This is a genomic window from Arenibacter algicola, from assembly GCF_018860365.1.
GTDB classification, from domain to species: Bacteria; Bacteroidota; Bacteroidia; order Flavobacteriales; family Flavobacteriaceae; genus Arenibacter; species Arenibacter algicola_B.
Genome location: NZ_JAHKPO010000001.1, coordinates 1 through 115343 on the forward strand (window position 1 = coordinate 1; position 115343 = coordinate 115343).

The 115343-nt window shown below is 40.1% G+C and carries 105 protein-coding genes and 1 pseudogene (1 of these 106 running past the window's edge); 53 read left to right on the forward strand and 53 right to left on the reverse strand.

From position 1 onward, the window contains the following. The 5 genes and pseudogenes from KO529_RS23540 to KO529_RS00025 all read left to right on the forward strand — a co-directional run. Positions 1-702: pseudogene (locus tag KO529_RS23540) on the forward strand (collagen-like protein); the annotation flags it as partial. Between the two features lie 78 nt (positions 703-780). Continuing rightward, the gene (locus KO529_RS00010; protein ID WP_252734266.1) at positions 781-1959 is read left to right on the forward strand and encodes a gliding motility-associated C-terminal domain-containing protein; all 1179 of its coding nucleotides are present in this window, start codon (positions 781-783) and stop codon (positions 1957-1959) included. A 289-nt stretch (positions 1960-2248) separates the two neighbouring features. Further along, entirely contained in the window at positions 2249-2983 is a 735-nt protein-coding gene (locus KO529_RS00015; protein ID WP_215945903.1) for a M15 family metallopeptidase, read from the forward strand. Between the two features lie 40 nt (positions 2984-3023). Then, positions 3024-3791: a M48 family metalloprotease gene (locus KO529_RS00020; RefSeq protein WP_215945904.1), complete on the forward strand. Its 768-nt coding sequence runs from the start codon at positions 3024-3026 to the stop codon at positions 3789-3791. 125 nt (positions 3792-3916) lie between these two features. Further along, entirely contained in the window at positions 3917-4084 is a 168-nt protein-coding gene (locus tag KO529_RS00025) for a DUF6747 family protein (protein WP_215945905.1), read from the forward strand. 105 nt (positions 4085-4189) lie between these two features. On the opposite strand, the gene KO529_RS00030 is transcribed toward KO529_RS00025, so the two are convergent. Then, positions 4190-4588, reverse strand: a complete 399-nt coding sequence (locus KO529_RS00030) for an ankyrin repeat domain-containing protein (RefSeq protein WP_215945906.1) — start codon at positions 4586-4588, stop codon at positions 4190-4192. A 226-nt stretch (positions 4589-4814) separates the two neighbouring features. Between KO529_RS00030 and gpmI the strand changes: the two genes are divergently transcribed. The 3 genes from gpmI (at position 4815) to KO529_RS00045 (ending at position 8153) form a co-directional block, all read left to right on the forward strand. Beyond that, the gene (gene gpmI / locus KO529_RS00035) at positions 4815-6332 is read left to right on the forward strand and encodes a 2,3-bisphosphoglycerate-independent phosphoglycerate mutase (protein WP_215945907.1); all 1518 of its coding nucleotides are present in this window, start codon (positions 4815-4817) and stop codon (positions 6330-6332) included. A 78-nt stretch (positions 6333-6410) separates the two neighbouring features. After that, a complete protein-coding gene (gene map, locus KO529_RS00040) occupies positions 6411-7229 on the forward strand; it encodes a type I methionyl aminopeptidase (protein ID WP_215945908.1) in 819 nt (272 codons plus the stop codon). Between the two features lie 159 nt (positions 7230-7388). After that, positions 7389-8153 carry a class I SAM-dependent methyltransferase gene (locus KO529_RS00045; RefSeq protein ID WP_215945909.1) on the forward strand — a complete coding sequence of 255 codons (765 nt, stop codon included), beginning with the start codon at positions 7389-7391 and terminating at the stop codon, positions 8151-8153. Here the strand turns inward: KO529_RS00045 and KO529_RS00050 are convergent, their stop codons facing one another. The 8 genes from KO529_RS00050 to KO529_RS00085 form a co-directional block, all read right to left on the reverse strand. Then, on the reverse strand, positions 8154-9185 hold the full coding sequence (locus tag KO529_RS00050) for an FAD:protein FMN transferase (protein ID WP_215945910.1): 1032 nt from the start codon (positions 9183-9185) through the stop codon (positions 8154-8156). It lies immediately after the preceding gene. Next, positions 9163-9522: a Na(+)-translocating NADH-quinone reductase subunit F gene (locus KO529_RS00055; RefSeq protein ID WP_215945911.1), complete on the reverse strand. Its 360-nt coding sequence runs from the start codon at positions 9520-9522 to the stop codon at positions 9163-9165. Before KO529_RS00055 ends, KO529_RS00050 begins: the two co-directional genes overlap by 23 nt. A gap of 142 nt (positions 9523-9664) precedes the next feature. After that, a complete protein-coding gene (nqrF, locus tag KO529_RS00060; protein WP_072863475.1) occupies positions 9665-10972 on the reverse strand; it encodes an NADH:ubiquinone reductase (Na(+)-transporting) subunit F in 1308 nt (435 codons plus the stop codon). A gap of 2 nt (positions 10973-10974) precedes the next feature. After that, positions 10975-11712: an NADH:ubiquinone reductase (Na(+)-transporting) subunit E gene (gene nqrE / locus KO529_RS00065; protein ID WP_215945912.1), complete on the reverse strand. Its 738-nt coding sequence runs from the start codon at positions 11710-11712 to the stop codon at positions 10975-10977. 24 nt (positions 11713-11736) lie between these two features. Then, a complete protein-coding gene (locus KO529_RS00070) occupies positions 11737-12384 on the reverse strand; it encodes an NADH:ubiquinone reductase (Na(+)-transporting) subunit D (protein ID WP_072863479.1) in 648 nt (215 codons plus the stop codon). A 3-nt stretch (positions 12385-12387) separates the two neighbouring features. Beyond that, positions 12388-13140 (reverse strand): Na(+)-translocating NADH-quinone reductase subunit C, encoded by a 753-nt coding sequence (locus KO529_RS00075; RefSeq protein WP_215945913.1) that lies wholly within the window; start codon positions 13138-13140, stop codon positions 12388-12390. 2 nt (positions 13141-13142) lie between these two features. Further along, on the reverse strand, positions 13143-14411 hold the full coding sequence (locus tag KO529_RS00080) for an NADH:ubiquinone reductase (Na(+)-transporting) subunit B (RefSeq protein ID WP_215945914.1): 1269 nt from the start codon (positions 14409-14411) through the stop codon (positions 13143-13145). 3 nt (positions 14412-14414) lie between these two features. After that, positions 14415-15767 (reverse strand): Na(+)-translocating NADH-quinone reductase subunit A, encoded by a 1353-nt coding sequence (locus tag KO529_RS00085; protein WP_215945915.1) that lies wholly within the window; start codon positions 15765-15767, stop codon positions 14415-14417. Between the two features lie 149 nt (positions 15768-15916). Between KO529_RS00085 and KO529_RS00090 the strand changes: the two genes are divergently transcribed. Both KO529_RS00090 and KO529_RS00095 read left to right on the forward strand, forming a co-directional pair. Then, complete coding sequence (locus KO529_RS00090; protein WP_215945916.1) at positions 15917-17161, forward strand: DUF5103 domain-containing protein; 1245 nt, start codon at positions 15917-15919, stop codon at positions 17159-17161. Between the two features lie 226 nt (positions 17162-17387). Continuing rightward, complete coding sequence (locus tag KO529_RS00095; RefSeq protein WP_215945917.1) at positions 17388-18263, forward strand: glycerophosphodiester phosphodiesterase family protein; 876 nt, start codon at positions 17388-17390, stop codon at positions 18261-18263. 40 nt (positions 18264-18303) lie between these two features. On the opposite strand, the gene KO529_RS00100 is transcribed toward KO529_RS00095, so the two are convergent. From KO529_RS00100 to KO529_RS00110, 3 genes are all read right to left on the reverse strand, one after another. Next, positions 18304-20079, reverse strand: coding sequence for a TIM-barrel domain-containing protein (locus KO529_RS00100; protein WP_215945918.1), 1776 nt, complete (start codon positions 20077-20079; stop codon positions 18304-18306). After that, the gene (locus KO529_RS00105; protein WP_215945919.1) at positions 20076-21524 is read right to left on the reverse strand and encodes a PHP domain-containing protein; all 1449 of its coding nucleotides are present in this window, start codon (positions 21522-21524) and stop codon (positions 20076-20078) included. The genes KO529_RS00100 and KO529_RS00105 overlap by 4 nt, the downstream gene beginning before the upstream one ends. Positions 21525-21611: 87 nt before the next feature. Next, positions 21612-22535, reverse strand: coding sequence for a dihydrodipicolinate synthase family protein (locus KO529_RS00110; protein ID WP_215945920.1), 924 nt, complete (start codon positions 22533-22535; stop codon positions 21612-21614). A gap of 307 nt (positions 22536-22842) precedes the next feature. Between KO529_RS00110 and KO529_RS00115 the strand changes: the two genes are divergently transcribed. Further along, positions 22843-23691 (forward strand): AraC family transcriptional regulator, encoded by an 849-nt coding sequence (locus KO529_RS00115; protein WP_215945921.1) that lies wholly within the window; start codon positions 22843-22845, stop codon positions 23689-23691. 261 nt (positions 23692-23952) lie between these two features. Here the strand turns inward: KO529_RS00115 and KO529_RS00120 are convergent, their stop codons facing one another. The 6 genes from KO529_RS00120 to KO529_RS23545 all read right to left on the reverse strand — a co-directional run bounded on the left by KO529_RS00120 (position 23953) and on the right by KO529_RS23545 (position 33361). Further along, on the reverse strand, positions 23953-24612 hold the full coding sequence (locus KO529_RS00120; protein ID WP_215945922.1) for a hypothetical protein: 660 nt from the start codon (positions 24610-24612) through the stop codon (positions 23953-23955). Between the two features lie 17 nt (positions 24613-24629). Beyond that, positions 24630-25901: a hypothetical protein gene (locus tag KO529_RS00125; protein ID WP_215945923.1), complete on the reverse strand. Its 1272-nt coding sequence runs from the start codon at positions 25899-25901 to the stop codon at positions 24630-24632. Between the two features lie 14 nt (positions 25902-25915). Beyond that, on the reverse strand, positions 25916-27037 hold the full coding sequence (locus KO529_RS00130) for a metallophosphoesterase family protein (RefSeq protein ID WP_215945924.1): 1122 nt from the start codon (positions 27035-27037) through the stop codon (positions 25916-25918). A 241-nt stretch (positions 27038-27278) separates the two neighbouring features. Continuing rightward, complete coding sequence (locus tag KO529_RS00135; RefSeq protein ID WP_215945925.1) at positions 27279-28937, reverse strand: SusD/RagB family nutrient-binding outer membrane lipoprotein; 1659 nt, start codon at positions 28935-28937, stop codon at positions 27279-27281. 17 nt (positions 28938-28954) lie between these two features. After that, the gene (locus KO529_RS00140; protein WP_215945926.1) at positions 28955-32356 is read right to left on the reverse strand and encodes a SusC/RagA family TonB-linked outer membrane protein; all 3402 of its coding nucleotides are present in this window, start codon (positions 32354-32356) and stop codon (positions 28955-28957) included. Positions 32357-32407: 51 nt separating this feature from the next. After that, positions 32408-33361 carry a PKD domain-containing protein gene (locus KO529_RS23545; RefSeq protein WP_215945927.1) on the reverse strand — a complete coding sequence of 318 codons (954 nt, stop codon included), beginning with the start codon at positions 33359-33361 and terminating at the stop codon, positions 32408-32410. Between the two features lie 303 nt (positions 33362-33664). Here KO529_RS23545 and KO529_RS00150 point away from each other — a divergent pair, with 303 nt between their 5' ends. The 12 genes from KO529_RS00150 to KO529_RS00205 all read left to right on the forward strand — a co-directional run bounded on the left by KO529_RS00150 (position 33665) and on the right by KO529_RS00205 (position 49531). Further along, positions 33665-34951, forward strand: a complete 1287-nt coding sequence (locus KO529_RS00150; RefSeq protein WP_215945928.1) for a hypothetical protein — start codon at positions 33665-33667, stop codon at positions 34949-34951. Between the two features lie 32 nt (positions 34952-34983). Then, positions 34984-36369 (forward strand): PhoPQ-activated pathogenicity-related family protein, encoded by a 1386-nt coding sequence (locus KO529_RS00155; protein WP_215945929.1) that lies wholly within the window; start codon positions 34984-34986, stop codon positions 36367-36369. Next, complete coding sequence (locus tag KO529_RS00160; protein ID WP_215945930.1) at positions 36350-37273, forward strand: alpha/beta hydrolase; 924 nt, start codon at positions 36350-36352, stop codon at positions 37271-37273. Before KO529_RS00155 ends, KO529_RS00160 begins: the two co-directional genes overlap by 20 nt. A gap of 20 nt (positions 37274-37293) precedes the next feature. Beyond that, the gene (locus KO529_RS00165) at positions 37294-38322 is read left to right on the forward strand and encodes a polysaccharide deacetylase family protein (protein ID WP_215945931.1); all 1029 of its coding nucleotides are present in this window, start codon (positions 37294-37296) and stop codon (positions 38320-38322) included. A 309-nt stretch (positions 38323-38631) separates the two neighbouring features. Beyond that, positions 38632-39522 (forward strand): bile acid:sodium symporter family protein, encoded by an 891-nt coding sequence (locus tag KO529_RS00170; RefSeq protein WP_215945932.1) that lies wholly within the window; start codon positions 38632-38634, stop codon positions 39520-39522. A gap of 175 nt (positions 39523-39697) precedes the next feature. Next, the gene (locus KO529_RS00175) at positions 39698-40651 is read left to right on the forward strand and encodes an alpha/beta hydrolase (protein ID WP_215945933.1); all 954 of its coding nucleotides are present in this window, start codon (positions 39698-39700) and stop codon (positions 40649-40651) included. Further along, entirely contained in the window at positions 40648-41604 is a 957-nt protein-coding gene (locus tag KO529_RS00180; RefSeq protein ID WP_215945934.1) for an alpha/beta hydrolase, read from the forward strand. Before KO529_RS00175 ends, KO529_RS00180 begins: the two co-directional genes overlap by 4 nt. 15 nt (positions 41605-41619) lie before the next feature. Continuing rightward, positions 41620-43986 (forward strand): GH92 family glycosyl hydrolase, encoded by a 2367-nt coding sequence (locus tag KO529_RS00185; RefSeq protein ID WP_215945935.1) that lies wholly within the window; start codon positions 41620-41622, stop codon positions 43984-43986. Next, positions 43983-45062 carry a sialidase family protein gene (locus KO529_RS00190; protein ID WP_215945936.1) on the forward strand — a complete coding sequence of 360 codons (1080 nt, stop codon included), beginning with the start codon at positions 43983-43985 and terminating at the stop codon, positions 45060-45062. Before KO529_RS00185 ends, KO529_RS00190 begins: the two co-directional genes overlap by 4 nt. Before the next feature lie 8 nt (positions 45063-45070). Continuing rightward, positions 45071-46471, forward strand: coding sequence for a neutral/alkaline non-lysosomal ceramidase N-terminal domain-containing protein (locus tag KO529_RS00195; RefSeq protein WP_215945937.1), 1401 nt, complete (start codon positions 45071-45073; stop codon positions 46469-46471). A gap of 11 nt (positions 46472-46482) precedes the next feature. After that, complete coding sequence (locus KO529_RS00200) at positions 46483-48048, forward strand: hypothetical protein (protein ID WP_215945938.1); 1566 nt, start codon at positions 46483-46485, stop codon at positions 48046-48048. A gap of 103 nt (positions 48049-48151) precedes the next feature. Further along, positions 48152-49531 carry an exonuclease domain-containing protein gene (locus KO529_RS00205; RefSeq protein ID WP_215945939.1) on the forward strand — a complete coding sequence of 460 codons (1380 nt, stop codon included), beginning with the start codon at positions 48152-48154 and terminating at the stop codon, positions 49529-49531. Between the two features lie 40 nt (positions 49532-49571). Here KO529_RS00205 and KO529_RS23550 read toward each other — a convergent pair whose 3' ends face one another. The 3 genes from KO529_RS23550 to KO529_RS00215 all read right to left on the reverse strand — a co-directional run bounded on the left by KO529_RS23550 (position 49572) and on the right by KO529_RS00215 (position 53112). Further along, on the reverse strand, positions 49572-49700 hold the full coding sequence (locus KO529_RS23550; RefSeq protein WP_262482703.1) for a hypothetical protein: 129 nt from the start codon (positions 49698-49700) through the stop codon (positions 49572-49574). 71 nt (positions 49701-49771) lie between these two features. Further along, the gene (locus KO529_RS00210) at positions 49772-51181 is read right to left on the reverse strand and encodes an MBL fold metallo-hydrolase (protein WP_215945940.1); all 1410 of its coding nucleotides are present in this window, start codon (positions 51179-51181) and stop codon (positions 49772-49774) included. A 206-nt stretch (positions 51182-51387) separates the two neighbouring features. Continuing rightward, positions 51388-53112 (reverse strand): SulP family inorganic anion transporter, encoded by a 1725-nt coding sequence (locus tag KO529_RS00215; RefSeq protein ID WP_215945941.1) that lies wholly within the window; start codon positions 53110-53112, stop codon positions 51388-51390. Positions 53113-53259: 147 nt separating this feature from the next. Here KO529_RS00215 and KO529_RS00220 point away from each other — a divergent pair, with 147 nt between their 5' ends. Next, positions 53260-54138, forward strand: a complete 879-nt coding sequence (locus tag KO529_RS00220; RefSeq protein ID WP_215945942.1) for a 3-keto-disaccharide hydrolase — start codon at positions 53260-53262, stop codon at positions 54136-54138. Positions 54139-54156: 18 nt separating this feature from the next. Here KO529_RS00220 and KO529_RS00225 read toward each other — a convergent pair whose 3' ends face one another. From KO529_RS00225 to KO529_RS00240, 4 genes are all read right to left on the reverse strand, one after another. Further along, on the reverse strand, positions 54157-55335 hold the full coding sequence (locus KO529_RS00225) for a cytochrome-c peroxidase (protein ID WP_215945943.1): 1179 nt from the start codon (positions 55333-55335) through the stop codon (positions 54157-54159). Positions 55336-55406: 71 nt separating this feature from the next. Further along, complete coding sequence (locus KO529_RS00230) at positions 55407-56039, reverse strand: Crp/Fnr family transcriptional regulator (RefSeq protein WP_215945944.1); 633 nt, start codon at positions 56037-56039, stop codon at positions 55407-55409. Between the two features lie 10 nt (positions 56040-56049). After that, positions 56050-56829, reverse strand: coding sequence for an aldose 1-epimerase (locus tag KO529_RS00235; protein ID WP_215945945.1), 780 nt, complete (start codon positions 56827-56829; stop codon positions 56050-56052). A gap of 72 nt (positions 56830-56901) precedes the next feature. Then, a complete protein-coding gene (locus tag KO529_RS00240; RefSeq protein ID WP_215945946.1) occupies positions 56902-58143 on the reverse strand; it encodes an ABC transporter permease in 1242 nt (413 codons plus the stop codon). Positions 58144-58146: 3 nt separating this feature from the next. Between KO529_RS00240 and KO529_RS00245 the strand changes: the two genes are divergently transcribed. Continuing rightward, complete coding sequence (locus KO529_RS00245) at positions 58147-59394, forward strand: DUF1343 domain-containing protein (protein WP_215945947.1); 1248 nt, start codon at positions 58147-58149, stop codon at positions 59392-59394. Here the strand turns inward: KO529_RS00245 and KO529_RS00250 are convergent. Beyond that, a complete protein-coding gene (locus KO529_RS00250; protein ID WP_215945948.1) occupies positions 59385-60236 on the reverse strand; it encodes a sterol desaturase family protein in 852 nt (283 codons plus the stop codon). The genes KO529_RS00245 and KO529_RS00250 overlap by 10 nt on opposite strands. A gap of 97 nt (positions 60237-60333) precedes the next feature. Next, positions 60334-60831: a YkgJ family cysteine cluster protein gene (locus KO529_RS00255; protein ID WP_215945949.1), complete on the reverse strand. Its 498-nt coding sequence runs from the start codon at positions 60829-60831 to the stop codon at positions 60334-60336. Positions 60832-60894: 63 nt separating this feature from the next. On the opposite strand from KO529_RS00255, the gene KO529_RS00260 reads away from it, so the two are divergent. Genes KO529_RS00260 through KO529_RS00270 form a run of 3 tightly spaced genes read left to right on the forward strand, consistent with a single transcriptional unit; the run spans position 60895 to position 62857 of the window. Beyond that, complete coding sequence (locus tag KO529_RS00260; protein ID WP_215945950.1) at positions 60895-61608, forward strand: class I SAM-dependent methyltransferase; 714 nt, start codon at positions 60895-60897, stop codon at positions 61606-61608. Positions 61609-61668: 60 nt separating this feature from the next. Next, positions 61669-62448: a hypothetical protein gene (locus KO529_RS00265; protein WP_215945951.1), complete on the forward strand. Its 780-nt coding sequence runs from the start codon at positions 61669-61671 to the stop codon at positions 62446-62448. A 28-nt stretch (positions 62449-62476) separates the two neighbouring features. Continuing rightward, the gene (locus KO529_RS00270) at positions 62477-62857 is read left to right on the forward strand and encodes a RidA family protein (protein ID WP_072863548.1); all 381 of its coding nucleotides are present in this window, start codon (positions 62477-62479) and stop codon (positions 62855-62857) included. Here the strand turns inward: KO529_RS00270 and KO529_RS00275 are convergent. The 4 genes from KO529_RS00275 to KO529_RS00290 all read right to left on the reverse strand — a co-directional run bounded on the left by KO529_RS00275 (position 62850) and on the right by KO529_RS00290 (position 70320). Continuing rightward, positions 62850-63701 carry an N-acetylglucosamine kinase gene (locus KO529_RS00275; protein WP_215945952.1) on the reverse strand — a complete coding sequence of 284 codons (852 nt, stop codon included), beginning with the start codon at positions 63699-63701 and terminating at the stop codon, positions 62850-62852. The two genes, KO529_RS00270 and KO529_RS00275, sit on opposite strands and share 8 nt — an antisense overlap. A gap of 84 nt (positions 63702-63785) precedes the next feature. Next, positions 63786-64787, reverse strand: a complete 1002-nt coding sequence (gap, locus tag KO529_RS00280; protein ID WP_215945953.1) for a type I glyceraldehyde-3-phosphate dehydrogenase — start codon at positions 64785-64787, stop codon at positions 63786-63788. A 24-nt stretch (positions 64788-64811) separates the two neighbouring features. After that, on the reverse strand, positions 64812-65798 hold the full coding sequence (gene pfkA, locus KO529_RS00285) for a 6-phosphofructokinase (protein ID WP_215945954.1): 987 nt from the start codon (positions 65796-65798) through the stop codon (positions 64812-64814). A gap of 196 nt (positions 65799-65994) precedes the next feature. Next, on the reverse strand, positions 65995-70320 hold the full coding sequence (locus tag KO529_RS00290) for a translocation/assembly module TamB domain-containing protein (protein ID WP_348646980.1): 4326 nt from the start codon (positions 70318-70320) through the stop codon (positions 65995-65997). 87 nt (positions 70321-70407) lie between these two features. Here KO529_RS00290 and tsaD point away from each other — a divergent pair, with 87 nt between their 5' ends. The 6 genes from tsaD (at position 70408) to KO529_RS00320 (ending at position 75679) form a co-directional block, all read left to right on the forward strand. Then, the gene (tsaD, locus tag KO529_RS00295) at positions 70408-71433 is read left to right on the forward strand and encodes a tRNA (adenosine(37)-N6)-threonylcarbamoyltransferase complex transferase subunit TsaD (RefSeq protein WP_215945955.1); all 1026 of its coding nucleotides are present in this window, start codon (positions 70408-70410) and stop codon (positions 71431-71433) included. Between the two features lie 102 nt (positions 71434-71535). Then, on the forward strand, positions 71536-71883 hold the full coding sequence (locus KO529_RS00300; protein WP_215945956.1) for a TfoX/Sxy family protein: 348 nt from the start codon (positions 71536-71538) through the stop codon (positions 71881-71883). A 16-nt stretch (positions 71884-71899) separates the two neighbouring features. Next, the gene (locus KO529_RS00305; protein ID WP_215945957.1) at positions 71900-72604 is read left to right on the forward strand and encodes a 16S rRNA (uracil(1498)-N(3))-methyltransferase; all 705 of its coding nucleotides are present in this window, start codon (positions 71900-71902) and stop codon (positions 72602-72604) included. Between the two features lie 146 nt (positions 72605-72750). After that, complete coding sequence (locus KO529_RS00310) at positions 72751-73401, forward strand: DUF4159 domain-containing protein (protein WP_215945958.1); 651 nt, start codon at positions 72751-72753, stop codon at positions 73399-73401. 3 nt (positions 73402-73404) lie between these two features. Further along, positions 73405-74493 carry an AI-2E family transporter gene (locus KO529_RS00315; RefSeq protein WP_215945959.1) on the forward strand — a complete coding sequence of 363 codons (1089 nt, stop codon included), beginning with the start codon at positions 73405-73407 and terminating at the stop codon, positions 74491-74493. A 7-nt stretch (positions 74494-74500) separates the two neighbouring features. Then, entirely contained in the window at positions 74501-75679 is a 1179-nt protein-coding gene (locus KO529_RS00320) for a class I SAM-dependent methyltransferase (protein WP_215945960.1), read from the forward strand. Positions 75680-76193: 514 nt separating this feature from the next. Here the strand turns inward: KO529_RS00320 and KO529_RS00325 are convergent. The 8 genes from KO529_RS00325 to KO529_RS00360 all read right to left on the reverse strand — a co-directional run bounded on the left by KO529_RS00325 (position 76194) and on the right by KO529_RS00360 (position 84298). Beyond that, positions 76194-76955 (reverse strand): M15 family metallopeptidase, encoded by a 762-nt coding sequence (locus KO529_RS00325; RefSeq protein WP_252734267.1) that lies wholly within the window; start codon positions 76953-76955, stop codon positions 76194-76196. A 140-nt stretch (positions 76956-77095) separates the two neighbouring features. Further along, positions 77096-77815 carry a gluconate 2-dehydrogenase subunit 3 family protein gene (locus KO529_RS00330; RefSeq protein ID WP_215945961.1) on the reverse strand — a complete coding sequence of 240 codons (720 nt, stop codon included), beginning with the start codon at positions 77813-77815 and terminating at the stop codon, positions 77096-77098. A gap of 3 nt (positions 77816-77818) precedes the next feature. Next, entirely contained in the window at positions 77819-79540 is a 1722-nt protein-coding gene (locus KO529_RS00335) for a GMC family oxidoreductase (RefSeq protein ID WP_215945962.1), read from the reverse strand. Positions 79541-79797: 257 nt separating this feature from the next. Continuing rightward, positions 79798-80631: a sugar phosphate isomerase/epimerase family protein gene (locus tag KO529_RS00340; protein WP_252734268.1), complete on the reverse strand. Its 834-nt coding sequence runs from the start codon at positions 80629-80631 to the stop codon at positions 79798-79800. 43 nt (positions 80632-80674) lie between these two features. Then, positions 80675-81382, reverse strand: coding sequence for a gluconate 2-dehydrogenase subunit 3 family protein (locus KO529_RS00345; RefSeq protein WP_215945963.1), 708 nt, complete (start codon positions 81380-81382; stop codon positions 80675-80677). 4 nt (positions 81383-81386) lie between these two features. Continuing rightward, the gene (locus KO529_RS00350) at positions 81387-83105 is read right to left on the reverse strand and encodes a GMC family oxidoreductase (protein ID WP_215945964.1); all 1719 of its coding nucleotides are present in this window, start codon (positions 83103-83105) and stop codon (positions 81387-81389) included. A gap of 219 nt (positions 83106-83324) precedes the next feature. Further along, positions 83325-83489 carry a hypothetical protein gene (locus tag KO529_RS00355; RefSeq protein WP_215945965.1) on the reverse strand — a complete coding sequence of 55 codons (165 nt, stop codon included), beginning with the start codon at positions 83487-83489 and terminating at the stop codon, positions 83325-83327. A gap of 77 nt (positions 83490-83566) precedes the next feature. Continuing rightward, positions 83567-84298 (reverse strand): prolyl oligopeptidase family serine peptidase, encoded by a 732-nt coding sequence (locus KO529_RS00360; protein WP_215945966.1) that lies wholly within the window; start codon positions 84296-84298, stop codon positions 83567-83569. Positions 84299-84572: 274 nt separating this feature from the next. Here KO529_RS00360 and KO529_RS00365 point away from each other — a divergent pair, with 274 nt between their 5' ends. Together KO529_RS00365 and KO529_RS00370 are read left to right on the forward strand one after the other, a co-directional pair. Then, complete coding sequence (locus KO529_RS00365; RefSeq protein ID WP_215945967.1) at positions 84573-85595, forward strand: sugar kinase; 1023 nt, start codon at positions 84573-84575, stop codon at positions 85593-85595. A gap of 14 nt (positions 85596-85609) precedes the next feature. Continuing rightward, positions 85610-86278 carry a bifunctional 4-hydroxy-2-oxoglutarate aldolase/2-dehydro-3-deoxy-phosphogluconate aldolase gene (locus KO529_RS00370; protein ID WP_215945968.1) on the forward strand — a complete coding sequence of 223 codons (669 nt, stop codon included), beginning with the start codon at positions 85610-85612 and terminating at the stop codon, positions 86276-86278. Between the two features lie 127 nt (positions 86279-86405). Here the strand turns inward: KO529_RS00370 and uxuA are convergent, their stop codons facing one another. Beyond that, positions 86406-87593 carry a mannonate dehydratase gene (uxuA, locus tag KO529_RS00375; RefSeq protein ID WP_215945969.1) on the reverse strand — a complete coding sequence of 396 codons (1188 nt, stop codon included), beginning with the start codon at positions 87591-87593 and terminating at the stop codon, positions 86406-86408. Positions 87594-87858: 265 nt separating this feature from the next. On the opposite strand from uxuA, the gene nagB reads away from it, so the two are divergent. Continuing rightward, positions 87859-89787, forward strand: a complete 1929-nt coding sequence (gene nagB / locus KO529_RS00380) for a glucosamine-6-phosphate deaminase (RefSeq protein ID WP_215945970.1) — start codon at positions 87859-87861, stop codon at positions 89785-89787. Between the two features lie 72 nt (positions 89788-89859). On the opposite strand, the gene KO529_RS00385 is transcribed toward nagB, so the two are convergent. The 3 genes from KO529_RS00385 to KO529_RS00395 form a co-directional block, all read right to left on the reverse strand. Further along, a complete protein-coding gene (locus KO529_RS00385; RefSeq protein WP_215945971.1) occupies positions 89860-90723 on the reverse strand; it encodes a hypothetical protein in 864 nt (287 codons plus the stop codon). 15 nt (positions 90724-90738) lie between these two features. Next, a complete protein-coding gene (locus tag KO529_RS00390; RefSeq protein ID WP_215945972.1) occupies positions 90739-92760 on the reverse strand; it encodes a TonB-dependent receptor in 2022 nt (673 codons plus the stop codon). 136 nt (positions 92761-92896) lie between these two features. After that, the gene (locus tag KO529_RS00395; RefSeq protein WP_215945973.1) at positions 92897-93271 is read right to left on the reverse strand and encodes a hypothetical protein; all 375 of its coding nucleotides are present in this window, start codon (positions 93269-93271) and stop codon (positions 92897-92899) included. A 221-nt stretch (positions 93272-93492) separates the two neighbouring features. Between KO529_RS00395 and KO529_RS00400 the strand changes: the two genes are divergently transcribed. From KO529_RS00400 to KO529_RS00445, 10 genes are all read left to right on the forward strand, one after another. After that, positions 93493-94824, forward strand: a complete 1332-nt coding sequence (locus KO529_RS00400) for a cytochrome ubiquinol oxidase subunit I (protein WP_215945974.1) — start codon at positions 93493-93495, stop codon at positions 94822-94824. A 2-nt stretch (positions 94825-94826) separates the two neighbouring features. Beyond that, positions 94827-95903 carry a cytochrome d ubiquinol oxidase subunit II gene (gene cydB / locus KO529_RS00405; protein ID WP_215945975.1) on the forward strand — a complete coding sequence of 359 codons (1077 nt, stop codon included), beginning with the start codon at positions 94827-94829 and terminating at the stop codon, positions 95901-95903. A 112-nt stretch (positions 95904-96015) separates the two neighbouring features. Further along, a complete protein-coding gene (locus tag KO529_RS00410; RefSeq protein ID WP_215945976.1) occupies positions 96016-96450 on the forward strand; it encodes an RrF2 family transcriptional regulator in 435 nt (144 codons plus the stop codon). Positions 96451-96556: 106 nt separating this feature from the next. Further along, on the forward strand, positions 96557-97519 hold the full coding sequence (locus tag KO529_RS00415; RefSeq protein ID WP_215945977.1) for a tryptophan 2,3-dioxygenase family protein: 963 nt from the start codon (positions 96557-96559) through the stop codon (positions 97517-97519). Beyond that, complete coding sequence (locus KO529_RS00420) at positions 97473-97769, forward strand: cupin domain-containing protein (RefSeq protein WP_215945978.1); 297 nt, start codon at positions 97473-97475, stop codon at positions 97767-97769. The genes KO529_RS00415 and KO529_RS00420 overlap by 47 nt, the downstream gene beginning before the upstream one ends. A 5-nt stretch (positions 97770-97774) precedes the next feature. Beyond that, positions 97775-98500: an iron-sulfur cluster repair di-iron protein gene (ric, locus tag KO529_RS00425; RefSeq protein ID WP_215945979.1), complete on the forward strand. Its 726-nt coding sequence runs from the start codon at positions 97775-97777 to the stop codon at positions 98498-98500. A gap of 189 nt (positions 98501-98689) precedes the next feature. After that, positions 98690-99151: a hemerythrin domain-containing protein gene (locus tag KO529_RS00430; RefSeq protein WP_215945980.1), complete on the forward strand. Its 462-nt coding sequence runs from the start codon at positions 98690-98692 to the stop codon at positions 99149-99151. A gap of 18 nt (positions 99152-99169) precedes the next feature. Continuing rightward, entirely contained in the window at positions 99170-99454 is a 285-nt protein-coding gene (locus KO529_RS00435; protein WP_247096129.1) for a hypothetical protein, read from the forward strand. 6 nt (positions 99455-99460) lie between these two features. Next, positions 99461-99802 (forward strand): 2Fe-2S iron-sulfur cluster-binding protein, encoded by a 342-nt coding sequence (locus KO529_RS00440; protein ID WP_215945982.1) that lies wholly within the window; start codon positions 99461-99463, stop codon positions 99800-99802. Positions 99803-99948: 146 nt separating this feature from the next. Beyond that, a complete protein-coding gene (locus KO529_RS00445) occupies positions 99949-100347 on the forward strand; it encodes a group III truncated hemoglobin (protein ID WP_215945983.1) in 399 nt (132 codons plus the stop codon). Here the strand turns inward: KO529_RS00445 and KO529_RS00450 are convergent. The 10 genes from KO529_RS00450 to KO529_RS00495 all read right to left on the reverse strand — a co-directional run bounded on the left by KO529_RS00450 (position 100344) and on the right by KO529_RS00495 (position 109051). Continuing rightward, positions 100344-101561, reverse strand: a complete 1218-nt coding sequence (locus tag KO529_RS00450; RefSeq protein ID WP_215945984.1) for a hypothetical protein — start codon at positions 101559-101561, stop codon at positions 100344-100346. The two genes, KO529_RS00445 and KO529_RS00450, sit on opposite strands and share 4 nt — an antisense overlap. Positions 101562-101592: 31 nt before the next feature. Continuing rightward, a complete protein-coding gene (locus KO529_RS00455) occupies positions 101593-102375 on the reverse strand; it encodes an ABC transporter permease (RefSeq protein ID WP_215945985.1) in 783 nt (260 codons plus the stop codon). Beyond that, a complete protein-coding gene (locus tag KO529_RS00460; protein WP_215945986.1) occupies positions 102368-103078 on the reverse strand; it encodes an ABC transporter ATP-binding protein in 711 nt (236 codons plus the stop codon). Before KO529_RS00460 ends, KO529_RS00455 begins: the two co-directional genes overlap by 8 nt. Next, positions 103075-104313 (reverse strand): nitrous oxide reductase family maturation protein NosD, encoded by a 1239-nt coding sequence (locus KO529_RS00465; RefSeq protein ID WP_215945987.1) that lies wholly within the window; start codon positions 104311-104313, stop codon positions 103075-103077. The genes KO529_RS00460 and KO529_RS00465 overlap by 4 nt, the downstream gene beginning before the upstream one ends. After that, positions 104313-104606, reverse strand: coding sequence for a cupin domain-containing protein (locus tag KO529_RS00470; RefSeq protein WP_215945988.1), 294 nt, complete (start codon positions 104604-104606; stop codon positions 104313-104315). Before KO529_RS00470 ends, KO529_RS00465 begins: the two co-directional genes overlap by 1 nt. 114 nt (positions 104607-104720) lie before the next feature. Further along, positions 104721-105155 carry a nitrous oxide reductase accessory protein NosL gene (locus KO529_RS00475; RefSeq protein WP_215945989.1) on the reverse strand — a complete coding sequence of 145 codons (435 nt, stop codon included), beginning with the start codon at positions 105153-105155 and terminating at the stop codon, positions 104721-104723. Positions 105156-105172: 17 nt separating this feature from the next. After that, a complete protein-coding gene (locus KO529_RS00480; RefSeq protein WP_215945990.1) occupies positions 105173-105817 on the reverse strand; it encodes a hypothetical protein in 645 nt (214 codons plus the stop codon). A gap of 134 nt (positions 105818-105951) precedes the next feature. Then, positions 105952-107913 (reverse strand): Sec-dependent nitrous-oxide reductase, encoded by a 1962-nt coding sequence (gene nosZ / locus KO529_RS00485; RefSeq protein ID WP_215945991.1) that lies wholly within the window; start codon positions 107911-107913, stop codon positions 105952-105954. A gap of 34 nt (positions 107914-107947) precedes the next feature. Beyond that, positions 107948-108529 carry a fasciclin domain-containing protein gene (locus KO529_RS00490; protein ID WP_215945992.1) on the reverse strand — a complete coding sequence of 194 codons (582 nt, stop codon included), beginning with the start codon at positions 108527-108529 and terminating at the stop codon, positions 107948-107950. Between the two features lie 15 nt (positions 108530-108544). Then, positions 108545-109051, reverse strand: a complete 507-nt coding sequence (locus tag KO529_RS00495) for a c-type cytochrome (protein WP_215945993.1) — start codon at positions 109049-109051, stop codon at positions 108545-108547. 609 nt (positions 109052-109660) lie between these two features. On the opposite strand from KO529_RS00495, the gene KO529_RS00500 reads away from it, so the two are divergent. From KO529_RS00500 to KO529_RS00525, 6 genes are all read left to right on the forward strand, one after another. Continuing rightward, on the forward strand, positions 109661-110140 hold the full coding sequence (locus KO529_RS00500) for an acetyl-CoA carboxylase biotin carboxyl carrier protein subunit (RefSeq protein WP_215945994.1): 480 nt from the start codon (positions 109661-109663) through the stop codon (positions 110138-110140). A gap of 13 nt (positions 110141-110153) precedes the next feature. Beyond that, positions 110154-111632: an acetyl-CoA carboxylase biotin carboxylase subunit gene (gene accC / locus KO529_RS00505; RefSeq protein WP_215946202.1), complete on the forward strand. Its 1479-nt coding sequence runs from the start codon at positions 110154-110156 to the stop codon at positions 111630-111632. Positions 111633-111677: 45 nt separating this feature from the next. After that, the gene (locus KO529_RS00510) at positions 111678-113219 is read left to right on the forward strand and encodes an acyl-CoA carboxylase subunit beta (protein WP_215945995.1); all 1542 of its coding nucleotides are present in this window, start codon (positions 111678-111680) and stop codon (positions 113217-113219) included. A 44-nt stretch (positions 113220-113263) separates the two neighbouring features. Then, a complete protein-coding gene (locus tag KO529_RS00515; RefSeq protein WP_215945996.1) occupies positions 113264-114130 on the forward strand; it encodes an acyl-CoA thioesterase in 867 nt (288 codons plus the stop codon). Positions 114131-114514: 384 nt separating this feature from the next. Continuing rightward, positions 114515-114685, forward strand: coding sequence for a DUF6747 family protein (locus tag KO529_RS00520; RefSeq protein WP_170126329.1), 171 nt, complete (start codon positions 114515-114517; stop codon positions 114683-114685). A 384-nt stretch (positions 114686-115069) separates the two neighbouring features. Beyond that, positions 115070-115343 carry the 5' portion of a DNA polymerase Y family protein gene (locus KO529_RS00525; protein ID WP_215945997.1) on the forward strand. It continues 941 nt past the right edge of the window, so 274 of the gene's 1215 nt are visible here — the first part of the coding sequence; its start codon is at positions 115070-115072; the stop codon falls past the right edge of the window.

Below are 115343 nucleotides of genomic sequence, written 5' to 3' on the forward strand. Positions count from 1 at the left end.
GACCAGGGCGTCAAAGGAGACACCGGAGCTCAAGGAATTCAAGGTGTAACTGGTGCGACAGGAGCCAAGGGTGACAAAGGTGACAAGGGTGATTCTGGAGCCACGGGGGCTACCGGAGCAGCAGGTGCCGACGGTGCCAAAGGAGATACAGGTGCAACCGGAGCTCAGGGTCCGACCGGTCTAACTGGTGCAAAGGGTGATACTGGAGCTCAGGGACCAATTGGACTTACTGGAGCAACCGGTGCTACTGGAGCTAAAGGCAACACCGGTGCTACTGGTGCTCAAGGAATCCAAGGTATACAAGGAGCAACTGGTGCAACAGGGGCCAAGGGCGACACTGGTGCCAAGGGTGATACAGGAGCTACTGGAGCTACTGGAGCCACGGGTGCAACAGGTGCAGCTGGAGAAAGTGAATCTGGAGGCGGATTTATCCGAGCCATTAGATCTACCAATACAAGTACCACTTTAACAGCTAATGATTACACCCTAATTGTTAAAGGAGATGATGATACCATTTCATTTCCTGCAACTCCTGAAACAGGAAGGGTTTATATTATAAAGGTTTTGGAAAAAGCCGAAGATAATGAAACAAACATTAATTATATTAATGAAAAGGGTGAAGCAGATAATGATTTGAAGGAAAAAAAGATATACTGGTTTCAATATGACGGCACCAATTGGCAACAAATAAGCAAGGATTAGGATAAATCAATATTTATAAGAAGCTAAATTTATTGGGCAACCTAAATTAAAATTCGAACAGAAAGCATAATTCGAAACATGAATATTATCAAACACATAATGGTAAACTGTATTTTTTGGGCTGTTGCGTTGGCACCGGCCCAAGATGCAGTGCATAATTATGGTAATATTCAAATCCATGAAACTGCCATGGTGGGTTTCCATATGGACGTAATCAACGATGGTACCTTTGATGAAAATTTAGGTTTGGTAGGCTTTTATAACGACAACAACCCTTTGACAATTTCCGGGGCCTTTACCCCTGTTTTTTATGATTCCGAGGTAGCTGTAAATGACGGACTTTATCTGGAAACAAGCGTAGGGATACTGAACAATTTCAACTTTATACAGGGCAACGTGTTTACGCCCAGGAATCGCTCCAATGTTTTCCTAAACTTTTCCGATGATTCATTTTATGTCGGCGAGGGACACAATACCAAAATTGATGGTTACGGGGCTATTGCAAATAAGGATACCTTTACATTTCCCGTAGGGGATGATGACCGTTTGAGGCCATTGACCATGACTTCGGAAAGCGTAAATGTGCTGGCCAAATGTGCCTATTTCTTTGTTGCCCCGGATAACCAAACCAGTTTCAATGAAAATTTCAATACGGACGCAAGGGACTTTAATGTGGCTGCTGTAAGCAAGCAGGAATTTTGGCGTTTGGAGGGGGATTCACCAAGCATAGTAACATTAAGCTGGGATGACCGGAGCAATATTGGCAATCTTGGGGAGTATATCAGCGACCTAATAGTAGTAGGATGGAGCAAAAGTCAACAAAAATGGGTCAACCTGGGGAATTCTGCATTGGAAGGGGAATTTTCCTTCGGATCATTAAGCTCGGATACCTTTGTTCCAAATGATTACGACATAATTACAATTGGTGGAGCTCTTGATCTAAATGAAAGCCTTACCACTATTGAATTGGGCAATTATTTTTTAACGCCCAACGGTGATGGCACAAACGATTACCTTGTAATTGATGGTATAGAGAAATCTCCCAACAATCTACTTCAAATCTTCAATAGATATGGTGTGTTGGTATACTACAAAGAAAACTACAGGGATGAATTTGAAGGCATCTCCAACAGAAATATGTTGGTCAAGGGAGATATAGGACTGTCCTCAGGAGTATATTTTTACATTATAACCCTGAACGATATTAAAATAAAACATCAGGGCTATTTGTACCTATCGCAAAATTCGCAGAATTAATTTAGAGCATACACTTCCATATCTTTATTAATTGCGGACTTTTACTGTGGTTCCTACAACAGCATGTATTAGCTGTTCTAGGAAAAGGCTCCCCTTCTACCCCTTATACTTAACAGTAATTCCTCTCTGGTCGGAACCAAATCTTATAGAATTTAAGTAACTTTATACTTTCAATTTCATTCATACGTCCCAAGTTATATGGATAAATACCCATACAATATAAAACGTGGCAGTATTTTTGGTGTAATTGGAATAATTGGATTGCTCATAATTAAATAATTGGTACCCTATGCAAAGAAGATCTTTTATAAAAAAAAGTAGCTATACCGGTCTGGCCCTTTCACTATTGCCAGGCCTAACTCTCTCCCAAGAAACAGCATATTCCGTAGCCGAATTAATGGGCAAAGTGGATATTGAACTTTTTGGCAAGGACATCAACCTAAGAAAGGAAGCCCATGACGCCTTTGTAGAGATGAAAAGAGCGGCCTATAGCGAGGGTATGGACCTAAAGATTGTATCTAGCTATCGAAATTTTTATCGTCAGGAAGGTATTTGGGAACGTAAGTATTTACAATATACCGAGGAAAAGGGGATGACCAAATTGGGTGCCATTGAAAAAATTATAGAATATTCTACTATTCCTGGTACCAGCAGACATCATTGGGGCACAGATATAGACATCATTGACGGCTATCCAAAAACCACTGGAGATGTTTTGGTACCCGAAAAATTTGAAGAAGGCGGCCCTTTCGCCCTTTTAAAAAAATGGATGGACGACAATGCCAACAAATATGGTTTCTATTTGGTATATACCGATAACCCCAAAAGAAAGGGATTTAAATACGAACCATGGCATTATAGCTATGCCCCTATTTCCATCCCCATGCTGAAGACCTTTAGAAGAAAAAATATTTTTAAACTTCTATTGGAAGAAGATATCATAGGGAAGGAAAACTTCACCTCGGGATTTCTAAAAGGCTATATTCAGAACAATATTTTAGATATAAACCCGGACCTCTTATAATTAGTTTTTGTAATTTCATAACTATGCCATAAAAACACAGATGAGAAGAGGTAGTTGGAAAATTAGGATATTCATAGGCTTGGCAATTGTGGCCTTCGCTTTCGTACAGCGCTGCAATAACAAGGAGGAAAACCCATATACCGGGAGGGTCCAGAACATAAATATGAGTACGGAGCAAGAAGTGGCCATTGGCCTGCAAAGTGCTCCCGAAGTGGCCCAGCAATATGGCGGCCTATATCCTGATGAACGATTACAGTCTTTTGTAGATCAGTTGGGCAATAAATTGGTAAATAACAGCATTGCTAGGGAAACACCATATAAATATGACTTTCATTTATTGGCAGATGAGCAAACCATCAATGCCTTTGCCTTGCCGGGCGGACCCGTATTTGTTACCTATGCCCTCTTCTCCCAACTGAACGAAGCCCAACTGGCAGGAGTATTGGGCCATGAGATAGGGCATGTAATTGGAAGGCACTCCGCTGAAAGGATTGCGGACAGTAACTTTTGGCAGACCGTAAGCATGGGAGCTTCCGTTGGTGCCGATGCCGGTGGAATTGTCAATAGCATTGGCCAAAACACCCTACTGACCAATGGCCGGGACGATGAATTGGAAAGCGATGAATTGGGAGTACTTCTTATGATGCAATCTGGCTACGACCCCTACGAAATGATCAAGGTGATGGAAATTTTAAAAGCCGCAGCCGGACCCAATAGAGTACCAGAATTTCAGAGTACCCATCCTGACCCCGAAAATAGAATTGAACGGATAAAAGATGCCATTCAGCGAATTAAAGGGCAACAATAGCCATTTTTCCTTTCCAAGATTAGCATTTAGACGTATAATTAGTATATTGCATCGATTCCAAATCTTATTACCCACACAAATTTAACCCTTATAGCTTTGATTTACAATCCTTTAAATGAGACTATATGGGAACTTTATTACATTTTAAGAACATTTATTTAGCGGCATTCGAAAATTGTAAACCAGAAATTGCGGTAGTATTTTTAAAGATCTACTCCGTATTCTGCGTGGCAATGCTATCCATGGCTATCTATGCATTATTATTTAGGGCCTTTACTGGATTTGAATTCTAGAAAATTGGATTTGCTCTTTTACCTGAACACTATAAAAGCAAATTGTAGTAATAAAAAAACCTATCGAAAATTATCGATAGGTTTTTTTTAATGCACTGGCAACAACTATTTCTTCTGTAGACTAGCGTTGATTACTTCCAGAGCCTCTGTGGCATTGGATAGTTCGGCATGTTTTTTTGCGTTGTAACCATTGTCGCACTTAATTTTAAGATCGGCGCCATTGGCAATAAGAAGCTCAAGAATTTCAACCTTGTTGTAACGCGCAGCAAAAATGGCAGGTGTTTTTCCCAAAGATTTTTGATTAACATCTTCCCCTAGCTCAATTAATCGCTTAACGGTATCAATGTCCCCCTGAACAATTGCTTTGCAAAAGGAACTTAATTCCCCTGGCCTAACCATTAATACCGATTCACTTGGGGTGTAAATGTCATTACTACTCTCGGCGCGAACGCCTGCAACCATAAACAATAATGCCATGGCGACTGTTAAAATTGTTTTTCTCATGATGAATAAGATTAATTAGTGATTATTGATTACCCTAACAGACTCAATTCCGTTACATTTGTTTCACTTTTTTTCAATAAATAACAAAATTTTAACAAAATGCCATCTTCTAGTCCACCATCTAAAAAAAATCCTTGGAGCGATTTAAAATTTTCGAAAAAGCTGTCCCAAATTCTAGCAATCCATATACAATAGTTTTATTTTTGACACTAACAACAAACATAACATGAACAAGAAAGTAATTTTGATGATTTTGGATGGATGGGGCAAGTCCCCAGACCCCAAGGTCTCCGCCATAGAAAATGCAAACACGCCTTTTATAGACTCATTATATACCAAATACGCCAATTCCAATCTTCTTACCGATGGAATGAATGTAGGATTACCGGAAGGACAAATGGGCAATAGTGAGGTAGGCCACATGAACCTTGGGGCCGGCCGAATTGTATACCAAGATTTGGCAAAAATAAACTTGGCTATCGAACAGGATACCTTAAAGGATGAACAGGTGCTAAAAGATGCGCTGCTTTATGCCAAAAATAATGATAAACCGGTCCATTTTTTGGGCTTACTAAGTGATGGCGGTGTACATAGTCACACCTCACACCTCAGAGGGCTTATTGATGCCAGTGAAAGTTACGGCCTTAAAAACACCTTTATACATGCCTTTACCGATGGTAGGGACGTAGACCCTAAAAGTGGAATTGGATATGTAGAAGCATTAAATAAATATTGCTCCGATAAGAATGCAAAGTTGGCCAGTGTTATTGGACGGTACTATGCCATGGACAGGGATAAAAGATGGGAACGGGTAAAATTGGCCTATGACCTTTTAGTAAATGGTGAAGGGCAAAAAACAGCTAATATTGAAGAATCCATATTGGCCAGCTATGAATCCGGTATTACGGATGAATTCCTAAAACCTTTATTGGTCACTGATGATCAAGGATCCCCTTTATCGTTAATTAAGAATGGGGATGTAGTTATCTTTTTCAATTTTAGGACAGACCGTGGCAGGGAGCTTACCCAAGTGCTTAGTCAAGAAGACATGCACGAACTTAACATGCATAAATTGGATCTCTATTATGTAACTATGACCAACTACGATGATTCCTATAAGGGAGTAAAAGTAGTTTATGACAAGGATAATATTCGTGAAACCTTGGGAGAAACCTTGGCCAAAGCCCACAAAAAACAAATTAGAATTGCGGAGACCGAAAAATATCCACATGTCACCTTCTTCTTTAATGGTGGTAGGGAAATTCCTTTTGAGGGGGAAGAACGAATTCTATGTCCGTCACCCAAAGTGGCTACCTATGACTTAAAGCCAGAGATGAGCGCCTATGAGATTAGGGATGCCATAATTCCCGAGTTAAAAAAAGGAGAGGTAGATTTTGTTTGTCTCAATTTTGCCAACCCCGATATGGTTGGGCATACCGGAGATATGCAAGCTGCAATAAAGGCCTGTGAAACTGTGGATAGTTGTGCAGAATCCGTTATTAACGCGGGTCTGAAAAATGGATATACTACTTTGGTCATTGCCGATCACGGAAATTGCGAGACCATGATAAATCCGGACGGCAGCCCAAATACGGCACATACCACTAATCCAGTCCCCCTGATTTTGGTAGATAAGGAATTGAAGAGTATAAAAGACGGTGTTTTAGGTGATATTGCACCAACCATTCTTAAACTAATGGGGGTTCCACAGCCCGCCTTAATGACAAGAAAACCCTTGGTATAATTATTTTTCACCTTTCTATGTATTTGCAAATACCTGCAAACGTGTAGTTTTAAAAGTATTGTTTTACCTTTGCATTCTATGATTAAGATCAAGACTTTAGAAGAGATAGAATTAATGCGCGAAAGTGCATTGATCGTGAGCAAAACCTTGGGAATGTTGGCCAGTGAAGTAAAGCCTGGGGTTACCACCTTGCAGTTGGACGGCATGGCCGAAACATTCATAAGGGATCACGGCGCAGTTCCTGGCTTCTTGGGATTGTACGATTTTCCCAATTCCTTGTGCATGAGTCCCAATGCCCAAGTGGTGCATGGAATTCCCAACAACACTCCTTTGGTTGAAGGTGATATTATCTCTATAGATTGTGGAGCCTTTAAAAACGGATTTCATGGGGATCATGCCTACACCTTTGAGGTGGGGGAAGTTGATGCCGAAACAAAAAAACTGTTACAGGTCACCAAAGAATCCCTCTATGTAGGAATTCGTGAATTTAAGGCCGGGAATCGTGTTGGAGACGTAGGTTATGCCATTCAACAATATACCGAAAGCCAAGGTTACGGCGTGGTAAGGGAATTGGTCGGTCACGGATTGGGCCGGGAAATGCACGAAGATCCTGAAATGCCCAACTATGGCAAACGTGGACGGGGCAAAAAATTTGTGGAAGGTATGGTAGTGGCCATAGAGCCCATGATTAATTTGGGTACCAGAAGAATAAAACAATTAAAAGATGGTTGGACCATTCTAACGGCAGATAATAAACCCAGCGCACATTTTGAACATGATGTTGCCATCATAGATGGGAAGCCGGAGATATTGTCCACCTTTGCCTATATTTATGAGGCATTGGGTATACAAAGTGACGAGGAAGATGAGTTCCGTCAAAAAGCACTGGTACTATAACTTAAAGTTGGTTTATCCAGCCTGTTATCTGTTTTAAGACTAAATTCTTTATAGGTCAAAGTTTAGGACTGTGACATATACTTTTAAGTAATTAAAAATTACCACAATAAAATTCTCAGTGAATTTCCTTTATTACCATGGTCAATCCAGTGAACCACTTTGAAAAAATTATTTAAATATATCTTAAACACCATCCCCAGGCCAATACTTATAAAACTAAGTTATTGGGTGCGTCCCCTTATGGCGTTTAGCATGAAGGGCGATCGTTACACTGATCCCATAGATGGAAAAAAATTCAAAAGCTTTCTCCCCTATGGCTACGAACATCCTAGGGAAAATGTGCTATCGCCCTCTACCCTATCCTTGGAACGACACCGATTATTATGGCTTTATTTAAAAAATGAGACCAATTTTTTTACGGACAAACTTAAGGTATTACATTTTGCACCTGAACAGGCCTTTTACACAAGATTCAGAAATCTAAATAACATTACCTATACTACTACGGATCTAAATTCGCCCCTAGCGGATGTAAAAGCGGATATTTGCAACCTGCCTTTCACCGATAATTCTTTTGACGTAATATTTTGTAACCATGTTCTGGAACACATTCCCGACGACAATAAAGCAATGCAAGAATTGTACAGGGTACTAAAACCCGGAGGATGGGGCATTTTTCAAATTCCACAAGACCTTAACAGGGCCGACACCTACGAGGATAATAGTATTACGGACAAAAAGGAAAGGGCAAAAATATTTGGACAGTACGACCATGTCCGTATTTATGGCCGCGATTATTTTACAAAGCTAAGATCAATAGGCTTTAAGGTAGATGAAGTTGATTATACCAAAAAACTATCGCCTGCCGAAGTAGACAATTATCGATTGGCAAAAGGAGAGATTATTCCCTTGGTATCCAAATAACTACTCCAGGATATTTTCCTTAAATCCGTTCGTCATATATTCCAAAACATTCCCCTCTGAATCCAAATAAATTATATAGCCTTCCAATTCTTTATGTTGGGCCAATATTGACTTTGTTTTCTCCAGATCCATAGCCATAAAAGAAGTTGCAAAAGCATCTGCAGTGGCACAATCATTTGCCATTACACTGGTAGCCAAAATATTTGAATTCTTTGTATATCCAGTTTTAGGATCTATAGTGTGGACATACTTGGCGCCAGTTTCGGGATCAATTTTAAATTTTCTATAATTTCCTGAGGATGCCATGGCAATGTCTTTCATATACAAGGTTCTTTTGTAGGTTCTACTTTCCTCCATCATGGGATCATCAATGGCCACAACCCATTTTTTCTCCTTGAGCCTGTTTTCTCCTTGGGCCACCAGCTCCCCTCCTACCTCGATTAAAAAATCGGTAATGCCCTTATTTCTCAACAAAACTGCTAGACGGTCTACCGCATATCCTTTGGCTATGGCATTAAAATCGAAATATATAGCAGGATCCTGCTTTTTAATCCTATTATCCGAATTAATGGCCACTTTGTTAAATCCTACGTAATCCAAGAGGCTATCTACCTTAATACTATCCATTTCCAACTCGGTTCCGGGCCCGAAACCCCAGGCATTCACCAATACGCCAACGGTAGGATCAAAATAACCATCCGTAGCTTCAAAAACCTTTCCCGAAAGTTCAAAGACCTCCCTAAACATTGCGTCTACCACAATAGTAGAATCTCCCGCGTTTATTCTCGAGATATCGGAAGTAGGTATATATGTAGACATCGATTGATTTAAATCTTGAAAAAGGGAATCAATTTCCTGTTCAAAATTCAATTCCGTGGTCGCCAAATAAGTAATGTTATAAGAAGTTCCCAAGGCCGATCCAGAACTTACATTCTTTACCCATTTGGATTCATTGGTCCTACATCCTGCACATGCCAGAATCAAAAAAAATATCCCTAAACGTATACCACTATATTTTAATAAGTCCGTCATATTCCAATATATAAGCTTCATTAAGATAAACCGGTAGATTCCTATCCTCTGCATTGTATAGACCTACACCGGCATAATAGGCTTCTCCGTTTTGGGTCAGGGCGTGATCCTTAATTTTTTGCATTAGGGCCATATCGTATTCCCTTGGATCCTTTGGATGCGTAATACTCCGCACCACAATAAAAAATAATTTTTTATCCTTAAGACAAACAAATTGAGGGTTTCTTTTGGGCTTACTATTGACCCCCATAAACTCGAATCCCTCAGCCTCCAATTGTTTTCCAACAATATTCATGGCCAAATTATGCAATTCCTGTTCCGTTAAGGGCGTACTCATTATCTATATTTTAAATTCCTAAGCCAAAAATAAATCTTGGCATTCTTAAAAAATTGCTCAAAAAAAAGACCTGTCAGGTTTTGAAAACCTGACAGGTCTATAATTAGACCATCAAGGTCTTGGAAATCCCGAAGGTTATAAATTAACCTCCAAAATCATCAAATCTAATATGCTCATCAGGAATACCGAAATCTTCTCCCATTTTTTGAACTGCCTTGTTCATCAATGGCGGTCCACAGAAGTATAGTTCAATATCTTCCGGAGATTCGTGATGGTTCAAGTAATTTTCTATTACACAGTTGTGTATAAATCCTACGAAACCGTCACCTGGTGCATCAATATTCTCCTTAACTTTCCAGTTATCTTCTGGTAAAGGCTCAGATAGTGCCAAATAGAACTTGAAGTTTGGAAACTCCTTTTCAAGTCTATAAAAATGATCTAAATAAAACAATTCACGTTTAGACCTACCACCATACCAATAGGTAACTTTTCTGTTGGTCTTTAAAGTGTTGAACAAGTGATAAAGATGTGAACGCATTGGAGCCATTCCAGCACCACCACCAACATACAACATCTCAGAATCCGATTCGTTGATAAAGAACTCGCCGTAAGGTCCGGAAATCACAACAGGATCTCCTTTTTTCAAATTGAAGATATAGGAAGATGCAATCCCTGGATTAACATCCATCCAACCATTTTTAGCTCTATCCCAGGGCGGAGTAGCAATACGTACGTTCAACATAATTTCCCTTCCTTCAGCAGGATAAGAGGCCATAGAATAGGCTCTTTCCACTGTTTCTGGGTTTTTCATGACCAACGGCCATAGGTTAAACTTATCCCATTCTGCCTGAAACTTATCTGGGGTTTCGTGCTCTTCAGGATGCGCAGTGATATCCATTTCAGAGAACTTAACCTCACAGGGAGGAATCTCGATCTGAATATATCCACCGGCCTTATACCCCATATCTTCAGGAATTTCAACTACAAATTCCTTAATAAATGAAGCCACGTTGTAATTACGTACAACGGTTCCCTGCCATTTTTTAATTCCGAATACTTCCTCAGGAATAGTAATTTCCATATCCTGTTTCACCTTCACTTGGCAGGCCAAACGAGCGCCATGGTTCAATTCTTTTTTGGAAAAATGTGGTGTTTCCGTAGGAAGTGCTTCTCCACCTCCCGAAAGAACATGACATTCACACTGAATACAGGTTCCTCCACCTCCACAGGCAGAAGGAAGAAATATTTTCTGGTTTCCCAAAGTGGACAATAAAGATCCCCCAGAACTTACTTCAATTTTCTTTTCACCATTAATGGTTATGGTTACAGGCCCTGATGGTGATAATTTTTCCTTGGTAAACAGTAATAGTGCCACCAACAATAACAGTAGTATTAAAAAAGCAACTACCGTTATAACTATTGTTCCAATTGTACTTGTAGCTAATATCATTTTTACTCGTTTATTATAGCGTTGTTATAAGAAACCGTATTTTCTTTAGTCTCCTTAATTATTTTATCTTCCTCTACTTGTTGGGCCGTATTCTGCTCCACTTCCTTTGGAGCTTCATCACCGCCTGTCAACATACCGCCAAAACTCATAAAACCTATAGCCATAAGTCCAGTGATTATGAAGGTTATCCCAAGACCTCTAAGTGGTGCAGGAACATTGGAGTATCTAATTTTCTCACGTATGGCAGCAATGGCCAAAATAGCCAAGAACCATCCAATACCGGAACTAAGTCCATAATTAAAGGCCAATCCAAGAGTTTGGATATCTCTGGACTGCATAAATAATGAACCACCCAAGATGGCACAGTTCACCGCAATAAGCGGTAAAAATATACCTAATGAATTATAGAGTGCTGGGGAAAATTTTTCAACAACGATCTCTACCAATTGCACCATAGTCGCTATGGTAGCAATAAAGAGTATAAAAGATAAAAAGCTTAGATTATAATCAGCGTACTCAGGTCCTAACCAAGCTAAGGCCCCATCCCTTAAAAGATACTGATCCAACAACCAGTTTAGGGGTACCGTTACTGCCAATACAAAGATCACAGCTGCTCCAAGACCAACTGCAGTAGTCACTTTTTTAGAAACGGCAAGGTAAGAACACATTCCTAAGAACGTGGCAAATACCATATTATCTATAAATATGGATTTAAAAAATAATTCTACATGTTCTAACATAACATTCTATTCTTATGATGACTACTAGTTTTCTTCTATTAAAGCTTTGTTGCGTGAACGTTGTACCCAGATAATGAGCCCAACAACGATCAAGGCCATGGGGGACAACAACATAAATCCGTTATTCTCATAGCCAATGGCATATAAACCGGTTTTTTCTATGGGATCTCCCAAGACCTTAAACCCAAGTAATGTACCAGAACCCAATAGTTCCCTAAAGAATCCAATAATAATCAATATTAAACCATATCCGGCCGAGTTCCCTATACCATCCAAGAAAGACCTCCATGGTCCGTTTGCCAAAGCAAAAGCTTCAAAACGTCCCATAATAATACAGTTGGTTATGATAAGACCCACGAAAACAGAAAGCGTTTTGCTCAATTCATAAGCAAATGCCTTCAGCACCTGATCTACCATAATAACAAGGGCGGCTACAACCACCAATTGTACAATAATTCTAATTTTGGAAGGTATAATGTTCCGCATTAAGGAAATAACAACATTTCCCATGCCCAATACGAACATAACCGATAGGGCCATTACTATGGATGCCTTTAGTTCTGCTGTAATTGCCAATGCTGAACAAATTCCCAATACCTGAATGGTAATTGGGTTATTATCTGCCAAAGGGTCTAATATTAGACTCGTATCTTTTTTTGAAAGTAGTGCCATGTTTTAATTTTTAGCTCGTATTGATTCCAAGTAGGACTTATATAGGTTTACGCTTTCTTTGATCATCGCAGACAGACCGTTACCGGTAATGGTAGCTCCTGCCAATGCATCAACCTCATTATCATCTTTTATTTCGTTGGTAGGATCGTTATTTCCCTTGGCAACGGCTATACCGGCATATTCTGTACCGTTCAAAATGGATTCTCCCGTAAAGTCGTCCATAAAGTAACGTTGCTTGATATTGGCACCTAAACCTGGGGTCTCCCCTTTATGGTCAAAATACACGCCTTTTACCACCAAATTATTATCCAGGGCAACAAATCCCCATATAGCATCCCAAAGACCTTTGCCCCGCATAGGAATGATATAGTACTTGGAACCGTCCTTTTCACCAATAAACAAAGGTAATTTCCTTGTTTTACCAGCTTTGGCCTCTGTTTCCTGTTTTTTAAGATCTATTAGGTAGGCTTTGTCGTCTTTGGTAATCTTATCCCCTTCAATAACCAATTGCTCCGTGATATATTTTTCAAATTCACCCGCAACCTTATCGGTAGAAACAAAATTTACACTTCCTTCGTCCTGATTTTCGTTTACGCCCATGGCATAAAGAATATTCTGTTGTTTTTCCAGTCTTTCGTTCTCCTGTATCTTTTCACTGAGTGAAGACGCAAAAAATGCTAAAAGAGACCCTACTATTACCACCATAACGGCGGCGAAAATAACGGTGTAACTATTTTTATCTGTGTTAACTGCCATGATTATACTGTTTCTGCTTTTAATTCCTGAGCTTTTCCTTCACCGTCCCTAGGCAAAATAGTAGCGTTCTTAGCACGCTTCAATCTTTTATTTATATTCCCCCTAACCACATAGTGATCAATTGTTGGAGCAAAAACGTTCATCAACAAAATAGCCAAGAATACGCCTTCTGGGTAAGCAGGGTTGAAAACCCTGATCAATACCGAAATAAACCCTATAAAGAATCCATAATACCATTTACCCTTATTGGTCTGGGCACCGGTAACCGGATCGGTTGCCATGTACACAATACCAAAGGCCAAACCACCAACGATCAAATGCTGCCAAAAGGCAAAACTCATTAATCCGTAGAACTTGCTCGTCTCGGTTATCCAACCTGCATCGACCACTCCGTTAAAGATAAGTCCCATAACCAAGGCCCCTATTACGGCACTCACCATGATTCTCCAACTTGCAATCTTACTATAGATCAAGAATAGTCCGCCCAACAAAATTAGTATAGTAGAGGTTTCCCCAACAGATCCAGGAATAAACCCAAAAAACATATCTGAAACGGAATAAGACATTTCCGCCCCCTTACCTTGTGCCAAATAGCCCAAAATGGTTTCTCCGGAAATAGCGTCGGGACCACCGGCCAAATCCACCGCCTGGTGTACCCATACCTTATCCCCACTCATCCAAGTAGGATAGGCAAAGAATAAAAATGCCCTAATGGTAAGTGCAGGGTTCAAAATATTCATTCCTGTACCTCCAAACACTTCCTTCCCAATGACCACTCCAAATACTACGGCCACGGCCAACATCCATAATGGTGTATCAATTGGTACGATCAATGGCACCAACATACCGGTAACCAAATATCCTTCCTCAACCTCATGACCTTTAATTACAGCGAATAAAAATTCAACCGCAAGTCCAACGGCATAGGAAACGATTACCAAAGGCAGCACGGTCCATGCTCCCATAATGAAATTCTCCCAAGTTAGGAAGTTTCCAAACAAGGAAGCTTGTCTTACCACACCATTGACAGCATCCACAGCCGCATAGTGCTGATAACCAGCATTGAAAATCCCAAAAATAAGCACAGGCACCAAAGCCATGATTACCGTGTTCATCGTACGCTTCAAATCATCCACGGCACGTACATGGGAACCAGAATGTGTAGTTTCGTTGGGAGCGTACAAAAAGGTATGGATTGCATTGAATGCAGGAGCCATTTTCTTGCCCTTGTACTTCTCCTTTAGGTTATGTAAATTACTTTTTAAGCTCATCTTTTATCCTATTTCTTTATATAATAAATCCAACCCTTCCCTAATGATCTGTTGATGGGGTTGTTTAGAGATGCAAATAAATTCTGTAAGTGAAAAATCTTCGGGAGCAACTTCGTAAAGACCCAATTGCTCCATTTCATCCAAGTCCTTCACCATACATGCTTTTAGAAGTTGTAAAGGATAAATGTCCATTGGAAAAACTTCTTCATACAATCCAGTTACCACAAATGCCCTATGTTCACCATTGGTATTGGTATCCAAATCGTATTTCTTTTTGGGCTGTAACCAAGAGAAGGTCAAGGCCCTAGTTGAAGATATTTTATTAAAAACAGGCTTGTTCCAGCCAAAAAATTCATAATCATCACCTTCAGGAATTACACTTACGGTATTGTTATAATACCCTAAATATCCGTCAGGCTTTGCTTTGGAACCAGTAAGGACATCCCCATTGATCACCCTGAAATTTTCAGTATTCACACCACTGGCATATAGAAAGGTAGCTATTTCAGAACCTATTTTAGTAGTGTAATATTTAGGAGACTTAACGCTGGACCCGACAAGAGCCACAACCCTTTCAGGATTATATCTTCCCGTTAACAAAAGCTCCCCTATAATAACCAAGTCCTGCGGAGTAATTGTCCAAACCACTTCGCCTTTATTAATTGGATCTATTTTATTGATCTGGGTACCTACCAAACCAGCTGGATGGGGACCGGAAACATTATGTATTTCCGCACCTTCCATCTTGGAAAAAATAGACTGCCCACCTTTACCTACAGACACATGTACCTTTCCGGGAGTTAATTTCCCCAAAACAGTAATTGCTGCCTGAATTTCATTTTCCTTTCCCTTTAAGGCATAATCCAAATCGGCCGCCATAGGACTGGTAACATAAGCAGAGATGAATATGGACTTAGGGGTTACACTTGGGTTCGCAATTATATCATAAGGTCTTTGCTTGATAAAAGGCCAACACCCAGATTTTAAAAGCAACGCTTTAACCTCTTCAGCTTTTGCGCTTTTAGGGGATAAAGGTGCATGCGACACAAATTCTTGGCTTTTGTCCGCCAAAATTTTCAAGGTTAATATTTTTCTTCTTGCACCTCTCACTACCTCGATCAATTCTCCGCTTACCGGCGAAACAAAAAGCATGTCTTCCACATTTTTATTGAAAAAAAGTGGCTCTCCCGCCTTTACTTCAGCGCCTTGCTTAACTAATAATTTAGGTGTAATTCCGTGAAAATCCTGAAGATTAATCGCATAAACATTACTTAAAACAGCTTTGGAAGTAGTCTTTTCCGCATCACCAATAAGATTAATGTTCAAGCCTTTTTTAATTCGGATGTCTTTAGACATATTTAGTAGACCTTAGGTTATCAAAATTTCGAGCAAATTTAATACTTAATAAAAAGTTTTCATAATTATTACTTATAAATTTAGAGATTAAAACATGCTAATCCATTTAGGCTTGGTTTTTGCTTACCTTTACCTGAAAATATTACCAAATGAGATTGAATCTTTTTGCGCTTATACTGTTCATTTCCTGCCATTTTGCTTTTGCCCAGGTGCAGATGGAAATTAACCCTCCAACAAATATCAAAACAATTGTATTTAAAGGTGATACCGATGACCAATTTCCGGTCGTAAGCTTAGGAAGCCCAGTTTATTTGGAATTTGATGACCTTTTGGCCAACGAACAAGACTACTATTACAAGATAGTACATTGCGATTATGACTGGACACCATCTTCCCTTTTAAAGTCTCAATATCTAAACGGAATGGACAATGAGCGGATAGTGGATTACGCAAACAGCTACTCCACATTGCAACCTTATTCCAACTACAAGCTTACTATACCCAATGATAATACCCGATTAAAAGTTAGCGGCAATTACGTATTGGAGATTTACAACAGTTATAATGAGCTTCAATTTTCCAGAAGATTTATAGTGTATGAAGATCAGGTTGCTGTGGGCGGTGTAGTAAAACGTTCCAGGGATTTTACCTATTTAAATGAAAAACAAGTTGTACAGTTTACCATAAACGCCAATCAGGTGAAATTGGTAAACCCCAATAAGGAAGTAAAAGTTGCCATAATACAAAACAACCTATGGCCTACCACCATTACCAATATAAGCCCCCAATTTATACTGGGGTCGGAACTGGTGTATAAATATGATAAGGAAACCAGTTTTTTTGGAGGTAATGAATATTTTAATTTTGATACCAAAGACCTTAGGGCACCAAGTTCTTCCATTTCCCGGATAGAACTTACAGACCTTTACAACCACTATTTATTTATGGATTATTTTAGGGACGACCGGCCCTATACCTATTACCCCGATATTAACGGCGATTTTGTGGTCAGAACCTTGCAAGGAGATGACAGCTCCAGGGAGGCCGAATACAGTTACATACATTTTACCCTGCCCTACACAGCTAAAATTGGCTTGAACGATGTATATGTATTTGGAAAATACAATAATTACGCCCTTGATGAGGAAAACAAAATGACCTATAATGAAGATACGGGCAATATGGAGGCGGTTATAAAAATGAAACAAGGATTTTACAACTACAAATATGTAATGAAAAACAATGAAGGTGTTATTGACATGAACACTATTTCAGGAAATTTTCATTTTACGGAAAACAACTACCTCATCTTGGTATATTATCGAAATTTTGGCGATATCTACGATAGTATTATTGGGGTTGGCTCTGCAAATTCCCGTTCCATCACCAATTAACCTTTGTTTTAATCAGATTCTTTAAATCCCACATCCCCTTAAGTGGCCGTAAGGCATTATAGAATTGAAGGCCTGGGAATGCAACAGCCATAACGGATACATTCGAGATAAAAGTGGCCCTAAGGAAGATATTAACATTTGCTTAAACGTGTAAACAAAAAGTCTTATTATATTGCACCATCATAATTACGGGAATTACAACATAATCCCTCAACTATAATTAATAATGAACAGCATTCTTTACCCTTTTTGGAACAAAACCATTTTTACCCTACTTCTTTTCTTAAGCTTAACAACCCTAGCGCAAGAAACTAAACTCGACAGTATTCTTGAGGATTACCACAACCATCCGGAACAGGTCCTTGTTGCAGCCCATAGAGCTACAAATCCCAACTATCCGGAAAATTCTTTAGCGGCCATAGGCGAAAGCATTCGTATAGGGGTAGATATCGTGGAAATTGACATTAGAAAAAGTAAGGACGGTGAACTGGTAATTATGCACGACAAAACTATTGACAGAACAACTAATGGTACAGGAAAAGTGGATGATTTTACCCTTGCCGAGCTCAAGGAGTTCAAACTTAAGTTTGGAAATGATATTACAGATGAGCAGATACCTACTTTTGAAGAGGTACTAAAGCTTACCAAGGGCAAGATGCTATTGGATGTAGATTTTAAGCTTGAAGGAGAGGCGGCCGTAAGACAAACTTTTGACCTGATCGAAAAATACGGAATGGAAGACCAGATATTATTTTTCCTTTATGATTTTCCCGAAACCACACAGTATCAAAAATTGAACAAGGACATTAAAATAATGCCTAGGGCATATTCCAGAAAGGACATTAGGGCCATAAGGAAATTGGAAGATATTTCTATTATTCATATTGATGAGAGCTATTATAAAGACAGAACCATGCGCCGACTTATAAAATCTGGATACAGGGTATGGATCAATGCTTTGGGCAAGTATGATAGAATGGAAGCCGAAGAGAAAAATTCGGGTTTTGATGCGCTGTTGTCCCGAAAATACGTCAACGTAATCCAAACCGATTTACCCGAAGAACTTTTGAGCTATCTTAGATCCAAGAACCTACACCGATAAGGTGTATTATACTCAGGAATGAAATCCATTACGGGAAGAATCAAAATTTTATTTTATATACCCCTTTTCCATACCCACTGCCATTCCTGATAACAAGTTTATGGTTTTGGTCATCGAAATTCCAAGACACCTCCTTTTCCAATAGTTTTCCGTCCAGCGAAACCGATTCCGGGATGCTATTGGAATGAATCCTTAAAAGATGGGAGAATTTTGTTCCTTCCAGGGAAAGTTTCAAACTACCAGCTGTTTTCTTATAAGAAATTGTAGTTTTTCCCTTTGTATCCGTATGGTAATAAATAAAACTATTTTCACTTTGGGGATACACTAAGATGGTCGTAAAGCCGTCTGAATCCTCATTTCCCAATCCGGTATAGGATCGCTTGATATCCATAGGAACAATAGCCCCTTCCTTTATATAGACTGGAAATTCGTCCATTGGAAATTCCCGCTCAATATCCACCTCTCCTTCAATGGGTTCATTATCGTTAAAAAAGTATCTCCATTGACCCTTGGGCAGAGTAACAGTCCTTTTTTTGGAATCCTGATATATTGGAGCCACCAGAAAGTCATCCCCGAACATATAGTGATACTTCCCTTGTTTTAAGGGGGTCTGCAACCTTCTTCCCCCGTTATGGGCCGTAACCACATAGTGGTACATATAGGGCACCAATTCTGTATGCAACCAGGAAAACTTTCGTATTACCTCCAGCTCCTCCTCTGTTCTCTTCCAAAGTCGCCTTTCTCCATGGCCCCCGTTCATGAACAGACCGCAAAAAGTGGAAAATTGTGTCCAGCGCATATACAATCTTGGAGGAATCGTTTTCCCGGAAAACCCGGCCACATCAGACCCAACAATATTATATCCCAGTTCGGCGCTTTTTAGAATACTCTTTATAGCCGACTCATAACCTTGAATTCCATCCAAAGCTATGTCCACGTTTTCATTCCCGCTTTCCAAGATCATTTCATTGGTAACCCATTCGTGCTTCTGATCGCCTACCCAATTTACCGGGGAAGCATCAATGGGCGCAAAGCCTTCGGGATGAAACCCACGGTCTATAGATCGTGAAAGTGTAACGAACTCTGGATTTTGGGTAAGCCCATGTTGGTATTCATCCCTATAGTAATGGTCCATATAGGTTCTAGCGGTCATAATTCCCTTGGATGTCCGCTTATAGAATATTGGAATTGGACCAAGTTGGTTCCAAAAAAGGGTTGCGGTGCCATCCAGCTTCCATCCATCTATACCAAGATCAAAAACATTTTGTTGTAACCCCCGCCACCAATCCATGGCATTGTCATTGGTATAATCTATAAAGCCACCCTCTCCTTTCCACCATTTATTTGGCTTGTTGGATTTAACCAGAAAGTCATTATCCATAGCTTCCTGATACCAATCATTGGATTCCTTTATGTGAGTGTCTTTACTATAACTATTGACCATGGTGGTCATCCAAAGTACTACCCTATAATCATTGTCCTGAAGCTTTTTAAACCATTGTTCGGGTTTTTTATAGAGACTAGTATCAATTTCAAAATCATTATAGCGCAAAGACCAAGGGCTATCCAAAATAATGGTTCTAACGGGAATATCATTTTTTTTATACCCTACCAACAATTCGTCTACATAATCTGAAGTATTAACATCGTCTTCCCAAAGCCAACATTCCAATGCCCAAGGTGGGGTTAAAGGCGGATTTCCATGCCGCTGACTATTGAACGGCATTCCCCATACAGGGAAAATCCAATAGAAATAAGCGACGACACCTAAAGTCGCCAAAACCCAAGCAGCAATCTTTAGAGCCTTTCTTTTCAATTTGAATTCTTCATTTTTTTAAAGAATCTAAAATATATGGTTACCAGTGAATAGACCATAAAAATAGACCCTATGGTAAGCAGCATGGAACTGTATTCGGCGAATACTTTACTATAGCCCTTTACCGCATTGCCCCGAACCATATAATACAGACCCAGGACAATTAAAAACAGGGCGCTTACCATACCTGTCAGTGCCATTCTCTTATGCATGGGGATAAAATGTTCCCTTCTGTAATTCCAAAGCAATTGTAACAAAACCAACCATAAAGCCCAGGAGAGTACTTGCCAGAAATTGAGTGTCCTAAAATAATTCACCACAGTAATATAGGGTTGGAACAACAAATTTTCTCCACTATAAAAAGGTCGGTCTTGGTACATAAGTACCTTTACCCTACTCTGATCCCTACTTCTTAATATTTCCAAAATGGATTTTTCCTTTATCTCCGGATCCATTTGATGCCAATTTGGAATTTGGAAAGCATTCCATATGCCACATGCCCTACCGTATCCATGAAAATCAAGTCCGCCGATCATCAGAAGCTTGTTGCTCTCACAGAATTTTTTAAGATCATTAAATAAGGTTCGGTCATAATATAATTCCTTGCCTACATTTTCAATTTCAAAACCATCAGCACCTAGATCCTTATAAAACTCCTTATCATTTCCCTTACCGTCAAACCAATGATTAATTATTACAGCCCCTCCATGCTTATGCACCAAATTTACAATGAGGGAATCGGGTTTCCCCTTTGTTTCAAATTTTCCATTCAGTCCCAATAAACTCATATGATTGGAACCCGAATGTTCTTGACCAACCATGATTAAAGGTTCTAAGGGAAATTGATTATTTCTTTGTTTGGTTGAGAAGTCCAACGTTTTTTTGTGATTGGCATGATCTGTTATAAAAAAGGCATCGAACCCATTTCTTTTATGCCATGCCCACATTTTTTCTTGGGATATCAACCCATCATGACTAAATTCTGTATGGGCGTGACTAGTTACCAATATTTCATCCGAAGTGTTATTTACAATGGTATTATTAGGCAATCTAATGAAAAGGATAACGACAAAAACTGAAAAACAAATACCGATCAACAAAGGTAGGTTTCCTAAAAACCGCAATGCTGTTTGCCTTCTATAAGGAGCTGCCTCAACTTTAAAAATCTTGATCAGACTGAAGCATATATAAAAAACCAATATCCATAATAGGGTAATCGGCAATTCCTGTAGGGGATAAATAGAGCGATTAAAATATAGCAACAACCCCAATATTGGTTCAAAAAAAATCCTCAATACCGGGATATGTATATCGTATTCGGGAACGGTTTTCAGGGTAAGTGCATCAATAATATGTATATCCAAATGAAAAAAAAGTGCTAGGAAAGCGATAACCAAAATCGGAATTGCAACAAAAGACTTTTTCAACATTTTAATATTATCCATTACTCGAGGACTTCCAGACAAACCTCTTTAATACAAAAGGAAAAAAATTAACCAAGAAAACACAATAAGAGCTCCCTGGCAGACTTTTCAATGTACTGGATTATACTCATTTTTATAGTTAAATTGAGCTATATACTTTTTAATCCTATTTCGCTGTTCTTCCGTGAATCGGTCCAAAGGTTCCGCATTATGATCTTGACAAATACCCATGGCCATCAAAGCCGCTTTAGTACCTTTTATATGCCTTGAGGAATATTCCCCTACCTCATAAATTGTCCGGTGAACCATAATTACCTTATCCCGCAATAATTTTATTTTTTCCAAATTTTGATCCATTGCGGCCTCATATAAATCTACAAAAAGTCTTGGAAAAAAATTAGCTCCTCCGGCAACGGAGCCGTGACCCCCGTTCATAATGGTCTCTGGCAAAAACAGTTCGGTTCCTGCAATAATGGAAAAAGAAGGATCGCTCTTAAACTCTTCTATCAACATATAGAGATAGGTAAGATCTCCAGAACTATCCTTAATACCGATAGCCCCTAATTCCTTGGCCCTCTTCACAACGTCCATGGATAAATGAAGTTTTGTACAACTAGGCATGTTATACAACATAAATGGCAAGGGTAGCATTGGGACTAAATTCTCCAGATAATCCCCCATTTCTTCTTGGGCAATTGGAAAATAGTAGGGAGGTGCCACTACCAAGGCGTCCGCGCCAACTTTTTTGGCATGGTTTGCTATCTCCATTGTCCCATCAAAAGAGGTATCCGTAATCCCTACCAAAACCGGAACCTTTTTATTTACGATTCTACAGGTTTCGGTTATGAGCTGTTTCCTTACCGCATAACTAAGACTAGGGCCTTCCCCTGTAGTCCCTAAAATAAAAATGCCGTGGACACCGCCATTTATTAAATGATTTAATAGATTTTTTAACCCCACAAGGTCTAACTCCTTATTCTCGAGCAAAGGGGTTACCATGGGTGGTATTATTCCTTTTATATTCAATTTCATGATTGTATAATTAAAGGATTAGATTAAATAATGGAAATACCTACCGATGGACAAAAAGTTGTAATTATCAATTTCATAATGGTTGGTTTTTTAGGTTGTTTATGAATTTATATATGATCAACAATTCCGTAAATCCGATAATTGGACCTACTGCTACTAATTATATAAAACTTGATTTGCTGCTCTAACAAAATAAACTCAATTTAAAAACCCCTGCCACTACAATATTGTTTTAATTGCATTAAATTTTAACCTTATTTCTGAATAATTTAATTATATTAGTCCAATATTGTCAATATACCAAGCCATGGAATTTATTTTTGAAAAAATATTTGTACCCAACAAGCATTCATTTATATCAAGAAAATTACCCTTGGCATCAAATGCTAGAATTCATTCCCATAGGAATTTTGAATTAAATTTTATTACTTCGGGATCGGGCCGAAGAATTGTTGGCGACAATATTTCCGGATTTGAAAAAGGCGATCTGGTTCTCCTTGGGCCTAATTTGCCCCACTGCTGGGAAGCCTTGGATTTTGAAAAGGGAAATGACCCCTTTTGCATTGTTACCCACTTTTCGGAAGATATTATAAACTCCGACTTTTTTAGGATGCCAGAGCTGGAACAGGTGGTAGATCTTTTAAAGCAATCGAACACCGGACTCCGTTTTAAATTGGACAATGACAGCCACATTAGGCAAAGCCTTGAACGAATGACACAATTGGAAGGCTTGGAATATTATATTGAAATGCTTAAAATATTTAATTTTCTATTACAGATAGATGAACGGGAAAACCTATCCAATCCCAACAACAGTTCTGCAGTTTTCTCCAAGAATCTGGATAAAATAAATAAAGTATACGAATACGTTTTTCAAAACATACAGGAAGGCGTTAAATTGGAAGAAGCCGCTGCTGTATTGAATATGGCACCCAGTTCATTTTGCAGATATTTCAAAAAGAAGACAGACCTTACCTTTATGGAATATGTAAAAAGCGTTAGGGTTGGCATAGCTGCCAAATTGCTGGCGGAAACCGATAAGCAGATAACACAGATCTGTTTTGAAAGCGGGTACAACAATCTGGCCAATTTTAACCATTATTTTAAGCATATTATGGGCAAAACCCCCTCGGATTACCGAAAGACTTTTAGGTGATTTATGGTTGGCCCAGCCTCTCTATACCAAGTGATCGGCGCCTAATTTGGCCATGCAATAGGAACTGATCCACTTTTTTTTGCAATACAACAAATTCTCATTAAGCTTACCCTTCTACATTGAAAAAGAAGCATTGGATACATAAGTAACTATTGTTAAATTTTTCAACCTTCCGGCCCAGTGCCTTTAGGACAAAAGTTTCCAAGTGCTGCATTAGATTGGTGTTCCTTGGTTGCATACAGTTCGCCTTGAGTAAACCACCTATACTTTTCCAACTGAAGTGCGACCAAATACATTTATGACGAAGCCGAAAAGTACCACGACAAAAGAAATTAAACTTATTGGAGGCAGGCTCCCCTGCCATTTTGAAGGGCTGGTCCAAGTAGAATATCCCATAAAAACAAGATGTGTTCCCAACATGAACAACAGCCCCAACAGGAATTCCTTTGAAGTAATAATATTTATCAGTAGTTCTTTGTTTTTAGAGCGATTTCTAAAGCACCAGTGATATAGCCCCAATATCATGAAACTGGCCATACCCGCGAGCAAGCTAAAATTCCCTACGACCGACAAGGTATTATCGCTATCAAAAAACTTGGGATAGTAGTGGGGATTAAAAATCAAAAAACTAAGGAGTACATGAAATATGGTTAACAACAGACCTGATATCCCCAAGATTTTTCTACTTTCCAACCCAAAATTTAAAGCCCGAATTCCTAAATGAGTAAGTGGCCTAATAGAAAAACTTAAAGTTAGCAATACTATTGCGGCCAAGGACACCCCTTTGTTCAGAATAAATATTGGCACATCTTTCCATGCTACAGTTCCCACCACATTATACCTTAAGACCGCATAGCCCATAGAAATAATTAAAACAATCCAAATAATCTTCAGGTATTTTCTTTGTACGCTTTCCTCCATTAAAACCAATCCTCAATTTAATTCATAGGAAATCTATCCCTGTCCCCCAAGTCACCGTGTACGCTTATGGCTATCAAAGCCAGAATTGCAATTACACCAAGTACTATAATCAAATAAACAATCCATTTTTTACGGTCTACCTTATCTATTTCCGTATAGTTGAACTGCCCACTACCGGAACGGAGCAAAGCAAAAATCAATATAATATTCACTACATAAAGATGATGGTTAAGATGCATTTCTCCCCCAAAAATTCCCGTTACGGCATAGCTCATAAACGTATAAGCTATTAGCATGGTAAAAAATGTAATCGAAACATCTTTCTGCGAGTATTCTTCTTTTTTAAATCTCCAAAAGATGGATACCACCATTGCCAATAACACCAAAAGGACCATTATGGTACTCGTAGAGGCAATGGATTCTATATTGGGCAAACTCTCCAAACGTCTGGCAATATGGGACTGGGTCAATGATTCCCTGTAAACGATCAATGGAACAAAGAGCACCACAATAATTAGGGCGGACCAATTTTCCCATTTCGTAGCCTTTGTAGTTTCTTTAGGCCACTTGGAACTATACACCCCGTAAGCCATACCCGAGCCACCACAAAAACCGATGCAATATTCCATAACGTTCCACATGTTAAACGGTATTTCCCACGTATTTCCCAGTACCTGTAAAAAATTACCAAAACTAAAACCAATACCCCCGCCCAGCATAGCGTAAAAAGCCACCCTAATCGCCGAGTTTCTCTTTTCCCTGGCCATATACCACAACATGGCCAATCCGGCACCAAAACACACAGCCCAGGCCTCAGATCTCGGAGGTGTCATTTTAAAACCGATCTGCTCTATTAAAAAATAATAACTGATAATTCCTCCAACCGTCATTTCAGATAGCAAGGCTCCCCATCTTACCCTGTTTTCCTTAGTAGAATCCAGGGTTAAGCCTACTAGGCCTCCGCCCAATAAACCGAATAAACCTCCAATAACGAAAAGCATCCCCAAGCCGTAATACGCGTTAACAAAGTTATCGGCGAAACCATAGCCTACCACCATACCATAGCTGATCATTCCTCCGGCTCCCCAACCTACTGACGATGCCAAAGCCACCAACATCATTTTGTTATACCAATCCTTTCTGCCAGAAACCATGACCAGGGCCAGACCTCCTATTGCCCCTGCGAATGCAGCACCCTGCTCATGTCCAAACTGACCACGGATGGCCCAAGCTGTAGCGAGTGCCATCCCAACGATTAATATCGGTATACCTATTTTTTTTGTTTCCATGACTTTGTCCAAGATTATTTTCTTCTTTTTATTTCCACAGTTTCAATCTCATCGCCGTTTATGTCCGTCACATACAAATAGGCATTTTTCTTATTGATCTGTACATTGACAAAATGTTCTATTTTACTCGATTTCTTAGTTTCTGGCAAGGTAAGCTGAATATCATATAATGGCGCTCCTGCTCCGGCAGAAGTTATATAATGCACGCCATTTTTAGTGGCACGGTGATAATGGTGATCATGACCGTTCAAGAATACCTGCACCTTATGTCTTTCAAAAATGTCGCCCCAAAATTTACGGGTCTGTTCGGCCTCAGCCTTTCTATTTTTCATGGCACTGTACAATGGTTTATGTTGAAAAATAAATACAAATCCCGCTTCCTTATTCAATTCCAAAACGTTTTCCAACCATTTTTTCTGGGTATTAAAATACTCCGAGAAGGCACTTTGCCAGAAAGCATCACTATTTTTTTCGGAAATAAAATCGGGCTCCGAAATTTGTTTCCCCTCACTATCCAAAACAATAAAAAGGGCATCCCCAACAGTAAAGTAGTAGTATTTTTCGTTATTGGGCAAATCGAACAGATCATAGTAATAGGGCGAATCCTTTTCATGGTTGCCCAATACAGGATAGTAGGGCGTATTTCTCATAAGCTCCTTGTTAACCCCAAAAAAGGCTTCCCAATCGCTAATAGACCTTCCATTGGCCACCAAATCCCCTGAATTGATAATAAACCTTGGATTGGTCTCCATGATTTTGGCCACTATTTTGGCATGCACATCGTGCCTGTTCCTAGAATCTCCAGTAACTGCAAAATTAAAGGGTACAATTTCATCGGGGTAAGTAGTCAGAGTACCTTTGCCCTCATCCGAGCCGTCGTTAAGTACATCATATTGATATTCTGTATTGGGCTCCAGATCCCCTAGATGAATTTTGTGGTGTTTGTATTCCCTAATAGTCGTTACATTTCCGTCCTTATCCGTAATGGTAGGCGAACTTTCCAGGGTTGACCAACAAATAGTGGCATCCTTGGTTCCCATTTGCTGAATATAAGGACCCAAGGCAATTTTCTCCTTTTCTTGTGCAATAGCTAGGACACTGATAAAAAAGAGGGATGCGAATAATACTTTTTGCATGATTTTCAATTTTAAACTTCGGAACAATTAATCCGACATTAGAAAAAATATATTAATAAATGGTTTTAAACCCTTGGATCGGACCAATAAAACCCTAACTCCGATAATAAGAGGGGATTTGTTAGACTATGGCATTTCAATGAGCCCATGGCCTTTGAATTACGAATCTCTGTAATAAAAAGAGGCAGTCCTTACGGAATGCCTCCTTTAAATAGCTGCTAAACTAACTCAAATAAAAATTTTAGTAAGGTTTTCCAGTACCCTGCAATAGCCACATTTTGGACCATGCACTGTTATTACTTGTATCTTCACCTTTGTATTCCGTAGTTTCCAATTTCTGAATGGCAGCATCGGCATTTTCGGAATTAGTGTCTATCTCATTGATATGATAATAAAATCTCAGTGGCAAGGCATCCCTTTTAGTAGCAACGCCCACTTGAAGATCGGGTAAACCGGTTCTTCTATAATCGAACCAGGATTCAGTAGCAGCGGACCAACTGGCAATCCACTTTTGCTCCATGATATCTTCCAATCCACCATAGGCAGCTCCTGCAATATAATCATCATACTCACCACCAACGCCCCAGGTAACCAAAGACTGTCTAATTCCTTCGTTATAATGGCTCTCTGGACCACCGCTCACCCAGCCTTTTAACGCTGCTTCCGCCAAAATGAAATGTACTTCAGCGGCCGAGAGTAAGCGGGCCTTTAACAACGGACCACTAGCGGCCTTATAAATATCATTCAATTGGGAAGCATGTGGGTTGGCACTTCCTTGAAGGGATCCAACCGTTTTAAGATTATAAGCTCCAGCCAATACCATTGCAGTAGGAAGACCTATATATTCTTTATCATAATCTACAGGTTCCCCTACTATATCCACGTAAGCGTCAACGATGTCCTGTGAAATACGTCTCTCTCCGTTTACAATTTCATCCGTTCCATCCGGGGCACCTGGATCCAATACCAAAGGTATCTCAACTTTATTTGCCCAAACCCCTAACCTAGGGTCGTCCAATTCCTGCAAGGCATCTACCAAGGTTTTTGCCATTTTAAGTCTAAAATAGGCTCCGTTAGGGCTATTGTCGAATTGGGTATTGGTAGGCCAGGAATCACTTCCTGTGTTGCCTACATAAGACATGGCGGCATCATCAGAGGCATCCAATATCAACGGATATTGGGCAGCATTGGAGGTAAGCCTTCTAATACCTTCTTCCGCCAACCCCGGCTCTTTTGCAGATAATCGCATATAATATCTCAATGCCAATGAATTGGCAAATTTTCTCCATTTGGAAACATTACCACCATAGAGTACATCTTGATCTTCCTGAATACTAAAATATGCACTCTGGCTTTTGGACAAAAGGGTATTGGCCCTTGCCAAGTCGGCCAGGATTCCCACATAGATGTCCTTTTGATCATCAAAGGCCGCATCAAAAAATTCTGCTCCTTCATCTCCCCTTAGCGCCTCGGAATAGGGGGCATCTCCCCATAAATCGGTTATCATTCCAAATAAATAGGCCTTCATTACCAAACCTACCCCTATATGAAATTCCAAATTATCGGTTTCTGCCTTTTCAATCAAGGTTTTATTATTGGTCAACAAGCTGTAATATCCATTCCAACTATGGGAGTCGTTGCTCCAATCATAGGAGTTATGTCCACCGGACCAACCATCTTTCTGGGTATGCTGCATGACCCCCGCGATATCCCCAAACCCCAGGTTCAAGGTGTTTTTCGCAGCGCCGCTAATTACCGTGGGCACCAATAGGTTGGGATCCACGTTATCCGAACCAATTCTATTGGGATTTTCATTAAGGTCCTCCAAGCCGTGACAAGAGACCAAAACTATAAGTCCCGATACCAATAAGGCCATTTTACTTTTTATCTGATACATCATGATCTTAGTTTTTTTTATTAAAATGTTATACCAATTTTAAAACCAACTGGGATAACCCATGGATCCACATTATAGCGTTCTATACCTTGTTTAAATTGGGTTCCCCGCTTATCTTGTCCGGATTCTGCTTGGTAAGCTCTTTCCGGATCCACTCCGAAAGCTGAATCCTTGGTCCACAACATAATATTCCGACTATAAACAGATACGTTTACATTGTCCAAGCCTGCTCTTTCCACAAACTTACTGGGCAGATCGTAACCCAATGATATCTCCCTTAATTTAATATAGTCCGCGTCAAACATATGTGGTGTTCCGAAATCCCATGCATTGGCAACAGAGAAAGGAATAAAATTCGTTCCATCTAGACCTAGGTTTTCGTTTTCCAAAATAAAATTACCATTTTCATCGTGATAACCTACTACCCCCGCATTGAAAACCCCGTCATAAACAACTGTTCCTGAAAAGGCCTCTGGAAAACCTCCATTGCCCGGAGGACCTCCAATAGAGATAAAGTTTTCGCCATAGATCAATAGATCGGCATTATCCAATACCCATTGCTTCAATTCAGGACCGGTCTGATTAATTCCAGGATCGATCAAGTTATCCAACAATTGCTGACTATAGCCATCCTCTGTCATATATCTTGAGGTTTGTGACATGTACTGACCACCTGATCGCCAGTCGAATGTCATATTCAAGGTTAAGTTCTTATAGGAAAAACTGGACTGTAACCCCATTACAAAATCAGGATTGTAGTTTCCTACCTTCACCCTTTCCTCTTCGGCCAACCATTCTGCATCTTCACCTTCACCCAACATTGGATATCCAAAATAAGGAGAATTTGGATCGGTCACCCTTTGGATCTTCGGAGAATACAAATTTCCGACCAAACCATCCTCGCCCGTGGCCGGATTGGCCACATAACCTCTGGATACACTCTTGTTCTCGCTCCAAAACTCTATATAATCCACTCCATCGGCTAGGGCCAAAACTTTTGACTCATTGGTAGTATAGTTTAAATTTAAATCCCAATTGAAGTTATCCGTTCTTATGGGAGTAATTCCCAAGGAAAATTCATAACCCTTACTTTCCAAGACCCCTGCATTTATACTTACACTGCTATAACCCGAAGACCCTGGAATAGGCACACTGGGAACAATTTGATTTCTGTTTTCCACTGTGTAATATGTACCTTCAAATCGGAATCTATTATTGAACATGGTCAGATCCACACCAAATTCTTTTGAAGTAGCCTCTTCCGGCTCCAAAGTCGGAGTACTCAAACCTCCAGGAGCACTATAAAGAACAGCATTGTCCCATTGCCCCGCATTGTTGTAATAAGCTCCCAACTGATATGGACTGGTATCGTTACCTACCCTGGCCCAACCACCTCTAAGCTTAAAAAGATCAACTTTGGGAATATTCACTACTTCGCTTAACAAAAAGCTTAGGGAAGCCGATGGATAAAAATAAGATCTATTTTCTACAGGCAATGTACTGGACCAATCGTTCCTTGCGGTAACATCCAAATACAACATATCCTTAAATCCGAAATTACCCAAAGCGTACACACTGTTAATTCCTCGTTCACTCATATAACTGGAATATACCAAAGCCGTTGGGGCAATGTTGCTAATTGTAAATAGATCGGGTACAACAAGACCAACCCTTGAGGCTGCAGAATTGCTAATACCAGAACTTTTTTGATACATTAGGTTGCCACCTCCGGAAATTGACATATCAAAATCTCCAAATTCCTTGGTAAAAGTGGCCAAAAGATCCACATTGGTCTCCACTCCATCGGTCTTGGAAATACCGTAAGTACCATTATTGGTTTCCCCACTGTAACCTGGAGACATTTTAGTTTCTTGGGTCTGGTTATAACTGTTCAAATTATAACTGGTCCTTATATTGAAGGAAGGCGATAATTTCCAATCCAAGGCCATATTTCCAAATACCCTGTATCTTGAATAACTATTATTTACCTCGTTGGCCAAGAAATATGGATTGTTATAGTCATTGGATAGGCTCAACACGTCGGTGCCAGGCAAATCGTAATCCTTAATGCTCCTTATATCAATATTAGCCGGCATGGCATAAGCCCACTGTAAAGGATTTGCTCCCCTGTTGGAAGCCGGCCTATTATCGGCAAAACTATGAACCACGTTAACATTGGTACTTATCTCCAATTTATCGTTTAGATTGGATGTAGCGGACAATGAAAAACTATTTCTGTTTACATCAGAGTTGGGAACCAAACCAGTATTTTCCATATTGGTTACCCCCAATCTATAATTCAACGCTTTTGTACTATTGGTTACCGTTAAACTATTGGTGGTTGTAATTCCCGTCTGCACAAAATTCTTAATATTATTGGGATAAGATTTCAATTCTGTAGGAATAGGAACTCCATTGGCATCCAAGGGCGCATTCCATTGCACCGCAAAATACCCCTTATCCAATTCCGGTCCCGAGTTACCTCCAGAAAGCGCTATTGCCGGCATTATGTAACTTCCACCCTGTGATTCCGGCGAGAAGGAAAAATACCCTGAGGCAAATCGCGTCTGTTGCTCCAAATATTTATAAGGAACGTCAAAGACGGTATTGGAAGTGAAATTCACTTTCATCTTTTCTTTTTCGTTTGCTTTTTTTGTAGTGATCAATACCACTCCATTACCAGCACGTGAACCATACAGCGCAGCTGCACTAGGTCCTTTAAGAATACTTACATCCTCAATGCTATTTGGGTCCAAATCCGAGATGGCATTACCATAATCCACACGGTTATCGTTACCGAATCCACCCACGTTATTTACCGAGTTGGCAATGGGCACCCCATCTATCACAAATAATGGCTGATTATCCGAGCTTAAGGAGATTGCACCCCTAATCACCATACTTACGGAAGAACCTGTACCACCTGTAGAGTTTAGAGTAACCCCAGCTACCTTACCGGATAGGGAGTTCAACACGTTTTCTTGTGCAACCCTTGTAAGTTCTTCCCCAGCTACATTTTCTACGGAGTATCCCAAAGATTTATCCGCACGTTTAATACCCAAAGCCGTTACCACTACCTCATCCAAGGCCTGTGCTCCTGGCTCTAGGGTGACATTAATGGAAGTTCTTCCATTCACTGTCACCTCCTGGGCCTCAAAACCTATATAGGTCAAAACAAGGACACCATTACCATTGGGTACATTAATACTGTAGTTCCCATCAAAATCCGAGGACACCCCCTGGGTAGTTCCTTTTAGCACGATACTGACCCCTGGCAATGGCATTCCATCTTCAGAAGACGTTATATTGCCCGATACTGTATGCTGAACAGACTGAGCCATTACAGAAGTCGTGCATAACACCATCAAAATCCAGCATATATGTCCAATCCTCTGTACTTTATTTTTTAAATATGTGTTCATAGAATTATATTGTAGTTAGTTATTTTTCTTTTTGATTTTCCACATTACAGACTATTTCACAGCCTCAAAAGTTAATACTAGCGCATTGGTATTAAGCGGAGCATAATCCGGAGAAGCAGAAATAAACATCACCACCTTCATAGTGTTGTCCTTTATTTCCTGAATCATAACCTTTCGTTCATAATCCAAAAGCCCCAAAAACATAGTTCCGGAAAAACTTAATGTACTTACACCACTAAAAGTCAAGGCAAAAGTTGGAGGAGCATATACCGAAGACACCGTCAAATCTGTACTTTCCTCATAAGTAAAGGTAGCATCGGGCTCAGGGGTATAATAACCGGTACACAAACCAAAATCCTGATCCGAACTGGGGTTTTTGATCCCTTGTCCGCCAGTGGTCAAGAATTGATATACCAAACCACTAAAAGCCGCTCCATCTTTTAAATCCATGGAATAGCTTCCATCAAAATGAAAGGTATATTCATCCTGATATACTTCACCCAATCCTAAACCAGCTCCCAATATACCTCCTGGAAGAGGGTATGGAGCACCATCAAATGGGGTAAGGCCTGCATCTGCATTGGCAAAATAATCCCCAGGGGAATGTGCATTGGCCAAACGCCAAGTTTTACCATTGGTAGCTGTAGGCCCACCGGTAAGTAATATATAAGGAGTTAAATCTACGGCCAGATTCACTTCCGTGCTTACTGAACTTCCATCCGAAGATGTTGCCGTTAACTTGGCAACGTAGTATCCACCTTCAGAATAAACATGTACCGGGTTTTTCTCACTGCTTGTAGTTCCATCCCCAAAATCCCACGTCCATGAAGCGGCATTGTTGGTCAACCCTTGGAAGGCTACTTTTTTCCCCACGACACTTTGAAAGATATCAGCGGTAAGAGGAATGTCTTCCGAACTGGAACTATCATCTGAGCTACAGGAAGACAGGGAAAGCACCATCGAAAATACAACTCCATACAACAGTATTAGATTTTTTTTAGTCATAAATCACAGTTTTTAGTTAGTTTTTTTCGCAGTCAAAGATCAAAAATTACCATTTACCAAAATCGTGTTACCAACTTGATAACCCCTAGTTAACGATATGTTAATATTAAGACCGTTTGATTACACATTTACCAAAAATATATTTAAATTTTTCAATACAATTCAGATATATTATTAAATATGCATTAAATATTACCCCTCGATTTAAGAAATTAAATATATTTTTGTGAAATAAGTCAATATTCTTATTAAGTTTTATGCATGCATAATAAGAGCATTTTTAACATTTAAATGTGAAGATTTATGAAAAATAATTCTTACAAAGCTTGTAAGTCAAGATTGACCTTTCAAATCTTTATCTTCTTAGTTTCTATTAATGTCCATTCCCAACAACTAAAGGCGGGTGCGGCCAAACGAATAATTACCCCTGACCCGTTGATTTCGGTTTCCGGGGGAGTTGGCACCCCTCAACCAGCAACTGAAAAAAAAGGAGACCTTTATGTTAGGGCCATGGTATTGGAAAAGGGGACAGAAAAAATTGCCATAGTTAATATCGACAATCTGGGATGGCCGGCAGCACTGGGCAATAAGGCAAGAAAATTAATTAAGGACATTCCGTTCAACAATATATTAATAGGTGCCACACATACCCATAGTGCTCCCGATGCATATGCCTTCCCCGACGAAAAAGGTAATTATGCAGCCGATTTAAAGTATCTAGACTGGTGTGTAACCCAAATTGCGGATGCCGTAAATGAAGCTTCATCAAACTTGGAACCCGCCAAATTAAAAATTGCAGTTCGCGAAGCCAAAGGCAAAATAGCCTATAACTACTATGCCCCTGAATTGTACGACCCAAGATGCGGTATAATACAGGCACTAGGCACCAAAGGCAAAAACAAGGACCTACCCATAGTAACCTTGGTAAACTATGCCATTCATCCAGAGGTAATAGGCAGTGATCAAGGAATACTTAGTCCGGATCTTATTGGCCCCCTGTACGATAGAATTGAAGCCAAGGCAGGAGGAATGGCCCTGTTTATGAACGGTGCCCAAGGCGGAATGGTCACTGCAGACAATAGGCTGGACAATGATAAGGAAGCCAATGATTGGGCAGAATGCCAGCGAATTGGGAAACTTTTGGCAGATGAGGCCTTAAGGATTTTATCTGAGGCCGAAATCCAAGAGGACCCAAAGCTATATTGCACCTCCACACAGGCCGAATTCCCAATAGATTCGGAAATGATGCGATACATCTTAAATAATTCCCCCTTAAAAATGGGCAACTCCGATCAATATGTAAGCACAACCCTTAACCTATTGAATATTGGATCTGCCCAAATCCTGACCATACCTGGGGAAGCCCTACCCAACATAGGATACTATTTAAAAAGAAATATGCCCACGGAACATCCTTTCCTTTTTGGTTTGACCAACGATGCCTTTGGGTATATATTGACCAAAGAAGATTTTAACAGTTTTAAAAGATATATGTATGTAAGTCGCACCAGTCTAGGGGAAAAAACAGGAGAAATCCTCATCAATGATTTATTGACCCTCATCCAAAACAGTCCAACACCTGATAAGTAAAACAATTCCTTAACTATTAACACAAGATCCAAATGAACAAATTGGCTTCTATTTTTTTATCAATGTCCTTACTATGTATTATTTCCTGCAAGGACAGCCCAAAAAAACTGGCGGAAAACGTTGCTCCTGCCGCAGCTGAAATAACTCCTTCCAACGCATTGCAAAGCTACTTGAACAATGAAGACAAAACCTATAAATGGGAACTGAAAGAGAATTACACCATAGAGGATGTAACCGCCTATGAACTTATGCTGACCTCCCAAAAATGGAGGGAGCATGTCTGGACCCATGAACTCACCGTATTGGTCCCTAAAGAAGTTACCCATGACGGAGCACTTCTAATGATTACAGGGGGGAGTATAAAAGAGGGAATACCCAATTGGTCGTCTAATGAAGAGGACAAAAAATCCATCAGTTTTGCCCAAGTAGCCGAAAAGAACAAGGCCATAGTGGCTATTGTTAGGCAGGTTCCCAACCAACCTCTGTACGATGGTCTAACGGAAGACGAACTCATTTCCTTCACCTTGCACAATTACAAAAATGACAAAGACCCCACATGGCCTTTGTTATTCCCTATGGTAAAAAGTGCGGTCAGAGCTATGGATGCTGTTCAGGAGTTTAGTAGCAAAAACCTTCAAAAAGAGGTAACACGCTTTACGGTAACCGGAGCCTCTAAAAGGGGCTGGACTACATGGTTGACAGGAGCAAACGACAAAAGGGTGGAAACAATTGCCCCGATGGTAATAGACGTTTTAAATATGCCCGTTAGTTTGGATTACCATATTACGGCTTGGAACGAATATAGTATACAGATCAATGATTACATACAATTGGAAATTCCACAAACCGTAGGTACAGAGGATGGTAAAGCCTTGACCCAAATGGTAGATCCCTATTCTTACAGGGCCAATTTAACCATGCCAAAATTAATTTTTATTGGCACCAATGATGAATACTGGCCAGTAGATGCCATTAAGAACTACATCAATGATATTCCTGGTGAAAATTACATTCACTATGTACCCAATGCCGGTCATGATCTGGGTGGTGGCGAACAGGCTATAAGGGCTTTAAGTGCCTTTTGGGGAAAATCGTTGAACAAGACATCTCAGGCCACTTTGGCTTACGATCTAACAACCGATAAAACATCGGCTACCCTAACGGTCAAAACCACCTCCGATGAACTTCAAAACGCCTACATATGGTCTGCAGATTCGTCGGACAGGGACTTCAGGGACGAGGAATGGACTTCAAAGAAAATAGATTCCAAAGACCATGACCACATTTTTCAGCAGGTAAAATTCCCTAAAAGTGGCTTTAAGGCTTTTTATATCGATTTGGAATATGCTGATCCCAATGGTGGAAAATACACCAAGAGCACTAGAATGTATGTAGCTGATGACGATGAAATCCTTTAGTAAAAAACGTATATATTGGTTTTCAGGAATTATCGCCATTCTATTACTATTGGCATTTACCATCATTTATGCCAGCGATACGAGTGCAACTTTACCGGTCAATGAATATTATGCCTATGACAAGACCATACCGTTAAAGGATTCCCTGAACCTTTTAAAAGATACTACAGACTTTAAGTTGTATCATGTAACTTACAATAGTGTACACCATAAAAAAGTGACAGGAATTTTGAGCCTGCCCAAAATCGGTACCAGTCCCCTACCGGTTGTGATTTTAATGCACGGTCTTGGAGACAACAAGAACGTAGATTATGTATCTTATGGCAACGATCTCTTCCTTAAAAATGGGTATGCGGTATTAAGGATCGATTTTAGCGAACACGGGGAACGGAAAGAGGATGTTTATGATTTTAGCCTTACCGGAAATTACAAACATTGGAGCAGGGATATTATTAGTCAGACTGTATTCGATCTAAGGCGAGCGGTCGACTTTATTGAAACAAGGGAAGAACTGGATGCCCAAAGAATAGGATATTACGGTATCAGTTTGGGTGGCATTACAGGCACCATTTTTTGCGGAATAGATGATCGCATAAAAGTTCCTATTGTGGCATTGGCTGGTGGACAATTGAATTTACTGTACGAAAAAGAAGCCCTGACCAAGGAGGCAAAAAATTTTGTAAGTATCATTGAGCCATTAAATTTTGTAAAGCAGATTGCGCCCCGACCGTTCCTCATGTTAAATGCAAAAAACGATGAAATAGTACCTCCCCTAATGAGCTCCCTGCTTTTTAAAGCAGCACAAGAGCCAAAAGAGATTATATGGTACGATGCTAAGCACAGGGATGCCCCGTTGGACATCATTTTCGGAGACGGGCTCAACTGGTTTAAAAAATATTTATAAATTAAAACATCAAAAATAAAATGAAAAAGTCATATCCAATTTCCTTGTTCATGAGCCTTTTTATGGCACTATTACTCATTAGTTGTGGGGAAAAGAAAAAAAATGCCGAAGAGGCCATTAACAACACTCCTGCAGAACTGGAAACAACCTTAGAAGCAAAAAACTGGGCCGAAAAATTGGGATGGCCTGCCGGAAAAAAGGTAATCATGTTGCATGCAGATGATATAGGGATGTGTCCTGAAGCCAACATTGCCGCCAAGGAACAATTGACCAAGGGGGAAATACAATCCGCTGCCGTGATGATACCCTGTCCCAACGCCGAAGAATTCATCAATTGGGCCAAGGAAAACCCTGCTATGGATGTTGGCCTACACCTTACGCTTACCAGTGAATGGAAAAAACATCGCTGGGGCCCTATTACCCCAGATGCAGAAGTACCTGGACTATTGGATCCTGAAGACAAACTATGGAGGAGCGTACCGGAAGTAGTGCAACACGCTTCGGCCGAGGAGGTGGAAAAAGAAATACGGGCCCAAATTGAACAATCCATAGCCTGGGGCTATAGACCGGACCATATAGACACCCACATGGGCACCCTGTTCGGTGACCCCAGTTATGTAAAGGCCTACATGAAAGTGGCCCAGGAATACGGCATTCCAGCAAATATCATAGATATATCCGTACCATCGGTTCTGGCAGAGTTTAGAGCAAAGGGGTATCCTATGGATGATTCTGTGGTAAAGATGACCGAAGAGTACACCTTGCCCAAATTGGACTTTTTTTCCAGTGCACCAAAGGCGGATTCCTATGAAGAAAAGGTGGAAGCTTTTAAGACCTTGATTAAATCCTTACCTCCCGGACTAACAGAAATCATTTTTCACCCCTCCGTAGAAACCGATAACCTGAGGGGCATTACGGGATCATGGCAACAACGGGTTTGGGAATCACAGATTTTTGGCGATCCAGACCTCATCAATTTCTTCAAAGAAGAGGGGATAATTTTTACTAATTGGAAAGAAATTATGACCCGTTTCAATTCCATGAAATAAACACACATAAAAAATATTCACCAATATAGAAGAACAGGAAATATTCACTTGACAGCAAGTTAATTTTAGGACCGGAAAAGGCAAACAGACCTTACCGGTCTTTTCTTATATATGTGAAACTAAAACAAACCTAAAATCTAAATTATTCTAACCCTTTTAACAGAAATATTAACATATGTTCTATTTTCTGGTAAATTATAATGCAAATCCAATAAAATATAATAAGGAAAATAATATTTAATAAGTTTTATTTGTGTATATCCCCTTTATGGGAAAAAAGATAATATTTTACTTTAAAACCTATTTGTCATGAATTCTACCTCTGGAATTATCCTTGCCATTTCCTTGATCATTATTATGTTCGGAATGGGCCTATCATTGACCCTTTCCGATTTTAAGAGAGTGGTAACCTATCCAAAGGCTATGATCATAGGTCTTATCTGCCAGATGTTGTTGTTACCAATGATAGGATATTTTATTGCCATTTCCCTCAGCTTGTCCCCGACTACTGCTATCGGCATTATGTTATTGGCGGCCTGCCCTGGCGGACCAACCTCTAATATGCTGACCTATTTGGCCAAAGGTGATTTGGCCCTGTCCGTTTCCCTAACGGCTGTATCTAGTATAATTTCCATTTTAACCATTCCTTTCATTGTTCAATTTGCAATGGAAGAATTCTCCAATGAGAGTATGGCCATTTCAGTCGATGCTATAACCATGATAAAACAATTATTGGTCATTGTGATCATACCGGTAGGAATTGGCATGCTAATAAAAAGTAAATTTGAAGCCTTTGCGAACAAGATGGAGAAACCTGTAAAAATAGCTTCTGCCATCATATTTGTGTTGGTAATCATTGGGGTGACCATTAGCGTCAAGGATGTTTTTATGAGCTACTTAAATGAGGCAGGGCTACCGGCCATACTGCTCAATGTGAGTACCATGACCTTAGGATTTTTAATGGCAGTACTTTTTAAACTAACAAGACCACAGGCTATAAGTATATCCATTGAAACGGGAATCCAAAATGGAACCCTGGCAATAACATTGGCCACAATTGCCTTGAACAATGCCGAATACTCTATTGTGCCTGCCATTTACGGCTTATTAATGTTCGTTACGGCCACTGTAATTATTTTTATCAGGAAACCACTTGGGATAAAAGATGGATTAAGCCTGGAAAAAGACTCGGCCAATTAATCCTGACAAACAGAAGATGGAAAAAAATCTATTTATTGTTATCCTTGTTTTATTCATCTTTTTTGTCATTTCCTTTCTTAGCCTTATTTCAGGTCCCCTGGCGAACAGCAAAACAATAAATCTGAAAAATTTTTTGGGCAACAATAAAAAATCCAAACCTTAAGGATAATCATTTATGGCCGCTAGAATAGTGTTTTTTTTATGGATGGTTTTATTGTTTGTTGGCTGTAAACCGAACCAATACGATCCTTCAGTGCCGCCCAAAGGTTTTGCAAATAACATCAGCCTTAAAGTAGCCTACACGCTAGGAGCCATTGAGCCAACCCTTACCAAGGTAGCAATACCGGAAAGCATCCTAGAACATAAGGATCTAGTCTATAAGACCATCGACAGCACATCATTAAAGCTGGACATCTACCATCCTAAAGCCTTAAAAAAAGAGGCTCCCCTTATTATTTTCATACATGGCGGTGCTTGGGAGAAAGGAAAGAAAAGCAATGTTTTACACTATTTAATCAGTTATGCCCAGAAGGGATACATAACAGCAACAATACAATACAGATTAAGCGGAGTGGCAAAGTACCCTGCCCAGCTCCTTGATGTTTCGGATGCTGTACAATGGCTGAAATCACATGCCAAGGAATACAACATCAATGTTCAAAAAATAGCTATAGCTGGTGGTTCTGCTGGGGCACATTTGGCCATGCAGTACGCCTATACCAATTCTTCCAATTCAGTGGATGACAATGGCATACCCACCAATGTACAGGCCGTAATAAATATTTACGGGCCTTCCGATCTAACGACCGAGATTGCAAAAAAAGAAAAACGGGTACATCGATTATTTGGAAAAACCTATGAAGAAGCCCCGGAAATGTACAAAAAGGCTTCACCTATTGCGTATGTAAATAAAAACTCCCCTCCTACCATTTCCTTTCACGGCACTTTGGATGAACTGGTTCCCTATGGGCAATCCAAAAAACTCCATGAAACCCTAAAAGCGTTTGGGGTGCCCAGTTACTATCATGAATTACAGGGTTGGCCACATGCCATGGACCTTTCAGCAAAGGTGTTCTCATACATTCAATATCATATAGATATATTCTTGGAAAAACATTTAAAAATATGATTAAAAATATATTCATACCCATAGTTTCACTAGCCTTATTATTGGGCTGTAAGGCCAAACAATATGATGTGTCCGTACCCCCAAAAGGATACTCCAGCAATACTACCCTTAAAATAGCCTATGCAACCGGGGCATTAAAAATAATAGAAACCGACTTCCCCATTCCAGAAGATATAGAGGAATACAAAGATGTAGTCTATAAGACTTTGGACTCCACTCAACTCAAATTGGATATTTACCATGCTAAAGCGATCAAAAAGGATGCTCCATTAATTATTTTTATTCACGGCGGAGCTTGGAAAAAAGGTGACAAACACGATTATTTAGCCTATTTGATTAGTTATGCAAGGAAAGGATATATCACGGCTACCGTACAATATAGATTAAGCAGTGTTGCCAAATATCCTGCCCAGCTTCATGATGTAGAAGATGCGGTAAGGTGGTTAAAATCAAATGCAGACCAGTACCATATAAACCCCTACAAAATAGCGATGGTAGGCGGTTCCGCCGGGGGACATCTGGCCTTAATGAACGCCTATTCCAATACACAGGAAGATGTGGATGAAAAAGGAATATCCGCAGCAGTGCAGGCAGTTGTCAATTTTTACGGCCCTTCCAACCTAACCGATGAAACGGCCATCAATGCGTCTTCGGTTCAATATTTAATAGGCAAATCCTACGAGGAGGCCCCTGAACTGTATAAAAAGGCCTCTCCCTTATTTTTAATTTCAAAAAACATTCCGCCAACCATAACATTCCAAGGTACTTTGGACGAATTAGTGCCCTATGAACAATCGGACATATTACATGCCACCCTACAAGAAGCAGGTGCCATTTCGTATTACCACAAACTAAAAGGGTGGCCACATACCATGGATGCCTCGGTAAAAGTGAATGCTTATTGCCAATACCACATGGATCGGTTTTTTGAAAAATACATCCCATTAAATTAAAATATAGGAAGCCCTATGAAGTTGCTGAAAAAAATAGCGAAAATCACTGTCATTGCCATTGGAATGGCAATATGCCTAGTGCTTATTGCTATTTTTATTGCTCGCTATAAGTACAACGGTATTGTAAAGGCAACTCCAAAGAACCAAACAGAAAACTCAAGCCCGGGAGAATTAGGTAAATATGTAAATACCTTTATTGGTACCGGAGGCTTCCCCTATTGGGTATGTGGATTTAACTTTCCGGGCGCCACTGTTCCTTTCGGTATGGTACGCCTAAGCCCCGAAACCATGTCTTTCTATAATAACACCAAAGATTTTAGTACTTCAGGATATTACTATGGGGACAACAAAATACTTGGCTTTAGCCATACCCGTTTGGCCGGGACCGGCGCTACCGATGGAGGGCATTTTCTATTTACGCCAACAACTACCACCAGTAATAAAATTGATTTCCAGTTGGATTATGCTCATAAATTTTCCCATAACGATGAAATCGCATTTCCGGGTTATTACCGTGTAGCATTAAAAAAAGAGGGCATTGTTGCCGAGCTTACGGCAACAGAACGTAGTGGCCATCACCAATATACCTTTCCAAAAGAAGGCAACAGGAATTTGCTTGTCCACATTACCAATACCACTGGAAACCATCGAGCAAAGGAAGGATTTGTCAACATACTTCCCAAGAAAAATGAAATTGAAGGTTCGGTTAGGACATTTGGAAGCTTTGCAAGTAGGTTCGGGGGAGTGCAGGTATACTTCGTGGCTAAATTTGACCAACCATTTTCCGACTATGGCATCTGGGATGGACAAACATTGCACAAAAAAGGGCTTAGTAAAAAAAGTGATAGTCTAAAAATTTATCTCGGATTTGCCCAGGAAAGTATTAATGCCAAAGTTGGTATTTCGCATGTAAGTATTGAAAATGCCCGTTTAAACCTGGAGACAGAAGCGGGCCATCTTAATTTTGCCGAAATACTCCAAATGGCCAAGGACAAATGGGAAAGAAAACTGGCTTTAATTAAGATCGAAGGCGGCTCCTTGGAGGAAAAAAAAGTCTTTTACAGTGCCTTATATCGCAGTTTTCAAATGCCTACCATCTTTAATGATGTAAATGGGGAATATAAAGGATTTGACAAAAAAATACACCAAACTACCGATTTCAACTACTACACGGATTTATCCTTATGGGACACTTTCCGCACCGTCCATCCATTATTCAATCTAATAGCCAAGGATGAGCAAAGGGACATGTTGGTCTCCTTAGTGGAAATGTCCAAACAAGGGGGCAGCCTGCCCCGTTGGCCCTCAGGATACGGATATAGCAACTCCATGCTGGGTTCCCCTGCAGACATGGTCATTGCAGAATCTTACCTAAAGGGCATACGTAATTTTGATGTGCACCTTGCTTATAAAAAAATGAGACAAGTGGCCCTGGAACCCATTCCGAAAGACAGTTCCGCTGCTGGCCGGGAAGAGATAGACGGATACATTACCTACGGCTATTGCCCTACGGAATTTGGGGATGAAGCCGTAAGCAAGACCTTGGAATATGCCTGGGCCGACCATTCTATAAGTCTTTTGGCCAAAGAACTACAACTCCTTGAAGACCAAGCTCTTTTTGAAAGTCATTCCAAATTTTATAAAAATGTATGGAATCCCGACACCCAATATTTTCAACCCAGACATAAGGATGGACGATTTGTGGAAAAATTTAAGCCCTTGCAACTTACTTATACGGATTGGGACGATGAGTATACCAAAGATTATACCGAGGGAAGTGCCCTGCAATGGCGGTGGGCCGTACCCTATGATACAAAAGGTTTGGTATCCCTTTTTAAGGACAAAGATTATTTTGTGAGTGAACTGAACAACTTTTTCGCCAAAGCCGATCCAAAAAAGGCTACCTGGACCCCAGGCTCCTACTACTGGCATGGAAATGAACCGGACATCCATGCGGCCTATCTTTTCAATGCCGTGGATAGGCCCGATTTGACCCAAAAATGGGTTCGTTGGATCCTGGATAATAAATACGATAATTCCTATGTGGGCATAGACGGCAATGATGATGCCGGTACCTTATCCGCCTGGTATATTTTTAGTTCCCTTGGTTTTTATCCTATTGCCGGAACGGACATTTATCAACTGGGCGCTCCATTATTTAAGAATGCTGTTCTCCAAATGGGCGTAAATCAATTGACCATTAACACGGAAAACTATGACCCCAATAATATCTATGTAAAAAAAGTACTGCTAAACAGTCGGCCCTTGGACCGCACCTGGATAAGGCACGAAGAAATTGCCAATGGGGGCCAACTAACTTTTGTCATGGCCAAAGAGCCACACTTTTTAATTAATCAACAATCATCTAAATCTAACTTATGAGACTTTTATTTTTATTGTGTACCTTGTTAGTCGTATCGTGTAAAGGAAAAATGGAAAAATTACCGGACGTAGTTCCATTGGACCATCCTGCCATTGTGGAACAAGAATTTATTTATGAATTGGAAGACGCGCTTACCCCGGAATGCCATGCCTCCACAGTAGAAGTAAGCAATGGGACCGTAATAGCCTCTTGGTTTGGTGGTACCGAAGAAAAAAATGATGATGTTGGCATTTGGGTATCCCGAAAGACTGGTAGTTCTTGGTCTACCCCAATAGAAGTAGTGAATGGCGTGCAGGAAGATGGCAGTAGATACCCATGTTGGAACCCGGTATTATTTAAACCAAAAGATCAACCACTATTTTTATTTTACAAGGTAGGACCAAGTCCTACCGAATGGTGGGGACTATACATGACATCCAATGATGATGGAAAAACCTGGTCCAAGCCGGTAAATCTACCAGAGGGTATATTAGGCCCCATTAAAAACCAACCCATACAATTGGCAAGTGGTGAAATTCTCTCTCCATCCAGCACAGAAGATGATGAGGCAGGTTGGCAGGTACACTTGGAGCTAAGTTCTGACAACGGAAAGACTTGGTCCAAAACCCAACCCCTTAATGACGGGAAAGAGTTAGGTGCTATACAGCCCGTGGTCCTGAATTATGGAAACGGAAAATTACAGCTTTTGAGCAGAACTGAAAATGAGGTCATTGCCGAGAATTGGTCTACCGACTACGGAAACACCTGGAGCAAAATGAAAGCCACCGCTTTGCCCAATCCAAATTCTGGCATTGACGGGGTAAGTCTTAAAGATGGGCGCCAATTATTAGTTTACAATCCCACCGGTAAAAATTGGGGAGATCGCGTGCCTTTGAGCTTGGCCCTGTCCAATGACGGGAAGAAATGGAAACGCGTTCTGGACTTGGAACCCTTAAGGGAAAACACGGATAAGGAAGGGGAAGAATATTCCTATCCAACCATGATACAAGCTCCCGATGGGAAAGTTCATATTGTATATACTTGGAACAGAAAAACGGTAAAATATATCGTTCTAGATCCTCAAAAACTTAATTAAGAACAATAATGGGAAAATGGTTACGGGTATTGCTTAAATTTTTTGGAGTGCTGATAGTACTCTTGGTTATTCTTTTCTTTTTTGCAACCAGCACTATAGATACCACGCCATATTTTGAAACGGCGTATTATAGGAATACTATTGAAAATTTAGAGGAGGCTGTCAAAAATAAATCAGAGGCCAAAGGCGAGCTGCTTGCTGGATTCGCAAGGACAAATATCACCCCAAAAATCATAAACGATAATCCCGACCCCGCAAAAGGCGAATTCAACAATATAAAAATGGCAGGATATGGTAGCGGCAAAATTGCGACCAGTGTTCACGATTCCATTTTTGCCAAAGCAATCGCAATTGAAGTAGATAGTGAAACCGTTGTTTTGATCAATGCCGACCTGGTGGCAATACCGGAAGACGTTGTCAATAAGGTTACCGACAACCTAAAGGGGAAAATATCCAGGAAACAGCTTTATTTCGGGGCTACCCACACCCATTCCAGCATTGGCAATTGTATGCCAGGTTATGTGGGCAAAAGTTTTGGTGGGGAATATAAACCAGAGGTAGTAGAATGGCTAAGTCAAAAGTTTTCCGCACTTATTTTACAGGCCTTGGCAGACAAACAGCCCGCCCAATTTTCTTCAGGATATGTTAAAGTTCCCAATTTGGTTAGAAATAGAATCATAGGTGAGTCTGGGCGACTTAATGACAAACTAGATCTTTTGTCCTTTATTCAGGAAAATGGCAAAAAGGCTACTATTGGCGCATTTTCCGCACATGCTACCGTAATAGGTACCGACAACGAACAATATACCGGAGATTACCCAGGGTACTTTCAACGCCATTTGGAAGAAAATGGCGTTGATTTGGCCCTATTCTTTGCCGGTACGGTAGGAAGTCATTCCAACAAAGGAATAGGAGAGAAATTTGAAAAAGCGAAATACATTGGGGAAACCCTTGCCGATTCGGCCAGATCGGCCTTGAACAAAATGGAATATCTCCCCATTGTAGAATTGACCGCCATATCTTCAGAAATAGAAATCCCGAAGTTGCAATTCCTTTACATATCGGACCGCTTGCGACTTTCCCCTTACCTTGGAAGTAAACTTATGCCAAAATCGAACCCTATCCAGGTACAAGGCCTTAAACTAAACAACCTCATTTGGCTTGCCCTGCCTTATGAATTAAGTGGGGAATACGGTTTGGATTTAAAAAATGCTCTGGAACTTCAGGGGTACAATTCCGTACTCAGCAGTTTTAATGGACAATATCTAGGCTATATTGTACCACAAAAATATTACTATTTTGACACCTATGAAGCCCGGTTAATGGGATGGTACGGCCCAAGTATGGGCGATTACCTAATGGAGCTCAATTTTAAAATGGCCAATGAATTAACGCATACGAAGCTATAAAACTATAAACAATGAAAACTTTAAAAAAGTGGTTGAAAATAATTGGGATATTTATCCTTTTACTACTGTTGGTGGGGGCATCCGTAGTAGTGTACAATTGGCGTGATCGCCATCCTGATTATTCCATCGATCTTAAAATAGAAAACAAAACCCCACAACCCATAACAGCAGGATTTTCCAAAAAACCCATTACCCCTACCATTGTGGATACTTGGAACGATGCCAATGGAAACAACAAATACAGCAAGGACGAAGGCGACACCTATAACGACAACAATAACAATGGGAAATTTGATGCGTATTGGATAGCAGGGATGAGCAATGCCAAACCTGCCCAGGGAGTGCATGATGATGTCTGGTCCCGGGTAATGGTAATCGATGATGGCAATACCAGGATAGCCATGATTTCTATGGATGCCATTGGTTTTCTACATGGCGATGTAATCGACATCAGAAAACGGATACCAGCCGAACTGGGAATAAATTACACCTTATTATCCTCTACCCATACCCACGAGAGCAATGATCTTGTGGGCATCTGGGGTGAAAATATCTTCAATTCCGGAGTAAATCCAGAAATGATGGAATATGTAAAATCCCAAACCGTTGCAGCTATTACAGAGGCCGCCAACAATTTGCGTCCGGCTAAATTAGTTTTTGCCGAAGACCTTTCCGGTGAAGATGGCAAACTCATTAAGGACACCCGAAAACCTATTGTTAAGGCCACTGGAATACATTTAATGCAGGTCCTGGATGCCGAAAACAATTCAACAATGGGAACGCTTATAAATTGGGCCAACCACCCTGAAACACTTTGGTCACAAAATTTATTGATCAGCTCGGATTTCCCACATTATATACGGGAAGCCATGGAAAATGGAGTATACAACGGAGAGGAACAGGTAGAAGAAGGACTTGGTGGAGTGGCCATATATTTTTCGGGAGCCATTGGCGGACTAATGGCACCGCATCCCTCCTTGGGCATTCAAGATCCTTTTACCGGAGAAGAATATTTTGAACCCACTTTTGAAAAAACCAAGGCGCTTGGCGATCAAATTGCACTGATGTCCTTGGCGGCCCTAAAACAAAAAGGAGATACCTTGACCAATTCCAATATTTCGCTGAGGGCGAAAACTATATTGGCACCATTGGACAATACTACATTTAAGATTGCCAGTGGTATTGGCCTGATCAAGATGGGTATGCCGGAATATTTTAAATCCAGAACCGAAGTAGGCGCCATTCGCATAGGCCCCGCCCTATTTCTAAGTATCCCTGGGGAAATATACCCAGAAATTGTATATGGTGGCATAGAAGCTCCCGAAGGGCGTGAGTTTGACATACAGCCTATGGAGATACCACCACTTCAGGAATTGATTCCCGACAAGTACAAGTTTTATTTAGGCCTTTCCAATGATGAAATTGGATACATTATACCTAAAAGTGAATGGGATACCGGAAAACCGTATCTCTACAATGATGAAGGCGACACCTATGGGGAAGAAAATTCCTTGGGCCCAGAAACAGGACCAATCATTTATAAGGCTTTAACAGAGGTAATCAAGGATTTGGACTAACATAAGGAATTAAACACCCTTCAATAAATTTAACCCGTTGGGACCCATTTTTTAATCAAATTCCTATAACTTTAAGGTTCTGTTACCTCCAGCACCTTATTACATGTACACCGTCATTGATATAGAAACTACCGGAAACGGAATAAAAGGAAATAAGATTACCGAAATCTCCATTTTCAAATTCGACGGTCATGAAATCATTGATGAATATACTTCCCTGGTAAACCCTGAATGTGAAATTCCCTACTTTATTACGGGATTGACGGGAATCGACAATAATTTGGTACGCAATGCCCCCACTTGGGACGAAATAGCTTCGAAGGTATTGGAAATAACGCAGGATACTATATTTGTTGCCCATAGCGTAAATTTTGACTACAACGTCATCAAAAATGAATTTCAGAATATCGGAATTAATTTTTCCCGCAAAAAATTATGCACGGTACGATTGTCCAGAAAACTTATCCCTGGCCTAAACTCCTATAGTTTGGGAAAATTATGCAGCTCTTTGAATATCCCTTTAACGGACCGCCATAGAGCGAAAGGGGATGCCCAGGCCACGGTAATTCTATTTAAAAAACTACTAAGGGCCGATGGGGCCGAAAAGGTATTTAAAACCTTTCTTAATGCACGCTCGCAAGAAGCCACATTACCACCATCGTTACCCAAGGAAATCTTTGAAAGATTGCCCAATTCCCCTGGTATTTATTACTTTAAAGACGCCAAGGGAACAATAATTTATGTGGGCAAAGCCGTTAATATCAAAAAGCGGGTACTAGGGCATTTTTATGACAAGGCCAACAAAGAAATTTTAATGTGCAAGGCCACGCACGACATTGATTTTGAATTATCCGGGAACGAGCTAATTGCCCTTTTAATGGAATCCGCCGCGATTAAAAAACATTTCCCTCTTTATAATCAAAGTCAGAAACGCACTTCTACAGAATATGCCATTTTTTCCTATGAAGATAGAAACGGAATACAACACTTGGCATACAACAAATTAAAATTGACACCCAACCCCATATCCACTTTTAATACCATAACCGACTGCAGGCTATTTTTGGAGGAATTATGCAAGAACTACAGTTTATGTCCTAAATTCTGTCATTTACAGGAAAACATTAGCAGCTGCTCCCATTACAGTATTACCAACTGCAAAGGAATATGCAGGGGAACAGAATCGCCCATGGACTATAATGACAAAGTAAAAAGCGCCATTGAGGCATTGATGGACAAAAACCAAAATTTAGTAATCAAGGAAAAAGGTAGACACGCAAAGGAAGAAGCCTTTGTGTTGGTTCTCAACAACAAATACAAGGGCTATGGATTCCTGCCACGACACGAGCAGATAGATAATATTGAGGCCTTGGAAAATTTTTTGGAACTCCAAAAAGAAAATATGGATACCAAACGGATCCTGTCATGGTATTTAAGAAAATACCCGAACAGGGCCATTTCTTTTACCCCTCTTTCTATTTGAAGAAATGGGCTGGATTTTTCACACAAGTGAAATACCCAGCCTATTTTTTCTTACCACTGTTCATCAACATCAATACGGCGGTAACCAGACCGACACAAACAGCGCCAAAAACAGAAATCATTATAATTCCGTTGCTCCAATTTACTAAAGGTAAGTATTGTAAAATCATAGGTACTTATTTTGGATTCAGTAGGCTAAAATATATACATACAGCACTATAAAATATGATAAATGTCACTTTTAAAGCGTAGTTGGACAAACATAATCGGTTACCTTATAGCCAGAATCTTTTATTTGATCAAAGCCACCACCTATATCCACTAGGTTATGTATGCCCCTACTTTTTAAAATGGATGCCGCTATAACCGACCTATATCCTCCCGCACAATGTATATAAAAGGTATCCTCCTTAGGAAATTCTGCCATATGGTCATTTAAAAAATCCAAAGGAGTGTTGTTCGCATTCTCCATATGTTCGGAAAGGTATTCCGATTCTTTCCTAACATCAAAAACAGGAACTTCTTTATTATCGAGAGTATCTTTCAAGTCCTTGGCGGAAATGGAAGTAATGGTATCATATTCCTTTCCTGAATTTTTCCAAGCCTTGAAGCTTCCCTTTAAATAACCTATCGTGGCATCAAAGCCAACCCTGGATAATCTTATAATTGCTTCTTCCTCCCTACCTTCCGGGGCCACGAGTAAGATAGACTGCTTGGTATCGGCAATAAGAGCCCCTACCCATGGGGCAAAACTGCCATCCAACCCTATAAATATAGATCTCGGAACAAATCCCTTTACAAATTCGTCCTGATGCCTTACATCCAAAATTACCGCGTCCGTAGCATTGGCAGCTTCTTCAAATGCATCGGGTGACAAGGCGGTAGTACCCCTTTCCAATACTTCCCCTATATCCTCATAACCCTCTTTGTTCATCTTTACGTTGAGCGGAAAGTATTTTGGAGGTGGTAATAATCCTTCCGTAACCTCCTTAACAAATTCTTCCTTGGTCATATTGGCACGTAGGGCGTAATTCATTTTCTTTTGATTGCCCAAAGTATCCACGGTTTCCTTCATCATATTCTTTCCACAGGCCGAACCAGCACCATGTGCGGGATAAACCACCACATCATCTGCCAAAGGCATAATTTTGTTTCTAAGGCTGTGAAACAATAGCCCGGCCAAATCCTCTTGGGTCATATTGGCCGCCTTCTGAGCCAAATCTGGCCTACCTACATCACCTAAAAATAGGGTATCCCCAGAAAATATAGCATAATCCTTACCCTTTTCATCCTTTAACAAATAAGTGGTACTTTCCATGGTATGCCCAGGGGTATGCAATGCCTTGATAGTGATATCCCCAAGCTTAAATTCCTGACCATCTTTGGCTATTATGGCGTCAAAAGAAGGATTGGCCGTGGGACCATACACTATAGGGGCACCTGTTTCTTTGGACAGGGTAATATGCCCACTGACAAAATCAGCGTGAAAATGCGTTTCAAAAATATATTTAATGGTAGCTTTATCCGCTTTGGCCCGCTTTATATATGGTTCAACCTCACGTAAGGGGTCAATAATGGCAACTTCTCCATTACTTTCTATATAATACGCACCCTGTGCTAAACATCCTGTATAAATCTGTTCTATTTTCATCTGTATAAATTTATTGATTTTTAATAAGCCATCCCAATGACCATCGGCAAATATTCTCCTTGATATATTTCCCTAGCCATCAAAATCTTTAATGGCTCCTTTCAAATTCTTATTTTTTATGGGGTGATTAAAAATTAATCAAAATATTTTTAAACTAAAAATCACCTTTACAAAGGTAAATAATATAGACCTCCCCGAATGCAACATTAGTTACTTTGATTCTGATGGGCCACCCTCTCCCTAAGCAAGGGAATGGTATTGGGATCATCATGGTAAGCTACAGCTTCCTTTATCTTGACAAAAAGATATTCTTTATGTAGACAGTTGATAATACCGCTCCTAAATATTATGTCTCGAATGGGTCCCGTAGCGCCGGCGATATAAAACTCGATGTTCCGGTTGTGGATTTCCTCAATAACATTGATCAACATGGCCGATGCGCTAGCATCTATATAATTAATGGCTTCAGCATTTAAAATCACGGCTTTCAAAGAACGGCCTTTGACATTTATAAACTTGAAAAGTTCACTTTTAAAATAGCCGGAATTTCCAAAATAAAGTTGGGAATCGAACCTTACGATCAACAGGTCCGGACGAACCTCGGCCTCATCACCAAAACGACTAATATTTTTATAATAATCGGACCCCTTTATATTTCCCAAAACTGCAAAATGAGGTTTGGAAGTCCTGTATACCATCAGAAGCAGGGATAATAACACCCCTATCAAAATTCCCTCTACAATGCCAATGGCTAGGGTAATTAAAAAAGTTATCAATAGAACCAGAAACTCATCCTTACTTTGGTTCCATAATTTTTTGGGATAGGAAAGATCTATTAATCCAAAAACAGAAACCATAATAATGGAGGCCAGTGCTGCCTTTGGCAAATAATAGAACAATGGTGTAAGAAATAATAGTGTCAGAGCTACCATGACAACACTTATCACCGAGGCTACTGTAGTCCTGGCACCCGATTCGTAATTTATTGCCGAACGGGAAAAACTTGCGGTAACCGAATAGGACTGAAAAAATGAACCTACCATATTTGAAGCTCCCAATGCTATCAACTCTTGGTTGGGGTCTATGGTCTCTACTTTGTCTTTTTCTTCAAATGCCCTGCCAATGGAAATAGCCTCCAAATATCCGACCAATGCCAATGTTAAGGCAATAGGCCATATTTGGCTAATTTTTTCCATGCTAAAACTATGAATTTTAAAAGATGGCAGGCCTGCAGGCACTTCTCCTACGACTTGGACATCAAAGGCTTCCATATTAAAAAAGTAAACCACCAAGGTACTTAGCACAACAACCAATAATATGGCCGGAAATCTTTCAAACCATTTTTTAAATGATACAATGATCAGAATTCCTATTATCCCAATCGAAAAATCATAAATATTGGTTTCCGATAAGTGCCGAAATGCATTAATAACCAGTTCGTGAAATTTATTGCTGTTAATGATATCCGCTCCCAACAAGTGTTTTAATTGACTAAAAATAATGATTACGGCCGCGGCAGAGGTAAATCCACTAATTACAGGTCTTGACATAAAATTTACCAGAAAGCCCATACGTAAAAAACCAAATATCAACTGAAATGCCCCTACCATAAAAGACAGGAACAATGCCATTAGAATATAGTTTTGCACTCCTGATATGGCCAGGGTCCCCAATCCAGCAGCCACCAAAAGCGAATCCATGGCCACGGGCCCTACGGCAATTTGCCTGGAAGTACCCAAAAAGGCATAGGTCAAAATGGGGAACAAGGAGGCATATAAACCATAAACCGGAGGTAGTCCGGCAATCATAGCGTAGGCCATACCCTGGGGAATTAAAATTATACCCACAGTTATCCCCGCCACCAAATCTTTTCCAAAAAGGTTTTTGTTATATTTTGGAAGCCAATCCAAGAAAGGTAAAAATCTCCTCATTCACCAAATTTAGTATTAAATACCTTATTCCTCTGTAACGAAGGTTACAGAATTTTAGCCTTTACACACATTACTTCAATTGAAGTTGGTACTAATAAACATTAAATATTTTATCTTGTGCTCTCAATTCAAATAAATCCTTAAAATATGCAAAAGATCGCTTCGATCATAAGTTGTCTTATAGCAGCTTTAATTCTTTGCCAGTGCAGCACAGTAAAATCTGTTTCAGAAGAAAAAAATGACGGTTGGATTTCCATGTTCAATGGTAAGGACATAAACGATTGGACCACCAAAATTCACCATTATGAAGTTGGGGACAATTATGGCGACACCTTTAGGGTAGAAGATAGTATCATAAAAGTACGCTATGACAAATATGAGGGCGATTTTAATGAACGGTATGGCCACCTATATTACAACACCCCCTACTCCTATTATCATTTAGTGGTAGAGTATCGTTTTGTGGGGGAATTGCACCCAGGAGCCCCAAGTTACACCATAAAAAATAGTGGGGTAATGTTCCATTCCCAAGATCCTAGGACCATGCCCAAGGAGCAGGATTGGCCCATTTCTGTGGAAATGCAGTTTTTGGCCGGATTGGAAGAAGGAAAATCACGGGCCACCGGAAACATGTGCTCCCCGGGAACCGATGTGGTATACGAAGGTAAAATTGACCTGAGACACTGTATCAATTCCACTTCCAAGACCTATTTCGGAGATCAATGGGTACGCGCCGAGGCCATTGTTTTGGGAGATTCCATTGTGACCCATATTGTAAATGGGGAGGAGGTACTGCAATACACAAAACCACAAATAGGAGGCGGTGTTGCCAACAGATATGATCCGGCCATGAAGATCGACGGTAAATTATTAAAGGAAGGTTTTATAGCCTTACAGGCGGAGGGACAGCCCATAGACTTTAGAAAAGTAGAATTAAAAAACCTCAAGGGCTGTATGGATCCCAAAGCGTCCAATTATCGTAAATATTACATAAAATCCGATCCGGAGGATTGTAAATACAACTAATTACCGCGTAGCAACCAACTATTGAATATTTCCGCCCACAGGCAATCCACTAGGGACCATTTCGGGGATTTCCTTGTCAAAATTTTCATCGTTAAGGGTATTTAAAAAAGAAATAATCAAGGACATATCCTTAACACTGAGTTGAAGCTCCTTTACAAACGGATCGAACATTTCCTTGGATACCGACGGATTCCGTGTTTTCCCAAAAGAAATATCCTCATAGAATTCCAGCACCTGTTTTAAATTTTGAAAGGCACCATTGTGCATATAGGGCGCAGTAAAACGCAGATTCCTAAGGGAAGCGGTCCTAAACGCGAAACTTTCCTGGAATCCACTATCAGGTTCTGGAACCTTCTTGTTTTCGGGTACTCCCAGTACGTGCAACTTATAATCGGAAAACATGGGCCCGTTATGGCAATTGATACAACCTACCGATTTAAACAGTTCCAAGCCTTCTTTTTCTGAGTGGGATATGGCGTTTACATCTCCTGCCATATATTGATCAAAACGGGAATTATTAGCAACTAGGGTTCTTTCAAAAGAGGCAATGGCCATTCCAATATGAATACTGTCTATTGGTGCATCTTCTCCGAAAGCCTCCGCAAAAAGATTTTTGTATTCAGGAATGGATTCTAGTCTTGCTGCCACTTCAGTCAAAATTTGAGACTGTAAAAAATGGACACCCTTCATTTCCTCCAAGGTCTTAATGGGCTCCAATGCCTGTTTTTCCAAACTTTTTACACGGTCGTCCCAAAACATGGGAGCATTTTCAGGATCATAATCATCCTTCCCGCGTATTCCATTATATGCCGTGTTCAAAATTGTGGGGGAATTGCGCTTCATTTGGGGAATTTCGTTGGGTTCCTTAAATGCCCTTTTACTTCCCAACCCCTGACCATTTGCACCAATGGATAAATCCAGGAACTCGGCATATCCGGTAGCTGGATGATGACAACTGGCACAGGCAATATCCTTACCGCCCGAAAGAATGGGGTCATAGAATAGAAGTTTCCCCAAAAGTTCCTTCTCTTTGGAATTTGGATTTCCTATCGGCGTTTTTATAATCTTAGGCAGGGCGGCAACCTTGGCAATCTCCTTGGGCCGGGGTATATCTATCTCCCCTTTCTTGGTAGGATTGCCACAGCCCGCTATTATTACGGACAGTGCTATGATATACTTACTAAAACCGATCTTCATAAATCCTTACTTTTACCAAGACAAGTTTAACACTTAAACTTCTCAATAACAAGTACTAAACACAAAAAAAACTATAGATCCAACACCTTTATTTGATTTCGATAAAGCTCTATCTTACCTTCATTTTCCATTTTTTTCAATAGCCGGGATACTACCACCCTTGAAGTGTGAAGGTCGTAGGCTATTTCTTGATGGGTAGCGTACAATACATCATCATGGGTTACTTTGGCCTTATCCTGCAAGTGTTTCAATAACCGCTCATCCATTCTTAGAAAAGCTAGCGTATCTATGGTCTCCATAAGTTCCATCATACGGGCATTATAACTGTCCAATATAAACCTCTGCCATGATTTGTATTTCCCCATCCATGTCTCCAGGTAACTCACCGGGATCATCAATAATTCGGTATCCGTTTCGGCCACAGCCCTAATGCCACTTGTTTTATTGCCCATACAACAGGAAAAAGTCATAGCGCAAGTATCCCCCTTTTCAACGAAATACAACAACAGTTCATTGCCATCATCATCTTCCCTTAATACCTTAATAGCTCCACTTAGCAATAAAGGCATGGACTTAATATTATCACCGATTTCCATTAAAGTCTGGCCTTGACTAACTTTTTTATAGCTACCTACCGTCCTGATTTCCACTAATAACTCTGGTTCAAAAAGATAACCATAATGTAATTGTAATGCTTCTGTCATTCTTATTGTATCAAATGTTAGGTTGAATAATTACGGAAAAAATCTTTTCAGACGTATTTACAGACTGAAATCCATTAAGTAAATCCTCCTGGTTTACCGCATAGGGATAAAAGGAAATTGGTTCTATACACAGCATATTGGGTACCTCTGTCCACAACATAAAATTCCCAAAACCTTCCGTTTTAATACTAAGCTTCCCATTATCCATTAAGGTAAGCGAATTACAGTCCATAACCGCTAAGGCCCTACTGCCCGCATCGAGTACCTCTTGTAGGGCAATTGTACCATGAGAGGTTCTTATGGAAACATTTTCCGAATATAGTTTAAATGCAGGATGATATCCCAACATAAAGGGCATTCCTTCTTCACCGGTTATATTGAATTGAATTTTTATTCCGTTTTCTAAAACCTGAAAGGACTTTGTAAATTCGAAATTATAGGGCCATGACAAATATTCCTCGGTAGATTTGGAGGGATATTTAGAGTTCTTAATTGGGGTACCGGAAACATACTGTTTCCTAAAGACAGCTTTGGTATCTGTTTGGGAAACAATCTGGTAGGCCATTTCCCTCAATAAACCGTGTTGATCCTGCACAGCCACACCCTTGGGGGTCGTGACCCTAAAATTTGCCTTATTGGTCGGTCCTATTATGGGAAACATTTCTGTATCCGAGTTTCGCCATCCTGGGCTACCTTTTTGGTGAATAAACTCGTGGCCGGCAAGGGTGTAGCCTACCAATTCCCCTTTATCTATTTTCACTATTTGATCATGTAGTTTTAGTTTCACCATCTACTTTTACTTTTTAGGAGGGAAGTTATCACTTTGTTATTGATTCAAGACTTAAAAAAAAATTACAAAATTCTATTCGAACTGTATGGCCTTTACCGGAGAAATTTTAGTTATTATATAGGATGGCAGTAGCAACATCAACAAACATAAAATTAAAACACCAATATTGAGCAACACTACCGTCATCACATCAAGGTGTACAGGAATATAATCTATATAATACTCCTTGGGGTTGGGAAATTTGAACATACGGAATTTATACTGTAATCCTATAATACCCAAACCTATGATATTGCCCAACAAAAGTCCTACACCTATTAAATAGGTGGCATTATATAAAAATATCTTCCGTATACTCCAATTGGACGACCCCAGGGCCTTTAAGATACCAATCATTTGGGTCCGCTCCAATATTAAAACGAGCAGGGCGGTTATCATATTGATACCTCCAACGATAACCATTATACCAATGATCAAGGCTATATTAAAATCGAAAAGACCAAGCCATTCGAAAATCCTGTAATACTTGTCCTTTATGGTCTGCGTATCGAGATTGGACAAGGTCTTCCCATAAATTTCCTTGGCCTTATTGTCCATTTCATCAAAATCATCAACAAAAATCTCAAAATTCCCCACTTCATTATCGGCCCATTTATTCATATGTTGAATATGGCGCAGATCTATAAAAATATAGGAGCCATCCAGCTCTTCAAAACCACTGTCGTAAATACCTGTTACGGTAAATTTCCTTTGATTGGGCATTTTGGATGCATCGTCCTCCTTAAAGAAAATGGCAACGAAGGAATCCCCGGTTTTCAAATTTAAACGTTTGGATAAAACCTGGGATATCAATGTTTCACTATTAATTTCCCCCTCAAAATTGGGCAGGGCGCCATCCACCAAAAACTCTTTAAAAACATCCCAATTATAATCTGCCCCAACACCTTTGGCCAAAATACCTTCAAAAGTCTCTTCGGTTCTAATTATTCCGGCCTTGGTAGCTACTCCCTGAATATGTTGTATACCGCTGACAGATTTAAATTCCGGATAAAACTCCTGATCAAGGGAAACAGGCACCATGGACACATCAGAGGTGTTGTTGTCGTAGTTATATATCTGGATGTGGCCGTTAAAGGCTGCTATCTTTTCCCGTATTTTATGTTTTAGACCAACCCCCGTAGAAATAGCCACCAACATCATTATCACCCCCAATGCAATTGCTGCAATAGCTATTTTTATTATTGGTGCAGATATACTAATTTTATGCTCTTTACCTGTAACAAGGCGTTTGGCAATAAAAAATTCTAAATTCAATTTATGGCAGTTTTTTCCATTTTCAAAAATACAGTTTTATTATTGTTTTTTACACTTTCTTCTTGCGGAAACCACACCAAAACGCACAATAAGGAGCTTAATTCCGTAGTTGAACAGGATACCCTTGCTACTGACCTGCCTATAATCATTGCAGCCAACAGAACTGGAACTTATTTACCATTGTTAAAAGGAAAAAGAGTTGGAATTGTGGCCAATCAGACCAGTGTTATCTTCAAGGGCACCCAACCTCTAACCTACACCCATATTGTGGATTCCCTATTGGCGCATAGTATAGATATCCAACAAGTATTTGCTCCCGAACACGGGTTTCGGGGAGAAGCCGATGCCGGGGAAAAGGTAAGCGACGGAAAGGACGAAAAAACCGGACTTCCCATAATTTCGCTATATGGAAAAAACCGAAAGCCTTCCAAAGAACAATTGCAGCAGATTGATGTTATACTGTTCGACATACAGGATGTAGGGGTACGTTTCTATACCTATATTGCTACCATGCAATTGGTTATGGAGGCTTGTGCAGAAAACAATATTCCCATAATTGTATTGGACAGGCCTAACCCAAACGGGCATTACGTGGATGGTCCTACCATGGAAACCGAACACAGAGGCTTTTTGGGAATGACCAATATTCCCTTGGTATATGGCCTGACCATTGGGGAGTATGCTAATATGATCAACAAAGAAGGATGGTTGGAAAACAAAGTTGTAGCGGACCTGACCGTAATCCCGATGGAAAATTACAATCATCATAAAGATTATATATTGCCCATTAGGCCCTCCCCCAACCTTCCCAACAACACCTCTATTTATCTCTACCCCAGTTTGGGATTATTTGAAGGGACCAATATAAATGCAGGTCGTGGAACGGAGTTTCAGTTTCAGCGTTACGGCGCCTCCTTTATGGACAGTACCAAATACAATTTCAAATATACCCCTGCTCCGAATTTTGGATCCAAAGACCCAAAACAGAATGGCAAAATATGTTATGGCAAGGACCTATCGGAGACCCCTAAAATGAATACTGTGAATTTGGATTATATATTGGATGCATACAAAAACACCAAGGACAAGAGCTTGTTTTTTAACACAAGTGGCTTTACCAAGCATGCCGGTACTAAAGACTTACAAAGACAGATTGAAGCCGGACTTTCCCAGGAGGAAATAAAGAAAACCTGGCAAGAAGATATTGATCAATTCCAGAAAATAAGGGCCAAATATCTAATTTACAATTGACCAGTGGATTTTACATCCATTTTTTCCGGGGATTTATACGGTTTAAACGGAATTTTCAATAAAGCCCCTATATCAGAATTTTCCTTTTCATTGGGGTAGGTATCCACGCCATAAACAATTTCACTATTTGGCAATTTCATAAAGGTTCCAAGAAGTCTATCCCAAATGGAGAATATATTGCCATAATTACTGTCCGTATAGGGTAATTTATAATGGTGGTGTACTTTGTGCATATCTGGAGAAACAATGACCCAACTCAACACCTCATCCACCTTTTTGGGCAGTGAAATATTGGCATGGTTAAATTGTGACAAAACAACCGAAAGGGCCTGATATATCATAATGATGGCAACCGGTGCCCCTACCACAAAAGTGCCGAAACAAGTAAACACAAAACGTACCACGCTTTCTCCCGGATGGTGCCGGTTGGCAGTCGTAGTATCTACTTCATGATCTGTATGATGAATTAAATGAAAGCCCCAAAGCACCTTTACCTTATGCTCTACCCAATGGGCCAACCAGGCACTAAGAAAGTCCAGCATCATTACACCCAACACCACCTTTAGCCATAAGGGCATAACAGGCAACCATTGTAACACCCCAAAATTATTTGCTATGGCCCAATCACTGGTTTTCAGCAATAAAAAGGCCAATGGAAAATTTACAAGGATGGTAGTCAGGGTAAAAAAAATATTGATGCCAGCATGTCTCAGCTTACTATACTTTAACTGGAATAGGGGAATAACATACTCCAATATCCAAAAAAAGGCAATCCCAGAAACCAATATGATACTTCGGTGTGCGGGAGGGATAGTTTCAAAATAATTGTAAATGGCTTCCATAGTCTAAATTTACAAAATAGTTGTAGTTATATAATTACCGGACAAAAAGTAATTTGTTAGTTACCTATTGGAAATCAGGGCCTATTTTTGAATTTAGCTACTTTAACTTAATTATTTTCTTCATTTCTTCCACTATATTATACGCCGCCGGACAAATAGCTACATTCTTTAAGGTAAGATTACTTATTTGCTGAAATTTTTTCCTGTCAGTATGCGGAAATTCACGGCAAGCCTTGGGCCTAACCTCATAAATGGAACAGTAATTATCTGCTCCTAAAAAAGTACAGGGAACACTTTGTAGCACATAATCATTATCCTCGTCCATCCTCAAAAATTGATCGATAAATTTCTGGGGCTTCATTCGAAAATGTTTGGCTATACGCTCTATATCGGCATTGGTAAACAGGGGACCTGTAGTCTTGCAACAATTGGCACATTTTAAACAATCGGTTTTCCTAAACTCCGCCTCGTGCAGGTCCTGCATTATATAGTCCAAATCCTTTGGTGGTTTTTTCCGAAGTTTACCAAAGAATTTCTTATTCTCACTATGTTTTTCCTGTGCCAGCTTGGGAAGTTGCTTTATTACCTCATCCATTATGGAATAAACTTTTAAAAGTTGGTTAAAAGTCCCACATTTGCATGTAAATAACAAATTTAAATGGCTAAGGACATTCTGGGCAAGGCACTTTTGGATTACCAATCCGGTAATTATTCTGAAGACATCAAGACCTATTCGTCATTGGATGAGGAGGATATAATACCCATCCCCTACCTATTTAGGGACTTTAAAAAAATGCCCTACCTGGAACAAAAAGCCTTAAAGCTCTGCAAGGGCAATATCCTGGATATTGGCTGTGGAGCAGGCAGCCACAGCCTCTATTTACAAAAAAAGGGCCTAACAGTTACAGCCCTGGACCAATCTCCTGGAGCCATTGAAACCTGTAAACTAAGGGGCATAGAACATACTGTATTACAAGGTATACAGGATTTTGAACTTCAAAAATACGATACCCTTTTGATGCTCATGAATGGAATTGGGATAGTTGGGAAATTAAAGAACATAGACCAGTTCTTTACACACTTAAAATCGCTCTTAAAACCTAAGGGCCAGATACTCCTGGATTCGAGCGATATTATTTATATGTACGATGAAGATGAGGATGGGGGTTATTGGATTCCAGATGACCAAAATTACTACGGGGAAGTCACCTTTGAAATGGAATATCAAGGCGAGAAAAGCGAGCCCTTGGATTGGCTATATTTGGATTATAACACTTTGCAACGTGCGGCAAATGCAAATAACTTAACTTGTGAGCTTGTAAGCAAAGGAAAACATTACGACTATTTAGCCAAACTTACCGTAATAGGGTAATACCACGTAATATTTGTCGTTATCTAAAAAGAGACTGTCCTTTAATAAAAACTGACAATAATGAAGAAATTATCATTAGTGCTTTTGTTGGCCCTTACCTTGTTCCTAGGTTGTTCCAAGGACTCCAACGAAAGCGATACCGTAAAGGTCGATAAAACGGCCAACCTAAAAGGACCTGGCGATAGTGCCAATGATCTGCTCTCTGACGCCAATTTTAAAAACTTGGTAATCGAAATTGGTTATGTAACAAATTTTGCGCCTACAGAAACGGCCGTTTCCAATTTTATAGACTTACTGAACGAGCGTTCCTACAAAGATAACATAAGCATTATTTACAAGGAATTGGAATCCCCAAAAAAGGATAGCCTATCCATTGACGAAATATTTGATTTGGAAAAAGAAAATAGAACTGTGTACAACAATGGTGACACCTTAGGACTTTATATTTATTTTACCGATGCAACTGCCAGCGATGACAATCCCGATGAGGACCTGGTAACCCTTGGCGCCGTTTACCGCAATACTTCTATGGTTATTTACGAAGCTACCATTAGAAATTTGGCCTCAAGGAGTTCATTGATCAGCACTTCTACCGTGGAAACAGCCACTTTAAACCACGAGGCAGGACATTTGTTTGGATTGGTAAACTTAGGTACAGAGTCTGTAAACGAACATGAAGACCCTGATGCCAAAAGTCATTGTAGCGAACAGAATTGCCTTATGCGCGCAGAACTCCAATTTGGATGGGGGATGGCCAAAATGTTAACGGCCAAAAACGGGGCAATCCCAAGTTTTGGTACCGAGTGCCTGATAGATCTACAAGCCAATGGAGGCAAATAATTTTAAAACGAAAACCTATTATAAACAAATGAAAAAAATAATTACCACCACAAACGCACCTGCCCCAATAGGACCATACAACCAAGCAGTACTAGCAGGAAACACCCTGTATATCTCAGGGCAAATTCCTATAGACCCAAAAACTGGGGATTTGGTATCAGGAGATATTAAAAAGGAAACCGAGCAATCCATGCAAAATTTAAAAGCCATTCTTACCGAGGCAGGAATGACTTTTGAAAATGTTGTTAAATCATCGATTTTTGTAAAGGATATGCACCAGTTTTCACAAATAAATGAAGTATATGGCGCCTATTTTGATGCGGATACCGCTCCAGCAAGGGAAACTGTTGAAGTTGCCAATCTTCCCAAATTTGTAAACGTTGAAATATCTATGATAGCTATTAAATAGAGCTTTTGTGAAATTCAACCAGACCTTCAATGGGTCTTTGCCTTATAACACCTAGGATCAGATCGTTTCTTTCTACTACTGTAGCCAGTTCTTCACGTAAGTAATATGCGATACTGCCAACAAAACTAACGGGTACCTTTGTGGCCAATTCAAACTGCATAATGTAGTTGTTCACAAACTGCTGAAAGCCTTTATCTATTACCCCTCTGCAATAGGGGTGGTTTTTATTTTCTACAATAAATCTGGCAAAAGTGGCCAAATAGGTGTTTGGATTGGGTTGTTTGTAAAGATTTTCCTTGATTACATCGGCATCCAAATTGTATTCCTTTGCAAACTTGGTAGCCAAATCCATTGGAATTTTATTAAAGTAATAGTCCCTTATCAATTTCCTTCCAAAAAAGTTACCACTACCATCATCCATAGGGATATACCCCAAAGAGGTAACCTTTTGATGCAATTTCTCACCGTCATAATAGCTGCAATTGGAACCCGTACCTAAAATACAAACTATTCCATGCTGCCCTATTTTTGTTGTGGCAAATATGGCCGCATAGGTATCTTCCTTTACCTCTGCCTTGGCATTGGGAAAAAAATCATTAAAAATCTCTGTTAAAAACTTCTTCATTCTATCGGTACCACAACCGGCACCGTAAAAATACAAGTGGGTAACTTCCTCCCTATTCTTGGAAAGTTCAAAATTATTGGCCAAACGGTCTTCGATCACAGGACGTGTCAATACTTCAGGACTCAATCCTAAAGTTTGGGTCATGAACAATTGGTTGCCTTTATTATCCAAAGCAATCCAATCCGATTTTGTTGCACCACTATCTACAATCAATATCATATAACAAGATTATTAATAAAGAATCCTGAAAATAAACAAAATATTGCTTAATCTCAGGATTCTTTTAATTATTACCCAATAAGACTATAATTTATGGATGTATTGCGCTAAGTCAACCAATTTATTGGAATATCCGGACTCGTTATCATACCAAGAAACAACCTTGAAGAATTTTGAATTCAATTCAATTCCAGCTCCAGCATCAAAAATACTAGTTCTGGCATCCCCGATAAAATCTTGGGAAACAACTGCTTCCTCTGTATATCCTAAAATTCCTTTCAATTCCCCTTCAGAAGCCTTTTTAAATGCCTTCTTGATCTCCTCATAAGAAGTCTCCTTCTGCAAACGCACGGTTAAATCTACTACGGAAACATCGGCAGTTGGCACTCTAAATGCCATACCTGTTAATTTTCCTAGTAATGATGGAATAACCTTGGTTACCGCCTTGGCAGCACCTGTTGAAGCTGGAATAATGTTCAATAGGGCGCTTCTACCACCTCTCCAATCTTTTTTGGAAGGACCATCAACAGTCATTTGAGTAGCTGTTGTTGCATGTACAGTAGTCATTAAAGCTTCTTCTATACCAAAACTATCGTTCAATACTTTTGCCATTGGAGCCAAACAGTTGGTTGTACAAGAAGCATTTGAAACAATCTTGTCGGATGCTTTAACTTCCTTATGGTTAACACCCATTACAAACATAGGTGCATTGCTGGAAGGAGCTGAAATAACCACTTTCTTGGCACCGCCATCTATGTGATATTGTGCAGTTTCCAAAGTAGTGAAAATACCGGTACATTCAGCAACGATATCAGCACCAACCTCATCCCACTTCAAATTCTTTGGATCTCTTTCAGCAGTAATCCTAACCGTTTTACCGTTTACTACCAAATTACCATCCTTAACTTCAACGGTACCATTGAATTTTCCATGAACCGAATCATATTCCAACAAATAAGCAAGATGCTCTACATCCAGCAAATCGTTAATAGCAACTACATCTACATTATCCCTTTCTACGGTAGCCCTGAAGACCAATCTCCCAATTCTACCGAAACCGTTAATCCCTATTTTCAAGTTTGACATTTCCTTTTGTTTTTAATGTTTAAATTACGTTGTCATGATATCGGAAACCCTCATAAGTTCCTTATCAATTTTTGTATGTCCTTTTATTGCCTTACTGATCGGTGTCAGGGTAATTGTATTATCCTGTATACCCACCATTAAGTTTGTTTTTCCTTCCAATAATGCTTCAACCGCCTTAACACCCATTCTACTTGCCAAAACACGATCAAAACAAGATGGTGCCCCACCTCTTTGCATATGTCCCAAAACGGATACACGTACATCATAAATGGGAAGATGCTCTTCTACGTACTCTTTTAGTTCGAAAACATTTTTACCTGTTTTATCGCCTTCCGCTACCACCACAATACTTGATGATTTTCCGGATTGCTTACTGCGCTTCAAAGATTCCAATAATCTTTCCAGACCCAGGTTTTCCTCTGGAATCAAAATCTCTTCCGCTCCCGCGCCAACACCTGCATTTAAAGCGATATGACCAACATCCCGGCCCATAACCTCTACAAAGAACAGTCTATTGTGCGAACTGGCCGTATCCCTAATTTTATCGATACATTCAACAGCCGTATTTAACGCTGTGTCAAATCCCAAGGTATAGGTAGTGCCAAAAATATCGTTGTCTATAGTACCAGGGATTCCGATTACCGGAAAATCAAATTCCTTATTAAAGGTCAAAGCACCCGTAAAGCTACCATCTCCACCAATAACAACAAATGCATCTATACCTGCTTTTCTTAATTGATCGTAAGCCACTTGACGTCCTTCCTTGGTCCTAAAAGGCAAACAACGGGCAGATTTAAGGATTGTACCTCCCTTGTTTATAATGTTGTTTACACTACGTGCATCCATTACCTTAAAATCACCTTCCATCATGCCTTCATATCCTCTATAGATACCAACACATTCAACCTTTAAATAGGCGCATGTACGCACTACTGCCCTAATAGCAGCATTCATTCCCGGTGAGTCTCCTCCTGATGTAAAAACACCAATCTTTTTTATTGCTGAAGCCATAAAAATTTTAAAAAAACAAAACTAGCAAACTTATTTCAATAATTACCCGACTTTGGCTTTAATTTGATAACAACGGACCACTCCAACGTTTTCGTTGAATAATTTCTTGGAAATTGTTAAATTCATAATCAATTCTTCAGGAAAAGTGATTATTTGGAAATTATCCAAAACAACTAAAAAGGCACTTAAAAAGATCCTAATTCTTCCTTAAAATTTTACGCAATAGCGCTTTAAAACTGTCGAAGTCTACTTGATAGGAAAGTCCAACACCTTGGGTATATCCCTGACGATCTGCCAGAAATTGTTGGATTTCATTTTCCCGATTGAATATTTTGGCACTAAGGGTTCCTTCTTCGTTCAGTAAGATCTGCACTTCCACGTCTCCGGCAACTACGGTTTCCGACACTCCCCCTACCGGTACCCCTACCCTTCCATTAAGCAAAACCCTATCGCTGATCTGGGTAGACAAGGTTACCCCTAATCTATTCTCTGTCTGTATATCTGTGGTTCTATCCAAAATACCTTGTTCATAAGACAATCCAAAATTTAATTTGTCGTTGTCGCCCGCCAATAAGGAATTGAGTATTCCCGAAGCAGATTGAAGAAGATTCCCTGTAACCGCTTGTTGATTTATACCTGTTTGTTCATTTACAAAAGAGCCTTGTGCCAGTAGAAAAAGGGCATTTTTTTCGGCAATGGTAGGATCTTGCAGTCTGTATTCCAATTCGGATTTAACAATGGAATTGGTACCTGGAAATTCTATCCTCCAATCTATAACCGGACTTTCCAACTCTCCGGTTAGCCTTACCACTACATCGGTGGGTATACGTCTGGTATATCCCGGATTATCCAAGAGTGGCGCGGGGTTTGCATTTAAGGAATAAACGGCTTCCATATTTAATTGTGCCGCCAAGGGCTCCCTCTCCCAGGTAATATTACCTCCAGGTTTAACTTTAAAGGTCTTATCTACAATACCGCCAAACTTATAGCGAAACTGTCCTGTAACTACCACGAAATCCCCGTACATATTAAATTTACCGTTGGTATTGATCTCTATGAACAAAATTCCCGCACCTGTACCCCTTAAGGAACTGCCTGTTTTGGTATCTACAACAATTTCTACCTCGGCATCCGGGGTAACATCCAGATTAAAGGCCAACTCAAGACCCTCTACCTCCTTTAAAACCCGTTGTCCCTTTTCCGTATCCTCGACTTTCTTACCTACAAAATTGATAAATGAAAAATCCCCAACGCTGACTACATCACTAATTGGAATTTTTAAGGAAGTGCCCCTTGCCGTTTCCCCATCCACATTGATTGTAAGAGCATTGGTAGGTCCAAATATTCTACCTGTACCATTTAAATACCCAGCTCCATAGTACAATACTTCTTCCTTAAATGGTGTGTTAAGAATTAGAAAACGATCATTATTGGTGTCTACATCCAAATCCAAACTCCAATCCCTAAATAACCTATGTGTTATGGTACCATCCAAGGTTGCCTTGGTATTCATGGCCACATCGGTAAGTTTGATCTGCTGAAAATTAAAGGTCTGGTCCGATAACTTTACCCTGGAGTATGGCGCAAAACTATAATCCACATTTAAATAGGGAATGGCAATACCGGCATCATTTAAAGACAGTACGCCGCTCCAATTAGGATTATTTATTGGCCCTTTTAAAATGGCACTACCCTGTAACAATCCCCTTATATTGGTAATAATACCTTCTCCCAACGGACTAAAAGGCTCTAAATTAAACTTATTGAAATCTACTATGAGATTTGCCTGCGGAATCTCCTCCCTATTGGAGATATTCCCGACCACACTGAGCTTCTCGAACCCTTTATCCACCAAGGAAGTGTTCACCACAAAATCGGTTAAATCCCTATTGCCCACTATACCAATGGCCAAATCTCCCAATGTAATATTGTTGATTCCAAAATTTTTGATATTCAAATTGGAGGAAGGCAGGTAAACATTATCCTTCTGCAAAACGTTCAAGGTACCGTTCACCTCCCCATGCAACTTAAGACTGTCTATAGCAGGTGTAATCTTCCCTAAGGTAACAATCTTAAACTGCAGCTCGATATCCTTATAGGTTGAATCTGCCAGTTGCCCCCGTAACCTAATTTGTTCCTGTTCATTATTGTTCATTACCACTTCCTCAATGGAAATGCTATCGAGCGTTTTGTTGATTATTACCTTGTTCTTACTGTTTCCATCCTTGTTGAGTATCCATTTGTTGCCTTTAAAACTAATATCGGAAGTTTTAAGACCAATAACGGATTTGTTCTCCTTGTTAAAGGTATGGTAGAAATTGAGGTTGTAACTATCATTATATTCGCTACCCCCTTTAAATTCTGTTCTAAAGAACAGGGTATCCTTTAAGGTAGTATTGATCAGATTAAAATCTTTTACATCATAGTAGGGCGTTGCCAGATCCCCAATAGAGACGTAGGTATTGAATAAGGGGTTCTTGTTGTCTATCTTAACGTCTATACTATCCAATTCATTACCATAAGCAACTATACTGGGCGATTTAAAGGTTAGTTTAAAATCTCCTTCATCGGCAATGATGTTTCCCCTAATAAAGGTATTGGGATCAAACTTCACCTCTGGAAAAAACACGTCCACAATCTTGTTGTAGATTTTGAAATTAAATGCCAATCTCTGATTTGCCGATATATTGAAAGGTCTATAATTGGTGTATATACTTCCCAAGGAATTTTGCAGCAACCTACCGAGTTCCTTGACTTTAAAATTACCCTTCAAATAACCGGTAATAATATCCGGAGAATTAATATCGATAATTCGGGTACTGTCATTTTCAAAGGTAGAAGAGACCTTAAAATCCTCAAAGTAATAGGTTTCGTTCTTGTTCTGGTAATTGGTTTTGGTAAATTTTATATCCCCTACAATATTGTCCAAGGAATTACCAGTAATGTCCATATTTATATCCCCCTTAAAAATGGATACGCTATCATTTATAAAATTTATTTTTTTAAGGTCGGCATAATCTACCGAGGCGATAAAATTGAAATTATTCCTGTTTTCTGCAAAATCGGCCAAGCCCTTAAAACTAAATTGAATATTTTCATCCCTACATAATAGGGAACCATCAAAAAGCTGCTCTTTGATTATACCAGATACGTTGATATCCTTATAGTCGTAGCCATTAAAATTTATGGAATACACTTGCCCTATTACCTCGGTGTTTAAATATTCCATAACCATCCCTTTGCCTTCCACATTAAAATCCAGGTTTGTTATGCCTACATCTTTTCTATCAATTAGATTTCCAAGGTCAAAATCGATGAGGGAGACAAAACCCTTATAGGAAGAATCGTCTATATGATCAATATCGGTAAGTTCCAGATCCACGTAGCTACTTCCAATGAGGGTATTAATATTGGCTTTTGTATTTATTGAAGATTCCGTGATAAGGGCATCACCCCTTACCGTGAACTGGCCCAATTTCTGAATCGAGGAAGGCAGGACATCCAAAATATTAGGTAGCAATGCCCTGAGTTCATAGTAACTGGAAGTGACATTCTTCATATTCGCCTCTAGCACAAAACCGGCATCCTTCGTAAAAAGATTCTTGAAATTAAAATCCCCACGAATTCCTGTATTATCTGTTGTCAAAAACAGGTCGTTTGTATTCAAATCGTTCAGCACCCCATCAACAATGGTGGAGAATGAAACAATTATATCACTTCCAAATTCATTATATAGTAAGTTCACTTCATTTAAGGCCACTGTAGACTCTACGAATTCGGCATCAATTTTCACCTTGTTCAAAAAGTCCTTAAAATCTTCCCGTTCATAATTAAATATCACCTTGCCCAATAAATGGGATTGGGGGGTCTTGATACTCAGGGAATCAAAACGCATCTGCTGTTTTGTATATTTGAATTCGGTGGCCATTTCATTTACCACCACTCCCCTTTTACTATTAAAGGACATCTTCTGAATATTGGAGGTAACGTCCGGTCCAACAATTGTAAAATCTGAAGCGGAGATATTAAGATCCACAAAATTCAACATCTCCGTTGTCTCTCTATTTTCGTCTATGAGCTTAAATTTACTATCGCTTATTTCTACATCAGCGGAAGAAAAATAAAACGGAGGCGTACCTGGGGCACGGGGTTTTTTACTGTCCAGCTTATCAATAAACACCTCTAGATTGGTGTTCTTGTCATCCTGATAGGTCCTAAGCTTAAAATTGAGTCGCTCAATAGCTATATCGCCAAACTCCAATTTACCGTTCACCAAATTACGTACGTTAAGGATAGAAGTACTTAAATTGTCTATGTAGAACAGCGTATCCTGTTTGTAATCCTCAATATAAACACCCTTAAGTGAGGTATCCCAGGAGATTAGGGAAATCCTAAGCCGATCAATATTAATATTGGTGCCAAATTCCTTATTGATCTCTGTAGTTGCATACTTGGCAAAACGGGTCTGGACAAATGGCAAGGAAAGTATAACACTGCCCAAAACGCAAATAAGAACGAGCACCAAAAATACTCTGACCAGAATTTTTCTTAATTTTTTGATAGGGCTTTATGTTTTACCTTTGTACATTCAAATTTTATTCCAAACAAAGTGGATAATAAAACTATTTATATTTTAGCCATTGAATCCTCGTGCGATGACACTTCTGCCGCCGTATTGAGCGACAATAGGACACTAAGCAATATTGTGGCCACGCAAAAAATACATGAGGAGTATGGCGGGGTTGTTCCCGAACTCGCCTCAAGGGCACACCAACAAAATATTGTCCCCGTGGTGCACCAAGCATTAGCCAAAGCAAATATCGATAAAAAACAGTTATCCGCCATAGCTTTTACACGCGGACCAGGACTTATGGGATCTTTATTGGTAGGAACCTCCTTTGCCAAATCCCTATCCTTGGGATTGGACATTCCTTTAATTGAGGTAAACCATATGCAAGCCCATATTTTATCGCACTTTATTGAGGAAGAAAATTACAAAATGCCTTCCTTCCCCTTTTTGGCAATGACCATTAGTGGAGGACATACGCAAATAGTACTGGTAAAGGATTACTTTGACATGGAAATTTTAGGGGAGTCCTTGGATGACGCGGTAGGGGAAGCCTATGACAAGAGCGCAAAAATATTGGGACTTCCTTATCCAGGTGGACCCTTGGTAGACAAATATGCACAGTTGGGAAACCCCAAAGCCTTCCCTTTCCCCAAACCCAAGGTAGATGGGCTAAACTTTAGTTTTAGCGGCCTAAAGACGAGTATTCTGTACTTCATTCAGCGGGAAACAAAAAACAACCCAAATTTTATTTCTGAAAACTTGAACGATATCTGTGCTTCCATCCAATATACCATCATCAATATTTTAATGGATAAAATAAAGAAGGCCGTAAAACAGACCGGAATAACACAAATAGCTATCGGTGGTGGAGTCTCTGCAAATTCGGGCATTAGACAGGCCCTTAAAAAAGCAGAGGAAAAATGGGGATGGACCACCTATATCCCAAAATTTGAATATTGCACGGACAATGCCGCCATGATAGGCATTGTAGGATATTTGAAATACAAAGAAACGGACTTTGTAGATCAAAGTATTACCGCCAAGGCGAGATATGTAATCAAATAACAAGGTGCATGATTACAGAATACTTGCTCCTCCATTCCGAGATTGTGCAGTACTTGGGTAATTCATTTTATTTGGATTCGTATCTTGAAAATTTAAAATATTATGGCGTACGACGAACAATTTGCACAACGAATTAGGGCCAGTTTTGATTTGCAGCCCCAGTCCGTCCGATCGAATATTACCGAAAAAAAAATGTTTGGTGGAATTGCCTTTTTGTTTTGTGGAAAAATGACCGTAGGTATTATAAAGGAAAATCTTATGGTAAGGGTCATTTCTAGCAAAATGGATGGGGTTATGAGTTCCGAACACGTAAGGCCCATGGATTTTGCAAAACGCCCCATGAAAGAATTTGTCTATGTTTCCCAGGAAGGAATTGCCAACGAGGAACAGCTATTAAATTACATTGAATTAGGGCTGGAACACGCCAAACAAAAATTGAACAAACTATAAACCTCACTACTAGCCCATGCAACTTTTCTACCATCCCGAATTAGAAAACAACACGGACCAATTTATGTTTCCGGCTGATGAAAGTCGGCATATATCCAAAGTACTGAGAAAAAATTCGGGCGATATTTTACAGATCACCAATGGTAAGGGCATGTTTTTTGAAGCCGAAATACTTGTTCCCGACCATAAAAAATGTAAGGCAAAAATAATTTCCCGAACCCAGATGCCGCCAAAACCGTATGAACTCCATATGGCAGTGGCGCCAACAAAACTTAACGACCGCTTCGAGTGGTTTTTGGAAAAAGCTACAGAAATTGGAGTTCATCAAATCACACCGATTATCTGTGAGCATTCCGAAAGAAAGGTCATTAAAATGGACAGAATGGAGAAGGTGATCCAAGCTGCCATGAAACAATCCTTACAGGCCTACCTACCACAATTAAATCCACCCATTTCCTTTAAAGAATTCATGACCCAACCCAAGAGTGGGGAATTGTACATAGCACATTGCGAAGAAGATAAAAAAAAGGAACTGTCCCATTGTGCCACTGCCAAAAAAAATACTACCGTATTAATTGGCCCGGAAGGCGATTTCTCTCCGGAAGAGATAAAATTGGCCTTGGACAACGAATTTAGAGCGGTTGCTTTGGGAAACACCAGGTTGCGTACAGAAACAGCAGCCATTGTGGCCTGTACCACCATTGCCCTAGTTAACTTGTAATGCACTATTGGGGCATACCTTGGCAAGGCATACTTTTATTTAAAATTAAATTTCTTTGCCAAACCAAAGAATGTTATACATAATCCTTTTAGTTTTTTAACCCGTTAATATTCTTAAATTTGAATACCGTAATTATCCGAGTGCATATGAAGCAGCTAGTTGTAATATTATTGATTTTCAATTTTTATTTGACCAAAAATTTACATGCCCAGGAAATTGCCATTTTAAAATATGGAGGCGGAGGTGATTGGTATGCCAACCCAACAGGACTCCCTAACCTAATCAAATTCTGCAATCAACAACTTAGGACTACCATTGACCCCAAGCCACAAACAGTGGAAGTGGGCAGCCCCAATATTTTTCAATATCCCTTTTTGCATATGACGGGGCATGGAAACATTTTTTTTTCCGAGGAGGAAGCAGAAAACCTAAGAACCTATTTATTGGCAGGCGGATTTTTGCATATAGATGATAATTATGGGATGGAACCCTACCTGCGCAAGGAACTCGCCAAAGTATTTCCGGACAGGGAACTCACGGAATTAGGAGCAGACCACCCTATATTTAGACAACAATTCCAATTTCCAAAAGGATTGCCCAAGATACATGAACATGATGGCAAACGGCCACAGGCGTTTGGCATATTCGAGCAAAACCGCCTGATCCTTCTTTTTACATTTGAAAGCGATCTTGGGGACGGATGGGAAGACCCCGAGGTACATAACGACCCCCAGGAGGTACGCCTAAAGGCTTTACAGATGGGGGCCAATATAATCTCCTACGTTTTTAAAAGTTAAGATATGACATCGAAGACCATTGCAGAAGGTATATTAAGGGCTCTTGGAATTATTGTAGCCATTGTACTTCTATTGGCTTTCTTATATAAAATTAGCGCGGTTCTAATATACATCGCCATAGCGGCAGTAGCCAGCTTGATAGGACGGCCCATTGTTTTATTTTTTCGTCAGAAGTTAAAATTCAATAATACCGTAGCTGTTATAATAACTATGATATTCCTTGTTGGGGTCGTTGCGGGAGTTATTGCCTTATTTGTACCCCTGCTTATTCAACAGGGACAGAACCTGTCCTTACTCAACATAGATGCCTTACAGACCAATTTGGAGGACCTCTACCGCCAGCTCCTGCAATATATTGGGGTTAAATCCGAGGATTTGGAACAAAGCATTAAGGATTCACATTTGTTTTCTAACCTTAATTTTGGGATTCTTCCAGATTTCCTGAACTCCATAATCGGCATATTGGGGAGTTTCAGCGTAGGACTGTTTTCTGTGCTCTTTATAGCTTTCTTCTTTTTAAAGGACAGTAAGCTTTTTGAAGCATCCATACTTACCCTGATCCCTGATAACAAAGAAAATAGATTTCAACATTCCATGGAAACCATCAAAAATTTACTTTCCCGGTATTTTGTTGGCCTGGTGTTCCAAATCCTGATCCTCTTTGTTATTTATTCCATTGTCCTTTTCATTTTTGGAATCGAAAATGCCATAGTAATCGCCTTTCTCTGTGCCCTTCTCAACCTTATTCCCTATATAGGCCCTATTATTGGAGGGATATTAATGGCGGTTTTAACCATGACCAGTAACGTGGGAGCCGATTTTAGTTCCGTTATTTTACCCAAAACCGGCTATGTAATGATTGGATTCATTATTGGCCAATTGGTAGACAACTTTTTTTCACAACCCTTCATTTTTTCCAACAGTGTAAAGTCTCACCCCTTGGAAATTTTTCTGATCATCATCATCGGAGGCCTGCTTCTAGGGGTCACTGGAATGATCATAGCAGTACCTGGGTATACGGCCATAAAAGTAATCTTAAAGGAATTTTTCAACGAGAATAAAATTGTAAAATCCCTTACAAAAAATTTATAATCCCACCTTGAACAAGAATATTCTAACATCTGAAATTCAGGATTTTATAATTGAAAATTTAAGGACCGAGCTTATTGCCCTTTTATTAAAACCTTTAAATATTGAAGGTGTTACCAACAAGGAAATCGCGGAACAAATTGAAGCCAAGAACAGATGCAAGGACAAGCTTCCTATTTGGTATGGCACTCGCAATATATACTACCCCAACAAACTAAATATTGAACAGACCTCCTCCGAAACCACGGCTCAATATAAAGCTGGAGTAATAAGTGGAACAGCACTTTTGGACATGACCGGCGGCTTTGGGGTTGACAGTTATTTTTTTAGCCTTCGTATAGAACAGGTCCATCATTGCGAAATGAACCGTGACCTATCTGAAATAGCCGAATATAATTTTAAGGTTTTAGGACGGACCAACATCCATACCCATGCCATGGATGGCATAGATTTTCTAAAAAATTCAGAAATTGATTTCAATTGGGTATTTATTGATCCATCCCGTAGACATGATGCCAAAGGAAAGGTTTTTTTGTTGTCGGATTGCATTCCGAGTGTCCCAGATAATCTAGAAACCATATTGGCCAAGGCGAGGAAAATAATGATAAAAACCTCCCCTCTACTAGACCTGTCCGCCGGTCTTAGTGAGTTGCACTTTGTTAAGGAAATTCATATTGTGGCGGTTAAAAATGAAGTAAAGGAAATCCTTTGGATATTGGAAGAAGGCTATAAAAAAGAGGTATTGGTAAAAACGGTAAACCTAAACGGCTCGGCAATGGAACAGTTCAGCTTTTCCCATGAAAATGAAAAATTAGCGATCTCCAACTACTCCGATCCCTTAGAGTATTTATACGAGCCCAATTCGGCCATCCTAAAGTCGGGGGCCTTTAAGACCGTTGGAGATAGATTCAATATGTATAAATTACATGATCACTCACATTTATACACTCACGATCAATTATTGGATTTTCCGGGCAGGAGGTTCAAAGTTGTAAAGACCATTCCTTTCAATAAAAAAGAATTACAAAAACTAGAGATAAAAAAAGCAAATATTACCGTGCGGAATTTTCCGATAAGCGTGGCGGAAATAAGGAAAAAATTTAAAATTAAGGATGGCGGAGAAACGTATCTGTTTTTTACCACTAATCCTCGGGGTGAAAAGATTGTAGTGGAATGTTGCAAAATATGAGACTTCCCTCGTGATACGTATTCGAAAGCTACAACAAAACAACTCAGTTCATAGTAACCCAAAACAGTCATTCTAAACTCACGTTTTTAAAAAATTGTCCAAAATCACTAATATAAAAGTGAGCCCGTATTTCAATGGATAGGCCTGCCTAACGGCTTGTAAGAGAGCTTTTGCGACGAATCATCCCGATGAATAGAAAGGTTTGCGTTTCTCACCCCTTCCGTCTTCTCCTTTGTCGAAGCCACCTTATCCTCCCGCGGAAAACGCGGGACAGGCCTAAATAGGGGAAGGAGCAGTTTTTAATATTTATTGTTGTGATAAGTTTAATAATTTTTGGCTCCTTCCCTTGGATAAGGGAAGGTGGATACTCGGCTATGGGCCGAGGAGACGGAAGGGATTGGTAGCCTATTGAAGTACAGGTCAATGCATATACAAGGTTTGGATGCAAACCTCAACTCCCCTTTTTACAAAGGACATGAAATACGGAAGTAATCGAGGAATCACTTAAACAATTTCAATCACAATCCCATTTAAAATTGGCCACTTTATCATTGGAGGCAGTACCCAAATTGTAATGCCACCACTCCGTTCTAATGGACCAAAATCCATATTTCTCCATGGTTTCCTTTAAAAGCAGCCTATTATCCAGGATATTCTTGGGCAAATCCAAATTATCATGGTAAGCCCTTTTTCCAAAAAAATCAAAATCGGTCCCCATATCCAACTCCTTCCCTTCCAGGGTTACCAAAGTAATGTCCACCGCGCCACCCTTGTTATGTATGGACCCCTTAACAGGATTGGCTACATACTGGGGATTGGGGACTATGGCCCACATTTTATATTGTACATCATTTGGACGATAGCAATCGAAAAACTTTATTTTAAATCCTTTGTCCATGAATTCCTTATTGGCCAAAAGCAGTGCTCTGGCAGTTTTAACCCTAGTGTAACATTCCGCACAATCGTAGACCTTGGCCTTTAAAAAATTGTTTTCGGTAGCATAGCGCAGGTCGTACACAAAATCATCACTATAATCGGCCAACCTTACAAACAGGGTATCGGCCAAACCTTCAAGGGATTTTAATTTGGGTATTGGCTCTTCTTCTTTCTTTCCGACATCGATCATTAATGAATCCCCAACCTCCAATTCGGTTTCAACATCATTCTTTATATTCTTGTTTACAGCGACTTCCTTACAACCAAAAACAAGAGCCATTGCCAAAAGTGCCATTCCCTTATAAACTGTGCGTTTCCCATTCATATATTCCAGAGCCAATTGTTATTCTTTTTATTCCCCAGGGTAAATATGCTTCCCCACAACAAATAAACAAAAAAGCCCCGAAACAGGGGCTTTTTATATCTAATAGGAATTGCAAACAACTACTGATTCTTCCCTATTACCAATTTCTAAAGGACCTATGTTAAAAGATTACCCTTTTCGTCCCATGTAGCGATTTCGTTTCTGGTACTCTGATCGATACATTTGGCGACCCATTCGGGATCATAATTCACCCCATGCTGATCCAGCACGTCCTGCGGAACCCCATCCCACACGTTGGGTGTATTTCCTTTATAACCCAGTTCGGCAACCCCTACTTTGGAGGAATAATAGCCACAAACCGTTAATCCGCGCATCAGATAGAAAAATTGTATTTCTAGAGGTTGCACGTCCAAGGATTTATTGGGATCATGGTAACAGATAGTATCCAATATCTGCTTTTGCTGGTCCAAGGTGGCCAATTTAAATTCTGTTCCGAAATCGGCATTGCTCTTATGGTCCAACCACATTAACCCTCCTTTAAGTGTCAGCTGTAACTCAGGGATGTCCTTGCCCATGAACTCTATAAATTCTGGGACCTCTGCCTCAATAGGTCCTCCATTAGGTTCTCTGGGAGGAAGTATCACTGTGCTCAATACTGCTATGGTTTCCATCTCATGTTCGGTAAAGAGCTGTTCTGCATTTAATTTTTCAATCAGCTCCAACTCCTCGGGGGTACGGCCAAAATAATGGGTGTTTTCTGCAGCAGCTACGGCCTCCTTTGCTGTATCGGGCCCATCTGTCTTGCAGCCATGAAAGGCCAATGCAGATGCGCCCGCACCAAGAATTATTGTCTGTATACTCTTTCTTCTATCCATGGTCTAGATATTTTGCATTTTTAATTGTTCTATAATATAATCACTGGCGCGCCAAGACAATGCCAAAATGGTCCAAGTACAGTTCTTATCCGCTTGGGAGGTAAATGGTCCCGCATCAACTATAAAGACATTCTCCACATCGTGCAATTGATTAAATTTATTTGTGACCGATGTTTTGGGATCATTGCCCATTCTAGTGGTTCCAACTTCGTGGATAATACGACCAGGAGCTTCCAACCCATAATCGCGATCTTTGCCCGGCTTTTCCCCTAAAGGCTCTGCCCCTATATTGTGAAAAATCTCCTCAAAGGTGTCCTGCATATGCTTGGCCTGATTTTTCTCAAATTCGGACCATTTGTAATTGAACTTCAATACGGGAATACCAAATTGATCCACGGTGGTAGGGTCTATTTCACAATAGTTCTCCTTACGGGCAATACCTTCACCCCTTCCTGCAATACCTAGTACAGATCCGTAATATTTTTTTACATCGTCCCGTAAGCTATCCCCATAACCCCCTACTTTGAGCCCAAAGAATTTATTGAACTCATTGGGGTTGAAACTAAAACCATAACCAGGCATCTTCATGCCTCCACCAACTTCAATATGATAGCCTCTTGGAAAATCCAACTTGGAGTTATCCCCCCACCAAGGAGAATACACATGGTTACTACCTACTCCGTCTTCATTATAGGATACTTTTCTGTTCATCAACGCCGGTACAAAGGCAGCTCTGCTGGCCCCAGTGGAATCGTGCAAATATTTACCGACGAGGTCACTGCTATTTCCCAATCCGTTAGGATGTTGTTTACTTTTCGAATTCAAAAGAATACGGGCAGAACTACAGGCGGAAGCCGCCAAAACCACAACCTTGCCCCTTAATTTGTACTCTTTTCTATCGTCCTTACTAATGTATGATACTCCTGTTGCCTTTCCCTCTTCATTGGTGGTTACTTCCCTCACTACACAATTGACGAATAATTTAATTCGGCCCCCGCTTTTTTGCGCAGGGAATATAAGACAACTTCCTGATGAGAAATCGGCATAGACGGAACAGGAACGGGAACATTGTCCGCAGTAAAAACACACACCACGTTCCGTATTAATTCTTTTGGTAAGCATGGAAAGCCTTCCTGGAATAGTAGGTATTCCCGCCTTTTTGGCCCCATTTATATAGAAAATTTCATGTAATCTTGGTTTTGGCGGAGGAAGAAAAAATCCATCCGGATCGTTTTCCAGGCCTTCATTGGTGCCAAACACCCCGATTAGTTTATCTACCTTATCATAATAAGGTTTTACATCCTCATAACCTATAGGCCAGTCCTCACCATGACCGTCCCTGGTCTTCCCTTTAAAATCCTTTGGCCCAAAACGCAGGGAAATCCTCCCCCAATGGTTGGTACGCCCTCCCAACATATGCGAACGGAACCAATCGAATTCGGTACCAGGCTCACGGGTATATGGTTCTCCTTCTATTTCCCAACCGCCATAAGCAGCATCAAATTCCCCAAATGCCCTAGTGGTTCCGGCTCCTCTTCTGGGAGATTCATAATTCCATTTTAACTGATTCATGGTTTTGGGGTCGGCCGGGTCAAAAAATGGTCCAGCCTCTACGACCGCCACATTAAGGCCGGCATCGGCCAATTGCTTTGTGGCCATACCGCCACCTGCACCCGAACCAACGATTATTACATCATAAATTTCTGAGGATTCTTTTATCTGCATATTGGAATGAATTAATTATGAACTTCAATATAGATTTAAAACGAAATCAAATTAGAATTTTTTATCCAAACAACCTGAAAATTCATGTATTTTGATATAAAACCATCAATAATTGATAATATGTCATTAGAAGGGACAAATCCTTGGAAGGGACATTTAAAATTACAGTCCCATTCCTTTGTTTGGAACCCTTTGGAAAATACAAAAAGGCCCCTAATGGAGGCCTTAAAGGTCAATATCAATAAATGGAATCTAGATTATTTTAAACCTTCCAAATACTTTAAACTTTTAGGAACTTGATCCACAACCCTGGAACACTCGTCCTCTATGAACATATACTTAATGCCCAACTTTTTGGCTTCGGCCACAACACCTGCTATATCTACCTCTCCTGTTCCCAAAACCACATTGGTTTCCACATCTGCATGGCCGGTATCATCTTTTTTGGTACCTTTTTCCATATCTTTCAAATGCAATAAAATGAATTTAGAAGGATACTTTCTAAGCAATTTAAGGGGGTCCTCATCTCCATGATGCACCCAATAAACATCCATTTCAAAATCGAAATATTTGGCATTCTGCGCCATATAATCAAATAGGGTCCCATCCTTATAGGGCCTAAATTCAAACCCATGTGCGTGATACGCCAATTTTAATCCGTTATCCCTTAAAATCTTTCCAGCTCTATTAAACACCTCAACAGCCTTTTGGGTATCCACGATACCAAAATTATTGCCATCGTGTGGGATCCATGCACACATCACATAGGTGGCACCATAACTTTTGGCCTTTTTCACAACCTCCTCAGGCGCATTGGCCAAATCGTTGAACCCAGCGCCAATACTGACCACCTTTAATTTATTTTTGACAAGCAGGCCTTTAAACTCCTCCTCCGGCATCCCATAGGTATCTCCTCCTTCCAAAATGGTAATACCCCAGTCATTTATCAATTTTAAGGTACTTGGAATATCTTCCTTAAACTGATTTCTCAGGCTGTACAATTGTAACCCCACCTCTTGGGCCGTAACATTTGTAGTTCCGAAAAAAACCATGGCGATTAAAAATAACCATAGGAGCTGTAATTTCTTCATCTTTTATAAAATTACTTATATTCCTTGTGCAAATTAATAGGCTCTAGGTCAATAAATTACCTTCGTCATCCCATTCTGCCATATCGTTACGCTTACTTTGGTCCACACATTTGGCGATCCATTCCGGATCATAGGATTTTCCATGCTTGGCCAGAACATCTTCCGGCACTCCGTCCCATACATTGGGGGAATTACCTTTATACCCCAAATCCTCAATACCTTCCTTAGAGGTATAATATCCGGTAACGGTTAAATTGCGGATCAGGGAAAAGAATTGTTGCTCGTATGTTGGATTTTCCTTGTCCGGAAACGCAATAGCATCCAAAATCTCTTTCTGCTGTGCCTCGGTAGCCGTTTTAAACTCCACTCCGTAATCTTTATTGCTTTTATGATCCAACCACATTAGACCACCTTGCAGCGGAGTTTGATAAGCAGGGATATCCTTGGCCATGAATTCAATAAAATCTGGCACTCCAGCATCGGTAGCACTACCATAGGTTCCGTTGGAGGGCAAAATTAAAGCACATAAAACACCCAAAGTAGCCATTTCATGTTCATTAAAAAACTGTTCTGCGTACAGTTTTTTCAGCAACTCTTTTTCCTCCGGGGTCCTCCCGAAATGCTTTTCTTCTTGTACCAGGGCCTCTGCAGCTCCAGCCTCCCCTTCTGTTCCGGGCTTACATCCATTTATTGCCAATCCACCTGCTACACCACCAAGAATAATGGATTTTATACTTTTTCTTCTATCCATAATACTAGATATTTTGTTTTTTCAATTGCTCAATTATATAATCTGAAGTCCTCCAGGCCAAGGCCAAGATGGTCCAAGTAGGGTTCTTATCCGCTTGGGAAACAAAGGGTCCTGCATCAACAATAAAAACATTATCCACATCGTGCATTTGCTCCCATTTATTGACTACAGAAGTTCTAGGATTATCTCCCATCCTGGTGGTACCTACCTCATGGATTATTTCCCCTGGATTAAGCAAACCATAATCGCTATCTTTTCCTGCCGGTTTACCTATGACCTGTCCGCCCATATTGTGGATTATTTCCGCAAAGGTTTCTTGCATATGCTTGGCTTGTAAACGTTCGTGATCGGACCACTTATAATTAAAACGCAAAACTGGAATACCAAATTCATCAACCTTTCCTGGGTCAATTTCACAATAGTTACTTTCCAAGGCTATAGATTCGCCACGACCGGCAAATCCGATCATTGCTCCGTAATATTTCTTTACATCCTCCCTAAGGACATTGCCATAGCCACCAACTTTTTCACCAAAGAACTCATTCAAGGCATTTGGGTTAAATCCGAAACCGTAGCTTGGCATTCCCATTCCTCCCCATATTTCTATATGATAACCTCTGGCGAAATCTAGCTTCTTATTGTCCAACCACCAAGGAGTATAAACATGCATCCCTCCTACACCATCTTCATTGTATGTCTTTCTATTCATTAGTTCAGGAACAAATCCTGTCATTCCACCTCCTGTGGAGTCATGCAGGTACTTCCCTACCACACCGCTACTGTTGCCCAGTCCGGCCGGATGTTGCTTACTCTTTGAATTTAACAGGATTCTTGCAGTACTACAGGCAGATGCAGCCAGGACAACAATTTTTCCTTTTAATCCATACTCCTTACGATCCTCCTTGTTTACATAAAGTACCCCAGTGGCCTTACCTTCCTCATTGGTAGTTACCTCCCGCACCATTGCGTTAACAAAAAGGTCTATTTGGCCTCCATTCTTTTGCGCAGGGAAGATTAAGCAACTCCCTGATGAGAAATCGGCATATATCTGACAAGACCTGCTACATTGTCCGCAATAAAAACATACCCCGCGATCCTCATTTATCTTTTTTGTAACCATGGACATCCTGGAAGGAATTACCGGAACGTTGGATTTCCTGGCTCCATCTATATAATACAGTTCATGCAATCTCGGTTTTGGAGCAGGAAGAAAAAATCCATCCGGTTCGTTTTCCAAACCTTCTTTAGATCCAAAAACACCAATTAACTTATCTACCTTATCATAGTACGGTTTTACATCTTCATAGCCTATAGGCCAGTTTTCCCCAAGACCATCAATATCCTTGTGTTTAAAATCGCGTTGGCTGAAACGCAAGGAGATACGTCCCCAGTGATTTGTTCTCCCACCCAACATACGCGATCTAAACCAATTAAATCTTGATCCATTTTTTTGGGTATAAGGTTCCCCTTCAATATCCCAACCACCATATGCAGCATCATATTCCCCAAATGCCCTAGTTGTACTTGCACCTCTACGAGGAGATTCATACGGCCATTTCAACTGTGTAATTTGTTCCGGGTTTTTGGGATCAAAAAATGGACCCGCTTCTACTACGGCCACTTTTAACCCCGCCTCGGACAATACTTTTGTGGCCATACCACCACCGGCACCGGACCCAACTATGATGACATCATAAATAGTTGATGATTCTTTTATCTGCATACTTTGAAGAATTAATTTTGAAGCTCAATATAAGTTTAAAACGATATTAAATTAAAATTTTTTATCCGAACAACCTTAAAATTCATGTAATTTGACACAAAACCATGGATAATTGATAAAATACCATTGTCAAGGACATTAATTGAAAAACATGGAGCCAAGATTGATTTCCAGAACAGTTGTGTTAAGTCCTTCCCTTAATTAAAGTAAACCTTATCCTTAAAAATTCTTCAATTGCTCCAAAGCCTCCTTAGTCGTAGCTACAGGAAGCTTGCAGGTATGATCCTGACAAACATAAATATAGGTCCCATCATCCGCATAACGCCCTTTGAACAAAGGCATTTCACTATCTTTATTGCTGCCCACAATTAAAGTATTGGGCAAATTGTTCAGTTTTGAAAAATACGACAATTGATTTCAATTATCCTAGAATTAAACAAAGTTCTATGCCTATTAAACTGTTAATTTTCAACTGGAACCTGCTTTTTCTGCTCCAAGAACCAATCGTAAAGTTCATTGTTTTCATAGGCCTTGTCCCAAGCATTATGACCTACACCCTTGTAAATGGTAAAATCTACATTGTAACCCATTTCCTTTAATTTAGCGACCATTTCAATGGATTCCGATATGGGGATCGACTTATCCTGATCACCATGAAATACCCTAATGGGCATATTTTTATTTATCCATGAGGCATAGGGCACAGGAGTCATTCCACAAACCACGGCCAAAGCGGCAAATTTATCCGGATATTGGACCGCCATTTCCCAAGCTGCACCCCCACCCCTACTAAGGCCGGTAAGGTAAATCCTATTTTCGTCCACTTTATTGGTAGCAATGATACTATCCAAGAGTTGATTTACAGCCCTAGTGTTCCACCACATTTTTTCTTGGGGATTCTGCGGGGCCAAGATTAGAAAAGGAAATTTCTTGCCCCCGGAAATAAGTTTTGGGGGTCCATTTCGCTTCACGGATTTTAAATTTCCCCCGGATTCTCCCCCGCCATGTAAAAAAAGCAATAGGGGAAACTTTTCCTCTGGATTTACCTCATAATTACCTGGGTAATACAGATAATATCTCAAGGTTTCGGAGGTAACAACCTCCATTTCGGAATTGATCAGTTCTGGAGAAGACTGGGAGGCGCAGCCTTCAAAAATAAACAGGCAGCAAAAAATTAAAACTATTGTTTTCATTTGTTCTTTTATATTGTTCGACTTAGGACTCCCCATGTTTCTTAAAGGCCATATCCCGGTAATTTCTTTGTTATCAATTGGCATTCCAAATTGGTTGAAAATCCGCAAATTGATGCATTTTTCTTTAACTTACCCCTTGTTTATACTTTTATTTAACATTCACGTTTATTCCTTAAACAAAAAATAGGATAATAGTTATAAATGCCTAAATGTATTTTCTTTTCGGGTTTTCGTTTTACTTTGGTACATTTATCGAGCAAACAAAAAATTTAGTATGAAGAAAGTCATCACTTTCGGGGAGATCCTCCTAAGACTGTCTACTGAAAGACACCTTCGGTTTTCACAGGCCACCAATTTCAATGCTACCTATGGGGGTGGCGAGTTTAACGTAGCGGTATCCTTGGCCAATTATGGTTTTAATGCGGAATTCGTTACGCGTTTGCCAAAGAACGATATAGGCGAATGTGCCCTACAAGAAATTAGAAAGCATAATGTGGCAACCACCAATATTCAGTTTGGGGGAGACCGTCTGGGCATTTATTTTTTGGAAACAGGTGCTGGTACCCGGGGAAGCAAGGTAGTCTATGATAGGGCCAGCAGTGCCATTGCAGAAATAGAGCCTAACAGCATAGATTGGATAGCAGTATTTAAGGATGCCGACTGGTTTCACTGGAGTGGGGTTACCCCGGCAATTTCCAGTAAGGCGGCGGCTGTATGCCTGGAGGCGGTCAAGGCTGCCCATAAATTGGGGATTACCATTTCATCGGATTTGAATTATCGTTCCAAATTGTGGAAATACGGGAAAGAGCCAAAAGATATTATGCCTGAACTCTTAAAGTACAGCAACGTTATTTTAGGGGATTTGGATACTGCATTTTTCATGACAGGTCAGGAAAAGCAAGATCCGGATTATCAGGATATGGATTCCTTACCAGAACTGTACGACCTACTTTACAAAAGCTCTCCGGACCTAAGTTATGTGGCCACAACATTACGTTATTCCGTAAATGCTTCCCATCAAAAAATAGGAGGCATCCTATATGATGGAAAAAAGATACACTATGCAAAAATCAGAGAGGTAACTCCGGTAGTAGACCGTGTAGGAAGTGGCGATGCCTTTATGGGAGGCTTGATATATGGGCTTTTACAAGACAAAATAGATAATCAAAAAACAATCGATTTTGCCGCAGCCGCCTGTTGTATCAAACATACCATTACAGGAGATTTCAACTTGGCCACCCTTGAAGAAATTGAGCAATTGGCAGGAGGAAATTCCTCTGGAAAAGTAAGCAGATAAAACAAGTATACCTTATGTCACAGTTTTCAAGAATTGAAGTAGCTGCATTAATGAAAGAAACGGGACTTGTACCCTTGTTCTATCATCCGGATGTGGAATTAGGAAAAAAAATATTAAAAGCATGCTACAATGGCGGTGCAAGATTAATAGAGTTCACCGCACGTGGGGATTTCGCCCATGAAGTCTTTGCCGAACTTAATAAATTCGTCATTAATGAATTGCCGGAAATGGCCGTAGGTGTAGGATCAATAACCGATGCAGCAGCCGCTTCCCTTTATATGCAAATGGGTGCCAATTTCATTGTAACCCCTTCCCTGCGAGAAGATATTGCCATAGTCTGTAATAGAAGAAAAGTATTATGGAGTCCAGGATGTGGCTCCCTTACAGAAATAAACAAAGCTGAAGAATTGGGCTGCGAAATTATAAAATTATTCCCTGGCGCCAATTTTGGACCAGACTTTGTAAAAGCCATTAAAGGGCCACAACCATGGACCAGTGTTATGCCAACGGGCGGTGTAACCTTGGAAGAGTCCAATTTAAAGGGTTGGTTCAATGCAGGGGTTACCTGTGTAGGTATGGGTAGCAATCTAATTAGCAAAACGGTAGTAGAAAATAAGGATTACAATGGTTTGGAAAAATCGGTAAGGGAAACATTGGCCCTTATCAAAAGAATACGGAACTAGGAATAATACCCTTCGTTTGCCTACCCATTTTGGTATTGAAATAGTAAAACCTCTGATTTTCATAAAAATCAGAGGTTTTTTTAGATATCTAAATAATGTTTTCCTAGGGAAGGAAAGTTGATTTACTTTAAAGGGATCTCCTTATACCCAATTCCAACCCCCTTAACTCTGCAAGTCCTCTAAGCCTGCCTATGGCAGAATACCCCGGGTTGGTTTTTTTCCTAAGGTCGTCCAACATTTTATGACCGTGATCTGGCCGCATTGGCATCCTCAAATCTTTTCTTCCTGCAGCACTTCTCTTTTGCTGCTCCTCCACCAAGGCTTTTAGCACTCCGAACATATCTACATCCCCTGCCAAATGATCGGCCTCGTGAAAATTACCTTTTTCATCACGCTGTGTACTTCTCAGGTGCATGAAATGTATACGATGCCCCAAGCGCTTTACCATACCCACCAAATCGTTGTCCGCTCTAACGCCAAAAGACCCGGTACAAAATGTTAATCCGTTATTGGGACTATCCACCGCCTTATAGAGATCAAGAATGTCCTGCTCCGTACTTACCACCCTTGGCAACCCCAAGATTGGATAAGGTGGATCATCGGGATGTATACACATACGCACCCCTTCTTTTTCGGCAATAGGAATTATACTCTGCAAAAAAGAGAACAGATGTTGCTTTAGTTCCTTGGCCCCAATTTGGTCATAGGTTGCCAAAATCTTATTAAACTCCTTTAAACTATAGCCTTCTTCCGCTCCGGGAAGTCCTGCTATAATATTCTGCACCAATTTCTTTTGATCCTTCTCCGAAGTTTTTTCCAAATATTCCTTGGCCGCTTTCTGCTCCTCCTCAGTGTATGATTTCTCTGCACCGGGACGTTTTAACAAGAACAGTTCAAAAGCAGCAAAAGCGTCCTTTTCAAACCTCAAAGCCGTAGACCCATCCTCCAGCTCATAATCCAAATTGGTACGTGTCCAATCCAACACCGGCATAAAATTGTAACAAATAGTATCAATCCCACAGGATCCCAAATTGGTAATGGTGGTCTTATAGTTTTCCACATACTTCTGAAAATTGCCCTGTTGCGTCTTAATACTTTCATGAATGGGAACACTTTCTACAACAGACCAGGTCAAGCCCACAGCCTCTATCTCCGCCTTTCTCTTTTTAATTTCCTCCACTGGCCAAACTTCCCCATTGGGAATATGATGTAGGGCAGTAACCACACCGGTAGCTCCGGACTGTTTAATATCCAGTAAAGAAACAGGATCTTTGGGCCCGTACCATCTCCAAGTATTTTCTAAAGTCAAACTCATTAATATTATTTTTAAAAATAAAACATTACTCCATTGGCGGCATTGCGACAATATTTTTTAACCACTTGGTCTTTAAAGTAAATAATTTACCAAGATATTAATTTTAAAAGTATTGCACAGACCATTTTGTGAAAGATTAAAAAAGTATCACAAAATATAATTTATTCTTAAACTTGATTAAAATTCCTTATCTTTTTTAGGCATTTAAATACTTTGTACTACTTTTATCGATTCAACCAAAAATGAACAAAAAATCTAGCTCTCCATGATTAAAAGTAAAATCGACAAGGTTACCAGTTTTGAAAAACGGTTTGAAAAAATCAACACGGTCATCTTCGAGTCTTCCGAGGTTGCGTCCAAAGCAGCAGCAGCTGAAATTGCGACATTGATCAAGAAAAAACAAAAGACGAATGAGATGTGTGTCCTTGGCCTTGCCACTGGTTCCACTCCAAAAAGGCTTTACGCCGAACTCGTACGTTTGCACAAGGAAGAAAACCTTAGCTTCAAAAATGTGATAGCCTTCAACCTGGATGAATATTATCCAATGGAACCGGATGCCATACAAAGTTATGTGCGTTTTATGAAGGAATTGCTCTTTAACCATGTGGACATTGAACCAGGAAATTATCATATTCCCGATGGTACATTGGAAAAAAAGGATATTGCGGATTACTGTAAGGAGTATGAAGCCAAAATAGACGCTTTGGGCGGAATAGACCTTCAAGTCTTGGGTATTGGTGGTAATGGCCATATTGGTTTCAACGAATCCGGATCCCTTCCCAATTCCAAAACCAGGCTGGTTACACTGGATCATATTACAAGAGTTGCGGCGAGTAAAGATTTCCAAGGATTGTACAACACCCCTAAAACAGCTATTACACTTGGTATAAAGCAAATAATGCAGGCCAAGCAAGTTGTCCTTATGGCTTGGGGAGAAGGGAAATCCTCTATCATTAAAGCTTCTGTAGAGGGTCCTATTACGGAACAGGTACCGGCATCCTACTTACAGGAGCATCCAAACAGTATTTTTATCCTTGACAAAGGTTCATCTTCAAAACTTACCAGGATAAGCACCCCATGGATCGTAGAGAAGGTAGAGTGGGATGAGAAAATGATCAAAAAAGCCGTTGTTGGACTTGCGTTAAGATTGGAGAAACCGGTGTTAATGCTAACTGAGGCCGACTATATTGAAAACGGTATGAGCGATTTGTTGACCGAAGTTGGGGACGCCTACGACATTAACATTAGAATTTTTAATAAACTACAACATACCATTACCGGTTGGCCCGGTGGTAAGCCAAATGCCGATGACAGTAACAGACCGGAAAGGGCAAATCCGGCCAAAAAACGCGTACTTATTTTTAGTCCGCACCCAGATGATGATATCATTAGTATGGGGGGAACGTTCATGCGTCTGCAAAACCAAGGCCATGAAGTACATGTAGCTTATCAGACTTCCGGAAATATAGCTGTAGCCGATGACGAAGCCCTGCGATTCTCGGATTTCGTGATAGATTACAACCGTTCCTTTGGTCTGGACAACAGAAAATCCGTTGAGATATACAAAAAGGCAACGGAGTTCATCAAGAACAAAAAGACCAGCGAAATTGACATTGAAGAAGTAAGAAACATAAAGGGTCTTATACGTAGAAGTGAGGCCAGGGCAACGAGTTATTACGTTGGACTTACGGACGAGCAGATACATTTTAACGACCTGCCTTTCTATGAAACCGGTACCATTGAGAAAAATCCTCCGGGAGAGGAAGATATTAAAATCACTATGGATTTGATCGAAAAAATTAAACCGCACCAAATATATGCTGCGGGCGATTTGGCGGATCCACATGGTACCCATAAGGTGTGTTTGGACATTATTTTTGAGGCCCTAAAGCGACTTAAGACTAAATCCTACATGAAGGATTGTTGGTTATGGCTGTACCGTGGTGCATGGCAAGAATGGGATATAGAAGATATTGAAATGGCAGTACCTATGAGTCCAAGTCAGGTTTTGGCGAAGCGCTATGGAATTTTCAAACACCAATCCCAAAAAGACGGTGTAGTATTCCAAGGGTCGGATTCTAGGGAATTCTGGCAACGTGCCGAGGACAGGAACAAGGAAACGGCTACCAAATACGATGAATTGGGATTGGCGCATTACGCCGCCATGGAAGCCTTTGTCCGTTACAAATATTAACGCAAAACTAATTTACATACAAAAAAAGGCTGCCCAATGGGCAGCCTTTTTTATATAGCATATAAATGCTGTCTAAAATTCCAATTCAAAGTACAAACTACTTGCTTCGTTTTCATCGGTAATATCTTCACCTTTTAATACATCTCCGGTACTGTTCAACAGTTTTAGATTAAGTTTCCAATACCCCGTCATGGTCAAGGACAGTTTTCCGTTATACGATTTGGTGGCAGCATCATAAGTTAAATCTTCATTGTTGGGGGAACTATGGTTACCCATACTAGGCATACGTGGATCAAGTGTTACGGAATAATTTTCCACAATGGGAAAACTCATCATACTTTCCATTTTAAACAGCATGGCCTGTATATCGTTAATGGCAACTTCTGGATCCGTTGGCTCAACCATGGCCAAAACGTACCTTACATCATCACTTCCCATAAATACAGAAACCTTTTGTTTACCATCGCTTGGCGCCGTAACATCTACGGTTTCTGTTACCGAAAATTCCTGCCCCTCTACCTCGTAAGTAAAGGTTATGTCCCAGAATTCATCCGCGTTTCCCGGCATCTGAAATACAATATACCCCTTGGCCACCGTGTCGTAATCATCCGTAATACTTAATTCGGATGTTGGACAGGAATGGTTCATACTCATCATATGCATTACGGGCATCCATGTAATCTCAGGATTGGCATAATACGTATCATCGGCATTATTTTTAATACGTACAAAAAGTTCGTTGTATCCGGTCGTAAAACCCGTTTTCCCCTCGGAGTACAGTTCCAGACTGTGGCCATTTGCCTCAATATTTGTTACCAAATTAAATTCGGCCAAAGGATCTACTTCATTTTTTGGTGTATCGTCCCCATCAGATGAACAGGATATCAACCCTATAGCAGCTATTAATGTTACCAAACCTAGTTTTATTGTTTTCATATGTTTATTTTTTTTTTAATTAATTGAATAAGAAAGTGTTAAGAAGAAGTTTCGCCCCATACGTGGGATGTTTTTCCAATCGGTATAGGTGGAGTAGTTTTCATCAAAAATATTCTCTACCCCGAACTTCGCATACATGGAATCGTTGTTAAATTTAAAAGTCTTGCCAAAGGTCAAGGAAAAAACCGTATAGGCCTGTGTTTGATCTTCCCCGAAAGCCGGGTTATAGTTCACTTGTTTTCCTGATCCGGTTATCCTTAAGGCCGCTGAAAATGACCTATTGTCAAATTGAAAACCTGAGCGGTAAGAAAATGGACTTATAAAAGGTATGTTGCCACCGTTATTGTCCGTACCTAGATGATAGGAGATCAATCCGGACCATTTCAGTTCTGGCAGAATGGCGTATTCCATATCCAAGGAAGTGTTGAACAAATTGGCGTATTCCAGGTTCTTGTAGATCTTTACTCCCTCCGCCCCTATGGTCATTACACTAAGGGAAGGATCTACTTCCCCTATGATATAATCCTTGATATGGAAAAAATTAGCCTCGGCACTGAGCTTAAACTTGGATTTTTCCCAAGAGATCTTGGTATTGGCCTCCATGGATTTTTCGTTGGCAAGTCCCGGGTCCCCAATATAATCATGGTTATCGAAGCTGTTGAACAAATAAAACCCATAGCCTTCGGTCACGGAAGGCGCCCTATCACCATAAGAAAGTCCCGCATTAATATGCCATGGCATCCACATTTTATGCCATTGCCCAGAAATACTTTTCAGGAACCGAGTTTTGGATTTCTCCATCTCCGGATAAAAAATCTTTAGACTATTCAATCCAAACTCGTCCGCAACATTCTGGTTCTGAACGGTCATCCTGGTCGCTATTTTAAGAGAACTACCATTCAGATCCAGCTCATCCTCCGCATAGACCCCACCATTGGCGGTGCGTACATCGGGCCAGGTGAGCATAAACATGGGCAACTCATTTGGGTCATTGGGGTACATTGTCATTTCTGCCAAGGATTTATTGTAATACCCATCTACCTTAAATAAAAATTGATGCTTTTTGGCCTGCAGTGCTGCTTGGGAGTAAAAGCCATAGGTATCGCTCCAACCCGGCATATCCATGTGGATGGGTACATCTGGCCGTTTGGTATCGTCCATGACATGGGTTACTTTATTAAAATATAGCTTGGATTTCCAATTGCTTAAACTGCCCCATAGAGCATCCTGCTCAAAACCTACAGATGCAATGATGGCCCTTGCCAAGGAAACGTCCATAGTCAATGCAGGATAACCTACATCCCTGGCCTCATCGTAAATAAGGCTCGCTGTCAGTGCTTGATCTTCGGCAATTTTATAGCCCCCATTGGCGGAGAAATTATATTTCTCAAATTGGGAGAACTCAACTTCTTCATCGCCCCCGGCAAAATAATTTTCTGCCTTGCGATAAATAATATCCGTATCCAGGTAGAAATTGGAATTAGAATAATTAAGTTCGGCCCCAACAACACTCATTTGGTTGTTGCTTTCAAAACCTGTCTCCACTCCACCATATAGTCCCGTTTCCTTAAAATTCCCCCGATCGAGCTCCAAATTAATGGCCCCACCAATGGTGTTTCCGTGTTCGGTGCCCTGCTGGCCGGAAGCTATATGCGCCTGTGATAAATTGGACACATCCACATAGGAGGTTACGGGGTCCATCTTGTCTGTACATGCTCCAAAAATCCTCATTCCATCAATAGTTACAGAAAGACGTTCCGAAAACATATTGTTCAAAGTAGGTTCCCAGGCATAAGCTCCACGTTTCACCATATCTACCTTTTTAGAGGATTCCAGATACTCGTCCAAAGTAGAGAGGGGTTTGGGCTGGCGGTGGTAATCCAAAGTCTTTCTGGCCGAAATAAGAATAACTTCGTCCAAATTGATCGTTATGATCGAATCCTTTGGCAAAACCAACTCCTGTGCACCAATGTTAATGGGAAAAATAAATATCCCCAACAACAACACCCAAATGTATATAGGTCTGCTTGTTTCCATAAGTATTGTACACACCTTATGGACACATTTAAAAATGTTCATTTGATTTATTTAGATAATACAATTCCTTTAAGACGCCATAAGCCCTGTACAAGGATTAGAATAAGCACCCAATACCTTTATGACGATGATTGAATTATCCCAGCTCTGGTGGCTGTGCAATATCTGTAGTATATAGTCCGGGAATCAAAGTTTGGATTCCCTTATAATTGTTTTGAACGGTAACACCCCATTCATTGGCCGAGCCAAGAACGAATAATGGGCCGAATGAAGAAATGTACTGGATTTCCAAATTGAATCGTTTGCCCTCAAACGGATTTTTATCGCTTCCCTCCGATTCTTTGGCCAATTGTTTTGCCAGGTAACATTTACCATCGCAATGCAAGGAAGGGGTAGCCCTGTTTTCGCACAGATTCTCAACAATATAATCGTAATTTACCGCATATTCAGCTATAGGCCAAAGTGGCTTTATCAGCATAATTATAGCGACAAATAAGATTAAATGTTTCATTATTAATTTTCAAATTGATACAATCCCTCCTGACAAAAGACTGCAATATTTAAAATACTGCACAAATATAATGCATCTTTAAAACATAAAAAGATGACAATTGTCAGGTAATGAACTAATTTGTTTTTATTCAATTTAAATAAGCAATTAAGTAACCACTGTTACCTAATTTAATTTTTTGTTATTTAATTTTAAGCCAAAATAAACCTTAAGTTTTTTTCATGGAGGATATGCTCTTTTACGATAGAATGCAATTTGCCTTTACTATCACCTTCCACTATTTGTTTCCACAACTTACCATGGGCCTCTCCCTGATCATCGTTTATTTTAAATGGAAATTTCTTAGAACCCGAATTGATCATTATAATGATGCCGCCAAATTCTGGATGCGGATCTTTGCCCTTAATTTTGCCATGGGGGTTGTTACCGGAATACCAATGGAATTTCAATTTGGGACCAATTGGGCCAAATTTTCCGAATTGACCGGGGGAATCATTGGGCAGACCTTGGCCATGGAAGGGATGTTCTCCTTTTTTCTGGAATCTTCCTTTTTGGGTCTATTTTTGTTCGGCGAGAAATTATTGGGACACAAATTGCACTTTGTAACTGGTTTCTTGGTTTTTTTAGGTTCCTGGGCCAGTGGCTTTTTAATTATAGCCACACATTCCTGGATGCAGCATCCGGTAGGATATGAAATATTAAGTAATGGCAAATTTGTCTTGAACAATTTTGGTGCCTTATTCTCTAACCCTTGGCTTTTACCCTCCTATTTGCACAATCAGTTGGCCAGTTTGGTAACCGCATCTTTTGTAATGGCTTCCATAGGGGCCTTTTATATTTTGAACAACAAGCACAGTAGTTTCGGTAAGCTTTTTGTTAAGACCGGGGTAATATTTGGACTTGTATCCTCTGTATTGGTAGCCTTCCCAACTGGAGATTGGGCGGCAAAAAATGTGGTGGAACATCAGCCTGTTACTTTTGCGGCCATGGAAGGACTATTTGAAACCCAGGATGGCGGATCGGAAATTGTGTTGATTGGCCAGCCCAACGTGGTCGACAAAAAATTGGACAATAAAATTGCGGTTCCCAATATACTAAGTTTTTTAACCTACAAAAAATGGGATGCAGAAGTAAAAGGATTGAACGAATTTGAACCGGAAAACTATCCCACCAATATTCCTGGATTATATTATGCCTATCATATTATGGTTGGTCTGGGCACACTATTTATAGGGATAATGGCGTTGGGGGCCTTTCAGCTATGGCGTAAAAAACTATACGGTACCAAATGGATTTTGTGGTCCCTGCTGTTCTTCCTCCCCTTTCCCTATATTGCCAATACCACTGGTTGGTATACCGCAGAATTGGGTAGACAACCCTGGTTGGTATATAACCTACTGCGCACTTCGGAAGGAATTTCCCCAACGGTATCCTCCGGAAATACTTTGTTCACCTTATTGGGATTTATTGGATTATATCTATTGTTGGGAATGCTATTTTTGATACTTGTAGGTAAAATTATTAATAAAGGACCTGTAACCGCTGAAGCTTAACTATGGAATTATTCTGGTACGTTGTTTTAATGAGTATGTTGGCCATCTATGTAGTTTTGGATGGTTATGATTTTGGTGCGGGAATAGTGCATTTATTTTTCGCAAAAAAAGAAAAGGACAAGAAGGCCATTACCAATGCCATTGGCCCTTTTTGGGATGCCAATGAAGTATGGATAATCGCTTCGGGAGGTGTTCTTTTCTTTGCCTTTCCCACCTTATACGCCTCTTCATTCAGTGGGTTTTATCTGCCGCTGATCATGATTCTATGGTTGCTGATCTTTAGGGCTATAGGCTTGGAACTCAGAGGTCAGATCCATAACAGATTATGGGAGTCGGTGTGGGACAAAGCCTTTGGAATTGCCAGTTTTCTCTTGGCCCTTTTCTTTGGTATTGCCCTGGGCAATGTTGTTAGGGGCGTAAATTTAGGAATGGTGGAAAATGGTGTCTCCGCCCATGAAGCCCACTATTTTTTTCTCCCGTTATGGAATCCCACTTTTAGTCCAACTGCAGAACATCTAGGAATTATTGATTGGTTTACCATTTTACTGGGGCTGGTCGGAGTGGTCACCCTAACCATCCATGGCGCAAATTGGATAATCTACAAGACCAATTCGGACCTCAACAACCAATTAAGGACCGTTATTTTTAGACTCAATTTCGTCCTACTCGCTTTGGTAATCCTCTCGCTTGTGGTTTGGCATGTAATTGCCCCCAGGCCCTTTCATAATTTTATGGAAACACCATGGCTGTGGATTTTTCCATTGTTGACCCTAATAGGCCTATTCGGACTTTTCCTAATAAAGACCTTTAAAAAGGATGGGGCAGGATTTATATTCTCCTCCCTATTTATCCTTGGAGGTTTTGCCTCCACCGCAGCATCTATTTTTCCAAAGCTCCTGCCATCTACCAATTCTGTAAATCCATCCTTGACGGTTTACAATGTAGCGGCAGATGAATACGGCCTTTCAGTAGGCATAAATTGGTTTATAATTGCCGTTATCCTTCTAATTGCCTATATATTTATTCAATATAGGGTATTCAAAGGAAAAATGGACGATATAGGCTACGGGGAGCATTAGTATTAAGAACCATATACCTCCATTAAAAACTGTAATAATTATTTATTTAGGATAAATTTGTCCGAAATAAGAATAAGCATTATATTTGTAACGATTTAAATATAAAATCAATATGTTTTCAAAGGCCTGCGAGTACGGAATTAAAGCAACTATATACATAGCTGTTAAATCTATGCGGCAAGAGCGCGTAAGCCTTAAAGAGATAGCGGAAGAGGTAGATTCTCCTGTGGCATTTACCGCAAAAATATTGCAATCATTGGCAAAGAGTGGAATCATAGATTCCCATAAGGGTCCAACTGGTGGATTTCAGATCGAGGAAACCAAAATAGATACCATTAAATTGCACGATATAGTACATGCCATAGACGGTGACAAAATATTCGTTGGCTGTGGTCTGGGTCTGGAACAATGTGATGCCAGTCAACCCTGTCCTGTCCACGATAAATTTGTGGGAATCAGGGACAATCTAAAGATTATGCTGAAAAATACAAGCCTTTATGAATTGGCCACAGGCTTGGAAATTGGTCTAACCCATCTGAAAAGATAAAAATTTAAATCAATAAAAGATAAAAAGGTATTAAACTCTTTAACTAAAATAATTACGAACAAGCCCATGTTGTCAATAATATCATTAAATCAATAACAATCCTTCCATGTTGAACATCACCAATAAATTAGTCGAAAAATACCAATCCCTTGGGGAAAATCCCGAAACCTATATGGAGGGTCTACTGCACGCAAAACCAATCACCTATTGGGATTATGTAGAAGTAGAGACACTGCTTTCCCTACAAAGACCACGGACCAATTTTAAGGATGAGTCCATTTTTATAATGTACCATCAGGTAACCGAATTATACCTAAAGATGATGCTGCATGAATTACAGCAGATAGTAGGAGAAAAAGCACCTACTACTGGCTACTTAATTAATAAAGTGGACCGATTAATACATTACACCTCCATGCTGATCAATTCCTTTGACATTATGAAGGTTGGAATGGACTACGAAGATTACAATACCTTTCGTAAAACCTTAACGCCCGCCAGTGGCTTTCAATCCGCGCAATTCCGGTTTATTGAACTGCATTGTACTTCATTGCAAAACTTAATTAGCCATAGATATAAAAAAGAAGGTTCCCACAATCCAGATTTAAGGGAATGTTTTGAACATATTTATTGGAAAGATGCCGGAACAGATCCAAAAACCGGCAAAAAGACCTTGACACTTCAACTTTTTGAGGAAAAATACCTCACTGTGTTGACGGAAACAGCTAAAGCGGTAATGGGCAATACCTTGGAAGACAAGTTGGCCCAACTGCCCTATGTCCCGGATGCACTCAGGAACAGACTTCGCACCTTTGACAAGCTGTACAATATTGATTGGCCCATGGTCCATTTGAGCACTGCCGAACACTATTTGGACAAAAAAGGGGAAAACAAGCAAGCCACTGGTGGTTCGGATTGGAAAAAATACCTCCATCCAAAATATCAGCAACGTAAATTCTTTCCAAGCTTATGGACGGAATCAGAAAAACAAAACTGGGGAATTAATCATAAAAATGAACAGTATGGAAGTATTGAACAGACCACAATTGACACACCTACAGGTAGGTGAAAACCTAAAAGTATTACAAATTGAGGCTTTGGCGGATATGGGCATGCCAGAACACAGTAGTTCCCATGAAGCGGTCATTGTTGTCCAAGAGGGTAAAGCCATACTTAAAACCAAGGATACTAATTACGTATTAAAGAAAGGGTCTACTATGTTGGTTCCGGCACGATTGAAACATAGTCTTACCGTAATAAATGATTTTAAGGCAGTTGCCATTATGGCAACGGATTCAATTATAAATTTTAAAAATTAATAACTATGGAAAATTTAATGACCAAGAATATTGGCGAAATAGTAGCAGAAAACTATCGTACGGCACAAGTATTCAAAAATCATAAAATAGATTTTTGTTGTAAGGGAAACCGGAGTATTGTAGAGGTTGCCGAAAAAAGTAAGCTGGACGCCAATCTCCTTTTACAGGAAATTGAAACAGTGCAACATCAAACCAATGATGACAACATCGATTTTAAAACATGGCCTTTGGACCTATTGGCAGATTATATTGAGAAAAAACATCATAGATATGTTGAGGCCCAAATACCGATTCTAAATCAATATCTGGCCAAACTATGCCGGGTCCATGGAGACCGGCATCCAGAGCTTTTTGAAATTACGGAGCATTTCAATAAAAGTGCAGGAGAGCTGGCGATGCACATGAAAAAAGAGGAACTCATCGTCTTCCCTGCCGTACGTAAAATGGTTCAAAACAAACAATATGGCAATGCCCTGGCAGAACAACATTTTGGCACTATTCAAAATCCCATACAAATGATGATGCAGGAACATGAGAACGAAGGCGACCGATTTAGGCTTATAGAGGAGTTGAGCAACAACTATAATCCACCTGCCGATGCCTGCAACACTTACAGAGTTACATTCTCACTATTACAGGAGTTTGAAGAGGATCTACATAGGCATATACATTTGGAGAATAACATTCTCTTTCCAAAAGCAATTGCTCTGGAAAAGGAATTAAGCGCTTAAAGGTTACCTAACAACCTATAGCCCTATTCCCAAACTACCAATTTTGTAACCAATAAGGTGCGGCACAATACTTTAAATAGTCTCCCCCCGCCGTGCCTCATTGGATTACCATGCCGCCAACCTATGCTGTATAAAACATTAATAGGGTGAACTTTAAAATTGGCCTTAACCATAATAAAACACGTTGATATGAAAGTTAAACCCATAAAAAGACATAAAGCCATACAACCTTTGAGCAGGGAACACCATCAAGGTTTATTGCTATCATGGAAAATTAGGACCGGTCTTTCCAAAGGGGTATCTACAGATAGGATAAAGACCTACGTTGATTGGTTTTACAAAACCTATTTGATCCCCCATTTTGAAGAAGAAGAAAAACACATCTTCCCCATTCTCGGAAATGACCACATATTGATAAAAAAGGCAATTGCACAACATAGGAGGCTAGATCGCCTTTTCAAGAGGAGCTCGGAACTAACAAAGTCCCTAAACCATATAGAGGAAGAATTGGAGCAACATATCCGATTTGAGGAACGGGTACTGTTCAATGAAATTCAGAAGGAGGCAACCGAACAACAATTGCAATTCATTTTAGAACATCATAACGAAACCAAATTTTTGGAAAATACCACAGATAAGTTTTGGGAATAACAATAAAATATGATGATTATGAGACTTTACAATCAACTATTAAACGAATTTAAAAGGGAACAAACAGGGTATTCCACCATTGCCATTATTGGCCAAAGTTGTATTGGATCTGTTGCCGCTATGGTCGTCCTTATGAACCACATGCCTGCAGCAATCAAATTGACCTTGCTTTTTCTGGTAACCATTTTATGCATGGCCTATAACGGTGCCGTTTTGGCCAGATTAAACGCCAAAACCACCTTTAACCTATTAGTTTTAAGCGTTCTATTCAGTATCTTGACCATTATAGGGAATCTTATTTAAAAATAAATGAAGCAGGAACCCTACACTTTTACTTATATAGACGAATTTGGGGACACCAATTCTGCAACTTGTAGGCCTAACGAATACCATAGCCTCATGGAACTTCTTTTTGACAAATATTTGCAGGAATGGGGAGATTGTAAAGGCAGGGCATGGTGCGGAACATGTCATATACAAATTCTTGAGGGCTCGTTAAGTTCAAAAATGCAGCACGATGAAAAACTGACTTTGTCCAAACTGGATGATGCCTCCCCCCAAAGTAGATTGGCATGCCAAATTCCAATCAATGCGGAGCTACATAATCTGGTTTTCAAAATAATAACGGAAAATGATTTCGGACTAAAATAATCCGGAATCATGACAGCAAAAAATCATACGGACTTCATGTGTGGGCATTAAGTGTTCCAAACACCTATACTTAAGGGCCAATTATTATAAAATACAAATTCAACGGACTACCTTTACAGTATTCCCTGAGCTATTAGATAAAACTTATGTTATTAAAATCGGAAATTAAGGAAAGACAGGACGTAAACCTATTGGTGGTTAGCTTTTACGCCAAGATTAGGGAGCACCAAATATTGGGGCCCATTTTTAATGGTATAATCAAAGACTGGGACAGTCACTTGGAATTATTGACCGATTTTTGGGAGAGTCAATTACTCTTAAAACGAAAATATATAGGCAACCCTATTGCCGTTCACCAGGAGGTGGACAAGAAAATGAACCATACTATCACCCCGGAACATTTTGGACTTTGGCTAAACGAATGGTTTGCCACTATTGATGAGCTTTTTGAAGGGGAAGTTGCGTGGATTGCAAAGAATAGGGCCCAGAAAATGTCCACAATGTTATATATGAACATCTATCAACACAGAAACAAGGGCAATTAAACCCTTGACTTTACCAAGTTCCCCTTGGATTGCCAAAAAATCAACAGCACCGCTAAAGGGATCAATATACTTCCACCTGCCAGAAAGATTGAATAATCTTCGAACAGCGGCCAACCCAACCATGCGGCCATTCCCCTATAAAATATAAGGGTTTCGGTAAGCAGAAAACCGCCCAAATACAATGTAATGGCCATTTTGGACAGTTTTATCAATCCAAAAAATTCCAAAAAGAAAAATAATCCTATGCTAATGACCCCCAAAAAGGTCCAATGCAAATAGCCAATAGTAAAATCCAAAACCGCTGCGGCCAAATTTGCAAAGTAGGGCCAAGCGGTAAGCCATTGCAAAATCATTTTAACCAACAATAGGAAGGCAACCAACTTTAAAACATTCAACTGAAGTTGGGAAAGGGCCGATTTCAATACCATCCTGTTTCCAAGGCAGATGTTTATCAGAATACCGAAGCCTATTAGTTGTAATACAGCGCCCAACCCCCCCAAAACGTAATATATCATTGAAGGTCCTGTCCACAGGGTAGACAGAAAAAAACTCAGAATAATTCCCAGAACCGTAGTAAGGAAAAAGTACCTAAATGTCTTAGGGGAAATATTAATTTGAAGTTGTTCCAACAAATTAAAAAAGAGCCCCATAAGTGCCAATATCATCCATCCGTTATACTGAAAGTGTAAATAGAAATAAATGGCCAGTCGGTACCATATGGATTCAGGCCCTAAAACCGTCATAATAACACCTAAACACCAAGGACCTACACTGGATCCTATCATAAACCAAAGAGCATACTTCACACAGCTATAGGCCTTTGTCCCCTTAAAGGATTGAGGAGCGTATTTGATAAAAAAAGCGGAAAACCAATAGGAAGCCAAAAGGAATAGAGTGGAGAATATTATGGAAAACAGGGCATACCCTTGAAAGGGAAAGGATAACAGCATCCCTAGCAAACAGATCTGCGTAAACCAGAAAATCCTGCGGTACTTCCTCTCCAAACCCTGCTTGTCCAAAAAAAGATGGTACAACAAGCTGGCCAGTGCAATATAAACCCAGCCCAAAAGTGCTATATGGGAATGTGTATGCACTATAAACCGGTAATTGATGGGCATTGGGGCAACTACAAACGTCCGCAACAACACACCAAGTAAGGCAGCCAATAAAAAATAGCCTAGGGATACTTTAATATGGGTTCTGGTAGCAATCACGCAATATCATGTAATTCGGCTAAAGGTACTACTAAAAATCTTTTCTTTTGGCTACATATGACAAGCGCCAAACCGGGATTACCGTCCATAGGAACAACATAATAATAGACACAAAAAGTCCTAGGTTGGTCCCAAAAAATTGCTTAAAAATAGCTCCTGTGTACCCCAATAAAGCCGAAATATCCAGTTTTAGTAAAATTAAGGTCCTGGATAGGTCTATTGGATTAAACATGGTGGCAAGCAAGGAAAGGTTATCCAAGGGGTATTCCTCAAAAACGATCAATGACATTAGAAAGAGTCCGTCATAAATTACGGCCAAAAACAACCAGGCCAAGACAGCATACCCAAAACCTTTTATCTTATTTTCATTGGACAGGGCAATATTAAAGGCAATAGCAGTAAAGATCAGTGTTAAAAATGCACCCGTAATCAATAATAGCGAAAAATCCCATATGGCCTTGCTTTGGAACAGTCCGTATAATGTAAAAGGAATACCCAGACCCAATACCAAGCTCACCGTCAACGAACCGGCAACCCCAAAATATTGGCCCAGAAAAATAGACGATCTTTTAATGGGCTGTGCCAAAAGGAGTTCTGTAAATTCCTTGGAGTTGTAGAAATACATTACGCCAAATATGGTCCCTATAAGGGGTACCAGAACAATAATAACGTTCATTAGGGTAATAACGGCCTTGGAGAGCTCATTGTTCAAAAACAACAGTACAAAGCCCAACAACAGATAGAACAGAAAATAAACGTAACTCCAACGGCTACGCATAAGGTCGTAAAAACTATATTTTAATATCTTAATCATGGTTGCTGTGGGTTGATATTGCCGCAATGGCGTGTTCAAAATTGCTTTGTCCGGTTTTGGTCTTTAATTCCGCAATGCTGCCCTTAAAGTAAATTTTACCTTCTAACAGATATACGATATGGTCGGAAACCTCTTCTACAAACTGCATAATATGGGAGGTGATCAAAATAGTCTTTCCTTTTGCCTTTTCTTCAGAAATAAGTTCCTTGAGACGGATCATTGATAAGGGATCCAGGCCATTGGTAGGTTCGTCCAAAATAATCAAGGGACTGTCGAACATAAAGGTCAATACAATATTTACCTTTTGTTTGGTACCTCCGGATAGGTTGCTCAATTTTTTATCCAAGAATGGCTCCAATCCAAATAGGCCGATCAACTTTTGTTCGTCGCTCGGTTTTTGCCTAATATCCTTTATCATTGCTATTAATTCCTTGACCTTTAGGTTTCCTGGGAAATTGGCAATTTGGGGAAGGTAATTTATGTCTTGGCGATACTTCCACTTATTTCTAACAGGTGAATCCATTACAGTTATAGCCCCTTTATTGGGAATTACCATCCCTAGCACTGTTTTGATCAAGGTTGTTTTACCGGAACCATTGGGTCCCAGGATAGCAAAAATACCGCCCTGGTCAATATTGAGTTCCAATCCGGCCAATACCACATTCTTACCAAATTTCTTATGAAGGCTTTCAACGTGTATCATTTAATTTTTTTCATTAAGGGTTTTGCATCAACTAATTCATCCGGGGTGAAAACAGGGGAAACTTTTTCCGAAAAATCGATAATATCCATAAATAAACTGCGAAGTAGAATAATAGTTTCGGGGGTTCTGTTTACGATATAGGAAAATAATTTTACCGGTCTGTAGGGAATATCGCCAGTGCCGTTCTTATCCAGATCGTAACCTGTATAGTCGCTCCAAAAGTTTTCCTCAAAAATATTATCGTTCAAATTGCTGTTGTAGGCCAGATCAAAGGAGTTGTACATAAAGTTATTATGGATAAAGGTATTGGAATAACAGGCTCCACGTACTTTTATGGCCCATCCATTTTTTATGAAATTATTTTTTGAATAATTTATCCTATTGGAGCCTTCAATACTAATACCCACTGTATTTTCCTCAAAGGTATTACCTGTAATTTCCGCATCATTGATCTCTTTTAACAACACACCAAAGGAAGTGGTTCCCCAATTCTTTTTAAAGGTATTTCCCAACATTTTTATCCTTTTGGAAAACATGACCGCTACCCCTGCCCCGTTGTTCTCAAAGGTATTGTCCTTATAAATGTCATCATTGGAGAACATAAAGTGCAGCCCATAACGAAGGTTGTCCGAACTAATGTTGTTTTCAATGGTGATATTGTCCGAGAACTCCAGGTAGATACCATCCCTTACATGTTGAACAATATTGCGCTCCACAACTATATTCTGTGAATACCATAATTGTATGCCATTCCCTGAATTATACTCGTCCACGGCATCCCCGATGATCTTATTATGATATACCCTGCCGTTTTTGCTCTTCTCCAAATAAATACCGAAAAATAGCTTTTCCAGCACCACATTCTGTATTAAAAAGTTTTCGCTCTGCACCACCCTGATAGCGGCATAATCTGCCGTATAACTGGTACCAACATTTATGATGAACAGGCCATCTATGGTTACATTGTCCGAAACTATGGTTATGATCTCCCCATTATCTTCGCCATCAATTACGGGATAGTTCTCTCCAATAATGGTCAAGGGTTTGGTTACTTGGATATTGAATTCCTTGTACGTTCCTTTTTTGATCAAAAGTGTATCAAAATCGGCAGCTACGGCTATGCCTTTCTTTATGGTTTTCACCTCACAGGATCCGCAGACCGTGATGGTCCCAGCCCGTAAATGATTAGCAAAAAGCAATAATAGAAAGCAGTAAAGTACTCCTATCCTTCCCATTATCTAATAATCAGAAATTTTGAATTTTCTTCGGCCGATACCCAATGCGGCACGTTTTTGGGAAAACTAAAATGTTGATGCCCACTTATGAAATAGGATTTGCCATTGATATGAAAGATTATCCTTCCTTCCAAAACAATCAATTGGGCATCCGTAGGGGCGGTGTGTTCCGGGAAAATGGCATCCTTTTCCAAGCTAATATTCAAAATCTCCAAAGCATCTGTTTTCACCAATTTATTTACCTGAAGTTTATTGTATTCCTGATTTTTTATCTCATCACTAATGGTGTACATAGTCATTATTTTTTTAGGCCAATTATTTCCCTACACCTATAAATGGCAGAAGAAAAATATAAGCCTGTTCTTATTTAGCTTCCAAAGCAAACCCTTGGGCTGCTTTTTGGATGTCTATAATTGAAATCTTAGTTTTAACTGTTCCCAGGTCAATAGGTCCCCCTCATAAGTCATTAGTGCATCCACTGCTGCTTGTTCCGTTTTAAAGGCCGTTAAAAATTCGCCCATGGGACTGGGAATGCGATCGCTGATCAGATAGGTAGCTTTTGTTGCATTTATCAATTCCCCAGGCTGATTGTAATCATTAACCAAATAAAGGGCTACTTGCTCCTGGTCTATGTCCTTAAGGTGATTCATCATACATTCACTGGAATCGAACTTAAAGGCCTTACCCTTATCCGTAACAATTTCAGCTGCATGTTGCCGGTCTACAATGGTCATACTACAAAAATGACATCCATCAGATCCATAGGCAATGGGTTTAGGACCAACATTGCAGGAAACTGCCAACAATAAAAACAAAAACACAACTATTCTGTAGTTCGCCATATATTAAGTACTAAAAATTATGCAGCTACCGCTTTTTTTAATTGCTGTTTTGCCCCTGATTTCTTGCTCTTCCAACCAATATAGGCCGCTACCAATGTAAGTGACATTCCAACAAACATCATATAGGCACCAATACTTGGAAGGGATGTAACATCAAAATTCAACATTTTTTGATATCCCAACAAGGGTGGTTTATAAGTCATAGGGGTTCCATCCTCATTGATAACCTTTATAATGGCATGTGGATCCAAGTTGGAACCGTAATCCGTAAGCCATTCATTAAAGTCGTACATACCCAGAACGCCCAAAACGGACATCAAGACAAACCAACCCAAAAACCATTTAAAATCCACTTTTCCAAAGAATCCCAATAGTCCTATAAGCACTCCAAGTACCACCATTCCAATGATAACCTTGGGAAAAACACCAAATTCCCACATTTCCCCGGATTTTGGAATAGTCTTCATACCAATATAGTGATTTAATCCGTCTATATTCTGTAAATCAAATTCAGAGACACCCTCTATTCCCGAAATATGAATATTCATGCCCAATGGTTCTGGATATTGCGGTGCCCCCAGCATAATATTCCATAGAGGAAAGGCAAACAATCCCAATAAAAATAATGGGCCAATGATCATTATTATACTTGCATTTTTCATTTCTTATCGTCATTTTATTATTTACAAATCGAAAAATGTATTGGATGGTTGTCCCCTTCTTCAACTTGTTAAAAAAGCGGGCAGTTTCTTAAACCAGACCCGCTTTTCATCTTAAAAACTAATAATAAGTAATCTTATTCACCTAGGGACCAAGATAGCTCTATGTTGGAATTTGCTGGTGAAACCCTAACATATCCCTGCATCTCTTGGTGAAGTGCAGAACAGAAATCGGTACAATAGAACGGCCATACCCCAACTTGCTTAGGTTCCCAAATTATTGTCTTTGTCTGACCCGGCATAACCAACAATTCGGAGGTGTTGGCACCTATTACGGCAAAACCGTGTGGTACATCAAAATCCTGTTCTTGATTGGTAATATGGAAATATACTTTGTCGCCTACCTTGACACCTTCAATGTTATCAGGGGTGAAATGACTTCGTATGGTGGACATGTAAATATGTACATCCTTTCCATCACGAACAACCTTGGCATCAGCTGGCCCTAAGGTAGCATATGGGTGTTTGTTTTCTGCCAGCTTATAGATCTTTTGCGATTTTGGCGCTAGGATCTCAGCAGGGATTCCTGCCGCATAATGTGGCTCTCCATGAGTAGGGAAATCATAGATAAGTTCCATTTTATCCCCTGAAATATCGTACAATTGGGCAGAATGCTCCAATTCCGGACCTGTAGGCAGGTATCTATCCTTGGTAATCTTGTTCATAGCTACCACATATTTACCAAAGGGCTTTCTGGAGTTGCCACCAGGTATCATCAAGTGGCCAACGGAATAGTAGGTAGGTTTTCTGTCGATGACCTCCCAAGTTCCCAATTTCCACATCACCACCTCTGAGGAGATAAAGAAGGTAGTATAGGCATTACCCTCACCGTCAAATTCGGTATGTAATGGCCCAAGACCACCACTTTTTACAGTTCCGGCAAGTACGTCCTCAAATTTTAGGATAGGAATGCCATAGGCTTCCCCATCAAACTTTTTACCTTCAATGGCAGCAATCATTTTATCAAAAGAGTGTACTGTTAAATCTGCCGACAGCTTTCCGTTACCAATAATATATTCGCCAGAAGGATCTACATCACAACCGTGAGGTGATTTTGGAGTGGGTAAGAAAAATACCGCTCCAGGTATTTTGGTAGGATCTACGGTCAACACCTCTTTTTTCATAGTTGAAGTGGCTGTATGTGTAGACTCATCATATACGTTATGAGCGTAATTTGCAGGCATTTTTGTACCTCCTCCATTGTTTACGTATTCTTCGATTTTTTTCCAGTTTATAGCTGCAATAAAATCCTTGTCATTTTGAGATGCGTTAACCTCTAAAAGCGAGTTAGCTTCTTCAGTATTATAAGTGGTAAAGAAGAACCAACCATGAGATTTTCCACGTCCAGGATGTGATAGATCATAGTTAAACCCAGGCATCAATATTTGGAATTTAATATCCATATGACCATGTTCCGGATCTACACTAATAAAGGATAAGGCGCCCTTAAAATTGCCCTTGTATTCCTTAATTGGCATATCGGCCTGAGGAACGGGTACTGAAAAACGGGTTCCTGCAACGACATATTCAGTGTTTTCGGTAATGAAAGACGAACTGTGGTTACCGGCACTATTGGGTACCTCAATGATTTCCTCTGTTTCAAAGGTTGTAAGGCTTATCCTTGCAATCCTTGGCGTGTTGTTGCCGTTTATGAATATCCATCTTCCATCCAATTCACCATTGGTTTGGCTAATATCCGGGTGGTGGGAGTCATCCCATGGCACAAAACCAAAAGAGGTATTCAACATTGGCTTGGTCTCCTCTGAATAGCCGTAGCCTGAGGTGGCAAACTGAGAGAACACGGGGATTTCCTTGAACATACGTCCAGATGGCAGGCCATAAACTGTTAGGTTGCCACTATATCCCCCGGACATAAAAGCGTAAAACTCGTCATGTTCCCCAGGGGCTACATAGACTTTTTCGGCATTGCTCGAATTCAATGCTCCGGAAGAACCTTTGCCCTGGTTGCCGTTACCGCAACTAGTCAATAGGGCGGCAAAGCCCAGGAGTCCCAATACTAAATAGGTATGCTTTTTCATTGTTTTTGATTTAATTGATTATTGAGTTCTATAATTATTCTGTTGGGGGCAACATTACTTTGTCTACCACATGTACAATTCCGTTGCCCGCAGGTACACTGGCCAAAATTTTGGCACCACCGACCAACACATCGTCTCCTACTACCTCAACCGTGGCGTTCTGATCATTGGCCTGCCCCAATTTTTTAAACTTCATTAAGAATTCCTTGCTGTAATTACCAGCGGTAACATGATATTTTAGAATATTGGCCAAAGCATCTTTGTTCTCCTGTTTTAAAAGATCCTCCACAGTACCTGCAGGTAGTGCGGCAAAAGCCTCATTGGTAGGGGCAAATACCATTAGGGGACCTGCATTTACCAAGGCGTTTTCCAATCCTGCGGCCTGGACCGCTGCCACCAAAGTAGTATGGTCGGGGGAACCTATGGCAATCTGCAGAACATTGGGTGTGGAACCATCATCGTCGATAAAGGCCTGGCCCTGTTTTTCAACTTCCTCCGTCCCAGCTTTATCCTGAGTAGGGGACGTTGCCGTCTTGGGTTCGTTTTTACAACTGAACAAAACGCTCAACATAAGAAACGATAACATAAATGATTTTAAATTGGTTGTCGGGAACATAATACTATGTATTTATTATAAGGTTCTAAAGTATTCCAATACTGCTCTGGCCTGTTCTTCGGTAAGACCTTGATTGGCCATAGGAGCACCGTTAAATTCGGCCAACAAAGCTTTTGCCAATGGATCTTCCTTAACCATACCTTCAGGATTCAGGATCATGTTCATGACCCATTCAGGGCTACGTCTTTCCAAAACACCTTTTGGGGCCGGCCCTATGAATTTTTTATCCACCCTATGACAGGCCAAACACATTTGGTTGTAAATTTCTTCACCTTTTTTAGCCATCTCTTGATCTACTTCGGCCGCCAAGCTTATCGAGGTAATTGGCCCCACTCCTTTGTTTGTTAAATCTACGGTCTCAGAGGGTTTTGTATCTGTTGCCGCAGGCGCTGGTGCAGGTTGTTCTGTTGTGGTTTTTGCCCTGTCCACACTAAAGCCTTCTTTTTTCTTTTCTTCCTTACCTCCACAGCTCATCATTAAAACTGAAAAAAGAACTGCGCTACTTTTTAAAATTATTTTCATCACTTTATTTTTATTTGTTGTTTATAGGTCGTTTTTAAATATTCGTAATATTGATATTGATCGTTGTTGCTTAGAAAGATTTATACATAATTTGCGATTTTTAACAATTTATTGGGACAAAATTAGGTTGCCATTGAAACAAAAAACATGATAAAAATCATATTAAGGATAAAATTGTCCTTTTTTTTACCTTTTTATCGGAATGAAACCTATAACAGCGTTCTTATTTTATAATAACTCCCTGAGTTAAACCCTAAACAATTGTTTTTCAAAACAATGCCCCTTCAACCCCAGGGATAAAATAATTCTCGGAAACCGGGAATTGGCTCGGCAGTATCTGTCTTTTAAATCTTTTACATATCTTAGTAAAAGCAGTTAAACAGAAACATTGGTGCTATTGGTCACTAAAATTTTTAGGGCCATTTCAATTTACTTTCAATCTTAAAATTGAAGGTCCAAGTTTGGGATAAATAAGGTTTGGAACAATATGGAAGGGTTTATTGCCATTTTACATTTAACCAGAACTTTTTAATCCTCTATTATTTTATTATTAATCGCGGCCATGGTCTTAACAAAATAAGCTTGGGCCAAATTGTGAACCCGTTTTTTATGGCCAACTACGATATTAGTATCGATAAGGAAAAATTCATTTTAAGTCCCGAGGATATTGCTTCCTTGGATATTGTTCCTATAGGCAATCAGCAATTTCATGCCCTAAGGCACAACCGCTCTTATAAGATCAAAATCTTGAATACCGATTATGCCAACAAAACTATGACCATAGAGGTAAATGGGGATAGTTATGCAATGGTCCTAGCAGATGAATATGATCAAATGGTAGACAAAATGGGATTGTTATCTACCAAAACCCATAAAATAAATAATATTAAAGCCCCCATGCCCGGACTCATTATAGATGTTATGGCCAAGGCAGGACAAAAGGTAGAAGCGGGCACCCCGCTGATCGTGCTATCGGCCATGAAAATGGAAAATATCATCACTTCCCCGGGAGAAGGCGTTGTAAAGAAAATTGAAGTCAATGTTAATGATGCAGTTGACAAAGGACAGCTAATTATTGAAATGGAATAGCCTTAGTATGGAGATAAAAAAAATATTGGTAGCTAACCGTGGAGAAATAGCTTTACGCATCATGCGGACGGCGCAAAATATGGGAATAAAAACAGTAGCGGTCTATTCTGATGCCGATCGGGAGTCGCCCCATGTAAGATTTGCCGATGAAGCAGTGCATTTGGGAAATTCACCTTCTTCAGAATCTTACTTGAATATGGACAAAATTGTGGAGGCAGCCTTACAGACCAAGGCCCAAGCTATCCATCCAGGTTATGGGTTTTTAAGTGAGAACGCCGTTTTTGCCCAACTGGTAGCCGATAACGGAATTACCTTTATAGGCCCTAAACCCCATGCCATAAAGGTTATGGGCAATAAATTGGCAGCCAAGGAGGCTGTAAAGGCCTACAATATTCCCATGGTACCTGGAATTGAGGAATCCATTACCGATATTACCCTGGCCCGGAAAGTTTCCGAAGAGATCGGGTTCCCCATTTTAATAAAAGCCTCCGCCGGTGGTGGCGGTAAAGGAATGAGGGTGGTGCAACAGCCATCGGAATTAGAGGAGCAAATGGAACGTGCCATTAGCGAGGCCAAGGCGGCCTTTGGAGACGGTGCCGTCTTTTTGGAGAAATACATTGAATCTCCCAGACATATAGAAATCCAGATATTGGCCGATAATTTTGGCCATATTATACATCTTTTTGAAAGGGAATGCAGTATACAAAGAAGACATCAAAAGGTAGTGGAAGAAGCTCCATCGGCCATATTGACCCCAAAAATAAGAGCCGCCATGGGAGAAGCTGCCATAAAAGTAGCCAAGGCCTGCGACTATGTAGGGGCCGGAACGGTGGAATTCCTCTTGGACAGTGATAAAAATTTCTATTTTTTGGAAATGAATACCCGCCTACAGGTAGAACATCCTGTAACAGAACTAATTACCGGCATAGATTTGGTGGAACAACAGATAAGAATTGCCAGAAATGAAAAACTGGCATTTTCACAGGAAAATTTAAGTATAAAGGGACATGCCCTGGAAGTTAGGGTCTATGCCGAAGATCCATTGGACAATTTTCTACCCAGCATAGGTACTTTGGAAACCTATAAGCGTCCGGAGGGCAAAGGAATAAGATTGGATGACGGTTTTGAGGAAGGTATGACCATACCCATTTATTACGACCCCATGTTGGCCAAATTAATTACCTATGGCAAAGACAGGGAAGAAGCCATTCAACTAATGATCAATGCCATATCGGAATATAAGATAAAGGGAATATCCACTACCCTAACCTTTGGGAAGTTTGTCTGTGAACATGAGGCCTTTACTTCAGGGAATTTCGACACCCATTTTGTTAGGAATTTCTATACTCCGGAACTGCTGCACCAGCAATATACAGAGGAGCGTGAAATTGCGGCTATAGTAGGGTTAAAACTGCTCTTAGAGCACCAGGAGCAACTAAAGCTTCCCGCCTATAAAAACTCCAATTGGTCCTTTAAAAGAACCAAGAGATAAACGCCACATGGACCAAAATTTTTAAATGGCAAAAAGTATTACCTAATGAAGGAAAACATAAAAACACTGGAAGATAAAATTGCCAAGGCAAAATTGGGTGGCGGCCAAAAACGTATTGAAACCCAACATTCGAAAGGCAAGCTTACTGCACGTGAACGAATTCATTTTCTGTTGGACGAAGGTTCGTTTGAAGAATTGGGTACCCTGGTAACCCATAGGACCAAAGACTTTGGTATGGGCAAACAAATATTTTATGGAGATGGGGTAGTCACGGGTTATGGAACAATTGCTGGTAGACAGGTCTGTGTTTTTGCCCAGGATTTTACCGTATTTGGAGGTTCTCTTTCCGAGACCCATGCCGAAAAAATATGCAAGGTAATGGATATGGCCATGAAAATAGGAGTGCCCATTATTGGATTGAACGATAGCGGCGGCGCAAGAATACAGGAAGGGGTAAGATCGCTTGGCGGCTATGCCGATATCTTTCACCGGAATGTAATGGCCTCCGGGGTTATTCCGCAAATATCCGCCATTATGGGCCCTTGTGCCGGGGGAGCAGTCTACTCCCCGGCTATGACCGACTTTACCCTGATGGTGGAAAATTCCAGCTATATGTTCGTCACCGGACCCAATGTGGTTAAAACCGTGACCAATGAAGCCGTTAGTTCCGAAGAATTGGGCGGGGCAATGACCCATGCCACCAAATCCGGGGTCACCCATTTTACAGCGGAAAACGACTTGGAGTGCATTGCGCAGATTAAGGAACTCATTGGTTTCTTGCCCCAAAATTGTGAGGAAGTGCCACAGCCACTCCCCTATTCCCTAAATACCGAGATCCGGGAAAAGCTGGAAACCATTATACCGGAAAATGCCAATCAGCCCTATGATATGAGGCATATCATCAATGAAATCATAGACGATTCCCCATTCTTTGAGGTCCATAAGCATTATGCCGAAAATATAGTCGTGGGCTTTGCCAGATTGGCGGGAAAAAGTATCGGGATCGTTGCCAATCAGCCCATGAGTCTGGCCGGGGTCTTGGATGTAAACAGTTCCAAAAAAGCGGCGCGATTTACCCGTTTTTGTGATTGTTTCAATATTCCCCTTTTGGTATTGGTAGATGTTCCCGGATTCCTGCCAGGTACCGATCAGGAATGGAACGGCATAATAACCAATGGTGCCAAGCTGCTCTATGCCCTTAGTGAGGCCACGGTTCCCAAAGTAACCGTTATTACCCGAAAGGCCTACGGTGGCGCCTATGATGTGATGAACTCCAAACATATTGGGGCCGACCTTAACTATGCATGGCCCGGTGCCGAAATTGCGGTAATGGGTGCCAAAGGAGCTAGTGAGATCATCTTTAGGAAAGAAATAGATTCTGCAGAGGATCCAGAGGCCAAACTAAAGGAAAAAGAGGAGGAATATGCCGATAAGTTTGCCAATCCGTATAGCGCAGCGGAAAGAGGGTTTATAGATGAAGTAATCCTTCCCAAGGATACCCGCAGGAAATTAATAAGAGCCTTTGCGCTGCTGGAAAATAAAGTGGTGCATCTGCCAAAGAAAAAACACGGTAATATACCTTTGTAATTTATTGCTGATCACTTAGCGTAATTTTGAATCGATAACAGAACATGAGCAACTTAGAAGAACTAATACAATTATTAACGTTGGAAAGAATCAATGACAATACCTTTGTGGGACAAAACTATCAGGCCCCCTGGGGCAGGGTTTTTGGGGGACAGGTTTTGGGTCAGTCATTGCACGCCGCCTACCAAACAGTCTCCGATGATAAGATGGCCCATTCCATGCACGGCTATTTTATTCTGGGGGGAGACCTGAGCATTCCCATTACCTATGAAGTAGATTGTCTGAGGGACGGACGTAGTTTTACCACACGTAGAGTGGTAGCAAAACAAAACGGCAAGGCCATATTTAATATGGCAGCATCCTTTCAGGTCAAGGAAGATGGTGTGGAGCACCAGATCACCATGCCCAATTTAATTACCCCCAAAAAGTTGATGAACAGCTTGGAGCAAATTGAGGAAATGAAAAAAACGGATCCGGACTCCTATAATCTTATAAAGCTTACCCATCCCAAAGTATTTGAATTTAAGCCCGTTGAACGGTTAACCGCCCTACTTGCCAAAGACGGCCCGCCATTCAACCATATGTGGATGCGCGCTACGGAAAAGGTAAATGCCGATTTGCCCCTACAGCAACAATTATTGGCCTATGCCTCCGATTACAACATTCTTACCACCGCCTCCCTCCCCCATCGCGAAGAACTTAGAAAGGGAAAGACCTTTTATGCCAGTATAGACCATGCTATTTGGTTCCACAGGAATTTTAAAATAGACGAATGGCTTTTATACACTATGGACAGTCCCAGTGCCTGTAATTCCAGAGGTTTTTCCAGGGGCAGTATTTTTGACAGAAATGGTGTTCTGGTAGCCTCTGTGGCACAGGAAGGGTTAATGCGCAACACTCAGATAGGTTAACACTATTAATAGGCTCCTGTAATTAACAAAGCACTTTTCACCTATTTGGAAAGTGCTTTGTTGTATTAAATTCTTAGGACTGCCCAGTACCGGACAAATCAATACCCTTACTTTCTCCATGAGTTGGATCTTGGACCAATCTTGCTTGGGCCAATTATTTTCGGACTAAGATAGACCAATTGCAATCTGCCAAACTACCATTAACATCCTTGAAATACTATTTGCGTTTAGGATGCCAACTGCTGTTTATCCTTGGTAAATAACCATTCATCCGAACAAAAATTCCCTATTCGTTTTTTAACCATTTTTTTCCCCTTTTAACCACTAAATTTCTGTTTAGGGCAAGGCTGGTCGAATTTTGCCCTATAACATTAAATAAAAGATATGAAGACATTATTACTCGTTAAAGAAATTTATGCCGAAGGATTCAAAAACCTAGGAAGCATTATTGTCAGAAATTATTTCAAAGCTTTCTTATGGTTCAGTGTAGCTATGTTTGCCGTAGTATTGTACGCTTTCATTTTTAGACTGGTAACCGGATTTGCTTGGGACTAATTAAGAAGAAATGCATTAATTAATATGAAAGGCATGCAGTATTTAAGGGAATTATTGGTAGGAAAAAGTGATGGAATCGAGGTTCCAATGACACTAAAATTGTTATTGATCTTGGTCTTCCTTTGCTTTTTCCTTGCCTTGTTCTCGATCCTGCTATATACCTTTGAATAGTATTTTTTTGTTGCAAAAACATTAGGTTCTGCAAACTTTCAATTTTACACTATTTTTTTTGATGTTATGTAGTTCCCCCACTTGAACAATATAACCTTGACAGATGTTTTTTTTGATGTTGATCCAATGATAAGTTGCTTTTAAATAAATTATGGATATTATCCAAAATATTGGAAATATTCCATAATTTAGCATACCTTTTTTTGGTGTGCAATGAACAAGACAATACTTCATTTGGATTTGGATACCTTTTTTGTATCCGTAGAGCGACTTCAGGACAGTAAATTGGAGCATAGGCCCATACTCGTTGGTGGCGTTAGCGACAGAGGCGTGGTGGCCGCCTGCAGCTACGAGACCAGAGGTTTTGGGGTGCATTCCGGCATGCCTATGAAAATGGCCAAAGAACTCTGTCCGGAAGCCATTATCATAAAAGGGAATGCGGGAACCTATAGCAAACATTCGGATATCGTAACCGATATTATCAAAG

Coding starts and splice junctions, on each gene's coding strand:
- KO529_RS00010 (WP_252734266.1), top strand. CDS start 781: ATGAATATTATCAAACACATAATGGTAAACTGTATTTTTTGGGCTGTT.
- KO529_RS00015 (WP_215945903.1), top strand. CDS start 2,249: ATGCAAAGAAGATCTTTTATAAAAAAAAGTAGCTATACCGGTCTGGCC.
- KO529_RS00020 (WP_215945904.1), top strand. CDS start 3,024: ATGAGAAGAGGTAGTTGGAAAATTAGGATATTCATAGGCTTGGCAATT.
- KO529_RS00025 (WP_215945905.1), top strand. CDS start 3,917: ATGGGAACTTTATTACATTTTAAGAACATTTATTTAGCGGCATTCGAA.
- KO529_RS00030 (WP_215945906.1), bottom strand. CDS start 4,588: ATGAGAAAAACAATTTTAACAGTCGCCATGGCATTATTGTTTATGGTT.
- gpmI (WP_215945907.1), top strand. CDS start 4,815: ATGAACAAGAAAGTAATTTTGATGATTTTGGATGGATGGGGCAAGTCC.
- map (WP_215945908.1), top strand. CDS start 6,411: ATGATTAAGATCAAGACTTTAGAAGAGATAGAATTAATGCGCGAAAGT.
- KO529_RS00050 (WP_215945910.1), bottom strand. CDS start 9,185: ATGACGGACTTATTAAAATATAGTGGTATACGTTTAGGGATATTTTTT.
- KO529_RS00055 (WP_215945911.1), bottom strand. CDS start 9,522: ATGAGTACGCCCTTAACGGAACAGGAATTGCATAATTTGGCCATGAAT.
- nqrF (WP_072863475.1), bottom strand. CDS start 10,972: ATGATATTAGCTACAAGTACAATTGGAACAATAGTTATAACGGTAGTT.
- nqrE (WP_215945912.1), bottom strand. CDS start 11,712: ATGTTAGAACATGTAGAATTATTTTTTAAATCCATATTTATAGATAAT.
- KO529_RS00070 (WP_072863479.1), bottom strand. CDS start 12,384: ATGGCACTACTTTCAAAAAAAGATACGAGTCTAATATTAGACCCTTTG.
- KO529_RS00075 (WP_215945913.1), bottom strand. CDS start 13,140: ATGGCAGTTAACACAGATAAAAATAGTTACACCGTTATTTTCGCCGCC.
- KO529_RS00080 (WP_215945914.1), bottom strand. CDS start 14,411: ATGAGCTTAAAAAGTAATTTACATAACCTAAAGGAGAAGTACAAGGGC.
- KO529_RS00085 (WP_215945915.1), bottom strand. CDS start 15,767: ATGTCTAAAGACATCCGAATTAAAAAAGGCTTGAACATTAATCTTATT.
- KO529_RS00090 (WP_215945916.1), top strand. CDS start 15,917: ATGAGATTGAATCTTTTTGCGCTTATACTGTTCATTTCCTGCCATTTT.
- KO529_RS00095 (WP_215945917.1), top strand. CDS start 17,388: ATGAACAGCATTCTTTACCCTTTTTGGAACAAAACCATTTTTACCCTA.
- KO529_RS00105 (WP_215945919.1), bottom strand. CDS start 21,524: ATGGATAATATTAAAATGTTGAAAAAGTCTTTTGTTGCAATTCCGATT.
- KO529_RS00110 (WP_215945920.1), bottom strand. CDS start 22,535: ATGAAATTGAATATAAAAGGAATAATACCACCCATGGTAACCCCTTTG.
- KO529_RS00115 (WP_215945921.1), top strand. CDS start 22,843: ATGGAATTTATTTTTGAAAAAATATTTGTACCCAACAAGCATTCATTT.
- KO529_RS00120 (WP_215945922.1), bottom strand. CDS start 24,612: ATGGAGGAAAGCGTACAAAGAAAATACCTGAAGATTATTTGGATTGTT.
- KO529_RS00125 (WP_215945923.1), bottom strand. CDS start 25,901: ATGGAAACAAAAAAAATAGGTATACCGATATTAATCGTTGGGATGGCA.
- KO529_RS00130 (WP_215945924.1), bottom strand. CDS start 27,037: ATGCAAAAAGTATTATTCGCATCCCTCTTTTTTATCAGTGTCCTAGCT.
- KO529_RS00135 (WP_215945925.1), bottom strand. CDS start 28,937: ATGATGTATCAGATAAAAAGTAAAATGGCCTTATTGGTATCGGGACTT.
- KO529_RS00140 (WP_215945926.1), bottom strand. CDS start 32,356: ATGAACACATATTTAAAAAATAAAGTACAGAGGATTGGACATATATGC.
- KO529_RS23545 (WP_215945927.1), bottom strand. CDS start 33,361: ATGACTAAAAAAAATCTAATACTGTTGTATGGAGTTGTATTTTCGATG.
- KO529_RS00150 (WP_215945928.1), top strand. CDS start 33,665: ATGAAAAATAATTCTTACAAAGCTTGTAAGTCAAGATTGACCTTTCAA.
- KO529_RS00155 (WP_215945929.1), top strand. CDS start 34,984: ATGAACAAATTGGCTTCTATTTTTTTATCAATGTCCTTACTATGTATT.
- KO529_RS00160 (WP_215945930.1), top strand. CDS start 36,350: ATGACGATGAAATCCTTTAGTAAAAAACGTATATATTGGTTTTCAGGA.
- KO529_RS00165 (WP_215945931.1), top strand. CDS start 37,294: ATGAAAAAGTCATATCCAATTTCCTTGTTCATGAGCCTTTTTATGGCA.
- KO529_RS00170 (WP_215945932.1), top strand. CDS start 38,632: ATGAATTCTACCTCTGGAATTATCCTTGCCATTTCCTTGATCATTATT.
- KO529_RS00175 (WP_215945933.1), top strand. CDS start 39,698: ATGGCCGCTAGAATAGTGTTTTTTTTATGGATGGTTTTATTGTTTGTT.
- KO529_RS00180 (WP_215945934.1), top strand. CDS start 40,648: ATGATTAAAAATATATTCATACCCATAGTTTCACTAGCCTTATTATTG.
- KO529_RS00185 (WP_215945935.1), top strand. CDS start 41,620: ATGAAGTTGCTGAAAAAAATAGCGAAAATCACTGTCATTGCCATTGGA.
- KO529_RS00190 (WP_215945936.1), top strand. CDS start 43,983: ATGAGACTTTTATTTTTATTGTGTACCTTGTTAGTCGTATCGTGTAAA.
- KO529_RS00195 (WP_215945937.1), top strand. CDS start 45,071: ATGGGAAAATGGTTACGGGTATTGCTTAAATTTTTTGGAGTGCTGATA.
- KO529_RS00200 (WP_215945938.1), top strand. CDS start 46,483: ATGAAAACTTTAAAAAAGTGGTTGAAAATAATTGGGATATTTATCCTT.
- KO529_RS00205 (WP_215945939.1), top strand. CDS start 48,152: ATGTACACCGTCATTGATATAGAAACTACCGGAAACGGAATAAAAGGA.
- KO529_RS23550 (WP_262482703.1), bottom strand. CDS start 49,700: ATGATTTTACAATACTTACCTTTAGTAAATTGGAGCAACGGAATTATA.
- KO529_RS00210 (WP_215945940.1), bottom strand. CDS start 51,181: ATGAAAATAGAACAGATTTATACAGGATGTTTAGCACAGGGTGCGTAT.
- KO529_RS00215 (WP_215945941.1), bottom strand. CDS start 53,112: ATGAGGAGATTTTTACCTTTCTTGGATTGGCTTCCAAAATATAACAAA.
- KO529_RS00220 (WP_215945942.1), top strand. CDS start 53,260: ATGCAAAAGATCGCTTCGATCATAAGTTGTCTTATAGCAGCTTTAATT.
- KO529_RS00225 (WP_215945943.1), bottom strand. CDS start 55,335: ATGAAGATCGGTTTTAGTAAGTATATCATAGCACTGTCCGTAATAATA.
- KO529_RS00230 (WP_215945944.1), bottom strand. CDS start 56,039: ATGACAGAAGCATTACAATTACATTATGGTTATCTTTTTGAACCAGAG.
- KO529_RS00235 (WP_215945945.1), bottom strand. CDS start 56,829: ATGGTGAAACTAAAACTACATGATCAAATAGTGAAAATAGATAAAGGG.
- KO529_RS00245 (WP_215945947.1), top strand. CDS start 58,147: ATGGCAGTTTTTTCCATTTTCAAAAATACAGTTTTATTATTGTTTTTT.
- KO529_RS00250 (WP_215945948.1), bottom strand. CDS start 60,236: ATGGAAGCCATTTACAATTATTTTGAAACTATCCCTCCCGCACACCGA.
- KO529_RS00255 (WP_215945949.1), bottom strand. CDS start 60,831: ATGGATGAGGTAATAAAGCAACTTCCCAAGCTGGCACAGGAAAAACAT.
- KO529_RS00260 (WP_215945950.1), top strand. CDS start 60,895: ATGGCTAAGGACATTCTGGGCAAGGCACTTTTGGATTACCAATCCGGT.
- KO529_RS00265 (WP_215945951.1), top strand. CDS start 61,669: ATGAAGAAATTATCATTAGTGCTTTTGTTGGCCCTTACCTTGTTCCTA.
- KO529_RS00270 (WP_072863548.1), top strand. CDS start 62,477: ATGAAAAAAATAATTACCACCACAAACGCACCTGCCCCAATAGGACCA.
- KO529_RS00275 (WP_215945952.1), bottom strand. CDS start 63,701: ATGATATTGATTGTAGATAGTGGTGCAACAAAATCGGATTGGATTGCT.
- gap (WP_215945953.1), bottom strand. CDS start 64,787: ATGTCAAACTTGAAAATAGGGATTAACGGTTTCGGTAGAATTGGGAGA.
- pfkA (WP_215945954.1), bottom strand. CDS start 65,798: ATGGCTTCAGCAATAAAAAAGATTGGTGTTTTTACATCAGGAGGAGAC.
- KO529_RS00300 (WP_215945956.1), top strand. CDS start 71,536: ATGGCGTACGACGAACAATTTGCACAACGAATTAGGGCCAGTTTTGAT.
- KO529_RS00305 (WP_215945957.1), top strand. CDS start 71,900: ATGCAACTTTTCTACCATCCCGAATTAGAAAACAACACGGACCAATTT.
- KO529_RS00310 (WP_215945958.1), top strand. CDS start 72,751: ATGAAGCAGCTAGTTGTAATATTATTGATTTTCAATTTTTATTTGACC.
- KO529_RS00315 (WP_215945959.1), top strand. CDS start 73,405: ATGACATCGAAGACCATTGCAGAAGGTATATTAAGGGCTCTTGGAATT.
- KO529_RS00330 (WP_215945961.1), bottom strand. CDS start 77,815: ATGGATAGAAGAAAGAGTATACAGACAATAATTCTTGGTGCGGGCGCA.
- KO529_RS00335 (WP_215945962.1), bottom strand. CDS start 79,540: ATGCAGATAAAAGAATCCTCAGAAATTTATGATGTAATAATCGTTGGT.
- KO529_RS00340 (WP_252734268.1), bottom strand. CDS start 80,631: ATGAAGAAATTACAGCTCCTATGGTTATTTTTAATCGCCATGGTTTTT.
- KO529_RS00345 (WP_215945963.1), bottom strand. CDS start 81,382: ATGGATAGAAGAAAAAGTATAAAATCCATTATTCTTGGTGGTGTAGCA.
- KO529_RS00350 (WP_215945964.1), bottom strand. CDS start 83,105: ATGCAGATAAAAGAATCATCAACTATTTATGATGTCATCATAGTTGGG.
- KO529_RS00360 (WP_215945966.1), bottom strand. CDS start 84,298: ATGAAAACAATAGTTTTAATTTTTTGCTGCCTGTTTATTTTTGAAGGC.
- KO529_RS00365 (WP_215945967.1), top strand. CDS start 84,573: ATGAAGAAAGTCATCACTTTCGGGGAGATCCTCCTAAGACTGTCTACT.
- KO529_RS00370 (WP_215945968.1), top strand. CDS start 85,610: ATGTCACAGTTTTCAAGAATTGAAGTAGCTGCATTAATGAAAGAAACG.
- uxuA (WP_215945969.1), bottom strand. CDS start 87,593: ATGAGTTTGACTTTAGAAAATACTTGGAGATGGTACGGGCCCAAAGAT.
- nagB (WP_215945970.1), top strand. CDS start 87,859: ATGATTAAAAGTAAAATCGACAAGGTTACCAGTTTTGAAAAACGGTTT.
- KO529_RS00385 (WP_215945971.1), bottom strand. CDS start 90,723: ATGAAAACAATAAAACTAGGTTTGGTAACATTAATAGCTGCTATAGGG.
- KO529_RS00390 (WP_215945972.1), bottom strand. CDS start 92,760: ATGGAAACAAGCAGACCTATATACATTTGGGTGTTGTTGTTGGGGATA.
- KO529_RS00395 (WP_215945973.1), bottom strand. CDS start 93,271: ATGAAACATTTAATCTTATTTGTCGCTATAATTATGCTGATAAAGCCA.
- KO529_RS00400 (WP_215945974.1), top strand. CDS start 93,493: ATGGAGGATATGCTCTTTTACGATAGAATGCAATTTGCCTTTACTATC.
- cydB (WP_215945975.1), top strand. CDS start 94,827: ATGGAATTATTCTGGTACGTTGTTTTAATGAGTATGTTGGCCATCTAT.
- KO529_RS00410 (WP_215945976.1), top strand. CDS start 96,016: ATGTTTTCAAAGGCCTGCGAGTACGGAATTAAAGCAACTATATACATA.
- KO529_RS00415 (WP_215945977.1), top strand. CDS start 96,557: ATGTTGAACATCACCAATAAATTAGTCGAAAAATACCAATCCCTTGGG.
- KO529_RS00420 (WP_215945978.1), top strand. CDS start 97,473: ATGGAAGTATTGAACAGACCACAATTGACACACCTACAGGTAGGTGAA.
- ric (WP_215945979.1), top strand. CDS start 97,775: ATGGAAAATTTAATGACCAAGAATATTGGCGAAATAGTAGCAGAAAAC.
- KO529_RS00430 (WP_215945980.1), top strand. CDS start 98,690: ATGAAAGTTAAACCCATAAAAAGACATAAAGCCATACAACCTTTGAGC.
- KO529_RS00435 (WP_247096129.1), top strand. CDS start 99,170: ATGAGACTTTACAATCAACTATTAAACGAATTTAAAAGGGAACAAACA.
- KO529_RS00440 (WP_215945982.1), top strand. CDS start 99,461: ATGAAGCAGGAACCCTACACTTTTACTTATATAGACGAATTTGGGGAC.
- KO529_RS00445 (WP_215945983.1), top strand. CDS start 99,949: ATGTTATTAAAATCGGAAATTAAGGAAAGACAGGACGTAAACCTATTG.
- KO529_RS00455 (WP_215945985.1), bottom strand. CDS start 102,375: ATGATTAAGATATTAAAATATAGTTTTTACGACCTTATGCGTAGCCGT.
- KO529_RS00460 (WP_215945986.1), bottom strand. CDS start 103,078: ATGATACACGTTGAAAGCCTTCATAAGAAATTTGGTAAGAATGTGGTA.
- KO529_RS00465 (WP_215945987.1), bottom strand. CDS start 104,313: ATGGGAAGGATAGGAGTACTTTACTGCTTTCTATTATTGCTTTTTGCT.
- KO529_RS00470 (WP_215945988.1), bottom strand. CDS start 104,606: ATGTACACCATTAGTGATGAGATAAAAAATCAGGAATACAATAAACTT.
- KO529_RS00475 (WP_215945989.1), bottom strand. CDS start 105,155: ATGGCGAACTACAGAATAGTTGTGTTTTTGTTTTTATTGTTGGCAGTT.
- KO529_RS00480 (WP_215945990.1), bottom strand. CDS start 105,817: ATGAAAAATGCAAGTATAATAATGATCATTGGCCCATTATTTTTATTG.
- nosZ (WP_215945991.1), bottom strand. CDS start 107,913: ATGAAAAAGCATACCTATTTAGTATTGGGACTCCTGGGCTTTGCCGCC.
- KO529_RS00490 (WP_215945992.1), bottom strand. CDS start 108,529: ATGTTCCCGACAACCAATTTAAAATCATTTATGTTATCGTTTCTTATG.
- KO529_RS00495 (WP_215945993.1), bottom strand. CDS start 109,051: ATGAAAATAATTTTAAAAAGTAGCGCAGTTCTTTTTTCAGTTTTAATG.
- KO529_RS00500 (WP_215945994.1), top strand. CDS start 109,661: ATGGCCAACTACGATATTAGTATCGATAAGGAAAAATTCATTTTAAGT.
- KO529_RS00510 (WP_215945995.1), top strand. CDS start 111,678: ATGAAGGAAAACATAAAAACACTGGAAGATAAAATTGCCAAGGCAAAA.
- KO529_RS00515 (WP_215945996.1), top strand. CDS start 113,264: ATGAGCAACTTAGAAGAACTAATACAATTATTAACGTTGGAAAGAATC.
- KO529_RS00520 (WP_170126329.1), top strand. CDS start 114,515: ATGAAGACATTATTACTCGTTAAAGAAATTTATGCCGAAGGATTCAAA.